This window comes from Rhodanobacter sp. UC4443_H10 (assembly GCF_052978325.1).
In genome coordinates, this window is the sequence record NZ_CM129668.1 from 2552824 (window position 1) to 2668166 (window position 115343).

Here is a 115343-nt window from a genome sequence, read left to right on the forward strand (position 1 = left end):
AGCTTCATCTTTTCCACCCGCCAGAAGGCAGCATCGTCGTCATTCCCGCGAACGCGGGAATCCAGTGCCGTTGATTCGCCAAGCTTGATCGGTTTCCCGTCCGTGCCCACCACCTTCGCGCCCGCGTACATCGGCACGGTTTCGTAGTTCAGATGCAGCTCGGCCAGTGCGCGGCCCGCTTGGCTGAACGCCCAGAAGTCCTTGGCGGACTTCACGCACGGAATGCGCGGCAGTTCCTTGGCGAGGTTGTCGGCGTAGCGTTCGCGGTAGTCGGGTGAATGCAACAGGCCGTAGACGTAATAGAAGATGTCTTCCTTGGTGATCGTTTCGCCAGGGTAGGCGAATTGGAAGTGCGCAAGTCCGGCGTCGGTAATGCCGTCGCGGCGGACGATCTTTGGCTGAGGTTGTTCCTGTTGGAACAGATCACCACTGGGGGTTTGCTTGGTGGTGTTCATCGTTCGGCCTCCTCCGTTTCGTAGAGAAACATCGGAAAGCATTGCGCGTCCCCGATCAGGTGCAGGTCGGGAATTGCGTCCGTCATCATCACCGAGAAGCCCTTCGTGCCGCTCAGCGTCAGACAGATGACGCGATTGTTCGTCTGCGTCGAAACTTTCAGGCTGCCAGTCGATATACTGCTGCTCGCTGCTCGCTGCTCGCTGCTCGCTGCTCGCTGCTCGCTGCTCGCTGCTCGCTGCTCGCTGCTCGCTGCTCGCTGCTATTGCTGCAGCTGCATCCGTGTCATACAGCTTCTCAGGGAAGCACTGTCCCTTTGAGATCATCTCCAAATCTGGCACGTGGTCAGCGATGAATGCGCAGAATTCTTTTGTCGATCCACGCCCGGTGGTTGCTATGACGAGGTTCTTTGCATCACTGACGGGGAAGATTCGTGGCATCTGGTAGGCACTCCAGATACACGAGCGGTCAAAGTAGAAATACGTTTTCGTAAATGGCCGATAGCACGCCTTTACGATGAATTGTTCGCAATAGGAAATTTCTTTGTCTGACGCTACGCCACGAAAGAGTTTATCGTCCCACGCAATCTTCTGTGCGTCTTTGACGACGAATTTGATTGAATCTTCGTTCGTTGAGGCTGCCTGATATCGATGTCTCTCATTGTTGTAGAACGCCAGCATGTTGGCGACATTTGACGCTAGGGTCGCGCGGGAGAAGTTGTAGACCCACATGTCGCGGTGAGTGATTGGCCCGTACGAATAGTCCGCAAACAAGGCGGTACCACCCGCCTTGTTTCCCATGACCAAGAATTTTTCGAAGCTACCGTCACGCTGGTTGAGCCAATCGCCGTGGGCATCGGGAGTGATGGACTGCCAGGCTTTTGCCTCACTGATTCCAGCGATGCTGCTGAAGACAGCGACTTTGGCCAGCTTGTCCTCGCGGTTTAGGTAGTCGCCGATGTCATGGAAGTGGATACGACCGTGCTCCTTCGCGTGCGGGTTCTTCACCAGTAGTGAGATGGCTATAGGTGCGCGGCTGCCCATGCCAAACACGTTGTCCTTCTCCTTGCGCCGCTGCTCACCGCTGGTGCGAGCGTTGCCGCGCAGGTGGAACACGTAGAGGTCGGAGAATTCCTCGGCGAGGCACAGGCGCAGACCATCGGATGCGTTGGCATCCAAGAAGCTTGCATTGGTGACGTAGCCAATCACACCCGAGCTGCCAATGCGGTCGGATGCCCAACGAATCGCTCGGATGTAGGAGTCGTATACGTTAGTACGCGTTCGCGCGGACGACCGTGTCGCGTAGGTTTGTGAAATACGCTGATCGAGGCTTGGGTAGCTGACATTTTGGTTGTCGTCGGCGGCATCGCCTTGCCCTACCGAATATGGTGGATTGCCGATGATCACCCGGATATCCAGCTTCTTCTGCCGCTTGCGCCGCGCGCTGTTGTCCACCAGCAGCGCATCGACGAGATCGTCCTTTTCGTACATCTGGAAGGTGTCGGTGAGGCAGATGCCATCGAACGGCACGTAGTCGCCACCGACGATGTCGTGGTAGGTGGATTCGATGTTGATGGCAGCGATGTAGTAGGCCAGCAGTACCAGTTCGTTGGCGTGGATCTCGTGCCGGTACTTGTGCGGAAGTTGCGCCTTGCTGATCAGGCCGGACTGCATCAGGCGGGTGATGAAGGTGCCGGTGCCGGTGAAGGGGTCCAGGATGTGCACGTTCTGGCTGCCCAGCCCTTCGCCGAACTCGCTGCGCAGGATGTGTTCCACGCTGTGGATGATGAAGTCCACTACCTCCACCGGCGTATAGACGATGCCGAGGCGCTCGGTCATCTTGGGGAAGGCGTTGCGGAAGAACTTGTCGTACAGCTCCACCACGATCTTCTGCTTGGCGCTCGCGCTGTCGATGCCTTCGGCGCGCAGCTTCACGCTGTCGTAGAACTGGGTGAGGGTGTCGGCTTCCTTGTCCAACCGGTGCTCGTGCAGCGCGTCCAGCACTTTCTGCATGGCTTGCGACATCGGGTTGTGGCTGGCGAAGCTGTAACCCTCGAACAGTGCGTCGAACACCGGCTTGGTGATCAGGTGCTGGGCCAGCATCTCGATCATCTCGTCGTCGCTGATGGCGTCGTTGAGGTCGTCGCGCAGCTCGGCGGTGAATTCGTGAAACACCTCGCGTTCGTGCGTGTTGGCCGGGTCTTCGAGGATGGCGCGGATGCGGTCGATGTGGGTGTTGGCGATGCGGGCGATGTCGTTGGCCCAGTCTTCCCAGTGGTGGCGGTTGCCGACTTTCTGCACCAGCTTGGCGTAGATGGCGCGTTCGATCTCGCCGATCTCGAACTCCATTTCGTGCTGCTCGGGGCGGTAGTCGTCCTTGACGGCCTGACCGATCGCGCTGCCGCCGCGGGCTCGGTTGGCGTGTTGGGTCGTCTTGCTGACCTTGAGGTTGACGGCGCGGCGCTGCACCTTTTCGGTGACGGCCACCACCTCCATCTTGCTGGTGTTCTTGCCGATCAGGTCGAGCTTGTTGACCATCGCGTCGAAGCGGTCGTCATGCGAGCGCAGCGCCTGCAGCACCTGCCACACCACCTTGTAAGTGCTGTTGTCATTCAGTGCCTCGTGCGGTTCCACGCCAGCCGGGATCACCACCGGCAGCACGATGTAGCCGCGCTTCTTGCCCGGTGCCTTGCGCATCACGCGGCCGACCGACTGCACCACGTCCACCTGGGAGTTGCGCGGGGTGAGGAACAGCACGGCGTCCAGCGCAGGCACGTCCACGCCTTCGGAAAGGCAGCGCACGTTGCTGAGTACGCGGCAGGTGTTTTCCGGCGTGGCGGCCTTGAGCCAGTCGAGCTTTTCCTCCTTCTCGCTGGCGTTCATGCCGCCGTCGACATGTTCGGCCTCGCAGATCAGGCTGGCGGCGATTTCTTCCTCGCTGTCGGCGGTGCGCTGGTATTCCTGCACCACGGCCTGGAACATCTGCGCGATGTTTTTGCTGCCCACCTTGCGCTGCTTGGCTCCCGGCTTGGCTTCGATCACCTGACAGAACGCCACGGCACGCTGCATCGGACTGCCGTCGTCGGCCAGGTCCTCGGTGAGTCCCTGCTTGGACAGCGCCTTCCAGCAGCCCACGATGCGGGCTGCGTCGTCCATCTTGAGGCTGTTGTCGTCGCCCTTGAGCAGGTGTTGCAGGCGGCGGTTGATGTGGGCTTCCTCCACCGCCAGCACGATCACCTTGTAGTCCACCAGCAGGTCGCGCTTGACTGCCTCGGAAAAGTTGAGCGTGTAGAGCCGCTTGCCGAACAGTGCTTCGTCGTCCATCGAGGCCAGCGTCACGTTGTCCTTTTGCGCGCTGGCCTTGGCTACCTCGCCGTAGATGCGCGGGGTGGCAGTCATGTAGAGCCGCTTGCCGGCATGGATGAAGTCCGGGGCGTGCACTTTGACGAAATGGCTTTCGTCGTCGCCATCGAAGGTGGCGCCGGTGGTGCGATGGGCCTCGTCGCACACGATCAGGTCGAACGGCGGCAGGCCGTGTTCGTGCTGTGCCTGGCTGACCACGTCGATGGAGTGGTAGGTGGCGAACACCACGCTCATGTGGGTGGCGTCGTGGCGCTTGGCCATTTCCTTGGCGAGCCGCGCGGCGTCGGTGGTGGCCGGGTAACGCAGCTCGTGGGTGAAGGTTTGCACGCTGTCGTCGTCGGCCTTGCGCTTCTTGCCCACGTCGGCATCCGAGCACACGGCGAAGCTGTGCAGCGGGGTGGCGGACTCCTGTGTCCACTCGGTGAGCGTCTGCGACAGCAGGGCGAGGCTGGGCACCAGGAACAGCACGCGCTTGCCCTTGCCGGCGAGGTCTTCTGCGATCTTCAGCGCGGTGAAGGTCTTGCCGGTGCCGCAGGCCATGATGAGTTTGCCACGGTCGGCCTCCTTCAGTCCCGCGCGCACTGCCATCAGCGCGCTTTGCTGGTGCGGGCGCAACGATTTCTGCGGTTTCAGGACAGGGGCGGCTTTGGGCTGGTACTTCGACCAGTCGATCTGGCTGGTTTCCAGGTCGTGCAGGTCGATCTTGCTGACCGGCGGCTGCTGGTCGCGCAGCGCATCTTCGGCGTGCTCGCTCCAGTGGTTGGTGCTGGAGACAATGATGCGGTGGGCGAAGGGCTTCTTGCCGGAGGCGGTGAAGAAGCTGTCGATGTCCTTCTTCTGCAGCTTGTAGTTCTCGGCGTACAGCTTGCACTGGACGGCGTGCACGTCGCCGGTGCCGGCCACTTCGGCCACCAGGTCGATGCCGGTGTCGCGGGCGTCCAGGCCGTGTTCGCGCGCCCAGTCGGCATACGTCCATACCTGCCGGTAGAGGTCGCGGTAGGTGGCCTCGTTGCGCAGGTAGGCGAGGATCAGTTCCTCGAAGTAGGTGCCTTTTTCGCGCTCGGTAACGGCGGTGTGGCGGTAGGTGTCGAGCAGGTCGTGCAGCGCGCTCATGCCTGGAAAATCCCCCGATGGTGCTTGGAAACGTTTATCGCGCCGTCATCATGGGCGCATAGAGAGCGATTCTTGCATGGGCGGCTGGGTCGAGCACGGTGTTCGCTCTCATCCATCCCCTACACCACGCCGCGCCCCAAGCCCGCAACCGCTGATTGCTACGCTCCCCGCGCCGCCGATCCGGCGGCTTGCGACGTACAAGGAGTGTTTCCATGTCCAGTGACAATCGAATTTCGGCGGTGCTGTCGGACGAGCAGGTGGCCTCGGTGCAGGGCGCGCTGGCAACGATCCGCGGGGCATTGCCGTTTCTGGTGACGCTGTCGGCGCAGGAGCGGAAGGAGTTGCCGCGGCTGGGGCCGAAGTCGGTCGGTTTCGACGAGAAGTGCGTGACCTACATGGCGAACCGCGCGCAGTTCGTGCCGGGCTTTGTCGACCAGGCCGAGGTGCAGAAGGATCGCAGCCTGCGCAGCCAGTTGATGCGCTTCGCCACCGAGCTGCAGACGCTGGCCGGCAGCGTGGACGACACCTTGCAACTGGTTTCCAGCGAGGTGTGGATGGCCGACCTGGCCTACTACCAGAGCGTGCGCGAGGCGGCCCACCGCGGCCGCGACGGTGCGCAGGACGTGTACGACGACCTGCGCCAGCGCTTCCCCGGCCCGCGGGGTACCCGCACGGCGCCGGAACCGGCCGCCGCCTGATCCGTGACCCCGGCGGGGCGGTCCACGACCGCGCCGCCGGGCCTTTGCGGGTTCATCGGGACCTGCACGACGTCGAGGCCGGGATTCACCAGCTCGACGCCCAAGCTGCAAACCTGCCCGCCGAGGTTCCCGACCTCTCCGCCGGGCTTCGCCACATCCCCGCCGAGGTTCTCGACCTCCTCGCCGAGGTTGGCCACGTCCCCGCCGGGGTTCCGGCGCTCCCCGGCAAGCCCACCCGGGTCCGCGCCGACCGGTTGAACCTCGCCACCGGGGTTGGCCACCTCCTTCTGTTTTTTCGAAATCACTTCGGGTGCGAGACGTAACTCGATCGCCGAGGGCTATCGACCGTCTTTGACGGTGCCATCCCACGAGCGACGGGCCGCTTCGACTCCGGCCGCTGCGCGGCCTACGCTCAGCGCGAACGGTTGGGGGACGGGTCGTTCGGACGATGGGTGCGGGGATTCGGGAGCGTGGAAGGCATCGCCCGCGAGCGGGTTCCTACAAGTGCGCGTCCAGCGTGCAAGCGGAGCGGCGTTGGCTCTTTTGAAGAGTGCGGGCCACGATGGCCCGCTGCTCTACCGGGGCCCCTGTGCGGCGGTGAGTCGGGGACGACGGGCCGCGCAGCGGGAGCCGACAGGGATGTCGGCTCCTTTTCGCCAGGGCAGGATGCCCTGTCGAAAAGCCCGGCCCCGACTCACGGACTTGCCGCCCATGGATGGGCGGCAAGCGCCAAGCGGGGTGGCCTTTCTCTTTGGTTACTTTCTCTTTGGCCACGCAAAGAGAAAGTAACTCGGCTGCCGCAGGCAGACGAAAGCTCTTGCTCTGAAATGCCAATGCGCCAGCAAGAGCATCGCGCGCAAGCGCGCTCCTACAGAAGCACTCGACTGCTTTGCTCCTACACAACATTCGCCGCCCCCTAAGTCGCTGGATGCCTGCTTTCGCAGGCATGACGGGCGGGCAGGTGCCCCGCAGAGAGCGCGACGCGCCAGCCTCACTCCTTCTTGATCGCGTGCCCGCCGAACTCGTTGCGCAGCGAGGACAGCAGCTTGTCGGCGAAGGAGTCGTCGTCGCGGGAGCGGTAGCGTTCCATCAGCGAGAGGGTGATGACGGGGGCCGATACGCTCAGTTCCATGGCCGCGTCGACGGTCCAGCGGCCTTCGCCGGAGTCGACCACGTAGGGGGCGACGCGGTCCATCTGCGGGTTTTTCTTGAGCGCGTCGGCGGCCAGGTCCAGCAGCCAGGAGCGCACCACGCTGCCGTAGCGCCAGATCTCGGCAACCTGCGCAAGGTCCAGGCCGAATTCCTGCTTGTGCTTGAGGATCGAGAAGCCTTCGGCGTAGGCCTGCATCAGGCCGTATTCGATGCCGTTGTGGACCATCTTGGTGAAGTGGCCGGAGCCGGCCGGGCCGACGCGGCCCCAGCCCTGGTCCTTGCCGGGCGCCAGCGTCTCGAAGATCGGGCGCAGGGTTTCGACGACCTGCTCGTCGCCGCCGACCATCATGCTGTAGCCCTCGGCCAGGCCCCACACGCCGCCGCTGGTGCCGCAGTCGACGTAGTTGACGCCCTTGTCCTTGCACTTGGCCGCGTGGCCGAGCGAATCCTTGTAGTTGGAATTGCCGCCGTCGATCATCGTGTCGCCCTTGTCCAGCAGCGCCAGCAGCGCGGCGACAGTGTCGTCGGTGACCTTGCCCGAGGGCACCATCAGCCACAGCACGCGCGGCGCGGGCAAGGCCTGCACCAGTGCCTCGAGCGAAGCGGCCGAACCGCCGCCCTTGTCTTCCAGCTGCTTGCGCGCGTCTGCGTTGGGGTCGAAGCCGGTGACCTGGTGGCCGCCGTCGAGCAGCCTTTGCGCCATGTTGGCGCCCATCTTGCCGAGACCGATCATGCCCAGTTGCATGGAAGCTCCTTGCGTGAAGTGGAGAGTGGAATTTCGCGATTCTAGGTGGTCGGGCGATAAGCGCGCGTGAGATGACCGCGCACGCTCAATGCGGCAGGCAGCGTCGCAGGCGCGCCAGCAGGCGTCCGCTCAGCCGTCGGCGGTTGTACGCCATCGCTGCCTCGCGGATCGCCTCGGTCTTGGTCGGGTAGGCGTGGATCACTTTCGCCAGCGTGCGCAGGCCCACGCCGGCAACCATCGCCAGGGTGACCTGGCTGATCATGTCGCCGGCGTCGCGCGAGACGATGGTGGCGCCCAGGATGCGGTCGCTGCCTTCGCTGACGTGCAGCTTGACGAAGCCGTCCTGCTCGCTGTCGGTGATCGCGCGATCGACCTGGTGCATCGGGATGGTGTAGGTCTTGATCGGGATGCCGCGCGCGTTCGCCTCGCGCACGTACAGGCCGACGTGGGCGATCTCCGGATCGGTGTAGGTGCACCACGGCACCACCCGCTCGCTGAGCCGCTCGCGCCCGCGCAGCAGCGCGTTGCGCACGCCGATGCGCGCCGATTCCTCGGCGATGTCGGTGAACCTGGCCTCCAGGCAGACGTCGCCGGCGGCGAAGATGCGTCGGTTGCTGGTGCGCAGGTGGTCGTCGACGGTGATGCCGGTGGCCTCGTCGTAATCGACGCCGGCCGCCTCCAGCGCCAGCCCGTGCACGTTCGGCCGGCGCCCGACGCCGGCCAGGATGGCGTCGACGCGGATCGTGCTGTGGTAGTCGTCGGTAACCAGGTCGATCACCTTCTCCGCGCCCTCGGTGCGGATCGCGACCACTTCGGTGTTGAGGCGCACCTCGATACCGTCGCGGGCGAAGGCCTCGGACAGGGTCTGCGCCGCGTCGCGCTCCTCGTGCGGCAGGAACAGCGGCATGTTCTGCACGATGGTGACCTTGGCGCCGAAGCGCTCGAACGCCTGCGCCAGCTCGCAGCCCAGCGGGCCGCCGCCGATCACCAGCAGCCGCGGCGGCAGTTCGGTCAGATCGAACACGGTGGCGTTGGTGAGGAAGCCGGCCTGCTTGAGGCCGGGGAGGTCGGGGATCTGCGGCCGCGCGCCGGTGGCGATCAGCGCGCGGTGGAACGGCAGCGGCTGGCCGTTGACGGCCAGGCTGTCCGGACCCGTGAACTGCGCGTTGCCGAAGTACACGTCGACGCCGCGCTCGGCCAGCTGGCGCACCGACACGGTGCCGGCCAAGTGGCTGCGGATGTGCCGCAGGCGCGCCATCGCGGCGGCGAAATCCACCGTGACCGCGACCGGCGGCTGCGCGCCGTAGCGCGCGGCATCGCGCATCTGCGCGTACACCGCGGCGCTGCGCAGCAGGCTCTTGGACGGTACGCAGCCGGTGTTGAAGCAGGTGCCGCCGAGCAGATGGCGTTCGACCAGCGCCACGCGTGCGCCCAGCGCCGCCGCCGCGTCGGCCGCCGCCAGCCCCGCCGAACCGCCACCGAGGATCACCAGCTGGTACGGCGCCTCGGGCACCGGGTTGCTCCACGAGACGGGGCCCACCGCGGCGAGGCGCTCGCGCTCGTCGTCGTCCTGCGGGGTGCTGATGCTGGCGTCGTAGCGGGTGGCCATCAGCGGACTCCTCCGGCCGGCGCATCGAGCCAGCCACCGCTGAAGCCGGCCTTGCGCAACCCGCTGGCGAGCGGATGGCAGCCACGCATCAGGCGCCAGATCGACTCGCTGCGGTGGTTCTCGATCATCATGAAGACGATGCCCTGGTCCAGCCCGTAGTGTCCCGCCGAGATCCACGGCCGGCCAGCGCCGCCATCGACGCTGGCGTTGAAGCTGGTGGCCAGGCGATCCTGGCTGAGGATCTGCGGATGGCGCAGCAGCATGGTGCGCAGTGCGGCCAGCGCCGGCTGCGGCGCGAACGGCAGCGAGGCCAGCACGGCCGGCGGCGACAGCGTGCCGTCATCCGGCCCATACGGCACGCCACGCGCGGCGTAACCGAACAGATGGCGCTGCTCGTTGGCCACCCCCTGCACCTCGTCGGTAGGGCCGTCGCAGGCGGACAGGCCCCAGCAGTTGCGGTCGTAGCCGACGAACTGGTGCGGGTTGAGTTCCGCGTAGCGGCGCTGCACCCGCACCGCGCGGCGGCTGTTCTCGAAATAGTCCGATTGCTTCTCGCGCATGAACGGGTCGCGCACGTCGCGCAGGTCCAGCCACGCCTGCGAGTAGTGGTGCACGAACAGCGGGCCGGCGTAGAGGAAATCCTGGTCGTAGAGGTTCTCCCACTGATAGGTGGAGGTCCAGCCGGCATAGCAGTCGGCCGAGATCGGGTGGGTGGGCGAACCCAGCGCCAGCGCGTACAGGACGATCGCCTCGCTGTAGCCCTCCCAGCCGTAATGCAGGTAGCCGCTCTCCGGTTTCCAGCCCTGGTAGATGGTGCGCGCGTCGTCCTGCGACCAGCGCCAGTCGACGCGCCGGTACAGCGCTTGCGCCAACTCGCGCAACTCGGTTTCCTCCGCGCCGGGGCCGTCGAACGCGGTGGCTACGGTGAGCATGCCGGCGATCAGCAGCGCGCTGTCGATCATCGACAACTCCGATTGCCACACCCGTGCGCCGCTGTCGATGTCGAGGAAGTGGTAGTAGAAGCCCTTGTAGCCGGTGGCCGCGGGGCTGCCGCTCTGGTCGCTGTCATGGAAGAAGCGCAGTGCCAGCAGGCTGCGGCGCACCGCCTCGGCGCGCTCGATCCAGCCGCGCGCGACCGCCGCGGGATAGCACGACAGCGCGAAGCCCACCACCGCGATGCTCACCGGCGAGTGCGGCCGCGAGGTGTCGGGGATCAGCCCGTTGCGCGGGTTCATCGTCTCCGTGAAGTAGCCGAACGCGGCGCGCTGCAGGCGGTCGAGCATGGCGTCATCGGAGAGCGAGCACAGCGTGGTCATCGGCGGCATCCTGGCAGCTGGGGTGGAACGGCAAACTGTCTGCCAGTGTGCGACGACAAGTGCGTGCGTGGCGTGTAGAGCGGCACTTTCACGTTGCATTGCCGACGCGCGCCGCAGGCTGGAGCGGTTTCGCCGAATGGCCGGGACGCGCGCCATGCCCGCGCAGGGCGGGAACCTTTCGCTTGCGCGGGCATGACCGGCTCGCAGGTTTTTGCGCTCATGCGCATGCCATTCGCCCCCTCGCCCGATCCGACTGCACCGCAGCCGCAGGAGCCGTCCGCATGTCCACCGATGCATCCCCACCGCCCCGCGACCTGCTCGGCAACGGTCGCCTCACCACCATGCTGGGCCCCAACGGCGCCGGCTTCCTGCGCTGGCGCGAACTGGCGGTGACGCGTTGGCGCGAGGACCCGGTCACCGATCCTTGGGGCAACTTCCTGTTGTTGCGCGACGAGGACGACGGCGAGGTGTGGTCGGTCACCGCGCAGCCGCTGGGTGTGTCGCGGCCGGACGATGCCGTGCGCTTCGCGCCCGGGCTGGCGCATTACGCCGGCCGCCACCAGTTGCTGCACCACGAACTGGACGTGGCGGTGGCGGCGGATGCCGACATCGAACTGCGCCGGCTGGTGTTGAGCAACCACGGCGACCGCCATCGCCGCGTGTCGCTGACCAGCTACGCCGAACTGGTGCTCGGCCCGCGCGGCGACGACGACAGCCACCCGGCGTACTCCAAGATGTTCGTGCAGACCGACTGGGATGACGCGCGCCAACTGCTGCTGGCCACCCGGCGCAAGCGCAGCGACAGCCAGGCCACGGTATGGGCGGCGCAGGCCCTGCAACTGCTCGGCGACACCGCCGGCGCGCCCGAGCGCGAGACCGACCGCGCGCGTTTCCTCGGCCGCGGCCGCACGCTGCGCGATGCGTGCGCGATGGCTCCCGGCGTGGCGCTGTCCGGCACCACCGGCTGCGTGCTCGACCCGGTTTGGGCGCTGCGCCGGAACTTCACCCTCGCGCCGGGCGCCCGCGTCGTCCTGCTGCTGTGGACGCAGCTGGCCGACTCGCGCGAGGGCGCGCTCGCGCTGCACGCGCGCATGCAGGATGCGCAGGCCGCCGAGCGATTGTTCACCGATGCCGCAGCACGCGCCCGCGGGCAACGCCAGCAACTCGGCATCGACGATGCGCAGGCCGCGTGCTTCGCCCGCTGGCAGGATGCGCTGCTGGTCAGCGATGCGAGTCAGCGCGCCGCGCCGGACGATCGCGCGCGCGGCCACGGCGGCGCACCGGCGCTGTGGGGGCTGAGCATCTCCGGCGATCGCCCGATCGCACTGCTGCGCGCGGACGGTGCCGCGGCGCTGCAGCGGCTGGATGCGCTGCTGCTGGCGCAGCGCTGGTGGCGCGCGCAGCAACTGGCGGTGGACGTGGTGGTGCTCGATCGCCTCGGCGAGGACGACGCCACGCGCGCTGCCCTGGCGCCGCGCATCGACGCGCAGCAGGCGCAACTGAAGGGCTGCGAAGGCTTGCCCAAGGTGGAGCTGTTCTGCCTGCGCGAGGATGCCATCGCCGCCGACCAGCGCGATGCCTTGCTCGCCGCCGCGCGCGTGGTGGTCGACGCCGACACCGTGGCCACCGTTGCGCCCGCCGCCGCGACGCCAGCCGCCGCTGCGCCGATCCGCGCCGGGACGCCCGCCGCGGTCGTCGCACCGGACGAGCCGGTGCAGGAGTTTCCCAACGGTCACGGCGGTTTCATCGAGCATGGCCGTACCTACCGCATCGAGCTGGATGACGCACGCCCCACGCCCGCGCCGTGGACCAACGTGTTGGCCAACCCGCATTTCGGCTGCACCGTCACCGCCGAGGGCGGCGGCTACAGTTGGTCGACCAACAGCCAGCAGAACGCGCTGACGCCGTGGCCGAACGACCCGGTCAGCGATCAACCGCACGACATCATCTACCTGCGCGACAGGGACAACGGCGAGCTGTGGAGCGCCGGCGCGCTGCCGATCCGCGTGCCCGGCGCGCGCTGCACGGCGACGCACGGCAAGGGCTGGACGCAACTCTGCAACGACGCCCACGGCATCGCGCTGGCATTGACCGTGTGCGTGGCGCCGGACGATCCGGTCAAGCTGTCGCGGCTGCGCCTGGTCAACCGGTCCGGCCGCACGCGGCGGCTGTCGATCACCGGCTACGTGGAATGGGCGCTCGGCGCCAACGGCAGCACGCCGGCGCCGTTCGTGGCGACCGCGCGCGACGCGGCCAGCGGCGCGTTGTTCGCCCGCAACCGCTGGCGCGCCGATTTCGGCGAGCGCGTGGCGTTCTTCGACCTGGCCGGCGCGCAGCAGTCGCTCAGCGGCGACCGGGCGAGTTTCCTCGGCGCGCTGGGCAGCACCGCGCAGCCGGCGGCCTTGCATCACGACCACCCGCTGGACGGTCGCCTCGGCGCCGGACTCGACCCGTGCGGCGCGCTGCAGACGCGCGTGGAACTGCCGCCGGGCACGCAACTCGACCTGATCTTCCTGCTCGGCGAAGGCGGCGACGAGGACGCCGCGCGCGCGCTGGTGGCGAAGTACCGCCACGCCGATGTCGACGATCTGCTCGCCCGCATCGCGACGCAATGGAACGACCTGCTCGACACCGTGCAGGTCGGCACGCCCGACCGCGCGCTCGACATCCTGCTCAACGACTGGCTGCTGTACCAGGTCACCGCCTGCCGCCTGTGGGCGCGCACCGCGTACTACCAGGCCAGCGGCGCCTGGGGCTTCCGCGACCAGTTGCAGGACGTGATGGCGCTGTGCGTGAGCCGCCCCGACCTGGCGCGCGAGCACCTGCTGCGCGCCGCCGGGCGCCAGTTTCCCGAGGGCGACGTGCAGCACTGGTGGCTGCCGCCGCACGGCCAGGGCGTGCGCACGAAGATCCGCGACGATCGCGTGTGGCTGGCCTATGTGGCGATGCATTACGTCGAGGTCAGCGGCGACCGCGCGGTGCTGGACGAAAAGCTGCCGTTCCTGCAGGGCCAGGCGATCCCCGACGGCGCCACCGATGCCTTCTTCCAGCCCGAGGTGTCCGACCGGCAGGCGACGCTGTACGAGCACTGCGCGCTGGCGATCGATACCAGCCTCACCCGCGGCGCGCACGGCCTGCCGCTGATCGGCACCGGCGACTGGAACGACGGCATGAACGCGGTCGGCGCGGAGGGCCGTGGCGAAAGCAGCTGGCTGGGCTGGTTCGTGCTGGCCACCATCGACGCGCTGGCACCGGTGGCCGCCGCCCGCGGCGATGCGCGCGCGGCGCGCTGGCGCGACTGCGCCACGGCGCTGCGCGCGGCACTGGAGCAGTCCTGGGACGGCGCGTGGTATCGCCGCGGCTACTACGACGACGGCACGCCGCTGGGTTCGAAGGACAGCGAGCAATGCCGCATCGACACCATCGCGCAATCGTGGAGCGTGCTGGGCAAGGCAACCGACCGCGAACACACGGTGCAGGCGATGGATTCGGTCGACCGCCTGCTGATCGACCACGAGCACAAGCTCGCGCGACTGTTCACCCCGCCGTTCGACCAGGACGGCAAGAAGGACCCCGGCTACATCAAGGGCTACCCGCCCGGCGTGCGCGAGAACGGCGGGCAGTACACGCATGGCGCGATCTGGTCGATCTTCGCCTGGGCCAGGCTCGGCGACGGCGACCGTGCCGGCGGCCTGTTCGACCTGCTCAACCCGATCCGTCACAGCGACAGCCCGAACGCCGTCGAACGCTACAAGGTCGAACCCTACGTCGCCTGTGCGGACGTCTATTCGGTGGCACCGTACATCGGCCGCGGCGGCTGGACCTGGTACACCGGCTCCGCCGCCTGGCTCTACCGCGCCGGACTGGAGGCGCTGCTCGGCTTCCACTTGAGGGGCGACCGGCTGCACATCGATCCGTGCATTCCCAAAGCCTGGCCCGGCTTCAGGATCAGCTACCGGCATCGCGGCACGCTTCACGAGATCGGCGTGCAGAACCCCGACCACGTCTGCCGCGGCGTGCAACGGGTGGAAATGGACGGCCAGACGCTGGACGCCGCCGAACCCGTCACCCTCGCCACCGATGGCGCGACGCACCGCCTGCGCATCACGCTGGGCCATCCGCCCTCGTAGGAGCCCGCTTGCGGGCGATGCTATTCAAGCGACTCGGGACAAGCGAGAGCGGCGCGCACACGGGCAGCGACCAGGGCGAACAGTGTGAGGTTGCGGGAGCGCTCCGCGCGCAGGGCGGGCGCTGCCCGCCGGCTTTCGGCCAACTCAACGTCGCCGCGTGCGCGAGGCACCGAGCTTGCGGGTCAGCGTGTTGCGTCCCACGCCGAGCGCCTGCGCCGCGTTCTGCCGATGCCCTTCGTGTGCCTGCAGCGCGGCCTGCAGCAGGGTCTGGTCGAGCGCTTCGCGGGCGCGGGCATGGATGTCCGCCTCGCCATCGGCCAGCGCCTGCGCGGCCCACTCGCGCAATGCGTCGGTCCATTCGCCGCCGCGTGCCGTGTCCGCAGCGTCGCCCAGGTCGCCGGGCAGGATTTCGCTGCCCGGCGCGATCACCGCCAGCCGGCGGCACAGGTTTTCCAGCTCGCGCACGTTGCCGGGATAGTCGCGCTGGGCGACGAGTTTCAGTGCGGCCCTGGAGAAGCGCTTCGGCGACAATTTCAGTTCCTGCGCGGTGGCGGCCAGGAAGTGCTGCGCCAGCAGCGCGATGTCGCCGCGGCGGCTGCGCAGCGGCGGCAGTTCGATGCGCACCACGTCGAGCCGGTGCATCAGGTCGGCGCGGAATGCGCCGGCGGCGACGCGCGCGGAAAGATCCTGATGCGTGGCGGCGACGATGCGCACGTTGCAGCGGATCAGTTCGCGCCCGCCGACCCGGTAGAACTCGCCGCCGGCCAGTACGCGCAGCAACCGCGTCTGCAGGATCAGCGGCATGTCGCCGATCTCGTCGAGGAACAGCGTGCCGCCCTCGGCCTGCTCGAAGCGGCCGGCGACGCGGCGGGTGGCGCCGGTGAACGCGCCGGCCTCGTGGCCGAACAGTTCGCTCTCCAGCAGCTCGCTGGGGATCGCGGCGGTGTTCAGTGCGATGAAGGGTTGCTCGCGGCGCGCGCTCTCCTCGTGCAGCGCGCGCGCCACCAGTTCCTTGCCGGTGCCGGTTTCGCCAGTGACCAGCACGTTGAGGTCGCTGGCGGCGACGCGGCCGATCAGCCGGAACACCTCGCGCATCGGCGCGCTGTCGCCGAGCAGGGCGTGGCGGGCGACCGGCGCGGCGGGAGCCGGCGCGGCCACGTTCGCCGCGCTGGCCAGCACGCGCTGCACCACGGCCACGGCGTGATCGAGGTCGAACGGCTTGGCCAGGTAATCCACCGCACCCGCGCGATAGGCTGCCGCCGTGGTGGCGACGTCGGTGTAGGCGCTCATCACGATCACCGGGCCGATCGCGCGTTGCTGCAGGTCGTGCAGCAGGCTCAGGCCGTCCTCGCCCGGCATGCGCACGTCGGTGAGCAGCAGCGCGGGGCGTTCGTCGCGCAACGCCGCGCGCGCCGCCTCGGCATCGCCGAACTCGCGCACCGCGAGGCCGGCATCGCGCAGCGCCTCGGCCAGCACGAAGCGCACGCCGCGGTCGTCGTCGACGATCCAGATTTCCTGCAGGAGCGGACCTTGCGCGCGATGCTTGTCGTTGCGTGACGCAGGAGCATCGCGCACGAGGTGCGCTCCTGCAGGGATCTTCGTCCGGTCAGTCATGCGCGCGCTCCAGCGGCAGGTACAGCGTGAACACGGTCTCGCCGGGACGGCTGGCGCCGCGCAGTTCGCCGCCGTGTTCGCGGGCGATCTCGCGGGACAGCGCCAGGCCCAGGCCGGTGCCGTCGGCGCGGCCGGAGACCAGCGGCTCGAACAAGGTGTCGCGCAGCGCGGCCGGGATGCCGGCGCCGTCGTCGATCAGCTCCAGCCGCAGCGCCGTGCGCAGCATCCGCTCACCGAGGCGCACGCCGTGTTCGACGCGGGTGCGCAGGGTGAGCGTGCGGGCGCCGGCTTCCAGCGCGTTGCGCGCCAGGTTGAGCAGCAGCTGGTGCAGGCGATCGGCATCGCCGAGCAGGTCCGGCACGCTGGGGTCGTAGTCGTGGCGCCATTGCGGCGGCGCCGGCTCGGCCTGCAGCAGGTCGGCGAGGCGCTCCAGCAATTGGTGGATGTTGACCGGGCCGAGCCGCGCGGCGCCGTCGTGGTGCAGCAGGCGATTGGCCAGCGTGCCGAGCCGGTCGGCCTCGTCGATGATCATGCCGGCGAGCGCCTGCAGGTCGTCGTTGTCGACCCGTCGCTGCAGCAGTTGCGCGGCGCCGCGCAGGCCGGCCAGCGGGTTCTTCACCTCGTGCGCGAAACCGCGCAGGGTGGCCGACAGCGGCGAGCTCGCCGACAGCGGCTCGGCCAGCACGTGCACCTCCAGCAGCAGGCCATCGTCGAACGGCTGCAGCGCGATGTCCGCACGGATCTCGCGGCCGTTCGCGGCGGCCAGCGGCTCCGCGCGCCACTGCGCCGGCCGCTGCGCGGCCAGCACCCGCGCCGCCCGCGCCGCAGCCTCGTCACCGTCGGCAAACAGCAACGTCAGCGGCTGCCCCAACGGGTGGCGCACGCCCAGTTCCAGCCCTTCCACCAGCGCCGGATTGAGCCAGCGCAGGCGCAGCCGGGCGTCGACCAGCACGATGCCGGTCGCCAGCTGCTGTGCCCATGTCGGCCATGCGAGATCGTTCATTGCACCATCATGGGCAATGTATCCGTTTGGTGCAAATGCCGGGGACCGCCCCGCCGCGGGCACGACCTCCCGCAACCCGGCGGCACCGCCCGCTTCTTGCCGTCGAGCGCGGCGGGCCATGCGCGCCCTGCGCGACGCTCAGCCGAACTGCACGCTCAGCATCGAGATCGAGCCGCCATCCATGCCCTCGACCGGGAAGGTCACCGCGTCGCCCTCGTCGCTGGCGCCAAGCACGTACAGCAGCGGCAGGTAGTGGTCGGGCGTGGGGATCGACAGCTCCGCGTCGCGACCCAATGCCTCGTAGTCCACCAGCGCATGGTGATCGCCCTGCAGCATCAGCTCGCGCGCCTTCGCCTCGAAGCGCAGCGCCCAGTCGAACGGCTCGGCCGGATGCCGGCCCCAGGCATAGGCGTGCAGGTTGTGCACCACGTCGCCGCTGCCGATCAGCAGGATGCCCTCGTCGCGCAGCGGCCGCAGCAGGCGGCCCAGGCCGTAGTGGAACGCCGGCGGCTGCGACTCGTCGATGGACAGCTGCACCACCGGCACGTCGGCGTCGGGATAGACGTGGCGCAGCACCGACCAGGTGCCGTGGTCCAGCCCCCACGAGCGATCCTCGCCCACGTCCAGCGGCTGCAGCAGTTCGCGCACGCGGCGCACCAGGTCGAGGTCGCCCGGCGCCGGGTATTGCACCTCGAACAGCTCGCGCGGAAAGCCGCCGAAATCGTGGATCGTGCGCGGCCGGGCCATCGCGGTGAGCAGGGTCGCCGGCACGTACCAGTGCGCGGACACCGACAGCACCGCGCGCGGGCGCGGCAGGCACCGGCCGAGCGCGGCCCAGCCGCGGCTCCAGTCGTTGTCCTGCAGCGCATTCATCGGATTGCCGTGGCCGAAGAAGATCGTCGGCAGGCGCGTCGAGGTGTTCCGCTCAGTCATCGGGGGACTCCTGCAGTGACGATTCGTATCCACGTACTGCTTACATTCGCGGCGTTAGTCTGGCCCGATCGCCGACGCGACGCCATCGACCATCAGCGCGATACCACCCCAGGGAGGCAAGCATGAACATCGCCCTGATCGGCGTCACCGGCCGCGTCGGCTCGCGCCTGCTGGCCGAACTGCTGCGCCGCGGCCACCGCGTCACCGGCATCGCCCGCGACACCGGCAAGCTGGCCGGCCAGCCGGGCCTGGTCCTGAAGAACGCTGACGCCGACCAGCCCGCGCAACTGGCCCCGCTGCTGGCCGGTCACGACGCGGTGATCAGCGCGCTGAAGTTCGCCACCATCGAAGCGGCCGTACTGCTCGCCGCGGTGAAACAGGCCGGGGTCAGGCGGCTGCTGGTGGTCGGCGGTGCCGCCACGCTGGAAGTGGCGCCGGGGCACGTCCTGCTCGACACGCCCGGCTTTCCCGCGGCCTACCGGCCCGAGGCCGAGGGCGGTCGCCGCTTCCTCGACACCTTGCGCGGCGAGCGCGACCTCGACTGGACCTTCCTGTCGCCGTCGGCCGAGTTCGTTCCCGGCGAACGCACCGGCAGCTTCCGCGTCGGCGGCGATGCGCTGCTCACCGACGCCGGCGGCAAGAGCTGGATCTCGATGGAAGACTACGCGATCGCCCTCGTCGACGAACTGGAAACGCCGAAACATCTCCGGCAGCGGTTCACGGTGGGCTACTGAACCGCGCCCTCACCGCACGCGCCACGAGGACATCCCATGAGCAAGTACAAGGTTGGCTACATCGTCGGCAGCCTCGCCAAGGGCTCGATCAACCGCCAGCTGGCCCACGCGCTGGCCAAACTGGCAGCGCCGCAACTGGAGCTGGTGGAGATCCCGATCGGGGACCTGCCGCTGTACAGCTACGACTACGACGCGGATTTCCCGGCGGTGGCGCGCGCGTTCAAGCAGGCGATCGCCGAAGTCGACGCGGTGCTGTTCGTCACGCCGGAATACAACCGCTCGATCCCCGGCGCGCTGAAGAACGCGATCGACTGGGCCAGCCGGCCGTGGGGCAAGAACTCGTTCGCGCGCAAGCCGTCCGCCGTGATCGGCACCTCGCCCGGCTCGATCGGCACCGCGGTCGCCCAGCAACAACTGCGCGGCGTGCTGTGCTTCTGCAACTCGCCGCTGATGAACACGATGGAGGCGTACCTCCAGTTCAAGCCGGGCCTGATCGACGAGGACGGCAACGTCACCAACCCGTCCACCGCCGAGTTCCTGACCAACTACATGAAGGAGCTGCACGTGTTCATCGAACGCGTGCTCACCGTGCTGCCGCGGGAAAGCTGACTCCGGCACGACAACGGGCGCCGCGGCGCCCGTTGTCTTACCGCCTGGATGCCTCGCTCAGAGCGAGTAGTACATCTGGAACTCCAGCGGATGCGTGCTGGCGCGGTACTTGGTGACTTCCTTCATCTTCACCTCGATGTAGGCGTCGATGAAGTCGTCGGTGAACACGCCACCGGCCTTGAGGAACTCGCGGTCCTTGTCCAGCGCTTCCAGCGCGGCGTCGAGGCTGGAGCAGACCTGCGGGATGTTCTTCTCCTCTTCCGGCGGCAGGTCGTAGAGGTCCTTGTCGGCCGGCGCGCCCGGGTCGATCTTGTTGAGGATGCCGTCGAGGCCGGCCATCATCAGCGCGGTGAACACCAGGTAGCCGGAGTTCATCGGGTCGGGGAAGCGCACCTCGATGCGGCGGCCCTTCGGGCTGGCCACGTACGGGATGCGGCAGCTAGCGGAACGATTCCGCGCCGAGTACGCCAGCATCACCGGCGCCTCGAAGCCCGGCACCAGGCGCTTGTAGCTGTTGGTGGTGGAGTTGGCGAACGCGTTGATCGCGCGCGCGTGCTTGAAGATGCCGCCGATGTACCACAGCGCGGTCTGCGACAGGCCGCCGTAGAGGTCGCCGGCGAACAGGTTCTCGCCGTTCTTGGCCAGCGACTGGTGCACGTGCATGCCGCTGCCGTTGTCGCCGACGAGTGGTTTCGGCATGAAGGTGACGGTCTTGCCGTTCTGGTGCGCCACGTTCTTGATGACGTACTTCATCGTCAGCAGTTCGTCGGCCTTCTTCACCAGCGTGTTGAACTTGACGCCGATCTCGCACTGGCCGGCGTTCGCCACTTCGTGATGGTGCACCTCGACGGTCTGGCCCAGCGATTCGAGCACCTTGCACATGTCCGCGCGCAGGTCGCCGAGCGAGTCGACCGGGCTGACCGGGAAGTAGCCGCCCTTCACGCCCGGGCGGTGGCCGTGGTTTTCGCCGTCGTACTTGTAGCGCGACGACCATGCCGCTTCCTCGGAGCCGATTTCGTAGAACACGCGGCCCGGGTCGTTCTGCCAGCGCACCGAATCGAAGATGAAGAACTCGGGCTCCGGCCCGAAGAACGCGGTGTCGGCGATGCCGGTGGATTTCAGGTACGCCTCGCCGCGCTTGGCGATCGAGCGCGGATCGCGGCCGTAGGCCTGCATGGTGCTCGGTTCCAGCACGTCGCAATGCAGGATCAGCTGCACGTGCGAGCTGAACGGGTCGAGGTGGGCGGTGTCCGGATCGGGCAGCAGGATCATGTCCGACTCGTTGATGCCCTTCCAGCCGGTGATCGAGGAGCCGTCGAACATCTTGCCGTCCTCGAACGTCGACTCGTCGATCGCGTGGGCCGGGAAGGTGACGTGGTGATGCACGCCGAGCATGTCGGCAAAACGGAAGTCGACGAACTCGACCTCGTGTTCCTGGATCAGGTCGAGCACTTGGTTGGCGGCGGACATGGAGCAACCTCGATGGGGATGGATGAACTGGCGGAGCAAGGCGCGTGCCAGTGGGTGGAAGCGTTGCGCGGCAAGGGCTTGCGCCTTTCCGGGGACGGCCGGAGAGTTTCATGGTGGTGCAATCACTCATGTGATTGCACCAACCAGGGTCAATGCATGAAGGCCCGGCCGGCCGACTCACCCATCGTAGGCGCTTTCCCCGTGCGAGGTAATGTCCAGCCCCTCGCGCTCCGCCTCGTGCGGTACGCGCAGGCCGAACACCAGCTTGACGAGCAGCAAGGCCAGCACGGAAACCACGCCGCTCCACAGCACGGTGATGCCCACGCCCAGCGCCTGCACGCCAAGCTGGCGGAGGATCGGGAAGCCTGCCGCGCCGGTGCCGCCCAGCGCCGGCGCGGTGAACACGCCGGTGAGCAGCGCGCCCACGATGCCGCCGATGCCGTGCACGCCGAACACGTCCAGCGCGTCGTCCGCGCGCAGCAGCTTCTTCAGTCCGGTGACGCCCCACACGCAGCAGAGGCTGGCCAGCGCGCCGATCACGATCGCGCCCAGCGGACCCACCGTGCCGCAGGCCGGCGTGATGCCGACCAGCCCGGCCACCGCGCCGGAGGCGCCGCCGACCATCGACGCATGGCCGCGCAGGCTCGCCTCGACCGCCAGCCATGCCAGCACCGCCGCGGCCGCGGCCAGCAAGGTGTTGAGGAAGGCCAGCGCCGCGCCCGCGTTCGCCTCCAGGTTGGAGCCGGCGTTGAAGCCGAACCAGCCCACCCACAACAGCGCCGCGCCGATCATGGTGAAGGTCACGTTGTGCGGCTTCATCGGTTCGCGGCCGAAACCCAGCCGCGGCCCGACGAACCACGCGCCGACCAGGCCGGCCACGCCGGCGTTGATGTGCACCACGGTGCCGCCGGCAAAGTCCAGCGCGCCCTTCGCGTACAAAAAACCGTCCGGCCCGGCCCACACCATGTGCGCGATCGGCAGGTAGGCGAAGCTGAACCACAGCGCGGCGAACAGCAGCACGGCGCGAAAGCGCATGCGCTCGGCCAGCGCGCCCACGATCAGCGCGCCGGTGATGCCGGCAAAAGTGGCCTGGAACGCCACGAACACGTACTCCGGCAGCGCCACGCCGGCGGTGAACGTGGCCGCCAGGCTGTCCTTCGTCACGCCGTGCAGGAACAGTTTGCCGAAGCCGCCGATCACCGCACCGCCGCCGAAGGCGAGGCTGTAGCCGTAGGCCACCCACAGCAACAGCAGCAGCGAGAACACCGTCAGCACCTGCATCAGCACCGACAGCACGTTCTTCGAACGCACCAGGCCGCCGTAGAACAGCGCCAGCCCCGGCACCGTCATCAGCAAGACCAACAATGTGGAGGTGAGCATCCACGCCACGTCGCCCTTGTCGACCGTCGGCACCGGTGTGGCGGCGTGCAGCAGCGGCGCGACCAGCAGCAGGGCCGCAACGAGGCCGCGACGGAACTTGAATGATTTCATCGAAAGCCTCGCGGGCTGGGGGTCAGGAGGATGGCGTTCGCCTGAAGGCCCTCGTCCCCGCGAAGGCGGGAATGACGAGAGCCGAAGATTCGGCACTCGAACCGGGTGATGGCCGGATCACAGCGCATCGGCATCGAGCTCGCCGGTGCGGATGCGGACTACCTGCTCGACGTCGGTGACGAAGACCTTGCCGTCGCCGACATTGCCGGTGCGCGCGGCGCGCTGGAGCTCATCCAGCGCGGTGTCGAGCAGCGCATCGGGCACCACCGCCTCGACCTTGAGCTTGGGCAGGAAATCGACCACGTACTCGGCGCCGCGATACAACTCGGTGTGGCCCTTCTGGCGGCCGAAGCCGCGCACTTCCGTCACGGTCATCCCGGACACGCCGGCACCCTCCAGCGCATCGCGGACCTCGTCGAGCTTGTGCGGACGGATGACACTGGTGATCAGTTTCATGGGTGGCTCCCGCGGGAATGTGTTCAGAACGACCGGGCCAGGCTCAGCACGGCCGCGGTGCGGCCAAGGTAGTGGCCGCGCGCATTGGTGTAGACGGAGCGGTGCGCATTGGTGTCGTAGTAGCCCAGCGCCAGCGACCAGTTGCCGGCGAAGCTGCGCGTCACGCCCAGCTTCCAGTCGCGGTACGACGCGCCGGGCACGTTCGCCACCTGCTGGTGGCCGACGTGCGTGTTGAGCTGCCAGCCCGGCGCCAGCGGCTGGTTCCAGGACAGATCCAGGTAGCCGCTGCGCTCACTGTCGGCATAGCCGAACAAGGGGGTGAGTGCGCAGGAGTACTTCAGCGACAGGTTCTTCCAGGCGACCGCGACGTAGATCTCGCTGGTGTTCGGCAACGTGGCGCCCGCGGGATAGCTGCCCGGGTACTGATAGCGATACGCACCCAGGTCGACGCTCCAGCCATCACCGAGACGGCCGCGCCAGCCGCCGTAGAGATCCAGCTCCACGCTGCTGGAAACCGGCGCGGCCGGAGTCGAGGTATCGGACAGCCAGCTGACGTTGCTGCCCCAGCCGCCGACGTACCAGCCGTCGGCGTGATCGAACTCGACGCCGGCCTGCACGGCTGGCTTGCGGTCGGTCTGCGAGATGCCGCGGAACAGGTAGTCGCTGACCACGCCGGCATTGCCGATCCACTGACTGGCCGGCGCGTCGCCCGCCCGCAGCGGTGCCGGGCCGGTGGCGGCGCAGCACGACACGGCCACTGCCGCAAACATCCCGCTTCGCCTCATGGACCCGCCCTCGAACCGGTGGTGCCGTGGCGATGGCCGTCCAGACGTCCAGACGTCCATGCACCCACGACATGACCGCGCGACCGCGCGGCCTCACCAGACCCTCAGCAAGCCCCATGCCATGCACGGAAACCGTTGCCGTGAGGGCATCGGCGTCGCGGCGGCGCCGCGGACGCCCCTGCGTTCGCACCAACCACGGCGGTCGAGACGACCGGCTTGCACTGTTCCGGTGCGTGCGGGGTCATGCCGGCAAGCGGTTCAACCCGATCCGCCTCAGGACATCGGCTTCGGCTGCGCTCCCAGCTTCGGCGGCAGCGGGATGAACTCGTCGTGGTCCAGGTCCGGCAGCTTCATCCGCCCGGCGGCCCAGTCGGCGCGGGCCTGGTCGAGCCGCTCCGGCGAGGAGGAGACGAAGTTCCAGTCGATGTAGCGCGGCCCCACCGGCTCGCCGCCCAGCGCCATCACCACCGCGTCGTCCAGCGCGGCGACGGTGACGGACTTGCCGGGCGCCAGCACGGCCATGCTGCCGACCTCCACACGCTGGCCATCCACCTCGACCTCGCCACTGGCGACATAGACCGCGCGCTCGGCGTACTCCGCCGGCAGCGAGGTGCGCGAGCCCGCACGCAACGTCCAGTGCACGTAGAACTGCGGCGAGTCCACCTTCACCGGCGACGCCACGCCCGCCAATCGCCCGGCAATCATCCGTCCCTTGACGCCGCCTTCGCCGAACACCGGCAACGCCTCGCTGGCGTAGTGCCAGAAGCCCGGTTCCATTTCCTCGCGTTCGACCGGCAGCGCCGCCCACAGCTGCACGCCATCGAGCGGCCCGCCCTCGCGGCGCAGGCGCTCGAAGCGCTCGGAGTGGGTGATGCCGCGGCCGGCGGTCATCCAGTTGACCTCCCCCGGGCGGATCGGCTGCTCCGAACCGAGGCTGTCGCGGTGCGTGATCTCGCCGTGGAACAGATAGGTGATGGTCGACAGGCCGATGTGCGGGTGCGGGCGCACGTCCGCCTCGCGCGGCAGGCCCGGCGCCAGCTGCTTCGGGCCCATGCGGTCGAAGAAGATGTACGGCCCGACCATGCGGCGCTGGGCGAACGGCAGCACGCGGCCAACCTCGAAACTGCCGAGGTCGCGGCGGCGCTGGGGAATGACGAGTTCGATCATGGCGTACCTCCGGGTGGGCGGGCGGGTCGACGGATGGCCACTATCGCACCGCGGGCGCGCTTTCACCTCACCGTGCCAGCGCCGGGCCAACCCCGTAAGCTATGCCGCTGCCTACTGCATCGGACCTTCCCGTGATCGACCTGTTCCACGTCATCCTGCTCGGCATCATCGAAGGCATCACCGAATTCCTGCCCATCTCCTCGACCGGCCACCTGCTGATCGCCGAGAAGTTCGGGCTGGGCGCACGCTCGGACCTGTTCAACATCGGCATCCAGGCCGGCGCGATCCTGGCGGTCACGCTGATCTACTGGAAGCGCATCTGGCAGTTGCTGACGCAGTGGCGCGACCCGGCCAACCGCGACTACCTGCTGAAGCTGGTCGTGGCCTTCGCGATCACCGCCGTGCTCGGCTTCATCGCGGTGAAGCTCGGCTTCAAGCTGCCCGAGACGGTGACGCCGGTAGCCTGGGCGCTGGTGATCGGTGGCTTGTGGATGCTCGCCGCCGAGCGGCTGGCCGCGCGCCAGCCCGAGCGCAGCGAGGTGACCTGGCGGGTGGCGATCCTGGTCGGCATCGCGCAGATGATTGCCGGCATCTTCCCCGGCACCTCGCGCTCGGCGGCGACGATTTTCGCGGCCATGCTGTTCGGCACCAGCAACCGCGCGGCGGCCACCGAGTTCGCCTTCCTGGTCGGCATCCCCACCATGTACGCGGCCACCGGCTACGAGCTGCTGAAGGTGCTGCACGGCGGCAGCGCGGTGCACGAGGACTGGACCGCGCTGGCGGTGGGTTTCGTGGTCTCGGCGATCACCGCCTTCGTCGCGGTGAAGTGGCTGCTCGGCTACATCGTCGGCCACCGCTTCACGCCGTTCGCGATCTATCGCATCGCCTTCGGCGTGGCGCTGCTGTTGCTGGTGCCCGCGGGGGGCTGATCGTCCCGCCGATGCATGCTCCGTCGCCGCACGCCCTGCCCGATGCGCTGGAGCACGACGCGGCACTGCGCTAACCCGACGCGCTGCGCGAGGATTTCGACGCCCGAATATCGCCAGCTTCGCGCGCGCGAGGCGATCCGCCCACGCTGTCCCGGCGACGGCGCCGGAGCCGCTCAGGCCACGAGCGACTCCAGCGGACGCGCACCGGCGCCCGCAACCACCGCGGCTTTCGGCGCAGGCATGCCGGTGGCGCCATGTCCCGGCTGGTTGGTGCGGTCGAACAGCTCGCGCACCCACTCGATGAAGGCCTGCACGCGGGCGGACAGGTGCTTCTTCTGCGGATAGACGATCCACACCGGCTTGCCGGTCGAGGCGGTATCCGTCATCACCAGCTCCAGCATGCCCTTGTCCAGCATGCACGCGGCCAGCATGCGCGGCACCTGCGTGATGCCCAGGCCGGCGGCCACCGCCTGCAGCACCGATTCGCCGTCGTTGATCAGCATGTGCGCGTCGATGTCGACCTCCAGCGGGCCGCCGGGCGTGTCGAACTGCCACTGCCGCGGGCGGCCGTTCGGATACACGTAGTTGATGCAGCGGTGATGCTTAAGATCCTCGATGCTGCGCGGCGCGCCGTACTTGCGCAGGTACTCGGGCGAGGCGCACACGACGTTGCGCAGGTAGCCGATCTTGCGCGCGATCAGGCTGGAATCCTCCAGCTGGCCGACGCGGATCGCGCAATCCAGGCCCTCGCCGTTGAGGTCCGAGGCCGAGTCGCTCATCGACAGCTCCAGCCGGATGTCCGGGTAGCGCTGCTCGAACTCGGTCAGCCGGGGGATCACCGCGGCGCGCCCCACCGACAGCGAGATGCCCACGCGCAGCTTGCCGGTGGGTTTGCTGTTGGCGTAGTTGAGCGCCTCGGTGGCCTCGGCGAGATCGGCGAGGATCTCCTTGCAACGGGCATGGAACGCGGCCCCGTCGTCGGTCAGACGCAGCGACCGCGTGGAACGGAACAACAGCCGGGCACCGAGCTGGGTTTCCAGTCGCGTCACGGCCCGGCTGACGCCGGACGGGGTCATGCCCAACTGGCTGGCGGCGGCGGCGAAGCTCTTGGCCTCGACCACGCGGACGAAGGTCGAAATGGCGGAAAAGTCTTCCATTGTTTCAATTCCTCGTCGATTCGTGACTGCGGCGCACGAGTGTAGTGCGCAAGAAACGGATTTTCTATACCGGAAAGTACACCTATTCTCTCGACCCTTCGCCGGGTTCCCCCTCCCCGGCCAACAAGGTGTTGGGAGCGCAAGATGAAAAAACAATGGATGCTGGTCCCCCTGATCGCTGCCGGCGTGCTCGGCAGCTGGGTTCTCCTGCACGGCAACGACAGCCATGCGCAAAGTCCCGCCGGCGGGCCGCCGCCGGAAGTGACCGTGGCGCAAGCGCTGACCCGCAAGGTCAGCGACAGCGCCGAGTTCACCGGCCGGCTGGAAGCGGTCAACACGGTGCAGGTGCAGCCGCGGGTCGGCGGCTTCGTCGAATCGGTGCATTTCCAGGAAGGCGCGCTGGTGCACAAAGGCGACGTGCTGTTCCAGCTCGACGCCCGCCCGTACCAGGCCGAAGTCGACCGGCTGGCCGCCAACCAGGCGCAGGCCAGGGCCGAGCTGAGCCTGGCCGAGACCAACCAGCGCCGCGCCGAGATGCTGCTGGCCCAGCACGCGATCGCGCAGCAGGAAGCCGACCGCCAGGCCACCACCGCGCAGAGCGCGCGGGCGCAGCTCGGTGCCGCCACCGCCGCACTGGCCGCGGCACGGCTGAACCTGGACTTCACCCAGGTGCGCTCGCCGATCGACGGCCGCGTCAGCAACGCCCGCGTCACCCCCGGCAACCTGGTCACCAGCAACGACGTGCTGACCAGCGTGGTCTCGGTCAACCCGGTCTATGTCTATTTCGACGTGGACGAGCAGACCTGGCTCAAGCTCGACCACCTGCGCGCCGACGCGAAGCAGGCCGGCCGCAACGCGCGGATCGAGGCCGCGATGGGCCTGGCCGACGAGACGGGCTACCCGCATGAAGGTCGCCTCGACTTCGTCGACAACCAGTTGCACACCGGCTCCGGCACGATGCGCCTGCGCGCGGTGTTCGACAACGCCGACGGCCTGTACACGCCCGGCCTGTACGCCCGCGTGCAGCTGCAGAGCGGCCAGGCCCGCCCGCGCGTGCTGGTCGACGACCGCGCGATCGGCACCGACCTCGGCAACCAGTTCGTCTACGTGGTCGACAAGGAGCACAAGGTGCAATACCGCAAGGTCGACACCGGTGCCTTGTTCCACGGCCTGCGCGTGATCGACAGCGGCCTGGCGCCGACCGACCTGGTGGTGGTGAACGGCCTGCAGCGCGTGCGCCCCGGGGTCGAGGTGAATCCGCAGAAGGTGGCCATGAGCTACCGGCTGGACAGCACGGACAAGGCGCTGGTCGAACGGGGCGACGCACCGAACGCCGATTCGCGCACCGCGCAGGCCAACACGGCGAGCCCAAAGACCCCGCAAGGCTGACCACACTCTCCCTCTCCCTGCCGTGCAGGGGGAGGAGCAAAGAAGACCGAGGCCGCGCAGCGGCTTCGTCGAGGATCTTTTGCATGAAAAACATCGCCCAATTCTTCGTCGACCGGCCGATCATGGCCGCCGTGCTGTCGCTGCTGTTCGTGATCACCGGCTCCATCGCGGTGTTCCAGCTGCCGATCAGCGAATACCCGGAAGTGGTGCCGCCCACCGTGGTGGTGCACGCCAGCTATCCCGGTGCCAACCCGAAAGTGATCGCGCAAACCGTCGCCACGCCGCTGGAGGAACAGATCAACGGCGCCGAAGGCATGCTGTACACCTCCTCGCAGGCCACCAGTGACGGCAGCCTGACGCTGACCGTGACGTTCGCGCTGGGCACCGATCTCAACAACGCCCAGGTCGACGTGCAGAACCGCGTGGCGCAGGCGCTTCCGAAACTGCCGGAGGAAGTGCAGCGGCTCGGCGTGACCACACAGAAGAGTTCGCCCGACCTGACCATGGTCGTGCATCTCACCTCGCCCGATCAGCGCTACGACATGTTGTATCTGTCGAACTACGCGCGATTGCACGTGAAGGATGTGCTGGGCCGGCTCGACGGCATCGGCGACGTGCAGATCTTCGGTGCCGGCGAGTACTCGATGCGGGTGTGGCTGGACCCGCAGAAGCTGGCGCAGCGCTCGCTCACCACCGGCGACGTGATCAACGCGATCCGCGAGCAGAACGTGCAGGTCGCCGCCGGTGCGCTGAATGCGCCGCCCGGCCCGAGCAACAATGCGTTCCAGCTCAACATCAACACCCGCGGCCGACTGGTCAGCGAGGACGATTTCCGCAACATCATCGTGCGCACCGACGCGAACGGCGGCGTGACGCATCTGGGCGACGTGGCCAAGGTCGACCTCGGCTCGAACAACTACGCGCTGCGCAGCCTGCTCGACAACAAGCCGGCGGTGGCGCTGCCGATCTTCGCGCGGCCCGGCTCCAACGCAATCCAGATCTCCGACGAAGTACGCGCCACGATGGCGCAGCTGAAGCAGGATTTCCCGCAGGGCGTCGACTATTCGATCGTGTACGACCCGACCGTGTTCGTGCGCGGCTCGATCGAGGCGGTGGCGCACACGCTGCTGGAGGCGATCCTGCTGGTGGTGCTGGTGGTGATCCTGTTCCTGCAGACCTGGCGCGCCTCGATCATCCCGCTGGTGGCGGTGCCGGTGTCGCTGATCGGCACCTTCGCGGTGATGCACCTGGCCGGCTTCTCGCTCAATGCCTTGAGCCTGTTCGGACTGGTGCTGGCGATCGGCATCGTGGTCGATGACGCGATCGTGGTGGTGGAGAACGTCGAGCGGCATATCGAACTGGGCGAGTCGCCACGCAACGCCACACGCAAGGCGATGCACGAAGTCACCGGCCCGATCGTGGCGACCGCGCTGGTGCTGTGCGCGGTGTTCATCCCGACCGCCTTCGTCAGCGGCCTCACCGGTCAGTTCTATCGCCAGTTCGCGCTGACCATCGCGATCTCCACGGTGATCTCCGCGTTCAATTCGCTGACCCTGAGCCCGGCGCTGGCCGCCGTGCTGCTGAAACCGCATGACGCGCCGAAGGACCGCCTCACCCGCGGCATCGACCGTGCGTTCGGCTGGCTGTTCCGTCCGTTCAACCGGATGTTCCATCGCGGTTCGGAGCGCTACGTGGGCGGCGTCAAGCGCATCGTCGGCAAGGGCAAGCTGGCGCTGGTGGTCTATGCCGGCCTGATCGCGCTGACCTGGTTCGGCTTCTCGCACGTGCCGACCGGTTTCGTGCCGGGCCAGGACAAGCAGTACCTGGTGGCGTTCGCCCAGCTGCCCGACGCGGCGTCACTCGATCGTTCGGACAACGTCATCCGGCGCATGAGCGCGATCGCGCTGAAGCAGCCGGGCGTGGAACACGCGGTGGCCTTCCCCGGCCTGTCGATCAACGGTTTCACCAACTCGACCAATTCCGGCATCGTGTTCGTCACGCTGAAGCCGTTCGAGGATCGGCGCAGCGCGGATCTTTCCGCCGGTGCGATCGCCGGTGCGCTGAACCAGAAGTTCGGCGCGATCCAGGACGCCTACATCGCCGTGTTCCCGCCGCCGCCGGTCATGGGGCTGGGCACGATCGGCGGATTCCGCATGCAGATCGAGGATCGCAGCGATCGCGGTTTCGACGAGCTGTACAAACAGACCCAGAACCTGATCGCCGCTAGCCGGAAAGACCCTGCACTGGCCGGACTGTTCTCCAGCTTCCAGGTCAGCGTGCCGCAGGTGGATGCCGACGTGAACCGCGAGAAGGCCAAGGCCGAGGGCGTGAACCTGGGCGACGTCTACCAGACCATGCAGGCCTACATGGGCTCGCTCTACGTCAACGACTTCAACCGTTTCGGCCGTACCTACCAGGTGAACGTGTCGGCCGACCCGGCGTTCCGCCACACGCCCGAGGACATCCTGCAACTGAAGACGCGCAACGCGCAGGGCCAGATGGTGCCGCTGGGCTCGTTCGTCACCGTGCAGCACGGTGCCGGCCCGGACCGCGTGCAGCACTACAACGGTTATCCGACCGCCGAGATCAATGGCGGCCCGGCGCCCGGCTTCAGTTCCGGCCAGGCGCAGGCGGCCATGGAAAAGCTGGCCAAGGACAACCTGCCCAACGGCATGAGCTTCGAGTGGACCGAGCTGACCTACCAGCAGATCCTCGCCGGCAATACCGCGATCCTGGTGTTCCCGCTGTGCGTGCTGCTGGTGTTCCTGGTGCTGTCCTCGCTGTACGAGAGCTGGTCGCTGCCGCTGGCGGTGATCCTGATCGTGCCGATGGTGCTGTTGTCCGCGATCGCCGGCGTGTGGCTGTCCGGCGGCGACAACAACATCTTCACCCAGATCGGACTGATCGTGCTGGTCGGCCTGGCGTGCAAGAACGCGATCCTGATCGTGGAGTTCGCGCGCGAACGCCAGCATGAAGGCATGGCGCGTCACGAGGCGGTGCTGGAAGCGGCGAAGCTGCGCCTGCGGCCGATCCTGATGACCTCGTTCGCCTTCATCATGGGCGTGGTACCGCTGGTCACCTCGCACGGCGCCGGTGCCGAGATGCGCCATGCGATGGGCGTGGCGGTGTTCTCCGGCATGCTCGGCGTGACCATCTTCGGGCTGATCTACACACCGCTGTTCTACGTATTGATTCGCGCCCTGGTCGAGCGCCGCGAGGCGCGCGCGGCCGAACGCGCCGCCGCGCATGCGCTGCCGGCGCTGGAGAACCACTGATGAAAACACTCGTGCATGACATGCCGCTGAACACCTTCGCGAGCCACCTTTTCGCTCGTCATCCCAGCGAAAGCTGGGATCCAGCGCCTTCGGCTCCTACCACACACAGTCACTGGATTCCTGCTTTCGCAGGAATGACGAAGGTGGTGCGAGGTGCGCTGCTGGTCACGGCCCTGACGCTGCTGGCCGCTTGCGCCAGCGTGGGTCCCGACTACCACGCAGCGAAGATTGCCGCGCCGCAATTGCAGGGACTGGATGCGGCGCAGGAAAACAACGCGCAGTTCCAGGCCACGTGGTGGAAGCAGTTCAACGATCCCACCCTGGACGCGCTGATCCAGCGCGCCGCGGCCAACAACCTGGACCTGCGCATCGCCGTGGCGCGGCTGCATGAAGCGCGTGCGCTGCTCAGCGGCGCGAAGTCCGAGCAGCTGCCGACCATCGACACCGGCGTGAACTACACCCGCAGCCGCGGCCAGCAGCCGGGCTTCAGCGACCAGCGCCGCACCACGACGACCTACCAGGCCGGCTTCGATGCGTCGTGGGAGCTGGACCTGTTCGGCGGCGTACGCCGCTCGGTGGAAGCGGCCGGTGCCGACCTCGGCGCCAGCGAGGCCGCGCTGCACGACGCGCAGGTCAGCCTGCTGGCCGAGGTCGCGCGCAATTATTTCGAGTTGCGCGGCAGCCAGTCGCGGCTCGACATCGCCCAGCGCGACATCGAGAACCAGCGACAGACCCTGCACCTGACCGAGGTGCGCCAGCAGCTCGGGGCCGGCTCCGAACAGGATGTGGCCAGCGCGAAAGCGCGCCTCAGCGCCGTGCAGGCGCAGCTGCCGGTGCTGCAGACCGCGGTGAGCGCCAGTGAATTCCGCCTGGCGGTGCTGCTGGGCGAGCGACCGGGCGAGCTCGACATCGACGTGTCGCCGAAGAGCTTCACGCCGATCGCCACGACCCTGCCGATCGGTGATGCCGGCGACGTGCTCGCACGCCGTCCGGACGTCCAGATGGCCGAACGCGAATACGCCGCCGCCAATGCGCGCATCGGCGTGGCCAAGGCCGACTTCTTCCCGCACATCTCGCTGGGCGGCTTCCTCGGCTTCCTGTCCGGGCGCAGCAACGACTTCGGCAGCCCGTCGACGCGCGCGTGGACGCTGGCGCCCAGCATCAGCTGGCCCGGCCTCAACGTGCAGCGCGTGCGGGCGAACCTGCACGCCAGCGAGGCACGCACCGACGCGGCGCAGGCGAACTACCAGCGCACCGTGCTGGAAGCGATCGAGGACATCGACAACGCGGTCACCGGCTTCAACCAGCAACGCATCCGCGTGAACCACCTGATCGAGCAGGGCACGCAGAGCAAGCGCGCCGCCGACCTTGCCCGCGTGCGCTACCAGGAAGGTGCCACCGGTTTCCTCGAACTGCTCGATGCCGAACGCACCCAGCTCGCCGCCGAGGACGACCTGGCCCAGGCCGAGGCGGCGATCAACACCCGCGCCGTCGCGCTGTACAAGGCGCTCGGCGGCGGCTGGCAAGCCTGCGGCGACGAGCGCTGCAGCGCGGTGGCACAGCGCGGCGCCGCCCCATGAGCCGGCCGGCCCGTCGCGTGCCGGCGGCAACGCCGGCGATCACGCCGACCTATCGCGTGGCGCTGGTCAGCGGCGCCAACCGCGGCCTCGGCTTCGAGGTGGCGCGCCAGCTCAGCGAGCACGGCATGACCGTGCTGCTGGGCTCGCGCGATCCCGACAAGGGCCTGCACGCGGCGCGCCAGCTCGCCGGCGCGTCCGGCGAGGTGATCGCGGTACAGCTCGACGTCACGCAGCAGGAGCAGGTCGACACGCTGGCGCGCTGGATCGAGATCACCTACGGCCGGCTCGACGTGCTGGTCAACAACGCCGGCGGCTACTACGACCACGACGGGCTGGCCAGCGACGGCGACCTCACACTTGCATGGGGCGCGATGCAGACCCACCTGTTCGGCAGCTGGCGGCTGACCAGCGCGATGCTGCCGCTGATGCGCCGGCACGGCTACGGCCGCATCGTCAACGTGTCCAGCGGCTGCGGTGCCAGCGGTTCGAGCAGCAACCACTGCGTGGCCTATCGCACCTCCAAGTCCGCGCTCAACACTTATACGCGTACGCTGGCGGCGGAGCTGGAGGGCAGCGGCATCGCGGTCAACGCGGTGTGCCCGGGCTGGGTCGCCACTGAACTCGGTGGCCCCGGCGGCCGGCCGGTGAGCCTGGGCGCCGCCGGCATCGTGTGGGCCGCCAGCCTGCCGACGCCGGCGCCCACCGGTCGCTTCTTCCGCGATGGCGAACAAATCGCCTGGTGATCGTCCCTTTCCACGCTGGAGCTTTTCGCATGCCGCAAGACGCTTCGACCAATCGCCGCATCCTGCTCGCCTCCCGCCCGCACGGGTTGCCGACCGCGCAGGATTTTCGCCTCGACCATGCACCGCTCCCGGCGCCCGGCGACGGCGAGGTGTTGCTGCGCACGCTGTATCTCTCGCTCGATCCGTACATGCGCAACCTGATGGACGAGGCCGGCACCGAGTACGCGCCCGGGCTGGAACTGGGCCAGCCGATGATGGGCGGCACGGTGAGCCGCGTGGTCAGCTCGCGGCATGCCGGCTTCCACCCCGGCGAGCTGGTACTGGCCAGCGCCGGCTGGCAGGACTACGCCGTGGCCGCGGGCGACACGCTGACGACGCTGGGCAACCTGGCGCCGCCCTCGCTGGCGCTGGGCGGCCTGGGCATGACCGGTTTCACCGCCTATGTCGGCCTGCTCGACATCGGCCAACCGCAGCCGGGCGAGACCGTGGTGGTGGCCGCCGCGACCGGCGCGGTCGGTGCGGTGGTGGGACAGATCGCCCGGCTCAAGGGCGCGCGGGTGGTCGGCATCGCCGGCGGCCCCGCCAAGTGCCGCCACGCGGTGGAGGAGCTGGGCTTCGACGCCTGCCTCGACCACCGCGCGCCGGATCTCGCCGGGCGCCTCGCCGCGGCCTGCCCGGACGGCATCGACGTGTACTTCGAGAACGTGGGCGGCGCGGTGTTCGACGCCGTGCTGCCGTTGCTCAACCACCATGCGCGGGTGCCGGTGTGCGGCATGATCGCGCACTACAACGACGCCGCGCCGCCAGCAGGGCCGGATCGCCGCCCGCAGCTGGTGGCCAGCGTGCTGCAGAAGCGCATCCGCATGCAGGGCTTCGTCATCCTCGACCACTACGCCGAGCGCTTCGCCGCTTTCCGCAGCGACATGCAGGCCTGGCTCGACGCGGGCCGGATCAAGCTGCGCGAGGATCGCGTCGAGGGCCTGGAAAACGCGCCGGCCGCCTTCATCGGCCTGCTCGAAGGGCGCAACTTCGGCAAGCTGGTGGTGCGCGTGGCCGACGATTGACGTTCCGCTGCGTCTCAGCGGCTGCCTACCGCGCTGTGCTGCGAGTACAGCGCATGCCAGCGACCGCCCTGGTAGACGAAGATGTCGGAGGAGCGCACGCCGTTCTGCGGCCCCAGCTGCGGGTCGTAGAAGGTGATGATCGCGGTGTCGCCGCGGATCACCACCGATTTCCCCAGCGGGTTCGCCTTCAGCCACGCCTCCACCTTGCGCCGCTCGGCGTCGTTGCCGCGGTTCTTCGCCGCGTGCGCGATGATCGCGGCCTTCGGATGCACCGTGCCGTCGGCGCCGACCGAGCGGTATTCGGGCAGCAGCATGGCATCGAGCCAGGCGCTGTCGCCGGCGAGTTCGGCATCCATCCAGTGCTGATCGACGGCCACCACGGCGGCCTCGGTCTTGCGCGCCTCATCCAGGCCGGCGGCGCGGGTGACAGTCGCCGCCGTCGTCCATTGCACACCCAGCGCCAGCAAGGCGACGTACGCCATGCCCATGGGAAATCGGTGTTGCTTGCGCATGCTGCCGTCCTCGTGTGCGGCCGGATTGCCGCCGAGCCAGCGTGCCGCGGCCGCGTGCGCCGCTGCATCGACCGGGTGACGGGCGTGCACTGCGCGGTGACGAGCGGCGACATGGCGCACTCCAGCGGGTGGCGCGCCGTCCGCATCGGGCAAACCGCCGCTGGCCACCATCGCGGCGCCGCTCGTCACCGCGGCGGCGACGCACGAGACGGGTCGTGCCAGCGTGATCCGATCGGCCACCGGAGAAAACGCATGAAACGATCCATCGCGCTGGGCATGCTGCTCGCGCTCGGGCTGGCGGTCCACGCCGCCGCCCGCCCCGACGCGGCGCCCGCGATCTTCGCGCCGGGCAGCATCGCCGGCCCCGCCGACGACGGCGCCGCCGCGTTCACCCCCGACGGCGCCACCGTGTATTTCATGCGCGGCACCGACAGCTTCACCCTGATGGAGGCGCATCGCGTCGGCGGCCGCTGGTCGCCGCCGCGGGCCGCGTCGTTCTCGGGGCACTGGCGCGACCTCGACCCGGCGATGGCGCCGGATGGTTCGTACCTGCTGTTCGTCTCCAATCGCCCAGCCACGCCCGGCGGCCCGGCGCTGGATGCCGTGCGCGCGGGCAAACGCTACGCGGGCAACGGCATGAACCTGTGGCGGGTGGATCGCCGCGGCGACGGCTGGGCCGCGCCGGTGCGCCTGCCCGACACGGTGAACCGCTGCTCGATGACGTTCGCGCCCAGCGTCGCCGCCGACGGCAGCATCTACTTCATCGGCTGCGTCGGCGCGGATGAGAGCCTGCACCTGCTGCGCTCGATCTGGCGCAATGGCCACTACCAGGCGCCATACGCGGTGAAGCTGGGCACGACGGATGCCCTGATCCGCGATCCGGCGATCGCCCCCGATCGCTCGTTCATCGTGGTGGCGACGAAGCGCCAGGCGCAGCAGCCGTACCGCCTCGCCATCGCCTTCCACACGCGCGAGGGTTGGAGCGCGCTGCAGGATCTCGGCGACGCCGTCAACGGCGGCAAGCACAGCATGGGCGCGCAGCTGGGGCCGGATCGCCACACGCTGTACTTCTACAGCGATCGCCGGCTGCCGCCGTCCGACCCGCGCGCGGCAGCCGCGTGGAACAACGGCGCCGACCACATCTGGCAGGTGTCGCTGGCGCCTTGGCTGGATGCGCATGCCGCCCAGCGCCACTGACGATCTGCCGATTTATCCCCACGTTTCTGCCATGGAGCATCCGATGCGTAGCCACTGCCGATTGCCGATCCTCGCCCTGATCCTGGGCAGCGCCCTCGCCGCATCGGCGTGGGCAGCCACGACCGTCATGCCGCCCCTCGCCGCCGGGCCGTGGGTGCTGGAACACGACGCCTCGCCCGCGTTCACGCCGGACGGCGACACGGTGGTGTTCGCGCGCGGCAGCGGCGCCACGCGGCGGCTGTTCGCCGCGCATCGCCACGATGGCGTCTGGTCGCCACCGCAACGCGTGGCGTTCTCGGATCGCTGGATGGATCTGGAGCCGACGATGGCGCCGGACGGTCGCTACCTGGTGTTCGTCTCCAACCGGCCGGCGAACGGCGCGGGCAAGGCGCTGGACGGCAACTGGGGCGGCCAGGCCTGGCCCGGGCGCGGCGGCAACCTGTGGCGGGTCGATCGCGTGGGCGGCGGCTGGGACACGCCGGTGCGCCTGCCCGACAGCGTGAACCGCAGCAGCACGACGTTCTCGCCCGCGGTGGCGAGCGACGGCAGCATCTACTTCATGCGCGCGAATTCCGCCGATGGCAGCTTCCGGCTCTACGTGAGCCGCCGCGAAAACGGCCATTACCAGCCGGCGGTCGCGCTGGCGCTTGGCACCGGCGACGGCCACTCGGACTTCGATCCCGCGGTGGCGCCGGATCAATCCTTCCTGGTGTTCAGCTCCGACCGACCGCCGGCGCCGGCGAACGGCAACGACCTGTTCATCGCCTTCGCCGTGCCCGGCGGCTGGAGCGCACCGGTGGATCTGGGCATGGCCGGCAACGAGGCGCGCCTGGGCGCGGATCGCACGATGCTGTACTACACCGCGCCCGACCACCGCATCCATCGCGTGTCGCTGGCGCCGTGGTTGCGGCAGCGATCGGCGCGCTGAGCCACCATGCTGCCCGGTGACGGACCAGGCCGGCGCCCTGCCGTCCAGCACTGTTCCATCCGGCGCCACGGCGGCACACTGCCGTCCTGGCGCGTCACCCATCGACCGGCGCGCGGGAGCATCGCGTGACCGGGCACGACACCATCCACTGGAAGAAACACGCGCTGGCGTTCGCCTTCTGGACCGGGCTGGCGCTGTCCTATGCGCTGAGCAGCGGGCTGTCCTCGATCAGCGAGGGCTATCCGCCGAACTGGCTGCGTGCGCTGAGCTGGAACCTTTCCAACTTCTGGTTGTGGATGGCACTGGTGCCGCTGGTCGGCTGGCTGGGCCGGCAGACCGCCGGCCACGGCTGGCGCCGCTTCCTCGCCATGCAGGTGCCGGCCAGCCTGGCCGTGGCGCTGCTGCAACTGCTGCCTCACCTGGTGCTGTTCTGGAACCTCAGCGGCCCGGGGCGGATGGCGGTGCACACGCTGGGCGCGTACATCCGCATGGAGTTCGCCTACAGCTTCCACCTGGCCGTGCTCACCTACTGGGTGATCCTGGTGGTGCTGCGCGGGATGGAATCGCGCCGCCACCTGCGCGATGAGCGGCTGCGCAGCACGCAGCTGGAGACCCAACTGGCGCAGGCGCAACTGCAGGCGTTGCGCATGCAGTTGCAGCCGCACTTCCTGTTCAACACGCTCAACGCGATCTCCGCGCTGGCGCTGGCCGACCCGCTGCAGGCGCGGCTGATGATCGCCCGCTTGAGCGACTTCCTGCGGCTCACCCTGGAAGAACGCCACGCGCCGCAGGTGCCGCTGTCGCGCGAACTGGAATTCCTCGCCTGCTACCTCGGCATCCAGCAGGTGCGCTTCCAGGATCGACTCAGCACCGAGCTGGACGTGGCCGACGACACGCTGGCCGCCGCGGTGCCGAACCTGATCCTGCAACCACTGGTGGAAAACGCGCTGCGCCACGGCCTGCAGGACAAGCCCGGCGCCGGCACCCTGCGCGTTTCCACGCGGCGCGACGGCGACCAGCTGCAGCTGCGCGTGGACGACGATGGCCTCGGCCTGCCGCCGACCGGCACCGCCGAAGGCATCGGCCTGGGCAACACCCGTTCGCGCCTGCAGATGCTGTTCGGCGACGCCGCGCAACTCGTGCTCAGCGCCATCCCCGGCGGCGGCACCCGCGCCGAAGTGCGCCTGCCCTACGCCGAGCACGCCGCATGAGCACGCCGCGCCTGCGCACCGTGCTGGTCGACGACGAAGTGTTGGCGCGCCTCGCCCTGCGCCAGGCGCTGGCCAGCCACGATGAGGTGGAGATCGTCGGCGAATGCGGCAACGCCGCCGAGGCGATGCAGGCGGTGCGCGTGTTGCGTCCGGACCTGCTGTTCCTCGACATCCAGATGCCCGGCATGGACGGCTTCGAACTGCTCGACGAACTGGCCCCCGACCGCCTGCCGCTGGTCGTCTTCGCCACCGCCTTCGCCGACCATGCGCTGCGCGCGTTCGACGCGATGGCGATGGACTACGTGCTCAAGCCGATCGAACAGGCCCGCTTCGACCAGGCCATGGCGCGCGTCAACCAGCACTGGCAAGGCCTGCACGCCACCGCCGGCCCGGCCATCGAAAGCACGCCCGCCGAAGGCTACGCCCAACGCCTCAGCGTGCGCCACGGCGAACACATCCGCGTGCTCGCCGTCGACGACATCGACTGGATTCGCGCCGACGGCAACTACCTGCACATCCACGTCGGCCCGGTGCGCTACCTGCACCGCGACACCCTGCGCCACCTGCTGCTGCAACTCGACCCGGCGCGCTTCCTGCGCATCCATCGCGGCACCCTGGTCAACCTGGCCCGCATCCGCGAGGTGCATCCGTTGTTCAAGGGCGGGGCGGAGATCGTGCTGCACGACGGGACGCGGCTGGATCTGAGTCGGCGCTTTCGGGCGGGGGCGCGGGCGGCGTTGGGGTTGCGCTGAGCCGAGGGCGGATTTGCGGAGCCTGCGGCAATCAATGCAGCCCCGCCAGACAGCAGGAGCGCGTGGGTTGTTTGCGCATAGGGCGGGCAATGCCCGCCGGCTGTTCACGCGACAGCGGCGGGCAGTGCCCCTACTGCCGCCAAGTTACTGATAGAGATGCGCCTGAATCGCGATGAACGCCTCGCGTATCGCGGGCACCGGCCCCAGCAGGCGCTTGGCATCGTTGGTGCCACCGTAGCGGATGCGCAGGAAGTCGGCGATTTTCCTTGATGCCAGCTCGTCCACACCGTGTTTCTCGTAGGCCTCCAGCACGTAGTCGAGGAAGCCGCGCATCTCTCGCTGGTAGCCATCCAGTCCCGTCGCGCGCGCACTACCGGCGCGTTCGTGGCGCGACAACGGCGCCAGCGTGAAGCGGACATAGGCCAGCACGTCAAAGATGTCGCTGTTGGGGGCGTCGATCAGGCGCCGCATGTCGTCCAGACGATCAGCATCGTAGCCGAGATCCTTCAGCCGCTGCTGGAAGGCTTCGCGCCGATCAGGGTCGCTCCATACCGCACGCAAATCTTCTTCCGAGGCAACCAGATTGTTGAGGTCGCCAAACAGCTGCTGCATGAATTCCTGCGCAGTGATCTGCCGGCCCTCGTGCCAATACGTGGTGGCGGCGAGGTAGCGGATCGAGCGCTCCTTGCCATCGGCCAGCTTCACCACGACCTTCGCCACGGGCTCCGGGGGGTTCTCGACGCCACCGGTGCGCGGCGGCAGGTCATCCGGTTTCGTCGGCGTTTTCGGTTCGCGCGGCTCATCCGGCGGCAACGGCTCGCCATCCCACTCGGGGTCTTCGAACTTCTCGTAGCCCTTCACGAAATCGTAGATGGTGAAGAAGTCCTTGCCGTCGAAGGTGCGCGTGCCGCGGCCGATGATCTGCTTGAACTCGATCATCGACTTGGTCGGGCGCAGCAGCACGATGTTGCGCACATTGCGCGCATCGACGCCGGTGGAGAGTTTCTTCGACGTGGTGAGGATCGTAGGCAGCGTCTTCTCGTTGTCCTGGAACTCGCGCAGATGCTGCTCGCCGAGCTTGCCGTCGTCGGCGGTCACCCGCTCGCAGTAATGCGGGTCGGGGTTGTCCTTGATCTGGTTGATGGCATTGCGCACGCGCGCGGCGTGATCCTGCGTGGCACAGAACACGAGCGTCTTCTGGCGCTGGTCGATCTGGTCCATGAACTCGTGCACGCGGCTTTCCTCGCGCGCATCGATGATGATTTTCGTATTGAAGTCTGCCTCGGTGTATTCCTTGTCCGGGTCGATCTCGCCACCGATCACCTCGTCCTCATCGGAGTACGTGTAGCTGTCCAGCGTGCTGGCCATCTGGCGCACCTTGAACGGAGTGAGGAAGCCGTCGCCGATACCTTCCTTCAGCGCGTAGGTGTACACCGGGTCGCCGAAATAACGGTAGGTGTCCACGTTCGCGTCGCGCTTGGGCGTGGCGGTCATGCCCAGCTGCACGGCGGGCGCAAAGTAGTCGAGGATGCCGCGCCAGCTGCTTTCGTCGCGGGCACCGCCGCGATGGCATTCGTCGATGACGATGAAGTCGAAGAAGTCCGGCGGATAGCCTTCGAAGGTGAACTGCGGTTCGCCGTCCTGGTCCGTACCGGTCATGAAGGTCTGGAAGATGGTGAAGAACACGCTGGCGTTCTTCGGAATCCGGCCCTGCTTGCGGATCTCGTCGGGGCTGATACGGCACAGCGCGTCGGGCGCAAACGCGCTGAACGCGTTGTAGGCCTGATCGGCGAGGATGTTGCGGTCGGCCAGGAACAGGATGCGCGGACGGCGCACCGGGTCGCGGCTCAAATTCCAGCTGGATTCGAACAGCTTCCACGCGATCTGGAACGCGATCGACGTCTTGCCGGTGCCGGTGGCCAACGTCAGCAGGATGCGCTGCCCGCCCTTGGCGATCGCCTCCAATACCGCGGTGATCGCGTTGTGCTGGTAATAGCGCGGCTGCCATTTGCCGCCGCCGGTCTCGAACGGCACCGCGCCGAAGCGGTCGCGCCAGTCGTTGCCTTCGGGAAAACAGCGCGCCCACAGCTCCTGCGGCGAGGGAAACGGCAAGGCGATATCGCCTTCCGTGCCGGTGACCATGTCGATGGCATACCAGCCGATGCCATTGCTGGCGTAGGCGAAGCGCGCCTGCAACCGCGTGGCGTAGTCCTTGGCCTGGCCTACACCCACCGAGTGGCCAAGGCCGGCACGCTTGGCCTCGATCACCGCCAGCTTGCGGTCGCGATAGCTCAATACGTAATCGGCCGACAGCGGATTGGCCCGCCCCCCACCGCCGGTAATGCGGCCGGGGCAAATCATCTCGCGATGCACGCGCGAACCCTCGACCACGCCCCAGCCGGCCTCGCGCAGCACCGGATCGATGCGGTTGGCGCGGGTATCGGCTTCGGTTTCGTTCATGCCTGTCAATGTTGCCCCTGATGTCCGGATGGTGGCCGGAAGCCACGTTCGGTGCAACGTTCCGCGATGGCCGGACGCTTGCGCGCCCGGCCCCTGCTAAGCAAACTTGCCCGCAAGTGGGTTGGGAGATCCCGGCCGGCGTCAGGGCTTCGGTGCGTTCACCGGGGCCTTTCGCTTTTCTGGCGGGGCGAATCCTGACCCCTTCCAATGCCAGTGCGCCTGCCGCCGTGCCCATGTATTGAAGTTGCACCCAACATGCCCCCTCCTCTTGGTTCCTCGGAACTTACGCGGGGGTTCTTATTGCCGGTCCTTCAGCCGCCCTCACCCTCGCCAGCCACCGGGCGCGCTCACGCCACCGACGGACCGTCGCTCTTGTGATAGCGGATGACGCAACGCTCAGGTAGGCGACTACCCCAATCGGCACCGCCAAACACTACAATCAAGCGCATGCAACCGGCCAACACCCTTCGCTTCGCGTTGAACGACCGCATCGAGGATGCCGAGGTCGGGCCTGCGCACGTCCCGCTGGCGTTGTTGGGGCAGTTCCAGAACGATGTAGGCGAGTTTCTGGCTGGTTCCGGCAAGGACGTCAACCTCAATCAAGTGATGGTTGCCATCGAAGAAGGGTCACTCGCCCTGGTTGCCGTTGGCCTGCTGACAGCCACCACCCTGTGGGCTGATGTTCAACAGCTGCAAAACAGCGCCCAACTGGGTCTGATTGACCCCAAGCGCGCCGCGGTGATGGAACGCTGGCAGGTGGCTGCACGCAAAAATCCTCACCGCCGCTACACGCTGGCCGATCAGAGCGGCGCGGCCATCATCCGTGTGGATGCGGACTCCGATTACCGGGACCAGACAGCCGCCGTGTGGGTGGAAGTCAGCAAGTACCTGCACGGCCAGATCACCGACCTGGGCGGCACCAGCAAGGCCAACGTCCACCTGAAGCTGGACAACGGCAAGGTGCTGACCATCGCCAGCACGCAAAAACTGCTGGGCGACGAGGAGCGCAACCGTCTCTACAAACCGGCCGTTTTGCGGATTTCTGCCGAGGAGAACCTGCAGAGCGGTGAACTACGCAACCTGACCTTGCTGGGCTTCGAGGATAGCCAGCCGAGCTGGGACGCAACGGCATTCGGCGAACTGGTGCGCAAGGGCACCCAGGCTTGGGCGGACGTGCCTGATGACTGGCTGGAAAGCCTGCGGAGCGGACAGGGATGAGCGCATCGGTGCTGCTGGATACCAGCTTTCTGATTTCATTCGTCAGTCAACACCGCGCCCACCACGCCACGGCCGAGCAGTACTACCGCTACCTGCTGAAGAACAACATGCCGATGATCTTCTCGGCCATCGTGGCTGCGGAATTCGGAATCAAGCAACCCATCACGGATCTGCCACTGAACAACTTCCGCGTTCTCGACTTCAATGTTCCGCATGGACAGAAGGCCGCAAACCTGTGGAGCGCGCTCGGTCAGCGGGACGCCCGGGAAAGCCGTGCGGTGGTGCGCGACGACGTGAAACTTCTGGCCCAGGCCGGCCACGAGGGCATCGATTTCATCCTGACCGAAGATGCCTCCACGCTGCACAAATACTGTGAACGCCTGCGCTCAGGCGGGCATCTGAAAACGCGTGCCATCACACTCAAAAACGGCTTCGACGCCAGTGCACTGCGCGACGATGGGCAGATCGACTGGGTCAGCGACTCAGCTCCCGATCCCAACGCGTAAGACCTGTCCTTGACGAGTGGACAGGTTGCGGCGCGGCATTACGGCAGCTGGCCGAAAACGCATATTGCGGCAGGGACCGCGCAGACGTTGGCGCCATCGCTCACTCAGCCAGCGTGATGCTGTTGTCCGCGCACCATTCGCGCAGCGCCTGTCGGGTCTGTTCCCTCTCCCACTGATGCCAGGCGTCGAGGCTGTCGTGGCGATCCAGCAGATCCTTGAAGCGGGCGTAGGCGCCGCGGTGCGAGAACATCGCGCATACCTGCTCGTAGCAATCCGGCAGCTGCGTGCGGGCGAACTCCAGCGCCAGCGGCTTGCCCAGGTCGAGGTCATGCTTGTTCGGCAGCGCCACGTAGCGCGCCGCATCGTCGATGTCCGCCGGCAACGGGTCGAACTCGTCGACCTCGTCGCTGTGCCGGAGCACCGCGCCCGTGTCCCGGCACACCCAGGCCTCCGTATCGCCTCCCGCATCCAGGAACAGCAGGGCTTCTTCGAGGTCGGCCAGTTTGACGGGTGTTTGCTCGCTCATGTCAGTTCGCCGGAGAAGGCTTTTTGCAGGAGGGACTGGCGCAGGGCGGCGAGGTCGGAGATATCGGTTTCGTACCGCTTTTGCGCGATCTCGACCTTCGCTCTGAGCTTATCGGCTTCCGCGATGATCTCGTCCTGCACTTCGCGCGGGGGAATATCGATCATCAATTCCTTAACCAACTTGCAGGTCAGGTGCGGCACAGTCGAGCCGGATCTGATTCGCTGAAATGTTTCCTGCATTGCCGGCGTGTTGAAAACCATCGACAAGTACGGCCCCGACACGACCTCGTCGACCGGCGAGATCACAATCATGGCGTGGCAATTATGGCCATCATGCGCTGTGGGAACGACCGCGCTGTGTCCGATGTGTCCGCTTTGTACGAGGAGCACATCACCGGCCTTCAACTTGGACTTCTTGTGCTTTTCGTTGAACGCGGACGAGATGTATGTCTGTCCGTCGAAGGTCAACGCATTGCTGCGAACATGCCGTGCCAGCAAATACGGCACACCCATATCGACATAGATGTCCCGCGTGGGCCCGACGTATCCATTTGTCAGTCGTGTCACGACAGAGCCGAGTCGCAGCCTCTTCTCCTGAACGCTCGCCCTTCGTTTGCCCATCGCCTCGACCGCTGCGCCGAACAGCTGGCGTGCATCCGCCAAGTTGGCTTCGGCGTTTGCGCGGGCGCGGTCGAGGGCGGCGAAGGCCTGATCGAGTACCGCAACGATTCGCTTTTGCTCGTCCAGCGAAGGAATTGCTATAGGAAATTTCTGAATGTCACCTTTCGAAATAAAAGGTTGCCCGGCACCTCGTTTCGGTAGGTCGACTGAATCGAGCAGATAGTAGAGAAAGACAGAGTCACAGACGCCTTCTTTCGGCGTGAGCGTGATGGTGTTCTTGATCGCCGTAAAGTCTTCTGTCGGGAGAAACATCCGACCACAATTTGCACCTATAGCAGACAACACTGGCGTAAGCGCCTTGTGCTCCGCGAACTTCATACGTCCATCGCACCCGGCAGCAGAAACTCCCAAGAATTCGCCCTCTGGCGAGTAGGCTTTCTTCGTTAGGGTAGTGTTTCCCCAGTCAACTATTGCGATGTCTCCAATCGAAGCACTCAGCCATTGCCGATCCGGCGGCAGGTATCCGGCAGCGCCCGTGTCCTTCACAACATCCCCCGGATCTCTTCCAATATCTCCGCCGTCTCCGCATCCCGCGCCAGCATGTGGGCAATGATCTGCTCGGGACTGCGCAGCGCTTCGACTTCCGGCGCGTTCGGGTTTTTCACCGACAGATCCCACGTCGCGGTGTCCAGCTCCTTCACCGCCACCGACCAGCTTTTCGCGCTGTCGGCCTTGTCCGCCTGCAGCGTCACGAATTCGGCCAGATCGTCGTCGTTCAATGGATTGGTCTTGCCCAGGCTGCGGCCTGGATCGAGCTGGTAGTACCAGACCTTGCGCGTCTTCGATCCCTTTTCGAAGAACAGCACCACGGTCTTCACGCCGGCGCCCTGGAAGGTGCCGCTTGGGCAATCCAGTACCGTGTGCAGGTTGCAGCTTTCCAGCAGCTCCTTGCGCAGCGCTACGCTGGCGTTGTCGGTGTTGCTGAGGAAGGTGTTCTTGATCACCACGGCGCCGCGGCCGCCGGCTTTCAGCTTGCGGATGAAGTGCTGCAGGAACAGGTAGGCGGTTTCGCCGGACTTGATCGGGAAGTTTTGCTGCACCTCCTTGCGCTCACCGCCGCCGAATGGTGGATTGGCCAGCACGATGTCGTGGCGATCCTTCTGCTGGATGTCCATCACGTTTTCGCTGAGCGTGTTGACGTGGCGGATGTTGGGCGCGTCGATGCCGTGCAGGATCAGGTTCATCACGCCCAGCACGTAGGCCAGCGATTTCTTTTCCTGCCCGTAGAAGGTGCGCCGCTGCAGCGTGTCCCAGTCGGCGGCGGAGAGGTCGTCGCGGCGCATGGCGTCCCACGCTTCGCACAAGAACCCCGCCGAGCCGCAGGCGCCGTCGTAGATGGTTTCGCCGATCTGCGGCTGGACCACCTCGATCATGGCGCGGATCAGCGGGCGCGGCGTGTAGTACTCGCCACCGTTGCGGCCGGCGTTGCCCATGCGCTTGATGCGGGTTTCGTAGAGGTCGGACAGTTCGTGCTTGGCCTGCTGGCTGCCGAAGTTGAGCTGGTCGATGATTTCCAGCGCGTCGCGCAGCGAGTAGCCGGAGCGGAAGCGGTTGGCGATCTCGGCGAAGATCTCGCCGATCTTGTATTCGAGCGAATCGGGATCCTCGGTGGTTTCGCGGAAGGTCTGCAGATACGGGAACAGCTCGCCGTTGACGAACTCGATCAGGTCCTTGCCGGTGCGCGCGGCGTTGAGGTCGGGCGCGCCATCTTCCGTCTTCGGCGCGGCCCAGGATTGCCAGCGGTACGGCTCGTCGAGGATGGGCGAGTACTCGCGGCCTTCCAGCCCGGCCTCGTCCTCCCATTCCTTCTCCATGTCGTCGAGATACTTGAGAAACAGCAGCCACGAGGTCTGTTCGGCGTAGTCCAGCTCGGAAGCCAGGCCCTCGTCATTGCGCATGACGCGATCCATGTTGTTGAAGGCGTTTTCGAACATGCGATGTGGTTTTTCCTGGGTGGGACCTGACCGGCACGGAGCCCTCGTGACGCACGGGTGCGTCGTCGATCGTGGCAGCGCCTTGGCGGCAGGTGAACTTGAGATGGTCGGCGGCGCCGTAGGGTTCGTCAAGCAACAGGGTGCGCGGCGCGCGCGGCTGAACCGGCGCCGCCATTTGCCAAGCCGTTCGCACTCGCGGCTTGACGGCGCTAGCAGTTCGGGCATCGCGGCCTGCACGGCGGCGCGAATCGCGCGATAAGGGTTCGGACGGCGGCCGCGGGGGTGGCCGCGTCTGCTCGTTGGGGGCCGCCATGAACAAGATCGCCCTGGTCGTACTGACACTCGCCGCGCTCGCGCTGCCGTGCGGTACGGCGCGTGCGGCGGAGGGGTCGGGCGCGCTGCACGCGGCCAGCCACGACGGCACCCGAGCGGCGAGCGCTGGCGTATTCGATGTGGCCATCGCCAAGCTCGACTGGCACCCGCGCCATGGCGGCCTGCTGCTGTCGGTCGGGGCGGTGATCGACGATATCCGCGTGGCCGCCCTGGCCCACCCGCCGGCGCACGACATGAGCGCGTTGAACGACGCAGAGGTCCAGGCGCGCATGCCGTCGCGTCGCCAGCTTGCCGCGTATCTGGGCATCGGCTACCGCGCGACGGACACGGGCTTCTACGCACAGGCCGGCATGGCAGCGGCGACGGACCTGACTGGCGATCCCCACCACACGCGGAACCAGGCGATCTATCCGGTGCTGGAGCTGGGCTGGTCGTACCGCTTCTAGCCGGGCTGCAACCCGGACATCGTCCCGGCCGGCGCGGCACCGTGCCGGGTCCGGTCGCGCCGATCGTCCCGCGCCGGCTACCGCTGGTCGTCGCGAATGCCCGCTCGTCACAACACGGAAGCGCAAGGGGACGGCGCGATACAGGCTGGGCGCACCCGCTGACGCGGAACCCAGATGATCAACCGGCCATGTACCGCACGGACAGGCGCGCTGTCTGGCAAACCCGAGGCGGCTCGATCCATCCCCTTGGTTGCAAGGAGGTTGCCGGTGGGCAGGCCGGACATGTCGCACCACCGCTGCATATCGAATGCGGCCGCCTCTGTGCGGCGGTGTCGCTGCCGGCGCCCGCCAGGATGCCATGCCTTCCCGGTTGCTCCACGTGGCTGTCCGCGGAGGATGGCAGTCTCTCCAGCATCGAAACCTGAAAGCGAGGTCATCGCATGACGACTGAACCCGCATCTTCGACGCCGTCATCGATCGACGCCACGCAACGCAGGCTGATCATCGGCATCGCCACGGCGACGTTGCTGCTCCTGATCATCGTGCTCGTCGTCCTGGCTACCGGCGGTCGCCCCGATCCGCCGCATCTGCGCGCCGCCGCGACCGTGCTCGATGGCTCCTGGCGATTCCATGTTGGTGACGACCTGCGCTGGGCCAACGCCGATACGGACGATTCCGATTGGGAGACGATCGACATGACCGCCTTGCCGGGCAGCCACGACGGCGACGTAGGCCTGCCCGATTACGTCGAAGGGTGGGCGGCGCATGGTCACCACGGTTATCACGGCTACGCCTGGTACCGGCGTGCGGTGACGGTGCCGGCGGGGTACGCATCCTGGGTCATCCTCGGGCCGACCCTGGTCGAGGACGGCTACGAGCTGTACTGGAACGGGCAATTGCTGGGTGGGTCGGGCAGGCTGGGCCGGAATCCGCGCTTCGTGGGCACGCGGCCGTTGCTGTTCGCCCTCCCCACCGATGCGGCTGGTATCCGCGGCGTACTCGCCATCCGCACCTTCATGCTCACCAGAGCCACCTACGGCACGACCGGTGGTGGCATGCACAGTGCGCCCATCCTCGCTCCCCAACCGGCAGGCGCCGCACTGCACCGCGCGCACTGGGAGCGAACCATCGCCGGCTACGTCGTCGATGCGATCGAGCCGGTCGCCATGCTGGCCGTCATCGGCCTGGCGCTCGTGGGCTGGCGCCGCAGCAGCCACAGGGGTTTTCTGGCTTTCGCTTGCATCGCGCTCGCGCTCACGGCGGAGCGACGCCTCAACAATGCGATCGTCTCGTGGACCGATCTTGAATCGCTGGGAACCTACTCATGGCTGGCCACTGTGATGTGGGCGCCAACGATCGCGGCCTGGGTGCTGGCCTGGAACCGCTGGTGCCTGCGCGCGTGGCGAAGCATCGATGTCCTGGCGGTCGTGCTGGCGGTGGTCGGCGTCGCCGGTGCCCTGACCCGTTCGGCAAGCCTGAACAGCGTGTGCCGACTCGGGTTGCTCGCGCTGATGGTCGTCATTGCCATACGCATGGTCCGCAGCGGCCCGATGCGGATGCTCTCGCTCGTCACGCTGGCATCGATCATGGCCGGACTGTTCGGCGGCGAGCTGCTCGATCCCATCGGCGTGCCGGGCATCTGGTTCCCGTTCGGCATCGGCGTGTCGCGTACACAGTACATCTACGCGATCGCCATCCCGCTTCTGGCGGTGCTTGTCGTACGAACCCTGGCCTCGAACAAGGCGCTCTTCCCGCATGCTTCTCGCGGGCGCAGCGATTGAAGTGCGATGCCTGCCTTCGCAGGCATGACGAGGCGGGTGGGGTGGTGCCGACTGCCCCGCCCTGGCTGCCGCTGGTCACGGCGGGTTTCCGTTCGTCACAAAGCGGCAGCGGCGTGCCGACGCCGCTGCGCAGACTCCGCCACACCATCATCGCATCGAGGAACACGCATGGCCCGTCGCATGTTCGCTCCGTTCGCCTGCAGTCTCCTCGCCCTGACGCTGTGCGGCACCGGCACCGCCCGCGCCGCCGACACGACACCCGCCACACCGGAAATCTTCGCGCCCGGCGCGATCTCCGGCCCGGCGGGCGTGGATTGCCTGACCTTCGCGCCCGACGGCGCCACCGTCTACTTCGACCAGCAGGCGGGCTGGAACGGCTTCATCATGGAATCGCACAAGGTAGGCGATACCTGGTCGACGCCGCAGATCGCGCCGTTCTCCGGGCAGTGGCAGGACCACGATCCGGCGATGGCGCCGGACGGCTCGTTCCTGGTGTACACGTCCAACCGGGCCGACGTGGCCGGCGGGCCGGCGCTGCATGGCGGCCACCTGTGGCGGGTCGATCGCCGTGGCGATGGCTGGGGCGAGCCGGTGCGATTGCCCGACACGGTGAACGTGGGCACCAGCGTCTACGCGCCCAGCGTGGCGGCCAACGGCGACGTGTACTACCAGCGGCGCGACGAGACCACGCACGAGTTCCATCTCTACCGCACGGCCTGGCGCGACGGCCGTTACCAGTCGCCGCAGCGCCTGGCGCTGGGCGATCCGGCGGCGCACGAGCTGGACCCGGCGATCGCGCCCGATCAGTCGTTCATCGTGTTCGACGCCAACTACGCCGGCAAGGACAAGCCCGACCGGCTGTACATCGCCTTCCGCGAGGGCGACGGCTGGAGCACGCCGGTCGACCTCGGCGATGCGGTGAACCGCTACGAGCCGTGGGGTTCGCACCTGGGCCCGGACGCCCGCACGCTGTACTTCACCAGCAACTACACGGCGAAGGTGGGCTACCCGCACACGAGCGCGCAGGCACACGCGGACCTGGCGCGCATGCGCGCGTGGGACAACGGCAGCAACCACATCTGGAAAGTGTCGCTGGCGCCGTGGCTCGACGCGCACCACGACCGGTGAGTCCATTCATCGCAGGAACCATCATGTCCGCACGCAAACTCACCCTGGCCGCCTGCCTCGCGGCCATGCTCGCCGCGCTGCCTGCCGCGCGCGCGGCAATCCCCGGCGAACTGCTCGGCCCCGGGGCGATTTCCACCGGCCTGCAGGAAACCTCGGTCGCGCTGACGCGGGACGGGAGCACGCTGTATTTCATGCGTTCGGATTTCGCCGAAGCCGACGACACCATCATGGTCTCGCATCGCGAAGACGGCCGCTGGTCGCCGCCGCAGGTGGCCGCATTCTCCGGCCAGTGGCACGATTCCGAGCCGGCCTTGTCGCCCGACGGGCGGCGCCTGTACTTCGTCTCCAACCGGCCGCCGCGACCGGGTGCCGCGCCGGTCAGCGCGACGATGAACGGGCGACCCTTTACCGGCACCAACCTCTGGTACGTCGAACAGCAGGCGCACGGCGGATGGGGCGCACCGATACACGTCGACGGCGCGCTCAACGACGGCGCGATGATCTACAACCCGACGGTGGCGGCGAACGGCGACATCTATTTCTCGGCGCATCGCGCGGATTCCGGCAAGGCGTACCAGATCTACGTGGCGCGCGACCACGGCCGCGCCACGCCCGAGCGGCTGCCGCTGGGCGACCCGGCGCGCAACCGCATGGACCCGGCGATCGACCCCGCGGGACGCTTCCTGCTCTACGCCGGCGACGAGGGCGATGCGCTGGGCCGCGCCGACATCTACATCGTGTTCCGCCAGCCCGACGGCAGCTGGGGCAGGCCCGCGCACCTGGGCGAGGGGATCAACAGCCGCACGCTGGAGAACGCGCCCTCGCTGGGGCCGGCGTTCGGCGAGCTGTTCGTGTCGAGCAACCGCCGCGAGGAGGTGAGCTTTCCCAAACCGCGCGACGACGCAGCCACCCTGCAACGCCGCCTGCAGTCACCGTTGAACGGCTCGCGCAACCTCTGGCGCTTCGACATCTCCGCCGTGCTGCGGACGCACGGCATCACGCCGGCGACGGCCGGCACGGCATCGCCTTGAGGAACCTCGCGGGCCAACGATGGAGTGCGCCGGCGCGCTACACCCACACGTCGTTGGGTGCAGTACGGGCGCCACCGGCGTCGCCCGTGTTGACCACCCCGCGCGGCTCGACCAGCATCACGCTGCACTCCTCCGCGGCCACCGGGCGATGCTCCTCGCCCTTGCGCACCACGTACATTTCGCCGGCCGCGAGCGGCACGGAGCGGTCCCGGAACTCCAACGTCAAGGCACCCTGCAGCACGATGAAGACCTCGTCCGTATCCGCATGCGCGTGCCAGACGAACTCGCCCTTGAGCTTGGCCAGCTTGAACTGGTAGTGGTTCATCTCCGCGACGACGCGGGGCGACCAGTGCTCGCTGAACCGGGCCAGCTTGTCGCGCAGGTTGATCGCCCGATCGGTCATGGTGCATCCCCGGTGGTGTCGTTGTTCGGAAACTGCGGCGCCATGCGGCGGATCGCACCCTAGCGCGACACGATCAGCGCGAACCACTCCCAGCCCCGGATACGCTCGCAGATCAGCTTGGCGCAGGTCAGCATCGGCACCGCCAGCAGCGCGCCGGGAATGCCCCACAGCCAGCCCCACACCAGCAGCCACAGCAGGATCGCGATCGGCGACAGGCGCATGCTGCGGCCCTGGATCAGCGGCGTGATCAGGTTGCCCTCGACGATGGTGATGGCGGCGAAGGTGAGTGCCGGCAGGAACACCTCCAGCTCGGCGTTCTTTGCGTACAGCATCGACACGAAGGCCAGCAGCAACGTGGTGAAAATCGCCCCCACGTACGGAATGAAGTTGGCGAACATCGCCACCGCGCCCCACAGCAGCGCATCGGGCACGCCGTACAACCACAGCATGCCGGCGGTGATCGCGCCCAGGCTGGTGTTGATCGACAGCGCGGTGAGCAGGTAGCGCGAGACCTCGCTCTGGAAACTTCGCACGATGCTGACCGCGTGCCGCTTGTAGGAGAAGCTGGGTGTCATCTCGACCAGCCGGCGCAGCATGGTGTCGCCGTAGACCAGGAAGAAAAATACCAGCAGCATCACGCTGAGCACGGCGGCGAGCACCTTGGGCGCGGTGGATACGACATCCCACGCGCTGATCGACAGCGGCGCCGGCGGCGGCGCGGCGCTGCGCGAAGTGCCGCTGACCAGGGTCTGGGTGGCGCGGTTGGCCGCCTCCAGCGGCTTGGTCAGGTTGCGCACCTTGGGCACGAAGCTGCGGATCGCCGACGGCGCGCCGTGGAACCAGCCGAGCGCCGGTTGCGCCAGCAGGCCGACGCCGCTGCCGATGCCGATCACCAGGCCGATCATCAGCACCAGCGCGGTGAGCCAGCGCGGCAGGTGCAGGCGCGCGCCGGTGGCCACGATCGGGTTGAGCGCCAGCCCGATGAAGGCGGCCAGCACCAGCGGGATCAGCAGTGCGCGGGTCAGCGTGACGGTGTACAGCAACGCCAGCAGCAGCATCGCGTTGAGCAGCATGCGGATGGCGCGCAGGTGGCGGCGCGTGCCGCGCGCGCTGTGCAGCCGGCGCGCCAGCGGCCGCGGCAGGTTGCCGACCAGCAGCGGATCGGCCGGCATGTGCGAGAGCATCGCCGCGGAGGTCATCTCGCGCAGCGTGTCGTCCGCGTTCGGCGGCGGCTGCTCAGGCTCGGCGTTCACGGGGACGGCGCGCCATCCGGCGCGGCGGAATCGGCAGTTGCAGCGGCGTGCGCCGCCACGCCCGCCACGGCCATCTCGGCCAGCAGGTGACTGCCCTGCGCCAGCACCTCGACCAGGCCGCCGCCGACCAGCGAGGCCAGCCCCGGTACCCGCAGCGGGTGCAGGTCGAGGCTGCCCAGCGCAAAGCCGGCGCCGGCAGCCACGCCCACCGTGGCGAGCGGGTATTCGCGCCCGCGCGCCAGCAGCGCGGCGGCCGGCTCGCCCACCTCGTGGCGCGCCCGCTCCATGCGCGCCTGCGCGAGGCGCACCTCGGCCAGTTGCTTCAATACTTTCATCGCCCTTCCTCGCCCCGCGCGGCATGCGACGGCGTGGCCGGCTCGTCGGCGACTTCCGCCTCGATCCTGCGCACGCCTGCGCGCATCATCGCACCCCATTGGCCACGCGTGACAGGCAGGCTCATCCAATGCATGCAGCGGCGGAACAGCACTACCGCGCCGAACAGGAACAGCAGCTGCAGCAGCGCCAGCAGCAGCAAGGCCCACACCCACGAACCCAGCCACTTGGCCAGCAGCACGCCGAGCAGGCCGAGCACGGTGAGGCCGAAGCCGACCCCCGCCACGGTGGCGGCCAGCCCGGCCACCAGCAGCCACGACACCGCGCTGCGGGCCAGCCCCAGCTCCGCGGCCAGCAGATCCTTCTGCGCGCCGAACAGCCGCTTCAGCGCGGCGCCCAGGCGGGCGATCTCGTCGAACAGGCCAGACGACGACGGCGCCGGGTCCGGCGCCGTCTCGCGGGTGCTGTCACCCTGCTCGTGCATCAGTGGCTCAACGTCGCAGGATGCGGCCAAGCAGCCAGCCGGCCCCCAGCGCAATGGCGACCGATTGCATCGGCTTCTCGCGCACGTATTCGCGCGCCTGCTCAAGGAACTCGTCGGCGCGATCGCGGGTGTGCTCGTAGGCGGCGCGGCCCTGCTCGCCCACTTCGGCCGCCTTGTCGACGGTGCGGTGGGCCGCCGACGCGGTCTTGTCGGTGGCGTGGTGCAGGCCTTGCTCGACGCGGTCGGCGGCGCGGTCGACCTTGTCCTTGGTGCTGGCCACGGCCTGCGAGGTGGCCTGCTTGACGCGCTCGGCGCGCTCGTCGATGCGCTCGTCGACCGAGGGCTTGGGGGTTGGCTCTTTGGGGTTCATGACCTGCTCCGACATGGCATTCTCTTGGATGATAAGGGGGCTATCTGGCGCGGCGGAAGAACGCGATGATCGCCAGGATCAGGAAGATGACGAAAAGGATCTTCGCGATGCCGGCTGCGGCGCCGGCGATGCCGCCGAAGCCGAGAATCGCGGCGATGATCGCGATGACCAGGAAAACCAGCGCGTAGTGCAACATGGGGCATCCCTCGTGGTGGGTGGGTGCCATTCACCCACAGCACGCGCCATGCGGGCGTGAAGGATACCGCCAGCCGCCTGCACGCCGCGCCCACGCGCCCTCGTTCAGCCGGCCACCGCAGGGTTCAGGCTGTAGACGCCGGTGAGCGTGGCCTGATCCAGCACATGGCCGGCCATCGCCGCGCGCAACTGATCGCGCGAGTAGCCCTTGACCAGCGGCAGCACGTCGACGTCGATCGCATGGATGGTGAAGTGGTAGTGGTGCAGCAGCGTGTCGTTCCAGGGCGGGCACGGGCCGTCGTAGCCCAGGTATTCGCCGCCCATCTCGGCGTCGCCGGCAAACCAGCCGGTGTAGTCGTTCACCCCCTGCACGCTGCCCGGCGGCCCGTACGGCTCGCGCTTGCCGCGCGGCGTGACCTCGTCGCTGCAGGCGCCGGCAGCCAGTTCGCCGCACTCGGCCGGGATATTCGCCATCAGCCAGTGCACGAACTCCACCCGCGGCAACGCCGCCGGTACCGTGCGGCCCGCCTGGTTCACGTCATCGCCGCGACTGGGCACGTCGGTGTCGATGCAGGTGAGCACGAACGAGCGCGTGGCCGGCGGGGCGTCGCGCCAGGCGAGGTGCGGGCTGTGGTTGTCCGACAGCGCGAAGGGATCGGCGATCTTGCCGAAGGCGAAGCGCGCGGGAATGCGCTGGCCGTTGTCGAAATTGTCGCTGCGCAGGTGCATGGTGCCTCCGTGTGGCTGTTTCATCATGGTGAAAGGGCGATTCCTGCCCGGGCTTACGGCTGGTATGTCACCCGGTACACCGCCCCCGCCAGGTCGTCACTGACCAGCACGCTGCCGTCGGGCAGGGGCTGCACGTCGACCGGGCGGCCCCAGGCGCTCTGGTTTTGCTGGAAACCGGTGATCAGCGGTTCGTAGGAGAGGACTTTGCTGCCGCTGAGGCGCACGGTCATCACGCGGTAGCCGGACTTCTCGGTGCGGTTCCACGAGCCGTGCTCGGCGACCAGGATGGCGCCGCGGTAGCTGGCCGGGAACTGCTTGCCGGTGTAGAAGCGCATGCCCAGCGAGGCGACGTGGGCGCCGAGCTTGAGCACCGGCGGCACGTAGTTGCGGCAGGGGTGGCCGGCGCCGAATTCGGGGTCGGCCACGTCGCCCTGATGGCAATACGGATAACCGAAGTTCTGGCCGATGCGGGTGACCTCGTTCAACTCGTCGCTGGGCACGTCGTCGCCCAGCATGTCGCGGCCGTTGTCGGTGAACCACAGGTGTTTCGTACCCGGCTGCCAGTCGAAGCCGACGGTGTTGCGGATGCCGGTGGCGACGTCCTGCCAATCGCTGCCGTCCGGGTTCATGCGCATCAGCTTGGCGTAGTCGGGACCGGCGTTGCAGATGTTGCACGGCGCGCCGATCGGCACGTACAGCTTGCCGTCGGGGCCGAAGGCGAGGAAGCGGCCACCGTGATGGCCCTTGGTCGGCAACTTGTCGGTGACCAGCGCGGGTTCGGGCGGCGCGTCCAGGTGCTGCTCGATGTCGCGCAGCACGAGGATGCGGCTGATCGCCGACACGTACAGGTCGCCGTCGTGGAAGGCCACGCCGATCGGGTTGCGCAGGCCGCTGGCGACCACGCGCACTGTCTCGGCCACGCCGTCGCCGTTGGCGTCGGTGAGCGCGTAGACCTTGCCGGCGCCGCCGGACCCGACGAACACGGTGCCGTGCGTACCCAACGCGATCTCGCGCGCATTCGGCACCTGGTCGGAGTACACGGCGATGTGGAAACCTGCAGGCAGGGTCAGCCGATCCAGCCGGGGGGCCGCCAGCAGCGGCAGCGACAGGATCACCAGCAGCACGGACAGCAACGCGCGCATGAGCAGTCTCCGGCAAGGCGAGGCCACCAATGTACCCCGGACCGCGCGAAGCCAGAAACAGCGCCGCCCGCTAAACTGGGCTCCTTTCAGGGGAGTGGCATGAGCGAACTGGACGACCTCACCACGCTGGTGCGCGCGGCAACGCCGCTGCTGGTCATCGAAACCGTGGACGAGCAGCGGGTGATCGACTGCTTCCGCCACGTGATCGCACAGGCGCTGCGCCCGCTGTGGCGCTGGACGCTGACCGACGGCCTGAGCCGCCTCGACTTTTCGCAGGACGGCGGCGCGGTGTCGCCGGACGCCACCGCCACGCTGGACGCGATCCGCGCCCAGACCGAAGCGGGCATCTACCTGCTGTTCGACTTCCATTCGCTGCTGGACTACGCGCGCAGCCTGCGCCAGCTGCGCGAGATCGTGCAGCGCCAGCGCTCGGCGGCGCACACCATCGTGCTGGTGGGCGCGAAGATCGAGCTGCCCGCGGGGCTGGAGGCGCTGGCCCTGCGCGTGCCGCTGTCGCTGCCGGACATCAAGGAGCTCGCCGGCATCCTGCGCGGCGAGGCTGCCGGCTGGCAGCGCGAACAGGGCCGCAAGATCGAGGTGGACAACGACGCCGCGCGCACCATCGTGCGCAACCTGCTCGGCCTGACCGCGCCGGACGCGCGGCGCATCGTGCGCAAGCTGATCTATGCCGACGGCGCGCTCGGCCCGAACGACCTGCCGGTGCTGATGCAGTCCAAGTTCAACCTGCTCAACCGCTCCGGCCTGCTGCATTACGAATACGCCACCGCCAGCTTCGCCGACATCGCCGGCGTCGCGCGCGTGCGCGAATGGGTGCAGCGCCGCCGCCCGGTGTTCCTCTCGCCCGAAACCGCGCCGCGACTGGACCCGCCCAAGGGCGTGCTGCTGCTGGGCGTGCAGGGTTGCGGCAAGAGCCTCGCGGCGAAGGCAATCGCCGGCGGCTTCGGCGTGCCGCTGGTGCGGCTGGATTTCGGCACGCTGTACAACAAGTACCAGGGCGAGACCGAGAAGAACCTGCGCGAGGCGCTGACCAGCACCGAGCTGCTGAGCCCCTGCGTGTTGTGGATCGACGAGATCGAGAAGGGCCTGGCCAGCGGCGGCGACGATGGCGGCGTGTCACGCCGCGTGCTCGGCTACCTGCTGACCTGGATGGCCGAACGCAAGGCCAAGGTGTTCACCGTGGCCACGGCCAACGCGGTGCAGGAGCTGCCCGCCGAGCTGCTGCGCAAGGGCCGCTTCGACGAGATCTTCTTCGTCGACCTGCCGAGCGAATCCGTTCGCGCGGAAATCTTCGCCCTGCACCTCAAGCGCCGCCAGCTCGACCCGGCGAACTTCGAGCTGCCCGCGCTGGCCGCCGCCAGCGAGGGTTTCTCCGGCGCCGAGATCGAGCAGTCCATCGTCAGCGCGCTGTACGACACCGCCGGCCAAGGCAATGGCCCGGACCAGGCCGCCCTGCTCCACGCCCTGCAACAGACCCGCCCGCTGTCGGTGCTGATGCGCGAACAGGTGGACACGCTGCGCGCGTGGGCGCAGGGGCGCTGCGTGGCGGCGGACTGAACACGGGCAGCAAATCGCCCTCGCAGAGAGCGCGCAACAGCCGGCCACGGCGGCTGTCTCCCTGTCGAGGGCGACGACACGGGGCGCGGGCCGGCTGCTCGCCGACCTGCCGGCCTGGTTCGCGCGCGAGGGGTTTCCGCCGGGGCAATGGGGGCGGTTGCTGGCGCTGGCGCTGGCGCTGGAGATCGACCACAACGGCCTGGCGGGTCCGCTCGATCCGTTGCGACGGCCGCCGCGCTGAGGACGTTTCGACTTATGCTGCCGGCGCCGCACGGCTGACGGGACCGACCCACCGGCATCTCCGCGGCAACCTTTCCGCGCCGGCCACGACGGGCCTGCACCGGATCGGCAACGTCGTGCATCCCGAGGCGCTCGATGAATTCCGGCAACTCCTCATTCCACGCCGCGGCGGACGCGCTGGCGAGCGACGGCTGGTGCGTCGTGCACGACCTGCTGGAGCCGGCGCAGATCCGCGCGCTGGCGGCCGAGTGCGCGGCGTTGCATGACGCCGGACAGCTGCAGCCTGCAGGCACCGGCATCGGGCAGCTCGATGCGACGCGGCGCGGCGACCGCACGCGCTGGTTCGCCGAAGGCGCGATGAGCGTGCCGCAGCAGGCCTTCGCCGATCGCATCGACGTGTTGCGCGGCGTGCTCAACCGCGAGCTGATGCTGGGCCTGGTCGAGTACGAAGCGCACTACGCGGTATATCGGCCGGGCGCGCGCTATGCGCGTCATCGCGACCGCCTGCGCCACAGCGACGCGCGGGTGGTGTCGGCGGTGTTCTATCTCAACGAGGATTGGCGGGAGGTCGACGGCGGGGCACTGCGGCTGTACCTGGCCGATGGTTCCTCGCGCGACATCCTTCCGCAGGCGGGCACCCTGCTGCTGTTCCTGTCGGCGCAGTTCGAGCACGAGGTGCTGCCTGCCAGCCGCGACCGCATGAGCATTGCGTGCTGGATGCGCCAGCGCAGCCTTGCCGCCACCAACCCGTAGGAGCCCGCTCGCGGGCGATGCTCTTCGGGATGACCAGACAGTCGTCTGTTGAAGCCGGGATTGGCAAGAGCATCGCCCGCGAGCGGACTCCTACGGGCGGTGCGCGGTTCCGTGGGGCGGACACTGTCCGCCGCCTTTCGTCACGAACGCGGAAGGCAACGGCCGGCAGGCAGTGCCCCGCCTACGGGGTGGGTCCGAGCAGTTCGATTTCGGCGAGGGCGCGGGGCGATGCGTCCGGTGCCGCGTCGAAGTGCAGCCGGTAGTGCGCGTACTCGCCCGGCGCCGGCACGGCGAACGCCCGGGTCTGCCGCGGCCAGGCGAAGCGTTGCTGTTGGCGGGTATCCAGCGTGCGCCAGTGGTGGCCGTCGACGGAAGCCTGCAGCTGCCAGCCCGACGGCGCGGCGGCCCTGGCCGCCGAGGTCAGGGTGAGCAGGGCGACCCGGCGCGGCGCGGCATAGTGCCAGGCGATCGTGGTCGACGTTGCGGGCAACACGGCCTCGCTGGCGGAGTCGTTGTCGAACAACGCGGGCAGGCCGGCGATGGTCGGCGTGCTGCTGGTGGCGGCACCGGGCTCGCGCAACGGCTGCGGCCGGCCGTGGGTGGTCAGCGACGGCGGCGTTGCGGCCTCGTCGCTGGCCCAGCGTGAGGGCGTCGGTCCCATGAGGAATTCGAGCGTGGCGCCCTGCGCAAGCAGCGCGTGCGGCAGGGTCAGCTTGTTCCATGGCTGGCCGTTGACGCGCAGGCCCTGCACGTAGCGGTTGGTGTCGCTCACCGCCGGCGCATCGATCACGATGTGCCTGCCGTTCTCCAGCGCAATGTCCATGTGCGGGAAGTACGGCGCGCCGATCACGTATGCCGGCGTGCCCATGCGCAGCGGATAGAAGCCGGCGGCGCTGAACAGGTACCACGCGGACATCTCGCCGTTGTCCTCGTCGCCGGGATAGCCCTGGCCGATCTCGCTGCCGACGTAGAGACGGCTGAGCACGTCGCGCACCTTGTCCTGCGTCTTCCACGGCTGGCCGGCAACGTCGTACATGTAGATGATGTGGTGCGAGGGCTGGTTGCTGTGGCCGTACTGGCCCATGCGCACGTCGCGCGCCTCCAGCATCTCGTGAATCGGCTCGTCGTAGCTGCCGACGTGGAAGTTGCCCGGCGTGGCGAAGAACGCATCGAGCTTGGCCGCGAGTCCGGCGCGACCGCCATACAGCGAGGCGAGGCCGGCGCCGTCCTGGGGTGTGTGGAAGGCCATGTTCCAGGCGTTGGTCTCGGTGTAGTCGCCGCCCCAGCGCAGCGGGTCGAAATGCTTCGCGTCGTCGCGCCACTTGCCCTTCGCGTCGCGGCCGACGAAGAAGCCGACGGCGGGATCGAACAGGTTGACGTAGCCCAGCGCGCGCTGGTGGAAGTACGCCGCGTCGTCGGCGTAGTGCGCGGCGTACGGGTCGTCCGCAGCCGGCGCGGCCGCCAGCGCGGCGGCGAGATTGCCGATCGCGAAGTCGTTGATGTAGCCGTCCATCGACCAGGACAGCCCTTCGTCGACGGCGGTGTCGGTGTAGCCGTTGAAGATCGAGCGCTGCAGCCCCTTGCGGCCGGTGCCCGCGAGCGGGCTGACCACGGTCGCGTCCTTCAGCGCGGACTGGTAGAACGCGCGCACGTCGAAGTGGCGCACGCCCTTCAGCCAGGCGTCGGCAAACGCGACGTCGGCGCTGGTGCCGACCATCAGGTCGGCGTAGCCAGGCGACGACCAGCGCGCGATCCAGCCGCCGTCGCGGTACTGCTGCACGAAGCCGTCGATCATCTCGCCGGCTTGCGTCGGCGCGAGCAGCACGTAGGCCGGCCACGCGGTGCGATAAGTGTCCCAGAAGCCGTTGTTGACGTACGGCTTGCCGTCGACGATGCGCGCGCCGGTTCGCGTCGGCGTGTCCTTGCCGGTCGGCGCGGAGAACGGGCTGGCGTATTGCCAGTGCGGTTGCGCGGCGCTGCCGGTGTTCTCGTAGGCCTCGTTCGGATACAGGAACAGGCGGTAGAGGTTGGAGTACAGCGTGGTCAGCTCGTCGGCGCTGGCGCCGTTCACCTTGATGGTGCCGAGCTGCTGGTCCCATTGCCGCTGCGCCCGCTCGAGTACGTCGTCGAAACTGTCGCCCGGTGCGATCTCCAGCGCCAGGTTGCGCCGCGCCTGTTCCAGGCTGATCAGCGAGGTGGCGATGCGCAGGTTCAGCACTTTCGTCTGCGTGGTGTCGAAGCCGAACCAGGCGGCGACATGATCGCGGCCCTCGCCGCGGAGCCGGCCGCTCTCGCGCACCGGCTGGTCGACTTCACCATGGAAGAACAGCCGGATGGCGCCGGCGGACAACCGGCTCTTCACGTCGGACCAGCCGCTGAAGCTGCGTGTCGCCGGGTCGAGCACGATGCCGCCGTGGTCGTCGCGGTTGTCGAACACCAGCTGCGAGCGGTCCCCGGTGAAGGTGAAGCGGAACATCGCGGCGTGGTCGGTCGGCGCGATCTCGGTGACGATGCCGACGTCGAAGGCGACGCGGTAGGCATGCGCGTGCGCGGTCTCGTTCGCGTGGCTGAAGCTCAACGCGCGCGTCGCGCGGTTCGCGCTGGGCGCGCCGCGGGCGACCGCCGCCGGCATCAGCTGGAAGGTCTGCCGGTCGCCCATCCACGGGCTCGGCTCGTGCGACAGCGCGAACGCCTCCAGCCGCGGGCGGTTGTCGGCGCCGTTGCGCTGCTGGTACTGGTACATCCAGTTCGAACCGGCGTCGGTCACCGGCGTCCAGAAATTGAAACCGTGCGGCACGGCCACCGCGGGGAAGTTGTTGCCGCGCGAGAAGCGGCCGTTGGAATTCGTGCCGCGGCGGGTGTCGACGAAGTCGCTCGGGCGCCGGCGCGTGTCGGTCGGTGCGGGGCCGATACGCAGATCATCCAGATAGCCCTCGAAGCTGGCGGCCGGACCGTCATGCGCCAGCACGATGCGCTTGATCGTGCGACCGGCGGCCACCGCGCCGACGTCGACCGCCAGGTAGTTCCACTGATCCGGGTACAGCACGCGGCCCTCGCCCTGCGCACGCGCCGACGCGCCGAGGCGGTGCTGGTCGCGCGCGCCGCGGCCGGACAGCCGGCTGCCGTCGTCGAACAGCAGGTCCACCGCCACGTAATTGGCCGGGTTGCGCAGGTCGCCCGCGTTGGACACGGGAAACAGCAGGTAGGACAGCTGCGTGTCCGCATGTACCGGCAGGTTCACCGCGTACAGCGCGACCTGCTGTTGTCCGCCCGCCTCGCCGCGGTAGCGCAGCGAATGCAGGCCGCTGAAGCCGACGCCCGGCTTGGCGGTGAGTGCCGCCGCCTGACCGGGACCACCGGCGACGGCGATGTTGAAGCGCGGGTCGGGCGCGCCCGCCAGCGGTGCCGGTTCGGCCGGTTCGAACGAGCGCAGGAAGATCGTGGCCGCGGGCGTCGCCGCCGGCGCCAGCCCGCCCGGCAGGACGGCCAGCCACAGGGCGAGGCGCACGCCGCGCATCGCGTGCCGGCGGATCGTGTCGCGTGCTCGCCGCATGTCGCCCCCTTGCGCCGCCAGGTTCTCAGCCGATCGGCGACGTGCCGTCGGCCAGTGCGTTGAAGCGCGCCGCGATGTAGTCGTCGGTGTAGCTGACCATGTCGCCGCCGCGGATGAAGCCACAGTGGCCGCCGAAGTCGGCGATATCCAGCTCGACGTTGGGCGGCAGGCGCAGCTGCTCGAAGCTGTTGACCGGGATCACCGGATCGTCTTTCGCGGTGAGGATGGTGGCCGGGACCTGCATCGCCAGCATCGCGTCGCCGGCCACCGAATAGCCGTCCAGATATTGCTGCAGCGACTTGAAGTCCGTATGCCGCAGCACCAGCGCCTCGGTGAGCCCGCGCAGGTGCTTCTTCAACTCCGACATCTCGAAATACTGGTGCTGCGGAAACGCCTTCTGCTTGAGCAGCAGCGAGTGCCGCCACTTGCGCATGAAGTACGCCTGATAGATCCACGGCGCCGTTTCCTCCAGCGAAAACAGGCCCACCGCCGGATCGATGATCGGGCACACCGCCAGCGCGTAACTGAGCGGAATACCCACGCGCGAAGTCTGCATCGCCGCGCGCAGGGCGAAGTTGCCGCCCAGCGAGAAGCCGGCCACCGCCATCGGCCGCGCGCCCCAGCGCGTGGCGATCTCGCCCAGCGCATGCACCACCTCGTCAAGCCGGCAGGAGTGGAACAGCGCCTCGTTGAGGCCGTGGCTGTCGCCGTGGTCGCGGAAGTTGAGCCGGAAGATGTCCCAGCCGTCGGCGAGCAGGCGGCTGCCGGTCTGCAGCACATAAGTGGAATCGACGCTGCCTTCCCAACCATGGAACAGCACGGCCAGGCCGCGCGACTGCGGACGGGTCTTCTGCGCGGTGTAGGCGCCGCTCAGGCGCACGCCGCCGCCGCCGTCGAGCACCACCGGCTCGGCGCCCTGCAGCACGGTCTTCGCCGCACGCGGCAGCAGCAGGCGGCGCACGCCGCTGGAAGACAGCATGGTCTGGACATGGCCGCTGCGCAGGGGCCAGGGCGGGCGGAAATCCTTGCCCCGGGGCAGCGTCATGCAGAGCGGTCCGCCAGTGCGGCGGCGATGCGTTCGCGCGATTGCTCGGCCATGCGCCGGCGGCCCTCCGCGCTGGCCGGCACGGTGCCCAGGAAATGCACCTCGGCATCCATCGGCGGCTCGCCCAGCAGGCGCACGAAGTTGGCCAGGAAACTCTCGTGCTCGCGGAAGCCGGCGTCGATCACGCGGCGGCCGTCGCGGGCGAAGCGCAGCGCCACCGGCTGCACCGGCACGTCGGCTTCCAGCGCGGCCTGGAAGATACGCGCGTGGAACACCCTGAGCACGCCGTTGTAGCCGCTGCCGCCTTCGGGGAACACCGCCACCGAGCGCCCCGCGCGCAGGCGCTCGACCATCACCGCCATCACCGCAGCCAGCGAATGGTTGTTGCCGCGCCGGTGGAAGATGGTGCCGCCGTTGGCCGCCAGCCAGCCGACCAGCGGCCAGCCGGCGATCTCCGCCTTGGCCACGAAGCAGGCGGCGCGCTGGCTGTGCAGCAGCTCGATGTCGATCCACGAGGTGTGATTGGCGACGAACAGCACCGGATCGGGCAGCGGCTGGCCCACACGCACCGCACGCAAGCCGAAGATGCGCATCAGGCCGAGCGACCACCAGCGCACCAGCCGGTGCGGGAACGGCTCGCGGCCGTCGCGCATCACGCGATGGCCGTTCCAGCTCATCACCAGCCCGGCCAGCAGGACCGCCAGCACGGCATGCACCAGCAACAGCGGCACCCGCCACAGGTAACGCAGCGGGCGCAGCAGGTCGCGGTCGGCGGAAGTGGCGGTGTCGAGGCTCATCAACGAGTTAGTTTAACGTTAGTCGGCGGCCGTGCGCCCATGCCGGCGCTGAACGGACTCGCCGCCTGCACCTCAGCGCTGCAGATGCTGCAGCGGCAGCGAGGGCGAGCGCTTCACCGTGCGCAGCACGAAGCTGGAATTGACGTCGGCCACGCCGCTGGCGTTCAGCAGATGATCGAGCAGGAAGCGCGAGAAATCGGCCAGGTCGGCGACGTAGACGTGCAGCAGGTAATCCATGTCGCCGGTCAGCGCGTGGCAGGCGACGACCTCGTGCCAGCCGTTGACCCGTTCCACGAAACGCTCCACCGCGGCGTGTTCGTGCTTGGCCAGTTGCACCCGCACGAACGCCTGCAGCCCCAGGCCCACCGCCTGCGGATCGACCTGGGCGGCGTAGCCGGTGATGATCTGCGCCGATTCCAGCCGCTGCAGCCGGCGCAGGCAGGCCGAGGGCGACAGGTTGACCCGTTCGGCCAGCTCGGCATTGCTGATGCGACCTTCACCCTGCAGCACGGCGAGGATGCGCAGGTCGGTGCGGTCCAGCGTGGCCATGGCAAGATTCTCCGGTGTTTGGCGTGATGCGAGCAAGAATAGTGCAAGCTGTGCCCGGTATCCGGCAACAAAACAAGCTTCGTGCCCGCGATTGGGCCTAAGCTGGCGCTTCGAACCCGCTGTCTCCGGAGACCGCCATGGAAACCCCCGCGCCGCGCAAGATCGAACACCAGCAGACCGATCGCGGCTACGTGCCGGTCTACGCCACCGGCGTGGTCGAACAGCCGTGGGCCAGCTACAGCAGGACCGACCACGAGGTGTGGGACACCTTGTTCAGGCGCCAGCGCGAGCTGCTGCCCGGGCGCGCCTGCCGCGAGTTCATGGAAGGCGTGGAGCGCTTCGGCCTGGGCGACGGCGGCATCCCGAAGTTCAGCGAGGTCAACCAGGTGCTCGGCGCCGCCACCGGCTGGCAGCTGGTGGCGGTGGAAGGCCTGCTGCCGGACGAGGTGTTCTTCGACCACCTGGCCAACCGGCGCTTCCCGGTCAGCTGGTGGATTCGCAAGCCCGACCAGCTCGACTACCTCAGCGAACCGGACCTGTTCCACGACCTGTTCGGCCACGTGCCACTGCTGCTCAACCCGGTGTTCGCCGACTACATGCAGGCCTACGGCCGCGGCGGCATGAAGGCGTTCGCGATCGGGCCCGAGGCGCTGATGAACCTCACCCGGCTGTACTGGTACACGGTGGAGTTCGGCCTGATGAACACGCCCGAGGGCATGCGCATCTACGGCGCCGGCATCGTCAGCTCCAAGGGCGAGTCGATCTACTGCCTCGATTCGCCCTCGCCCAACCGCATCGGCTTCGGCCTGGAGCGCGTGATGAGCACGCGCTACCGCATCGACACCTACCAGCAGACCTACTTCGTGATCGACGACTTCGCGCAGCTGTTCGAGGCGACCCGGCCGGACTTCACGCCGATCTACGCCCGGCTGCACGACCAGCCGGCGCACGCCGCCGGCGACGTGCTGGACGGCGACCATGTGTTCACTCGTGGTGACCGGAAGGGCTGGGCAACCAACGCGGACACCTGAGCTCCCAACAAGGAGTCTCGACAGGCCTCCGTCGTTCCTGCGAAAGCAGAAGCGCTTTTCAACAATCCGAAGGACTGGTCAATCCAGCGCCTCGATGGCCGATCCGCAAGGCACGGGAGCCCGGCTTTCGCCGGGATGACGAGCCGTCGCGAGTCAATCGTGCGCGGCGGGTTTGCCGTGCGCCTCCACCCACGGCTTGAGCCGCTCGATCCACAGCGCGTAGCCGCGCCGGTTCAGGCACAGCAGCAGTATCGCGGCGATCCTGTTCACGGTGCACTGCCGTCAGCGGGGTTCGACCTTGCCGTGCCGACCGCCTGCGGCCGGCTCAGCTCCGAGACTTCCAGCACCTGCGCGATGCGCGAGCCGTCCCAGCGATAGACCAGGTGCTGCGACTGCACGCAGGGCGCGACCACGTCGGGCTGGAACGCGGCCAGGCATTCGCCGCCCGGGTGGCGGGCGCTGTCGTAGACGATGCCGTTGGAGCCGTCGTCGCGCAGCGTGCGCGCCAGCTTGACGCTGGCCACATAGGCATCCGGATCGTGCTCGGCCTTCCAGCCGCCGCGGATGTCGTGCAGGCGGCTGTCCACGCTGGTGCGGTAGCAGCGCATCTGGATGCTGCACGGCGGCTCGGCGGTGGCGGCGAGGAAGCGCTCGCGGTGGTACACGGTTTCCTCCACCGCGGTGGCCACGCTGTGCGCGGCGTAGAACACGCCCCACGTGCCGTCGGAGAAACGGCTGCCCTCCAGGTTGAGATGAGTGAACGCGGCCATCACCGGGGTGGAGCCGGGGCCGCTGATGCGGTGCTCCTTCGGCACCAGCTTCAGCGCATCGGCTTCCTCGCGCAGGCGCGGATTGGTCAGCGCCTCGACCGCGAACAGCGCGTCGATGTCGGCCGGGGCGGCGATGCGGTCGTACACGCCGACCGGCGGAAAGCGGCTGGGCACGATGCGGAAGGCGTGGCTCCAGCGGATGCGTTTGACGGGTGGCAACGAGGGCGGCATCGGTTTTCCGTGGACAGGCATCAACCCCGCAGGAGCGCGCTTGTGCGCGATGCTTTTGTTTCAGGCCCAACGCGAAGAGCATCACGCACAAGTGCGCTCCTGCGGGGGTATCGCAGCGTCGCGGATGGATGTATCGCGGGCTGCGATCAGCCGCGCTGCGCGTCCAGGTACTGGCGCACCACGTACAGGTCGGCGACGTTGCCCGACAGCATGCGTTCGAGCGCGGAGTGGCCGCCGAACAGCGGGGCCGCGTTCGGCTTGTGCAGCCAGGCGTCGGCCTGGGCCGGGTCGGGAAACAGGATCTGCAGCGACTTCCAGATGCCGAGCAGGTAGCTGATGCGTTCGAGCGTGTCGCGGCCCGGGCTGCCGCCCTGCTCGCGCTTCCACTTGTAGAAGGTGGATTCGGGCGGGTCGCCGAGCAGGCGGCGCTGCTCGGCCGTGCGCAGCTGCCATGCCTCGGCGAGGCGGAAGAAGCCGCGCAAGGCGGGTGGTCCCAGGGTATCGGCGGGCGGCGCGTAACGCGGCGAGGCTTCGGCGAGGCGGGCTGTCATGGCGGTGACTCTCCCTGTGAAGTACGCCTTGATGCTACTACATCCGTGAAGTCCCCTGTCCAGTCCGCCCGGACCGCGTTCAGGCGCCGTCGCCGGTGCCCTTCGCCTTGGCGCAGTCGCAGCCGAAATCCGGTTCCGGGCCGCCGTCGGCGATGAAGTGGTCGATGCGCTTCTCCAGCACCGGCAGCGGCACCGAGCCGGTGGACAGCACGGTATCGTGGAAGTGGCGGAGGTCGAACTTTGCGCCCAGCGCCTGTTCCGCCTTTTCGCGCAGCTCGCGGATCTTCAGGTAGCCGAGCTCGTAGGACAGCGCCTGGCCGGGCCAGCTGATGTAGCGGTCGACCTCGTTGGCGATCTCGCGGTCGGACAGCGCGGTATTGCCGGTCAGGTAGTCGATCGCCTGCTGCCGCGTCCAGCCCAGGTGGTGGATGCCGGTATCGACCACCAGCCGGCACGCGCGCCACATCTGGTAAGTGAGGAAGCCGAACTTCTCGTAGGGCGTCTTGTAGATGCCCATCTCGTTGCCGAGGTATTCCGAATACAGGCCCCAGCCCTCGCCATAGGCGGAAATGTAGCCATTGCGGCGGAATGCCGGCTGGTCATGCCGCTCCTCGGCCAGCTCCAGTTGCAGCGCGTGGCCCGGATACGACTCGTGCAGGGTCAGCGCCGGCATGTTGTACAGCGGCCGCGAGGGCAGATCGTAGGTATTGACCAGGTAGGCGTCGGCGCCGCCGCGGCCGGAGGTGTAGTACGGCGCGATGTCGGCCGGCACCGGCACGATGGCGAAGCGCGAACGCGGCAGGTGGCCGAAGAACTTGGCCATCTGGCCGTCCACTTCCTTGGCCACCCACGCGCTCTTGTCGAGCAGCTCCTGCGGGGTCTTGGCGTAGAACCGCGGATCGCTGCGCAGGAAGGCCAGGAACGCGGGGAAGTCGCCCTTGAATCCGGTGTCCTTCATCACCTCCAGCATCTGCGCGTGGATCTTCGCCACCTGCTCCAGGCCGATCTTGTGGATCGCGTCGGGGCTGAGGTCGAGCGTGGTGTACTCGCGGATCTGCTGGCGGTAGAACGCCTTGCCGTCGGGCAGCGCCTCGGCCGCCAGCGTGGTGCGCGCCTGCGGCACGTACTCGTCGCGGAAGAATTTCAGCAGCTTGGCATAGGCCGGGATCACGTCGTCGCGGATGTGCTGCAGCGCTTGGCCCTGCAGCGCCTGCGCCTGGTCGGCGGGGATCGTGGCGGGCAGCTGCTTGAACGGCTTGTAGAAGCTGCTCTGCGTGGGGTCTTTCAGATCCGCCACCGCCGCGATGGAGACGTCGCGGCCCTTGAGCACTTCGCGCGGCACGCTGAAGCCGCGTTTCAGGCCGAGGCGCATGTTGGCGATCTGCTGGTCGAAATAGGCCGGGATCTGGTCCAGCCGGTCGAGGTACTTGCGGTAGTCGTCGACACTGCGCAGGCGGTCGCCGCCGAGCTCGTAGCCGATGTCCGACCAGAACGCGGAGTCGCTGTTGAACGGCATCTGCCAGGCCTTGAACTTCTGGTCGGCCAGCAGGTTGCCGATCTGCGCGTGGTAGACCTCGAAGTTGACCCGATTGCCCGGCGACAGCTGCGCCACGTCGATCGCGTCGAGCTGCGTCATCACGCGCTGCCAGTATTCCAGCCGCCGCTCCTGGCTGGCCGCGCCGACGTCATCGAGCCGGCCGCTGTCGCCGGCGTCCGCATTGCCGGGGTGGCCGCTGCGCCACGCCCATTCGGTGGTGTAGATGCGCTTGAACTGCGCATCCGCGCTGCCCGTGGCGGCGGCCGGCGCCGCCGTCGCCGACGCCATGGCGCACGCGCCGAACACCAGTGCCAGTGCGGCGAAGCGGGTGATCCTGGAGGTCATCTTCAACACGGGGCTCCTTGGCGGGCAATCGGCAGGCGGAGCGCGGCGCGATCCGGCGAACCCGTCAAGCCTAACGCGCTGGCCGCGGCTTGAACACGGCGAACCGCGTTCAGCGCAGCGCGAGCTGGTCCACGCCCACCGCACGCAGGTAGGCGGCCAGGCCGCGCTCGGCGACGTCGGCGAACACTTCGCCGGTGGGCGTGCCGGTGCCGATGCGGTCGGGGCGGAAATTGCGGAAATCCCCGCGCAACCGGCACCACGCGCCCAGCGTCCACTTGCCGCCCCAGAACGACAGGCACAGCGGCTCGACCTCGCGCACGCTGGATTGCCCGGCCTCGTCGCGATAGTCCAGCCGCAGCACCTGGTTGCCGACGATGGCCGCGTGCAACTGGTCGATCAGCGCGGCGAAATCCTCGCGGTACTGGTCGCGCCAGACCGGGGCGAAGATGCGCGTGCTGCCGGCGCGCTCGCGCAGGTCCGGCGGCAATACTGCCTCGATCTTCAACAGCGCCGCCCGCGCGCTCTCGGCCAGGCGCACGCCGGCGAAGGCCTGCACGAAGCGCGAACCGACCACCAGGGCCTCGAGCTCGTCGGCGTTGAACATCAGCGGCGGGATGTCCGAACCCTTGCGCAGCATGTAGCCGACGCCGGCCTCGCCCTCGATCGGCACGCCGGACAATTGCAGGTCGGCCACGTCCCGGTACACCGTGCGCAGCGACACGCCCAGGGTCTGCGCCAGCGCGCGGGCCTGCAGCGCGGTGCGCCGACCGCGCAGCGCATGGATGATGAGGAACAGGCGATCGGCACGGCGCATGCGTACATGATTACCGAGCCGGCGCGCGCCGGCCAGCGTCGGAGGTCACGGTCGCGGCGGCGCGAGCGCGGTGCCATCGTGGCCGTACCGGCGGATCACGCCGACTGCGCCGCCACCAGCGCGGCATCGGCGGCGGCGGCACGCTGCATCGCCGGGCGCGCCAGCACGCGGTCGATGTAGGCGCGGATCACCGGCAGCTCGGGCACCAGCTTGAACGTCACCGTCCAGTTCAGCGCCGTGCCCCACAGCACATCGGCGGCGCTGAAGGTGTCGCCCAGCAGGTACGGGCCGCGTTCGAGCTGGTCGGTCAGCGTCTTCAGCATGGTGTCGTAATCGCCGTAGGGACAGGTGGAGGGCGCGGCGGGTTCGCGCTGCATCGACTTGTCGATCACCGCCGGCTCGAAGCACGAGCCGTAATAGACCAGCCAGCGCAGATACGGCCCGCGCAGCGGGTCGCCGAGCGGCGGCGCCAGCCCGGCTTCGGGGTAGAGATCGGCCAGGTACAGGAACACCGCCGGCTGCTCGGTGACCAGCGCCTCGCCGTGGCGGATCGCCGGCACCTTGCCCATCGGGTTGATCGCCAGGTACTCCGGCTTGCGCGTGTCGCCGGTTTTCAGGTTGAGCGCATGCAGGTCGTAGTCGGCGCCGAGCTCCTCGAGCAGGGCGCGGGTGCCGCCGGAGCGGCTCTGCGGCGCGTGGAAGAAGGTGACGCGTGGGTGATCCATGGAATGGACTCCTTGCCAGGGGGATGATGGTGCGGCTCAGCGATGCTGTCCCGCGGAGGTCCGGCCACCGCGGCGGCCGCCCGAACCAAGCGGGTGGAGAACAAGCTGGAACAACGTGGCCAGCAGGGCACGCCGGGTGCGTGGGGCCGTACCGACGACCGGCGGCGGATCGGCCTTCGGCAACCGGTACTGGCCATCCAGCAGCAAGCCATGCAGATACAGCGGGCGATACGCCCTCTCGATGCGTTGCAGGATCGTGCTCATGTCGCCCTCCTCAGGCCGCCACCGCTTCGCCGACGCACCAGGGCGGAAGTTGCGCGTGCTTGAACAGGCGATACCAGTCGGCGCGGTCGGTGGCGCTGTACAGGTCCAGCGTGTGGATCACCTCGCGGGCGAACTCGATGCAGCCCAGGTGGCTGGCGCTGATCACGCCGTCGTCGCTGACCGCCAGCACCTCGGCGTCGAACTGCTCCGTGCCGCGATAGCCCGGCACCTGCGCGGCCAGCTGGCCGGCCCAGTTGCCGGTGTGCCGGCGCTGGTCGAGCAATCCGCTGCGGGCCAGCGCCAGCACGCCGCTGTCGATGCCGGCCACCGGCGCGCCGGCGGCATGCACGCGGCCGATCAGCTCCACCGCCGCATGCCCTTCGTCGCGCAGCCACAAATGGCCGCCGGGCACGATCAGCAACGCCGCCCGCGCCAGCTCGACCTCTTCCAGGGCGAGGTCGGGCTTCACCGCCAGGCCGCCCATCGAGGTCACCATGGCCCGCGAGAAACCCACGGTGCGCACCTCCCAGTCGCCGGGGCGACGGATCTCGCACAGTGCCAGCGCCGCCTGCCAGTCGGCAAAACCGTCGAACACCACGAAATAGACCGTGTCGCGCATGTCGTATCCCTCCGTCTTGGAGGTACAGCTTGGCGACCCCCTGCTGCCAACGTGTTGTCAGCAGGCCGGGAATAGGGAATAGGGAATAGGGAATCGGAAAAACATCGCCCGCAGCAGCTGAGGAGCAGGAAGCTTCGAGCTTGGCGAGTCCAGCTCTTCCTATTCCCTATTCCCTATTCCCGATTCCCAGCTCCTCACAAATGCGACAATAAGCGTCTCCCACGCCATGGACCCGACATGAAACCCGTCTCGCTGATCCAGTTCCTGATCGAGGAACGCCGCGCCGGCCACATCAACGCCGAACTTTCGCTGCTGATCGAGGTGGTCGCGCGCGCCTGCAAGCGCATCGCGGTGGCGACCAGCAAGGGCGCGCTGGGCGGCGTGCTGGGCGAGGCCGGCACCGGCAACATCCAGGGCGAGGCGCAGAAGAAGCTGGACGTGATCTCCAACGAGATCCTGCTGGAAGCGAACGCCTGGGGCGGCCACCTCGCCGCCTGCGCCTCGGAGGAGATGGAAGACCCGCAGCAGATTCCGGACGGCTATCCGAAGGGCCAGCATCTGCTGCTGTTCGATCCGCTGGACGGCTCCTCCAACATCGACGTGAACATCTCCGTCGGCACGATCTTCTCGGTACTGCGCTGCCCCGACGGGGTGACCGAGCCGAAGGCCACGCACTTCCTGCAGCCGGGCACCACCCAGCTCGCCGCCGGCTACGTGGTGTACGGCCCGGCCACCGTGCTGGTGCTGACCTTCGGCCACGGCACCCACGAGTTCACCCTGGACCGCGAAGTGGGCAGCTTCATCCTCAGCCGCCGGAATATCCGCATTCCCGGGCAGGCCACCGAGTTCGCCATCAACATGTCCAACCAGCGCCACTGGCAGCCGCCGATGCAGCGTTATATCGGCGAACTGCTGGCCGGCAAGACCGGGCCGCGCGGCAAGGATTTCAACATGCGCTGGGTGGCCTCGATGGTCGCCGACGTGCATCGCATCGTGACCCGCGGCGGCGTGTTCTATTACCCGCTGGACGCGAAGATCGAGAAGCAGGGCGGCAAGCTGCGCATCATGTACGAGGCCAATCCGATGGCCTTCATCATCGAGCAGGCCGGCGGCGCGGCCACCACCGGCCGCCAACGCATCATGGAGGTGCAGCCGACCGGCCTGCACCAGCGCGTGCCGGTGTTCCTCGGTTCGAAGGAAGAAGTCGAACTGGCCACGCGCTACCACCTGGAAGCCGAAGGCGCGCAGGCCTGACGCCTTCGCTCCCTCCCCTGCCAAGGCCGGTGAGGGCTGGTGGGGGCCCGCCCTGATCTTCCTCCAGCCGCGCCTCGCTCCCCGGGCGATGCGCCAATCCGGCCCCGGCACGGGGCACGCTGCGCGCGCCTTCCCTACTTGGCGCACGCCACAGCGGGTTGTAGGTTTGACGGATTCCCCCGGCCGGAACCTCTCATGCCCAAGCGCACGCACCTGATCGCTCCCCTTTCGCTGCTGTGCCTGGCGCTGGCGCCCAACGCCTTCGCCGACGCGCCCACGGTGGACCCGCGCATCGAGCAGGTGCTGACCGAACTGGGCAAGGCGCAGTCGATCCAGGCCACCGCGATCTCGCCGGACGGCCGGCAGCTCGCCTGGGTGATCCGGCGCGACGACAAGCCGGCGATCGAGGTGGCCAACGCCGATGGCAGCCATGCGCGCCGCGTGAGTGCGGCGGCCACACCGGGCAGCTGCGCCGAATCCGGCATCGCCTGGGCGCCGGACTCGCGCCACCTCGCCTTCGTCTCCAACTGCAACGTCGACCTCACCAGCACCCGGGTGATGCAGAACGACATCTACCTGGCCGACACCCGCGGCAGCACCGCACCGGCGCGGCTGGCCGCGCTGAAAGGCTACGTGCGCGCGCTGCAGTGGACCGACGACGGCAAGTCGCTCGGCTTCCTCTATGTCGCAGGCGCCACCCGCCACGCCAGCGCGGTGGCCGCGGCCAAGCGGCCCGCCGGCGAGATCGGCGTCAGCGGCGTCGAGGTGCAGCGCGTGGCCAGCCTCGACGTCGCCAGCGGCGCGCTGCACGAGCTGACGCCCGCCAGCATGTACGCCTATGAGTTCGACTGGTCGCCGGACGGCTCGCGCATCGCCTATACCGCCGCGCCGCCGCCGGGCGACAACAACTGGTGGATCGCCAGGCTCTACGTGCAGCCCGCACAGGTCGATGCCGCCGCCACCGTGCTGGTCGATCCGGCCGACACCGCCAGCGGCTCGCTGCACGGGCTGCAGATCGCGCTGCCGCGCTGGTCGCCGGATGCCTCGCGGATCGCCTTCATCGGCGGCCTGATGAGCGACCAGGGCGCCACCGGCGGCGACATCTACGCGGTGCCCGCCGCCGGTGGCACGCTGGTCGACCTCACGCCCGGCATCAAGGTCACGCCGAGCTGGCTGCGCTGGACGTCGCCGCGCGCGATGCTGGTCAGCCAGGTCAGCAACGGCCAGAGCCAGCTGGCCGATTACGCAGTGTCCGCCACGCGTGCACAGCAGCAGCGCGTGCACTTCACCGTGCCGGCCAGCATCGGCGATGGCAGCGCGTCGATGGCGATGTCGCTGTCCGCCGACCTCAGGCACGTCGCCTTCCTGCAGAGCTCGTACGCCAGCGCCAGCGAAGTGCACGCCGGCGCGCTGGGCAACACCGCGCCGCCGGCGGTGACCTCGTTCAACGCCGGGCTCAAGCCGGCCTGGGGCAAGGCCGAGTCGGTGGAGTGGAACAACGAGGGCTTCCACGTGCAGGGCTGGCTGCTGTACCCGGCCCACTACGATCCGAAGAAAACCTATCCGATGGTGGTGGTGGTGCACGGCGGCCCGTCGAGCGCAGTGATCCCGCGCTGGCCGGGGGTGGGCTACGGCGCCGCGCCGCTGTCTGCGCTGGGCTATTTCGTGTTCCAGCCGAATCCGCGCGGCAGCTTCGGCCAGGGCGAGAAATACGTGCAGGCCAACCGCAAGGACTTCGGCTACGGCGACCTGCGCGACATCCTGGCCGGCGTCGACGCGGTGGAGAAGAAGTTCCCGGTGGACGACAACCGGCTCGGCCTCACCGGCTGGAGCTACGGCGGTTTCATGAGCATGTTTGCGCCGACCCAGACCCAGCGCTTTCGCGCCGTGGTCGCCGGCGCCGGCATCTCCAACTGGCAGAGCTACTACGGCCAGAACCTGATCGACCAGTGGATGCCGCCGTTCTTCGGCGCCAGCGTCTACGACGATCCGGCCGTCTACGCGAAGAGCTCGGCGATCAACTTCATCAAGCAGGTGAAGACGCCGATGCTGATCGTGGTCGGCGACCGCGACGCCGAATGCCCGGCGCCGCAGTCGTTCGAGATGTGGCATGCGCTGCGCGCGCAGGGCGTGCCGACCTCGCTGGTGGTCTACCCCGACGAGGGCCACCATTTCGTCGACCCCGCGCACCAGCGCGACGTGCTGCAGCGGGCGCTGGAGTGGTTCGGCAAGTACCTGCCGGCGACGGAATAGGCGGCGACATGGCCAGCCTTCCCTGTCGGGAAGGCTGGCCATGACTGCGGAAATCCATTCACGGATCAATCCACGTGAACCGGCAAGCTGTTGAATAACCTTTCATCTGGCTGAAAGTATCTATTCATGAATCTATTCCGTGCTGGCCCTCAGCAGCCTCGGCTTCTTCCTCGCACCGTGGTGCCGCCAACACCGCCTGGAACTGATTTGCTGGCGCATGGAAATCTGCGACGAGTGTCTTTCCGGTCGTTACCATGGCGCGCAATGCATGGGCGAGGAAGAGGCCCTTCGCGTGAGCAAATGTCACGACCTTGATCCGTATGAGGCTTGCTACGCCTACGGTGACACCCACGAGGACGAGGCCATGCTCGCGCTGGCACACAAGCACGACTACTGCGGATAAAAGATCTCTTGCGATACCCGGTAATCCGCACTCATCGAGACATGCCAAAGAAGCAACAACCTACCAGCCAAGCTAAGCTGAGACTACCGACTGCCGAGTACGGTGGGCGACAAGTTTCCGGGAACCATTCATGCGCATCGAATCGTTGCAACTCAAAAACTACAAAAGTTTCCGTGACGCAGAGATGCGCGACATCCCGGCATTGTGCGTACTCGTTGGTGCCAACGGCACCGGCAAGACCACTTTGTTTGGCGTATTCGGCTTTCTGAAGGACTGTTTGATCTTCAATGTCCGCCACGCATTGCAGGCTCGCGGTGGCTTTCGCGAGATGTTGTCACGCGGTGCCGCGGCGAACGACAACATCGAGATCGAGATCAAGTTTCGCCTCGATATCGCCGACATCGAGCGCTTGGTGACCTATATCGTGCACATTGGCGAAGAGAAGGGCCGCCCGGTCGTGCGGCGCGAAATCCTGCGCTACAAGCGCGCACGACACGGCAAACCTTTCCACTTCCTGGATTTCCGCAATGGTGGTGGTTATGCGATCACCAACGAAGAGGACTTCAACCGTCCCGACGAAGAGTTGGATCGCGAAGAACAGCGCGTGGCTCCCGACACCCTGGCGATCAGCGGACTGGGACAGTTTGAGCGTTTCAAGGCCGCCAATGCGTTTCGTTCGTTGATCGAGAGCTGGCATGTTTCCGATTTCCACATCAGCCAGGCTCGCGGCAGCAAGGATGCGGTGGGCATTGATGACCATCTGTCGGTGTCGGGCGACAACCTGCAACTGGTTGCACGCAACCTCTACGAGAACCATCCGGAGGTATTCGAGAAGATCCTGCGTAGCATGCGTGAGCGTGTGCCTGGCGTGACCTCGGTGACGCCCAAGCCCACAGACGATGGCCGCCTGCTGCTGCAATTTCAGGACGGCGCGTTCAAGGATCCATTCATCGACCGCTACGTGTCCGACGGCACCATCAAGATGTTCGCGTACCTCGTGCTTCTGCACGATCCTCGACCGCACCCGCTGTTGTGCGTGGAGGAGCCGGAAAACCAGCTGTACCCCACTCTTCTGGAGGAGCTGGCCGAGGAGTTCCGCGACTATGCTCGCCGAGGCGGGCAAGTGCTGGTGTCCACCCATTCGCCGGATTTCCTCAACGCACTGCAGTTGGACGAAGTCTTCTGGCTGCGCAAGCGCGACGGATACTCGCAAATTCTGCGTGCGCGCGACAATGCGCAGGTCGCCGCCTACATGGCCGATGGCGATCGCATGGGCGCACTGTGGAAACAGGGCTTCTTCGACGGAGTCGATCCGCGGTGACCACCTTGGTGTTCTGTTTGGAAGAGCCATCGGCACGTGAAATGCTGGAAGGCGTTCTTCCACGACTGCTTCCGCCGGAGATCTACACGCGTTTTGTTGTTTTCGACGGCAAGCAAGACATGCTGCGTGAACTGGAACGTAAATTGCGATGCTGGCTTACGCCAAATACGCATTTCGTCGTGATACGCGATCAGGACTCGGCCGATTGCCATGCCATCAAACACGAATTGACGAAGCTTTGCCGCTGCGCCGGCAAGCCCGGAACGCTGGTTCGCATAGCCTGCCATGAACTGGAGAGCTTCTATCTTGGTGACTTGGCCGCGGTGGAACGAGGCCTTGGGTTGCCTCGTCTGTCGGCACAACAGTCAGCGCGAAAATTTCGCGCGCCGGATCAGCTTAACAACGCCAAGCAGGAACTGATTCGTCTGACGGGCGGGCGTTACCAGGAGCGCGCCGGCTCACGCGCCATTGCTCCGTACCTGCGCTTGAATACCGAAAACTGTTCGCATAGCTTCCAGATTTTGCTCGACGGCATCCGCCGCATCGTCGCTGGTGTTGCGACAGCAGGTTGAGCCTCAGAACAACTTTCCCTGCGGCGATGGTTTACGCGGCGGCACGAAGTGCGTGCAATCCAGTCGGAGTTCGCGGGCGCGACCGAAGCCATGCCGGCGGCAGGCGAGTTCGAAGCGTTTGCACAGGAGGTCGGCGAACACGCCCGCGCCGCGCATGCGGGTGGCGAAGTTGCTGTCGTAGTCGCGGCCGCCGTTCATCTGCTGGACCAGGCTCATCACGTGTTCGGCGCGCTGCGGCGCGTGCAGCGCCAGCCATTCGCGGAACAATGTTTTCAGTTCCCACGGCAGCCGCAGCGTGGTGTAGCCGGCGCTGCGGGCGCCGGCATCGAAGGCCTGCGCCAGTACCGCTTCCATGTCCTTGTCGTTGAGCGCGGGGATGATCGGCGCCACCAGCACGCCGACCGGCACGCCGGCATCGGCCAGCGCGCGGATCGCCTTGATCCGCCGGTGCGGCGCGCTGGCGCGCGGCTCGAGCTTCGCGGCGAGGCGGTTGTCCAGCGAGTTGACCGAGACCAGCACCTGCACCAGGTGTTCGCGCGCCATCGGAGCCAGGATGTCCAGATCGCGCTCGACCAGTGCGTTCTTGGTCACGAGGGTGCACGGGTGATGGCACTCGGCCAGCAGTTCCAGCGCCGCGCGGGTCAGTCGCCAGCGTTTCTCGATCGGCTGGTAGGGATCGGTGTTGCTGCCGATGTTGATCGGGCTGACCTTGTAGTTCGGCTTGGCCAGCTCCGCGCGCAGCACCTCGGCGAGATTGCCCTTGGCACGGATCTTCGTTTCGAAGTCGAGGCCCGGCGACAGGTTGAGGTAGCTGTGCGAGGGGCGCGCGAAACAGTAGATGCAGCCGTGCTCGCAACCGCGGTAGGGATTGATCGCCTGAGTGAAGGCGATGTCGGGCGAATCGTTGCGGCTGATCACGCTGCGGGCGCGCTCGTCGGTGACCTCGGTGCGCGGGCGCGGCGCGTCCTCGTCCAGCAGCGCGCTTTGCCAGCCGTCGTCCTCCGCCTGGCGGCGGATGTGCTCGAAGCGGCCTTCCGGATTGGACGCGGCGCCGCGGCCCTTGATCGCCGCGCCCGGCGCGGCGGAAGGCGGCGGTGCCTGCGAGGCGGCGGGGTCTTCCATCGCGCCAGTGTGCCGCGGGGAGGTCTCAGCCGGCGCGACATCGGCCCCGCTCACGGGGCATCCACACCAGAGCGCGGACGCTTGGGCGGCGCGATGGCCAGCACCGCGTCGCCCATCCTTCCACTTCAAGGAGTTCGCATGACCGCCACCGCCCTGATCATCTTCCTCGTCATCGGCGCCATCGCCGGCTGGCTGGCCGGCCTGATCGTGCGCGGCTTCGGCTTCGGCCTGCTCGGCAACATCGTGGTCGGCATCATCGGCGCCTTCCTCGCCGGTTGGCTGCTGCCCGCGCTGGGCGTGAGCTTCAGCCTGGGCAGCCCGATCGTCACCAGCATCGTCTATGCGCTGATCGGCGCCGTCGTGTTGCTGGTGATCATCGGCTTGATCAAGCGTGCCTGACAGAACCGCTGGATGCAAATGCGCAGCGTTGACCCCGCTGCGCATTCTTCGTATCCGCCACGCGATTGATCGCGCGCCCATGGTTCCACGGAGAGAGGCGTCATGGTCATGTCAGCGCGCGGCCCTGGCGGCCATCGACCTGCGCCGATGCAATCGAGAAACTCAGACACTCACTGAGTTGACCTTGGTGCAGTGGCTCGACAACCAAGCCCGCCTTGCCGGTGGCAGTCAGTCGGCTGGGCCATGTTCGCCGAGACGCCGATAGATGGTGCTGCGGCTCACTCCCAGTTTGCGTGCGGCGGCGGCGACGTTGCCATCGCAAGCGGCAATCGCCACGTCAATCGCCCGCTGCTCGATCGCCTGAAGACTGCCGGACAGACTCGTCGACGCCGATGCTGGTGCCTGCGGGTTCTTCAAGACAACTGGCAAATCGTCGTGGGTCAGGGTGGCCCCTTTTTCGCCGAGTGCCAGGAAGCTGCGCAGCAGGCCTACCAACTGGCGCAGATTTCCGGGCCATGGCATGGCGGACAACTCCTCGATCAGGTCGGGATGCAACGACATCGGGATCTGCTCGGCACCCAGGGCGTGCCAGAGCTGCCTGATCAAGGTAGCTGGATCGAGATGGTCCCGCAGCGCGGGCAGGCGCAAGGTGGCCTGTGCGATCCGGTAGTACAGGTCGGCACGGAACTCACCGCGGGCGACCGCACCAGCCAGGTCGCGATGGGTGGCGGCAATCACGGCGATGTCGATCGCGTGCGCGCGGCTGCCGCCCAGCGGCGTGACTTCACGCTCCTGCAGCACGCGCAGCAATCGACTTTGCATGCCGAGCGGCATGTCACCCAATTCGTCGAGAAACAATGTGCCGCCATCGGCCTCGCGCAACAATCCGGTGGCGCCCTCGCGTCGGGCACCGGTGAATGCGCCCGGCATGTAGCCGAACAATTCCGATTCGATAAGATGTTCCGGCAATGCGGCGCAATTGACCGCCACGAACGCCGCCGCGCGGCGCTGACTACGCTGATGCAAGGTCCGTGCAACGACCTCCTTGCCTGTCCCGGTTTCACCATGCAGCAGCAGCGGGATATCGGCATCCAGCAAACGCACGCCGCGATCAAGTTCGGCTTCCAGATCGGCAGGGAAAACCGGTTCCGGCAGTCGGATCGAGCGAGCACGCTGACTGCCTGGTACGCGTGACGCGACACCGTTGTGACTGAGTGCATCACGTTTGGCATGGAGCATCTCGCCGCTCTGGCAGCGCATGCTGGTCAGACTGCCCGGGCGTGGCAGGGCCGAAACGAACAATTCGTCGTAGCGACGACGGCCGAGCTCTTCCCAGTTGACCCCGAGCAGGCGCAGCGCATGTCGATTGGCGGCCACCAACCGGTGCGCCTCGAATACCAGCATGCCCTCGCGCGCCGTGCCGAGCAGGTCGGGGTCGGGCTGGATGCGCACGATGTCGGCACCGTCGAAACGATGTTCGAACAGGCGATGTTCAATCTGTTCGACCGCCAGTTGCACCATGCCCAAGGCGTGCAGGTGATGCATCGACGCTTCGCCTGACAGATCAAGTACACCGACAACTTCTCCGAGCGGGTCGAAGATCGGCGAGGCTGAGCAGCTGAGCACGCGGTGCGGCGCGTAGTAATGCTCGCCGCCGCGTACTTCGGCCTCGCGGCGCTCGAACAGCGCCATGCCGATGGCATTGGTGCCGGTCACCGATTCGCCCCAGGGTGAGCCGGCACACAGTGACACCCGGGCCGCCTTGTCGAGAAAGCTGGCGTTGCCCAGCGCATCAAGGATGAAGCCGTCGGCGGCGGCGAGTATCACGATGCTGCCGGCCTGATTGGCGCTGGCGTACAGAGCCTGCAATTCCGGCCGGCACAGCCGGCGCAGGACTTCATGTTGTTCCTGCATCTGATTCAGCGCATGCCGCTCTACCGGCGCCACTTCAGGACCGATATCCGCCACCTGGCCCTGCTGTCGGCAGCGGCGCCATGAGGCGAGGATGTTGTCTGGAACCAGGCCTGGCGGTGCAGTACCGCTGTCGAAAAAGCGGCGGCGTGCCTTGCTGATGGATTCGGTCATGCCTGATTGGCGCATGGGATACCTCGTGTGTCGCATTCTGCGACACCTACTCCAAAGGGTGTCTTGATACAGAACACATCAGACGGCGCAGCGCAACCATGCCTTCGAATCGCGGATGCTGCGTTGCCACAAATGAAAAGCATTCCCTTTTCATTGCCTGACATGACGGTTTCATGCGCCGCAACAATTGCGACGCGAAAAAGCATCTGGCACGACATCTGCTCTGACTTCGATACCTTCCCACCGACGCGGAGTACGCACCCATGACCAAGCTCGAACAGCAACATCTCGCCGTGCAGGTTCCCTTCAAGCAGCGCTACGGCAATTTCATCGGCGGCCGTTGGATCGAACCGATCAACGGCAAATACTTCGAGAACGTCACGCCGATCACCGGTCATCCATTCTGCGAGATTCCGCGTTCGGACAAGGATGATATCGAGGCCGCGCTCGACGCGGCCCACGCGGCCCGCGAGGCGTGGGGAAAGACTTCGGCCACGACGCGCGCGCGCATCCTCAACCTGATCGCCGATCGGATGGAACAGAACCTCGATCTGCTCGCCCACGCGGAGACTTGGGACAACGGCAAGCCGATCCGCGAGACCGCCAATGCCGACGTGCCGCTGGCCATCGACCATTTCCGCTACTTCGCCGGTTGCATCCGCGCGCAGGAAGGTTCGCTGGGCGAGATCGATGACGACATGGTGTCGTACCAGTTCCACGAGCCACTGGGCGTGGTCGGCCAGATCATCCCGTGGAATTTCCCCTTGCTGATGGCATGCTGGAAGTTGGCGCCGGCACTGGCGGCAGGCAATTGCGTGGTGCTGAAGCCGGCCGAACAGACGCCGGTCAGCATTCTGGTCTGGGCCGAGCTGATCGGCGACCTGCTTCCACCGGGCGTGTTGAACATCGTCAATGGCTTCGGTCTGGAGGCGGGCAAACCGCTGGCTTCCAGCCCGCGCATCGCCAAGATTGCTTTCACTGGCGAGACCACCACCGGCCGGCTCATCAGCCAATACGCAAGCCAGAATCTGATCCCGGCCACGCTGGAGCTTGGCGGCAAGTCGCCCAATATCTTTTTCGCCGACGTGGCCGACGCCGACGACGATTTCTTCGACAAGGCGATCGAGGGTTTCGTGATGTTCGCCTTCAATCAGGGCGAAGTCTGCACTTGCCCCAGTCGTGCACTGATCCAGGAGTCGATCTATGACAAGTTCATGGAGCGCGCGCTGAAGCGTGTCGCCGCGATCAAGCAGGGCAATCCACTGGACCCCTCGACCATGCTTGGTGCACAGGCGTCGAGCGAACAGCTGGAGAAAATCATCTCCTATTTCGACATCGGCAAGCAGGAAGGCGCCAAGGTACTGATCGGTGGCGAGCGCAACATGCTCGAAGGCGAATTCAAGAACGGCTATTACGTGAAGCCGACGGTATTTTTCGGCCACAACAAGATGCGCGTGTTCCAAGAGGAGATCTTCGGCCCGGTGGTGTCCGTCACCACCTTCAAGACCGACGAGGAAGCGCTGGAAATCGCCAACGATACGTTGTACGGACTCGGCGCCGGCGTGTGGACGCGCAACGGTACGCGGGCATATCGCTTTGGTCGCGGCATTCAAGCCGGTCGAGTCTGGACCAACTGCTACCACGCGTATCCGGCGCACGCCACGTTCGGCGGCTACAAGCAGTCGGGCATCGGTCGCGAGAACCACAAGATGATGCTCGACCACTACCAGCAGACCAAGAACCTGCTGGTCAGTTACTCGCCGAAGAAGCTCGGCTTCTTCTGAGCCGCCGGGCGGTGGATGGCTGCAGTCATCCGCCGCCCCGTGAATGTCGTGGTCGTGGCGGCACCGGGAGCCGGTGCCTGGATCGAAGCCAGCCATGAACTTTGTTTGGGCCAACCAATCGCCGCTGTTCGCGCACGCGGCCAACCGGGCAACGGTCGTCGACGACTGCACCGCGGGGGATCGGGGTGGCGTCTTTCATCCATCGGGAGGGGAAACATGAAAACGAATACTGGACACCGCGATCGGCGATCCCGCCGTCGCCTCACACCACGCGGACTGCCGACGGCCTTGCTGTTGCTCGGGCTTTCGAGTTGTCCGCTGGCGGCCAGCGCCACGTCGTTCGGCGGCGACAATTGGACCGTCGACATCAGCGGCTTTGCGAACGCCTACTACACCACGGTGAGCTGCAACGGTGACGCGGTCGGCGGAACCGCCCTGGCGGGCCGCGCACTGGGTTGCGGCGGACAGCAGAACCGCACCACGATCGGCAACGGACTGTTGCCGGATGCGCTGACCACCAAATTCAGTACCCAACAGCAAGGCATCGATATCACGGCGCAGGTCAGTCTGATGGCCGCCGTTGCCACCTCCGATGCCCTGTCGGCGAACAGCGGTGTCGATGTGCGACAAGCATTCTTTACTCTTGGCACGCCCGATTTCGGCACGGTCAAGCTGGGCCGCGACTACGGCGTGTTCGGCTCCAACGCGACTCTCTCCGACATGACCCTCATCGGGGTCGGCGCGCCGGTCCAGGCCACCCAGCGCGGTCGTGTGTCGCTGGGTCACATCGGTGCCGGCTATACCTATCTCGGCAACTACGGTCAGATCGTCTACACCACGCCGGGCACCACTGGTTTAAGCTTCACCGGTGGCGTATTCAGCCCAGTCAACAACACTGGTATCTACGACTCACGCTCGGCGCCGCAAGTGCAGTTGCAGGTGTCGTATACCGATGGTGGCTTCAAGGGCTGGATCGGCGCGAAATCGCAACGGTTCTATGCGCCGACCGGTTCCGGCGTGCAGCCCGACAGCTTCACCATGACTGCCGCCGAGATCGGCGCCTCTTACAAAATTGGTCGTTTCGGCCTGCTGGGCAATGTCCAAAGCGGCCGCGGCATCGGCATCCTGACCGATGGTGACCAGGGCAATGCCAAGGCCACCAACTACCTGCTGCAGGGCACCTTCCAGCTTACCGACAAGCTCAAGCTGGGCCTCAACGGCGGCATCAGCCGCAACCAGGACGACCTCGCCAGCACGGCGAACTTCAAGTCCAACAGCAACGTCACCGCCGGCGTGTACTACGCGCTGACCAAGAGCGTGACGCTGAGCTTCGAGCTCAGCCAGACCCGCTCGAAAGACTTTGCCGGCAACACCGCGCGCATGAATGGTGCGTCGATTGGCGGCTTTGTCTTCTTCTGATTTGCCTGACCGAACCACAGGAGATTCACATGAAAAATCTGAATAATTTTCGTATCAGCGGACTGTTCGCGGCGATGTTTGTGTTGAGTGGTGCTGCGTTTGCCGCCGACAGCGCGGCGACTGCGGCCGACTACAAGCCGGTGACGAATGCCCGGCTCGTGAATGCGGCGAGCGACAACGGCTGGCTGATGTACCGGCGTGATTACGCCAGCACCGGCTATGCCCCGTTCGAGAACATCAATACCGACAACGTGACCAAGCTCAAGCAGGTCTGGGACTACAAGACCGCGTTCGAGCAGGGGCATGAGTCGCCGGCGATCGTCAATGGAGATTACCTGTTCATCACCACGCCGAAGAATGAGCTGGTGGCATTCCAGGCCAGCACCGGCAAGCAGTTGTGGAAATACCAGCACGATCTGTCCCAGGCCGGCCTGAAGACCGTGTGTTGCGATGTCGTCAATCGCGGCGTGGCGTTGTACGGCGACAACGTCTACATGGCCACGCTGGACAACTACGTGGTGGCGCTGAACGCCAAGACCGGCAAGGTGGTCTGGAAGAAGCAGCTGATACCGGCCGACGTGGGCTACGCGATGACCCTGGCGCCGCTGGTGGTCAAGGGCAAGGTGATCGTCGGCGAGTCCGGTGGCGAGTACGGAGCGCGCGGCTTCATCGAAGCGTTGGACGCGGAAACCGGCAAGCAGGCCTGGAAGACCTACACCGTTCCCGCACCCGATGAACCCGGTGGCAAGACCTGGCCCAAGGGCGCGTACAAGACCGGCGGCGGTGGTGCGTGGTTGACCGGCACCTATGACGCGCAGACCGACACGCTGTTCTGGGGCGTCGGCAATCCGGGCCCGTGGCTGGCCACGTTGCGTCCGGGCGACAACCTGTACACCGACTCGGTGATCGCCATGAATCCGGCCACCGGCAAGATCAAATGGCACTTTCAATACACTCCCAACGACACCTGGGACTATGACGGCACCAACGAAACCGTACTGACCGACATCGACTACAAGGGCAAGTCGTACAAGGCACTGGTCAGCGCCAGCCGCAACGGCTGGTTCTATGCGATCGACCGGACCAATGGCAAATTGATCTACATGGAGAAATTCGCCACGGCGACCTCCGTGAACGGCTCGAAGGACGGCAAAGTCACCACCGATCCGGCGATGCGCCCGACCGTCGACAAGGAAGTGTTCACCTGTCCCAGCTTCCTCGGCGGCAAGAACTGGTGGCCGATCTCGGTTGACCCGAAGACGCGTCTTGCCTACGTGCCGACCATGCATACCTGCATGACGATCAAGGGCACTACAGTCAGCTACAAGGCCGGACTGCCTTTCCTGGGTGAGAGCTTCAAGGTCGTGGCCGATCCGGCATTCAAGGGGCAGTGGGGCGAAGTACAGGCGATCGACGTCAACACTGGCAAGCAGGCGTGGAGTCATCCCTCGGCGTTGCCGTGGAATAGCGGCATGCTCAGCACGGCCGGTGGCCTGGTGTTCTCCGGCAGCGCGGACGGCCACCTGTATGCGTTCGATGCCAAGAGCGGCAAGGTGCTGTGGAAGAGCCCGCAGATGAGTTCGGGTGTCATCGGCGTGCCAAGTACGTGGAAGGTGGACGGCAAGCAATACGTGTCGGTCTACGCCGGCTGGGGCGGCGCCACGCCGATCTGGGGCGGCGACATGGCCAAGGATCCTGCAGTGCGGAACATACCGCTGGGCGGTCATTTTTACGTGTTCTCGCTGTAACCGGAGTGCTGGCATGAAGACATATCGTTTCCCTTCCAGGTCCCATCTGTGCCGCATCGGAATGGCCGCCGTACTTATGTACGGCGGCACCGCCGTCGCGGGCGAGCTGTCGGTTTGCATCGACAAAAGCAGCCCTACCGCGTCCATGGACCACCACCTCGCACAGGCCGTGGCCACCCACGAAGGCAACTCCCTGCGCGTTCATGAGTTTGATGGCAGCGGCGGCGACGAGGGCTTTGACCTGAAGGAGTTCAACAAGCTCGCCAAAGACAGTTGCACGTTGGTGCTGGGCTTTCCGATCGATGCCGACGAACATGCCGTACCGTCCGGCCTGCAGGCTACCGAGGCGTACGGTCACACCGGCTTCGTGCTGGTGACGCCGAAGGACAGCAAGGCCACCACGCTCGACCAGTTGCCGAAAAAGACCAGTGTGGCGGTGACCTACCAGACCACGCCGAACCTGTACTTCGCAGATCATCCCGGCCTGCAGGCGGACGTCCATCTGACCAACGACGATTCGATCAAGGCGTTGCAGACACATGCAGCAGGTGCGGCGATGCTGTGGCAACCAACGGTGGTGAATTATCTGTCCAGCCACCACCAGGCGGGTGGTTTCAGTTACCACCCATTGCACGAACCGCATGCGCAATTCGACCTGGTGGCGCTGTACAACAGCAGTCACGCAACTGCGGCGGCAGCATTCGGCCGAGCAATCGTGGCGATGACCGCTTCGGGCGAGCTGGCGCGGCTGCTCACGCCCTATGCCGAGGCGGGAAGGGCGCAGGCCTCGCAGCGCGGTGCGTCAGCATCGGTGCAGCTTTCTCACAAGGTTCAGTCGCTCGATAACGGTCGCGCAACCGCATCGAAGCAGGACGATGCGAGCCACCCTCCGGCGTTGTTTACCGAGACCCAGGCGGCGAGCGGCAAGCAGAAGTTCGAGGATCACTGCGCGTTCTGTCACGGGTCAACCCTGGCCGGTCGCGCCGGACCCGCACTCAAGGGACCGCACTTTGCTCCGGCCAAGGCTGACTTCCATGTCGGTGACATCTTCGGCATCGTTTCGAAAAACATGCCAGCTACCGAACCGGGCAGCCTGGCGCACGAGGATTATGTGGAGATCATGGCCTTTATCCTCCAGCAGAACGGCTACCCGGCCGGCAGCGATGCACTGACTTTCGAGGAGGCGACGGAGTCCAGGGTGCGGTTGATCTACCACGGCGAATGAATCGGCACCGCCGGCAGGCGAAGCTGATGTCGCGCACCAGCCATGCGCCCGTTGGCGCAGGATTTTCCAGAGTCTACGGGAGTGCCACGTGAATCAGCCAGGACGGTCACCGCCGCGACAGCGCGCGGCAATCCGCGGGCTTCATCTTCATCCGCTTGTCCTGGTTCATGCGGGGTGTGCGCTGCAACCAGTCATGGCGAAAGAAGCGGATTTTACCGCTACGGCTGCCGTGACCAATCTGCAGGCTGTAGAGGTCGATGCCAGTCGACTGGATCTTGCGCCGTTTGATGTTCCTGCCGCACTCAGCGGCACGGTGATCGTCAACGACGGCAATGCCCGCTATTTCGGACCCGGACCGGACCGCCGCCTCGTGCTAGGGGCTCGGTTGACGTTTCAGCTTGCCACAATGCAGGAGAACAAGATGTCGGATACCACGGTTGCAGTTGCCAAAGTGCTCGCCACGCCGGCTGCTGAGGAGTTGATCGAACGATTGCGCACACGCCACGGACCGCTGCTGTTCCACCAGTCTGGCGGCTGCTGCGATGGCTCCTCGCCAATGTGCTTTGCGCAGGACGATTTCATCGTGGGCGATCGCGACGTCAAGCTCGGGGAGATCGCCGGCGTAGCGTTCTACATGAATCCCGCGCAATACGAATACTGGAAGCACACGCAATTGATCATCGACGTGGTCGAAGGGCGTGGCGGCATGTTTTCGCTGGAAAACGGCGAAGGTGTCCGCTTTCTCACTCGTTCGCGGCTGTTCACCGACGACGAGATCAAGCAGCTGATCCGCGAAGGACGCTTCTGAGCAAGGCGCCTGATCAGCGGCGCCGGGATGTCGGGATGTCGGGATGTTGGCTTGTCCGTCTTGGCAACATCGGGCCGTCAACATCACGCCATGGTCGGCCGCAACTATCATTGCAATGCAATGCAGTGACGGTTGCCGAGCATCAAATGAACTGGCGACGACCCCGAATCTTTCCGGCAACGCTGAAGAATGGAAAGGAGTGTGTTTGATGGCAGCTCACAAGAAATCGCGGCGCTTTCGCGGACTCGGCCCACTATCGATCGCACTGGCGCTGATCGTCGCGAGCAGCTCCGTATTCGCACAAGAAAGCAGCCGCGAGACCAACCCCCAGAACGTCACCGCACTTGACCTGATCAGGGTGGTCGGCGTGACACCTGTCACCGGCACCGACATTGATCCCGGCAAGCTGCCGTATTACGTGCAGTCGACCAACGACGACCAGATGGATCGCGCGCAAGTACTCGACCTTACCGACTTCGCCAACCGTCGTTTTGTCGGTGTAACGACGAACGGCGCGCAGAACAACCCGCTGCAGGCGGATGTCCAGTTCCGCGGGTTCACCGCGACGCCGCTGCTTGGTGGCTCCGAGGGCATGTCGGTCTACCTCGATGGGGTGCGCGTCAATGAAGTGTTTGGCGATACGGTCAATTGGGACCTGATCCCGACTGGCGCCATTGAGCGAATGAGCCTGCTTGCCGGCGCCAACCCGGTGTTCGGCCTGAACACGCTTGGGGGTGCGATCTCGATCCAGACCAAGACGGGCTTCAGCGACCCAGGTACGCGCCTCTCCTTCTACGGTGGATCATTCGGGCGCACCAACGCCACCTTCGAGACCGCCGGCAACTCCGGCCGCTGGGGCTGGTACCTGATGGGCAATCGCTTCGACGAGGACGGTTGGCGCGACCAGTCACCCTCAAACGCTCGCAACTTTTACGGCACCCTGTCCTGGCGTAGCGAAGCCGCTACGTTCGACTTGCACCTTGGCCACGCGAAAACCGACCTGGTCGGTAACGGCAGCGCGCCGGTCGAGCTGCTCGCCGAACGCTGGAGAGGCATCTTCACGGCGCCGGACAACACCAGCAACGATATGGGTCTCATCAGCGGCCAGGGAACCGTTGATATCAACGACGCCACGAAGCTCTCGTTCACCGTGTTCCACCGCAAAGTCAAAACGCTGTCGTACAACGGCGATGCCAGCGATTTCGACGAGTGCGACGACGACGATGACATCCTTTGTGACGAGGACCACGACGACGCACCGATCATCGACCAGAACGGCAATACTGTTTCCTCCGACTTCGACGCGATCAACAATATCGGCCACCGGAACCAGACGAGCGACGGTGGTACCGTGCAGCTCGCATTCAACCAGCCACTCGGCCCTTTGGAGAACCAGTTTGTGGCGGGCCTGGATTACATGAACGGCCGCCTCGACTACAACTCGGCCCTGGAAATGGCAGTCCTGCAGCCAAACCGGGTGACGTCGTCCGATTCAGGCATCCTGATTCCGGCAGGCGCACTGAACGTCAATAGCCACACGCGCACGATCAGCCTGTACCTCACCGATACCTTGTCGATCACCGACCGCCTCGCACTGACGGTGTCGGCGCGAGGCAACCGGACACGCACCACGATCAACGATCCGACCGGTATCAATCCCGCGCTGGACGGCAAGCACCGTTTTTCGCGCGTCAATCCGGCGGCCGGACTCACCTGGCAATGGACTGACGCGGTGAACGTTTACGGCGGCTACAGCGAATCCACGCGCGCACCCACGTCGGTCGAACTAACCTGCGCGGACGAGGATGCCCCCTGCAAGCTGCCCAACCAGTTTCTGTCCGATCCGCCGTTAAGACAGGTTGTCGCCAAGAGCTGGGAAGCGGGCTTGCGCGGCAGGTTCGCCGGCGGCAACAACCTTGGCCACTGGCATGTGGGTCTGTTTCGCACTATCAACACCGATGACATCCTGTTTCAGGCCACCGGTGGAACGAAATCCAACGAGGGCTTCTTTGCCAATGTCGGGGACACGCGTCGGCAGGGCCTCGAGGCCAGCATCGCCGGCACCGCATGGGACCGGCGCCTGCACTGGTACGCAAACTACAGTTGGCTTGATGCGACTTATCGGACCAGCTTCTTCGAGAAGAGCGCCAACCACCCTGACGCCGATGAAGATGATGAGATATTCGTGCGCAAGGGTGACCGCATTCCCAGCCTGGTGCGCAACAGCTTCAAACTTGGCGCCGATTTTTCGATTACGCCGAAGTTGAGCATGGGTGGCGAAGTCATCGCGAACTCCGGCCAGTACCTGCGTAGTGACGAAGCCAATCTGCTTGGGCAGACCGGCGGATATGTGGTGGTGAACCTGCGAGCCAATTACGACGTGAATGCACACTTCAGTTTATTCGCACGTATCGACAACCTGTTCGACCGCCACTACGTCACGTTCGGAACACTTGGTGAACCCCACGAAGTCATGCCGCAATTTGACGACCCGCGCTTCTATGGCCCGGGCGAGATTCGCGGTGTTTGGGTTGGCTTCAAGGTTTCGCTATAGCTTCGTTTCCATTGGACGGGTAACAATAATGCTTGATCAATTTGAAAATCCCGATAGGCGCTTGATGAACGGCGCGGCCAGGGGCCTTGCTCCACGCGCATTCATTTGGCGCAGTCTCTCGGAAGCGTTGGTGCTTGTCTTGTTGGTCCTGCCTGCGGCTCATGCGGAGGATGTGCAGACCAATACCGCACGGACAACATCGTCTACGACGACGCTACCCGTGGTCGTGGTGACCGCGACCCGCATTCCACAGCCCGACTTCGACGTGCCCGCCGCGGTTGGCGTCGTCACGCAAGACAAGATCGCCGATGGCGCTCCGGCATCCGCACTTTCCCAGTCACTTGCGCGGATACCCGGGATTGTCGCGCAGAATCGCCAGAGCTACGCGCAGGATTCGCAGATTTCCATTCGTGGTTTTGGTTCACGCGCCTCCTTTGGCGTGCGCGGCATCCGCCTGCTGGTGGACGGCATTCCGGTGTCCGGGCCGGACGGGCAGGGCCAGACCGATCCCTTCGACCTTGCTACCGCGGAGCATATCGAGGTGTTGCGCGGGCCGTTTTCGGCCCTGTACGGCAATGCCGCCGGGGGCGTGATCCAGATATTCACCAAGGACGGCCCGGAGCAGCCGACGGTCGGGGCTTCCACGCTATTCGGCAGCTATGGCACCCGCATCCAGCGGCTGGATGCGGGTGGCACGGTCGGCAACTTCAACTATGTCGTGGATGGCACGCATTTCGAAACCGACGGTTTTCGTCAACACAGCAAGGCCGAGCGCGACAATCTGCGCGCGAAGTTCCGCTACGACATCAGCAAGGACGCTTCGCTGACGTTGCTGCTCAACGGCGAGAACCAGCCCTTCGCCGAGGATCCTTCGAGCCTGACCAAGCAGCAGGCACGGGGAGACCCAAGCTTCGCGGTGCCAGGCGTGTTCAAGTTCGGCGCGGGTGAAAGTCATCGTGACCGCCAGCTTGGCGCTGTATACGAGCAGCAAATCGGCCAGAGCGATCATCTGCATGTGATGGGTTACGGTGGTTCCCGGCGCGTGGTCCAGTTCCTTCCTTTCCGCGGCGGTTCCACCAATGGCGGCGGCGCGGTGGTCGACCTGAAAAACAGGTCCAGGGGCGGCGGTGTCCGCTGGGTGCACAGTTTTCCGCTCACCTCGACACCGCTCGACCTGATGGCGGGTGTCGAGTACGACCACCTGCGCGAGCTGCGCAAGGGTTGGGTCAATGATGCGGGCGTGGAAGGGGAGCTGCGTCGCAACGAGAGGGATTTTTCGAGTCAGGCCGGGGAATACGTCCAGCTCGAATGGAAGCCCGGCCGTTGGGTCATCGTCGCTGGCCTGCGTCATTCGAACGTCAAGTTCGGAAGTGACGATCACTACATGACGCCCGAAGATCCCGACGACAGTGGCAGGCGGAATTTTTCGAGTACCAATCCGGTTGCAGGCGTGCTCTACAAAATCAATCCGCATCTGAACGTCTACGCGAATTACGGCCAGGGCTTCGAAACCCCGACGCTCTCCGAGTTCGCCTATCGGCCCGACGGTCAGGCCGGCTTTAATCAAGCCTTGCAGCCAAGCAAGAGTCGCGACTATGAGACAGGGCTGAAGGGGAGCTGGGCTGCGACAAAATTCGACTTGGCACTTTTCAACATATCGACCACAAACGATATTGTCGTTGGCACATCCAATGACGGTCGCGACAGTTTCACCAATGCCGGAAGCACGAAGCGACACGGGCTGGAACTGAGCATTCAGCAGGCCTTTTCCGGCGGCTTCAGTGGTTACCTGGCCTATAGTTACCTGCACGCGACTTTCGATGGCGGAGCGCTCGACGGCCATCGAATGCCAGGCGTGCCGCGCCAGATGGTGTACGGCGAGTGGGACTGGCAGTACCGCCCGCTTGGATTTTCCACCTCGCTAAGCGCGCAGTGGCGTGATCGCGTTTATGTCGACAACAAAAACACGGACTTCGCCGGTAGCTACGTCGTGGTCGATTATCATCTGGCGTTCAGGCAAAACGCGGGCGGCTGGCAGGTCAGCGAGTTTGCAGGTATCAACAACCTTTTCGATCGCAACTACGTCGGTGCCGTTGTCGTCAACTCCGGCAACGGTCGCTTCTTCCAGTCCGCACCGGGCCGCAATTTCATGCTCGGCTTGAGTGCAAGTTACAAATTCTGATTTGCCCGATTACATACGATGTTCGCGGATGTCGCGACGGAGCGGGCACCCCCGCATGGAGGCTCTTTCGCGTTTGGCGTGGTTGAACTTCACGCCGCAACCTGTTGAGTCGCTTGCGTTCATGGGTTCTTCGGCAGGTGTTGGAGGTTGGAGCACATCAGGTAGCTGACGGTGGTCATGTGGTGGTCGGTGGCGTAGTCTCTGGCGCGAGCCTTGGCCGCCTGGGTGCGCCCATTGATCCCTTTGTGCAGAAACATTTTCTGATGGGCGTGACCATTATTTATGCTTCTAGACAACAGAGGACCATGCCATGCCGAAATACGTGATCGAACGTGATATTCCTGGTGCCGGGAAGTTGTCGCCCCAAGAACTAAAGGCCATTTCGCAGAAGTCTTGCGGTGTACTGAGCAATATGGGGCCACAGATTCAATGGCTCCAAAGCTACGTGACCGGCGACAAGATCTATTGCGTATACATCGCTCCGGATGAGGAAATGGTTCGGAAACACGCCGAGGAGGGGGGCTTTCCTGCAAATCGTGTGTCCGAAGTTGCCTCAGTCATTGATCCAACAACGGCTGAGTAGCGCCACCCGGCGACGCCGCTGACAACGGCAGCCCCCTTTTTAATGCCGACAGCCGGCGCGATCCGGGTGCGGGCAGGACCAAACGCGCCTATCTTTATGTATCGCGAAGTACCGACTCCCATCGTATTACGAGCGGGCTAACTCAAGGACCACACACAGCGCGGCATCGATGCCTGTCGCAGGTTGCCCGAGTCACTCCCATCCAGTCCAGCAGGAGCAAATCCATGTCCAGCACCTATCCGGTCGATCCCGAGTTTGCAGCATCTGCGCGCACCAGCCACGACAACTACGTACACATGTATGCCGAATCCGTCAGAGATCCGCAGGCATTCTGGGCCGGTATCGCCAAGCGCCTGGACTGGACCAGGCCGCCGACGAAGATCAAGAACGTCTCGTTCGACCGCAACGACCTGCACATCCGCTGGTACGAAGACGGCGAGCTCAACGTGTCCGCCAACTGCCTCGACCGCCAGCTCGAAAAGCGCGGCGACAAGGTGGCGATCATCTTCGAGGGCGACGACCCGAAGAACTCACGCCGGATCACCTACCGCGAGCTGCACGCCGAGGTGTGCAAGTTCGCCAATACGTTGAAGCACCTGGGCGTGGTCAAGGGCGACCGCATCGCGATCTACCTGCCGATGATTCCCGAGGCCGCGGTGGCGATGCTGGCCTGCGCGCGCCTGGGCGCAATCCACTCAGTGGTGTTCGGCGGCTTCTCGCCCGACTCGCTGGCCGGGCGCATCGTCGATTCGCAGGCCAAGGTGGTGATCACCGCCGACGAAGGCCTGCGCGCAGGCAAGCACATTCCGCTCAAGGTCAATGTGGACGAGGCACTTGAGCGCCCCGGCACCAACAGCGTGGAAACCGTGATCGTGGTGCGCCACACCGGCGGCGCGATCAACATGCAGTCGCCGCGCGACCGCTACTGGCACACGCTGATGGACGGCCAGAGCGCCGACTGCCCGCCCACCCCGGTCGAGGCCGAGCACCCGCTGTTCGTGCTGTATACCTCCGGCTCCACCGGCAAGCCCAAGGGCGTGGTGCACTCCACCGGCGGCTACCTGGTCTTCATCAGCTACACCCATGAACAGGTGTTCGACTTGCGCGAGGACGACATCTACTGGTGCACCGCCGACGTCGGCTGGGTCACCGGCCACAGCTACGTGGTGTATGGCCCGCTGTGCAACGGCGCCACCACGGTGATGTTCGAGGGCGTCCCCAACTATCCCGATTACAGCCGCTTCTGGCAGGTGGTCGACAAGCACAAGGTCAGCATCTTCTACACGGCGCCCACCGCGATACGCGCCCTGATGCGCGAGGGCGAGGAGCCGGTGAAAAACACCTCCCGCGCCAGCCTGCGGCTGCTCGGTTCGGTCGGCGAGCCGATCAACCCGGAAGCGTGGGAGTGGTACCACCGCGTGGTCGGCGAGGAGCGCTGCCCGATCGTGGATACCTGGTGGCAGACCGAAACGGGCGGCATCATGATTTCGCCCCTGCCCGGCGCGATCGCCACCAAGCCGGGCTCGGCCACGCTGCCGTTCTTCGGCATCAAGCCCGCCATCGTGAATGCCGACGGCGAGGTGAAGGAGGGGGTTGCCGAGGGCAACCTGCTGATCACCGATTCCTGGCCCGGTCAGGTACGCACCATCTACGGCGATCACCAGCGTTTCATCGAGACCTATTTCAGCGCCTATCCCGGCAACTACTTCACCGGCGACGGCGCCCGCCGCGACGAGGACGGCTACTACTGGATCACCGGCCGCGTCGATGACGTGATCAACGTGTCCGGCCACCGCCTCGGCACCGCCGAAGTGGAGAGCGCGCTGGTTTCCCATCCGAAGGTGGCCGAGGCCGCCGTGGTCGGCTGCCCGCACGACATCAAGGGACAGGGCATCTACGCCTACGTCACCCTGGTCGCCGGCGAAACCGGCAGCGACGAGTTGCGCAAGGAACTCATCGCCTGGGTGCGCAAGGAAATCGGGCCGATCGCCACGCCGGACTACCTGCAATGGGCGCCCGGCCTGCCGAAGACCCGTTCGGGCAAGATCATGCGCCGCATCCTGCGCAAGATCGGCGAGAACCAGCCCGACCAGCTCGGCGACATCACCACCCTGGCCGATCCCGGCGTGGTGAAGAATCTGGTCGACGAACGCTTGATCAAATGAGCTGGCTGCAGGAGCGCACCCTGTGCGCGAGCTTTTTCGTCACGTCACGAAAAGCATCGCGCACAGGGTGCGCTCCTGCATTCCCGGGGTCGATCCGACTGAACGTGGATTCGGCCATATATACGGCCATTTGATTTCGCTTGCTTCTCTTTGTTGCAACGCACTATAGTCGAGGCTCCCCTCTTGTTCCGGGAGCCCGACCATGGATCAGCCGCGCGCGCAGGGTTTGTACGATCCACGGCATGAGCACGACGCCTGTGGCGTGGGTTTCGTGGCGCACATCAAGGGGCGCAAGAGTCACCAGATCATCGCGCAGGGCCTGTCGATCCTGCGCAACCTGGATCACCGCGGCGCGGTGGGCGCCGACCCGCTGATGGGCGACGGCGCCGGCATCCTGATCCAGCTGCCCGACCAGCTCTATCGCGAGGAGATGGCCCGCCAGGACGTGGCGCTGCCACCGCCGGGCGAGTACGGCGTGGGCATGATCTTCCTGCCCAAGGAGCACGCCTCGCGGCGCGCCTGCGAGCAGGAGCTGGAACGCACCGTGCGGGCCGAGGGACAGCGCGTGCTGGGCTGGCGCGACGTGCCGGTCGACCACGCGATGCCGATGTCCGAGGCGGTCAGGGCCAGCGAGCCGGTGATCCGCCAGCTGTTCATCGGCCGCGGCCCGGACGTGATGGTCCCCGACGCGCTGGAGCGCAAGCTCTACGTGATCCGCAAGACCGCCAGCCACGCGATCCGCGCGCTGAAGCTCAAGCACGGGCGCGAGTACTTCGTGCCCTCGATGTCCACCCGCACCGTGGTCTACAAGGGCCTGCTGCTGGCCGGCCAGGTCGGCACCTACTATGCCGACCTCGCCGACCCGCGCGCGGTCTCCGCGCTGGCGATGGTGCACCAGCGCTTTTCCACCAACACGTTTCCGGCCTGGGAGCTGGCCCACCCGTACCGCATGGTCGCGCACAACGGCGAGATCAACACGGTCAAGGGCAACGTCAACTGGCTGAACGCGCGCACCGGCGCGATCTCCTCGCCGGTGCTCGGCGAGGACCTGGCCAAGCTGTGGCCGCTGATCTACCCGGGCCAGTCCGACACCGCCTCGTTCGACAACTGCCTCGAACTGCTGACCATGGCCGGCTACCCGCTGGCGCACGCGATGATGATGATGATTCCCGAGGCATGGGAGCGTCACACGCTGATGGACGACAACCGCCGCGCGTTCTACGAATACCACGCGGCCATGATGGAACCGTGGGACGGCCCGGCCGCGATCGCCTTCACCGACGGCCGCCAGGTCGGCGCCACGCTGGACCGCAACGGCCTGCGCCCGGCGCGCTACCTCATCACCGACGACGACCTGGTGATCCTCGCCTCCGAGGCCGGCGTGCTCGCCGTGCCTGAGCCGCGCATCGTGAAGAAGTGGCGGCTGCAGCCAGGCCGCATGCTGCTGATCGACATGGAAGCGGGGCGCATCATCGACGACAAGGAGGTGAAGGACCAGCTGGCCAATGCGCGGCCGTACAAGCAGTGGATCGAGCACATCCGCATCCGCCTGGACGACCTGCCGGTCGGCCACGTCGAGCCGCCCGCGGGCGAGCAGCTGGTGCAACGCCAGCGCATGTTCGGCTACACGCTGGAAGACCTCAAATTCCAGCTGCTGCCGATGGCGCACGACGGCCAGGAGGCGATCGGCTCGATGGGCAACGACGCGGCGCTGGCGGTGCTGTCGGAGCAGAACAAGTCGCTGTACCAGTACTTCCGCCAGCTGTTCGCCCAGGTCACCAACCCGGCGATCGACCCGATTCGTGAGCAGCTGGTGATGTCGCTGGTTTCCTTCATCGGCCCGAAACCGAACCTGCTGGACATCAACAACGTCAATCCGCCGCTGCGACTGGAGGTGGCCCAGCCGATCCTCGACGTCGCCGACATGGCGAAGATCCGCAAGATCGGCCGCTACTCCAAGGGCAAGTTCCGCAGCTTCGAGCTGGACATCACCTACCCGGCGGCGTGGGGCAAGCAGGGCATCGAGGCGCGGCTGGCCTCGCTGTGCGCGCAGGCGATCGACGCGATCGGCCAGGGCCACAACATCCTGATCGTGTCGGATCGCCACGCGGGCCGCGAGCGGGTGGCGATCCCGGCGCTGCTGGCCACCTCGGCGGTCCACCAGCACCTGGTCGGCCGCGGCCTGCGCACCAGCACCGGCCTGGTGGTGGAGACCGGCTCGGCGCGCGAAGTGCACCACTTCGCCCTGCTCGCCGGCTACGGCGCCGAGGCGATCCACCCGTACCTGGCGATGGAGACGCTGGCCCGCCATGCGGCCGACAGCGGCGCGATCGCCGCGGAGCAGGCGATCGCGCACTACATCAAGGCGATCGGCAAGGGGCTGCAGAAGGTGCTGTCCAAGATGGGCATCTCCACCTACATGTCCTACACCGGCGCGCAGATCTTCGAAGCGGTGGGGCTGAACAGCGAACTGGTGGAAACGTACTTCAGCGGCACCGCCAGCACGATCGAGGGCATCGGCCTGTTCGAGCTGGCCGCCGAGGCGCTGCGCCAGCACGAGGCGGCGTGGGCCCACGACGCAGGTCAGGCACTCGATGGCGGCGGCGAATACGCCTGGCGAGCCGATGGCGAAGCCCATCTGTGGACGCCCGATTCCATCGCCAAGCTGCAGCACGCCACCCGCGCCAACAGTGCGACGACCTATGCGGAATATGCGCGGCTGATCAACGACCAGACGCGCCGCCAGCTGACCTTGCGCGGGCTGTTCGAATTCCGCATCGATCCGGCGGCCGCGATCGCGCTGGACGAGGTGGAGCCGGCGGCGGAGATCGTCAAGCGCTTCGCCACCGGCGCGATGTCGCTGGGTTCGATTTCCACCGAGGCGCACGCCACGCTGGCGGTGGCGATGAACCGCATCGGCGGCAAGTCCAACACCGGCGAAGGCGGCGAAGACGAGGCGCGCTACCGCGACGAGGCGCGCGGCATCGCTATCGGCGAGGGCGCAACGCTGGGCAGCATCCTCGGCGCCGATCGCGTCGAGAGCGACCTCGCCCTCGAACCCGGCGATTCACTGCGCTCGCGCATCAAGCAGGTGGCCTCGGGCCGCTTCGGCGTCACCGCGGCGTACCTGGTCTCGGCCGACCAGATCCAGATCAAGATCTCGCAAGGCGCCAAGCCTGGCGAGGGTGGCCAGTTGCCGGGCCACAAGGTGTCCGACTACATCGCGCAACTTCGCTTCTCGGTGCCCGGCGTGGGCCTGATCTCGCCGCCGCCGCACCACGACATCTACTCGATCGAGGACCTGGCCCAGCTGATCCACGACCTGAAGAGCTGCAACCCGCAGGCCTCGATCTCGGTGAAGCTGGTATCCGAGGTCGGCGTGGGCACGGTCGCCGCAGGCGTGGCCAAGTGCAAGGCCGACCACGTGGTGATCGCCGGCCACGACGGCGGCACCGGCGCCTCGCCGTGGTCGTCCATCAGACACGCCGGCACGCCGTGGGAACTGGGCCTGGCCGAGACGCAGCAGACGCTGGTGCTGAACCGGCTGCGCGGGCGCATCCGGGTGCAGGCGGACGGCCAGATGAAGACCGGCCGCGACGTGGTGGTCGCCGCCCTGCTCGGCGCCGACGAGTTCGGCTTCGCCACCGCGCCGCTGGTGGTGGAAGGCTGCATCATGATGCGCAAATGCCACCTCAACACCTGCCCGGTGGGCGTGGCCACGCAGGACCCGGTGCTGCGGCGCAAGTTCGCCGGCAAGCCCGAGCACGTGGTGAACTATTTCTTCTTCGTCGCCGAGGAGGCGCGCGCGATCATGGCGCAGCTCGGCGTGCGCCGCTTCGACGAGCTGGTCGGCCGCACCGACCTGCTGGACGTGCGCCAGGGCATCGCGCACTGGAAGGCGCGCGGGCTCGACTTCAGCCGCGTGTTCCACCGCCCGGCGGTGCCCGCCGACGTGGCCTGGCGCCATGTCGAGGAGCAGGACCACGGCCTCGCCCGCGCGCTCGACCACGTGCTGCTCGACAAGGCGCGCACGGCGCTGGAGCAGGGCGAACGCTGCAGCTTCATCGTGGCGATCCGCAATACGGATCGTTCGGTCGGCGCGATGCTGTCGGGGGCGCTGGCGCGGCGGCACGGCCACGCCGGGTTGCCGGACGACAGCATCCACGTGCAACTCGATGGCGTGGCCGGGCAGAGTTTCGGCGCGTTCCTGGCGCGCGGCATCACCTTCGACCTGGTCGGCGAGGCGAACGATTACGTGGGCAAGGGGCTGTCCGGCGGCCGCATCATCGTGCGTTCGCCGAACGATTTCCACGGCTTCGGGCCCGAACACATCATCGCCGGCAACACGGTGCTGTACGGCGCCACCGGCGGCGAGGCGTTCTTCAACGGCGTCGCCGGCGAGCGCTTCGCCGTGCGCAACTCCGGTGCCACCGCGGTGGTGGAAGGCGTCGGCGACCACGGCTGCGAATACATGACCGGCGGCACCGTGGTGGTGCTGGGCGAGACCGGGCGCAACTTCGCCGCCGGCATGTCCGGTGGCGTGGCCTATCTGTACGACCCGGACGTGCAGTTCCAGGCGCGCTGCAATCTCGCGATGGTGGCGCTCGAGCCGCTGCTCTCCACGGTCGAGCAGGAACTGCGCGTGCCGCGCGAACTCTGGCACGCGCCGGTGCGCGGAGCCCCCGGCGAGACTGACGAGGCGATCCTGCGGCGTCTGCTGGAAAGCCATTTCCGCGCCACCGGCAGCTTCCGCGCCAAGGCGATCCTGCACGACTGGATCAACGCGCGCACGCACTTCGTCAAGGTGATGCCGCACGAATACCGGCGCGCACTGGGCGAAGCCGGCCGGGCGGCGACGGCGCCCGGCACACGAGCCATCACGGCCTGAGCGGCCCGGGGAGACAACGATCATGGGCAAGATCACCGGCTTTCTCGACTACCCGCGCGTGCCGGAACCCGGCGAGGCGCCCAATCTGCGCAAGCGCCACTGGCGCGAGTTCACCCCGCAGCTGGACGACGCCGGCGCGGCGATCCAGGCCGCGCGCTGCATGGATTGCGGCATCCCGTTCTGCCACCAGGGCTGCCCGGTCAACAACGTGATCCCGGACTTCAACGACCTGGTCTATCGGCAGGACTGGCAGCGCGCGATCGAGGTGCTGCATTCGACCAACAACTTCCCCGAGTTCACCGGCCGCATCTGCCCGGCCCCGTGCGAGGCGGCGTGCACGCTGAACATCAACAGCGATGCGGTGGGCATCAAGTCGATCGAGCACAAGATCATCGACAAGGCATGGGAGGAAGGCTGGGTGCGCCCGCAGCCACCCGCGCGGCGCACGGGCTGGAGCGTGGCCGTGGTAGGTTCCGGCCCGGCCGGCCTGGCCGCGGCACAGCAGCTCGCGCGTGCGGGCCACGCGGTCACCGTGTTCGAGAAGAACGACCGCGTCGGCGGGCTCCTGCGCTACGGCATCCCCGATTTCAAGTTGCAGAAGGAGCATATCGACCGCCGCCTCGATCAGATGCGCGTCGAGGGCGTGCAGTTTCGCCCTGGCGTGTATGTCGGCAACGCCGCCGACGCGAAGGACGGGCAGCTCGCGCTGACGCCGGCGCAGTTGCAGCAGGACTTCGACGCGGTGGTGCTGGCCGGCGGCGCCGAGACCCCGCGCGACCTGCCGCTGCCGGGCCGCCAACTGGACGGCGTGCACTTCGCGATGGACTTCCTGCCGCTGCAGAACCGCGTACTGGCCGGCGACGCGCTGGCGTCGCAGATCCTTGCCACCGACAAGCAGGTGGTGGTGATCGGCGGCGGCGACACCGGCTCGGACTGCGTGGGCACCTCCAACCGCCAGGGCGCCGCGGCGATCACCCAGTTCGAACTGCTGCCGCAGCCGCCGGCGCAGGAGAACAAGCCGCTGACCTGGCCGTACTGGCCGATTCGGCTGCGCACCTCCAGTTCGCACGAGGAGGGTTGCCGGCGCGACTGGGCGGTGGCCACCAAACGTTTCAACGACGACGGCAAGGGCCGCGTGCGCAGCCTGACCGCGGTGCGGCTGCAATGGCACGAGGGCCGCATGAGCGAGGTGCCGGACAGCGAGTTCGAGATCGAGGCGGACCTGGTCCTGCTGGCGATGGGTTTCGTGTCGCCGACGCAAGCCGTGCTCGATGCCTTCGGCGTGGACAAGGACGCGCGCGGCAATGCGGCGGCGAAGGTCGACGGCGGCGCCGCCTACCGCACCAGCGTCGACAAGGTGTTCGCCGCCGGCGACATGCGCCGTGGCCAGTCGCTGGTGGTGTGGGCGATCCGGGAAGGCCGCCAGTGCGCGCAGGCGGTGGACGAGTTCCTGATGGGCACGTCGCGCCTGCCGCGTTGACACAAGCGCCGTCGCGTCGCTTGTACCGCGACGCGACGGGCCGCACCATGAGCGGGATGACCGACACGCTCCCGCCCCTTCCCGCCGCCGCTGCCGCGCAACTGGACGACCAGACGGTGCACGTCTGGCATCTCGGCTACCGCCGCGCACCCGGTCGTCTGCCGTTGTTGCGGGTACTGGCCGCATATCTCGGCGTCGACGCCGACGAGCTGCAGCTCACGCAGGACGCGCATGGACGGCCGCGGCTCGATCCGCGCCACGGCACGGCACTGGATTTCAACTGGTCGCACAGCGGTGACCATGCGCTGGTGGCGATCGCCCGTGGCATCGCGCCGGGCGTCGACGTCGAGCGCCGGCGAGCCCGACCGCGTGCGCTGGCGCTGGCCCGGCGCTTCTTCGACGCGGCAGAGACGGCGGCGCTGGCGGCGTTGCCCGTGGACGCGCGCGACGACGCATTCCTGACGCTGTGGACGGCCAAGGAAGCGCTGCTCAAGGCGCATGGACGCGGCATCGGCTACGGACTGCAGCGGCTGCGCGTGGCGCCGCCGCCGCAACCATTGCAGCTGCTGCGCTTCGACGGCGAAGATGTCGGCGCCTGGCAACTGCAGCGGCTCGACCTCGCGCCGGAACTGGTCGCCGCGCTGGCCTGGCGCGGGTCGCCGCGCAAGGTGCGCGCGGCGACACTGCTTGCCGACATCGAATGATCGGCGCACTGTCACCCGTCGGCATGGCGTGCTGCCGGGCCAGCCAGCCGATTCTTCCCGCCCCGGAGTGGTTTCCGCGATGACCTTGCTCAGCGTCAACCTCAACAAGATCGCCGTCCTGCGCAACTCGCGCGGCGGCCGCAGCCCCGACATCTGCCATGCCGCGCAGACCTGCATCGAGGCCGGTTGCGGCGGCATCACCGTGCATCCGCGCCCGGACCAGCGCCATGTGCGGCCCGATGACGTCCGTGCGCTGGCCGCGATGCTGCGCGGGCGGGTCGAGTACAACATCGAGGGCAACCCGTTCGCGGGTCCGCGCGGCGATTACCCCGGCCTGATCGAACTCGCGCGCCTGGTCCGCCCGACCCAGGTAACCCTGGTGCCGGACAGCGACGGCCAGATCACCTCGGACCATGGCTTCAACCTGCGCCAGGACACCACCCGCCTGAGGCCGCTGGTCGATGAGCTGAATGCATTGGGCTGCCGGGTCAGCCTGTTCGTCGACGCGGGCAGCGGCGATTTCGAGCTGGCCGCGGCCATCGGCGTACAGCGCATCGAGATCTACACCGGCCCGTATGCGGAGGCCTTCGCCGAAGGCGACCCCGCGGCGGCGCTGGCGGCATGTGCCGACACCGCCCGCCGCGCCCAGCAGGCCGGCCTGGCGGTCAACGCCGGACATGATCTCAGCCAGGCCAACCTCGGCACCTTCAAGGCCGCGATCCCCGGCCTCGCCGAGGTCTCGATCGGCCACGCCCTGATCGGCGAGGCCCTGTACGAAGGGCTGGCCACCACCGTGCGCCACTACCTGCAGATCCTGCGCTGAGCCGTGGCGGACGTGCCCGGCAAGCGCTTCCCGCGAGCGACCCGTCGCTCAAGCGGGCACCTCCCGGGGTACGGCGTGGTGCCGAGCTCTGAAAACATAAGCCCCGCCGAAGCGGGGCTCTTGCCTGGATCGTTTTGCGCCGAGCTCAGCGTGCTTCGTTGAAGCCGATCTTCACCAGGTTGTAGCTCTTGGCGTCGGCCAGCACCCGCGCCACATACTCGTAGGCCACGTGGTCATCGGCGGCGATCTGGATCTCCGGCTGGTTCGGCAGCGACTGCTGGCCGATCACCGCCAGCTGCGCCTTCAGGCCCAGCTCGTCGACCGGCGTGCCATTCCAGTAGAACGCACCACTCTGATCGATCTTCAGATTGATCGGGCTGGGCGGATTGGAGGGCGGGATCACATCCTTGTTCGGCTGCGGCAGATCGACCTCGATCTTGTGCGCCAGGATCGGTGCCGTGATCATGAAAATGATCAGCAGCACGAGCAACACGTCGACCAACGGCGTGACGTTGATCTCCGCCATCGCACCGCCGCTGCTTTTGGTTGAAATCGCCATCTCGAATTATCCCTTCGGTGCGTCGGTGGTCATGAAGGCGACATGCACCATGCCCGAACCCTTCGCATCGCTGATGATCTTCTTCACCACCATGAACTGCACTTCGCGATCGGCACGGATCTGCAGCTGGGGCTGCGGCGTGAGCTGCGCTTCCACCAGCAGCTTGGCGCGCAGTTCCGCATCGGTCACCGGCTGATCGTTGAGGTACAGACTGCCATCGACCTTGATCGCCAGGTCGATCGGCGGCGTCTTCGGATCAGGCGTCTTGGCATTCGGGTTGGCGATGGGCAAATCGATCGTGACCGAGTGCGACATCAGGGGAGCCGTGATCATGAAGATGATCAGCAGCACCAACATCACGTCGACCAGCGGCGTGACGTTGATCTCCGACATCGGGCCCGTGGAATCACCACCTAGGCTTACGGCCATGGGTCAATCCCTCACTTCGTGCTTTCGATGCGCGAACCGGTTGCAAAGAAGTCATGCAGGTCGTTCGCGAACTCGTCGAAGCGGGCGTAGACCACGCGGTTCGAGCGGTTGAAGAAGTTGTACGCGAACAGCGCCGGGATGGCCGCGAACAGACCGAAGGCGGTCATGATCAGCGCCTCACCCACCGGACCGGCCACCGCGTTCATCGAGGCGTTGCCGGTGGCGGCGATGCCGATCAGGGCGTGGTAGATGCCCCACACGGTACCGAGCAGACCGACGAACGGCGCGGCCGAGCCCACCGTGGCGAGCAGGGTCATGCCGCCTTCCAGACGCATGCTCTCGCGAGCCACGGCCTGGCGCAGGGCGCGGTCGATGAACTCCGAGCGGCTCAGCGATTCCGCCAGGCGACCGGCGGTGCCGGTAGTGCTCTGCTGGTGGTGCGCCATTGCCGAAGCGGCTTCCAGCGCGATCTTGGAGAACGGCTCGCTCTTGGGCTGCGCTTCCAGCTCACGGATGGCGTCCTGGGTCGAGCCATTGCCCCAGAAACCGTCGATGACCTTGTCCGCCCGTGCCTTCACGGTGGCATTGCGAATGCCGTTGGCGATGATGAAGTACCAGGACAGGAACGACATCGCGACCAGGGTCACGAAGACCACCCAGCCGAGCCAGTCGAAGTTCTGCATCAGGTTCTCGAAGCCCATCTGTTTCATGGCTTCGGCGTTGGTATTGCCGGTTGCAGCAGGAGTCTGAAGGAACATAACGCTACCCTAGAAAAGTCAAGCGTGAACTGTGACCGTAATCGACTGTCGCCCGATTACGGCGGGTTGAAGTGGTTATCTCTAGCCACTGAGATTGAAGTTGATGGGGACACGAGCATAGCCCTCCACTTTCTTGCCGGCCTTCACCTCTGGATTGAACTTCCAGTGGCGCATGACCCAGTCCTTGGCCGCTCGATCCAGCTCGCGATAGCCGCTGGATTTCTCCACCTCGACGGACTTTGGCGATCCGTCCAGGCCAACCAGGATCAACAGGACCACCGTGCCCTCATGGCGCTGACGGGCGGCCATCGGCGGATACGGCGGACTCGGACGGGTGCCGTAGCTCAGGTCCGAACCGGCCGCGATATCCGGTGGCGGCGCCGGCGGCGCGGGAGGTGCCGGTGGCGGCGCCTGCACGGCATTGGCGGAAACCTCGGTCACCGGAGGCGGCGGCGTCGGCGGCGGCGGGGTCGGCGGCGGATTGACCTGCTGGATGATCTTCGGCGGCGGCTGCTTCGGCGGCTCCGGCGGCGGCGGCGGTGGCGGCGGCGGCGGCGGTGGCGGCTCGATGAAGCTGACCTGGACGATCTTTTCCTTTTCCTTGTGGTTTTGATTGGGCGGCGCCATCGGCGCCACGATCAGCAGGAAGGCAAATGCGTGCAGCCCGATGGCCACGGCCAATGCCCAGGTCCGCTTCCAACTAAAACGCCCGGTTTCTTCGTTACTAGAGGCCATCTGTCACTATCTGGAAGCTGATCAATCGGGGGATCGCATCGCCGCAGTGACCTGTCGGGAGCCGTCTGGTTGGACCTGACGGAACCCGCCACGGGTTTGCTGAAGCAATGCGCAGTGAAAGGTTTTCAACGTTACAACACGCCATGGCTTTTGTATAGCGCTGGCGGGGCGTGAAATGGACGTCCACGCTCGCCAGCGCTGCGCCGGATGGCTACTTGCCTGCAGCTCCCAGTTTCTTGAGCAATTCGTTGGCCCGGTCGGCGCTTTCCGGTTGCTGCGCGGCCTTCTTCAATGCGGCGACGCGCGCAGCCTTGTTGTTCAGCCCCCGCTCGCATTCGGCCAGCACCAGGTAGGCGTTGCCCATGTGCTTCACGCCCTTGCTGATGGCCTGGTTGACCATCGTCTTGGCCTTGGCGTAATGGTTGTTAGTCAGTTCGATGTTGGCGATCTGCAGCGCGGGCTCGCCGTCGGTGGCCAGCGGCAGCGCCTTCTGCAACGCCTGCGTGGCCGCCGGGATGTCGCCGGCCACGTAGTCGGCCTTGCCCAGCAGCACGTAGTTCTCCGCGCTGGGCTGCATGATCTGCTTGCTCATGCCTTCCTTGATGACGGCGACCGCCTTGTCCGCCATCGGCTTGGGCTCTTCGCTGGACAGCGCCTGGTTGTAGTACAGCGAAGCCAGCAGCACGTAGTCCGCTTCGTTGCCGAGCAGGCCCTTGGCACGGGCATCTTCCATGACCTTGATCGCCTCGGGGTATTTCCCCGCCTGCTGGAGCGCCTGGATGGCGGCCTCGACGACCTTCGGGTCATCCGGATGCGCGGCGAGGTTGTCCTGCGCCATCTGCACCAGCTGGTCGTTCTGCCCGCTGGCGGCATAGCTTGCCATCAGGATCTGGTCCCACTGCGGCTCGGGCTTGTCGGTCAGCGATTTGGCCTTCTTTACGGCCGCGATGGCTTCCGGGTACTTCTCCAGACGATACAGGTCGTTGCTTTCGACGGCATACGATTCGGCAGTTTCCTTCTTGCCCTCGGCACGCCACTTCTTGAGGGTGTCCAGCGAGGCCTGGTACTGGCCGTCGGCTTGCTGCGCGACAGCCATCATGTACTGCATGGCGAAGTAGTCGTCGTTTGGCAGCACGCCGTTGTCCAGGGCGCGTTGCAGCAGGCCGATCGCGGCCTTGAAGTCCTGCGCGTTGTACTTGAGCACGGCCAGCCCGCGCAGCGCCATGGCCTGGGCGTACTTGCTCTTGCTGTCGTCGAGCAGCTTCTGCAGGGTCGCCTCGGCCGTGGCGGCATCGCCCTTGTTGAGGGCATCGAAACCTTCCTGCAGCTGCTTCTGGTCCTGCGTCTTGGTGAGGTCGAGCTTCGGCGCGGTGCGCGTACTGTCGGGGTACTCGCTCGTCTGCTTGGACTTGTCGTCGTGCTGCTTCCGAGCCCATGCCGGGCTGGCGAGCAGACCAAGCAGCAAGGCCGCGGTGGCCAGCAGAGTGAAGCTTCGAAGCTGTTTCATGGGGTTCCTCATCGCAAGGCCGGTACGTGTCGACGCAAACAGGCGGGTCTTGCAGCGTAACCCTATCCGGGCCCGGATAACAAGTTGCGCTGCGGCATAAAAGATCTTTTCAGATCAACAGGTTAGGCACAAACTAAAGTGTCGCCGAAGGCCGCGCCCCCAGCCTTGCTCAGCGGCGGTCGGCGATCACCGGCTGCCGGCGCCTGCCACGTCACGGCAGGCGCCGGTGGTGCCTCGTCAGATATCCAGGTTGGCAACCTTGAGCGCGTTGGCCTCGATGAAATCACGCCGCGGCTCGACCGCCTCGCCCATCAGCATGGAGAACATCTGGTCGGCGACGATCGCATCCTCGATGCCGACCTGCAGCATGCGGCGGGTTTCCGGGTTGACCGTGGTATCCCACAGCTGCTCCGGGTTCATTTCGCCCAGGCCCTTGAAGCGCTGGATGCTGCGCCCCTTCTTGGCCTCCTCCAGCAACCAGTTGCGGGCGTCGACGAAGCGGAGGATGCCGCGCGAAGCATTGCCCCGGCGCACCACTGCATCGGGCTGGACCAGGCCGGCGATCTGCTGGTTGATCGCCAGGATCGGACGGAACTCGGCGCTGCCGAAGAACGGCTGCGGCAGGAACCAGGTGTGGCTGAGCCCGTGCTGTTCGCGGATTACCTCGATGGCCGCCGGCTGCGCCGCGCCGGCGGCCTCGGCGTGCGCCGGTCGCAGGCGCAACGTGTAATGCGGCTTGCCCAGCCCGCTCGCGCTGAGCTTGAGCGTCACGGCGTCCAGCCAACCCTGCATGGCCTCGGCATCGGCCCACAGCGCCGGCACCAGCGGCGGATGCTCCAGCATCGCGGTGAGCACCGCGGGGTCGAAGCGATGTGCCAGTCGGGCGATCTGGTCCAGCGCGCTCTGGTAGCCGCGCAGCAGCTTTTCCAGCGCCTCGCCGGTGATGGGCGGCGCCTCGGGGCTGTACTCCAGCGCAGCGTTGTCCACCGCGCTGGAGATCAGGTAGTCGTTCAGCGCAGTGTCGTCCTTGATGTACAGCTCCTGCTTGCCCTGCTTCACCTTGTACAGCGGCGGCAGGCCGATGTAGATGTGGCCGCGCTCGATCAGCTCGGGCATCTGGCGGTAGAAGAAGGTCAGCAGCAGGGTGCGGATGTGCGAGCCGTCGACGTCGGCATCGGTCATCAGGATGATGCGGTGATAGCGCAGCTTGTCGGGGTTGTACTCGTCCTTGCCGATGCCGGTGCCGAGCGCGGTGATCAGGGTGCCTACCTCGGCCGAGGCCAGCATGCGGTCGAAGCGCGCCTTCTCGACGTTGAGGATCTTGCCCTTGAGCGGCAGCACCGCCTGGGTCCTGCGATTGCGGCCCTGCTTGGCCGAACCGCCGGCGGAGTCACCCTCGACCAGGAACAGTTCGCACAGCGCCGGATCCTTCTCCTGGCAGTCGGCCAGCTTGCCGGGCAGGCCGGCGATGTCCAGCGCGCCCTTGCGCCGGGTCATCTCGCGCGCCTTGCGGGCGGCTTCGCGGGCACGGGCGGCGTCGACCACCTTGGAGGCGATCGCCTTGGCTTCGTTCGGGTGCTCCAGCAGGAATTCGCCGAGCTTCTCGTTGACGACCTGCTCCACCACCGTCTTGACCTCGGAGGAGACCAGCTTGTCCTTGGTCTGCGAGGAGAACTTCGGGTCGGGCACCTTGACCGACAGTACCGCGATCATGCCCTCGCGCATGTCGTCGCCGGACAGGGCGACCTTGGCGTTCTTGGCCAGGCCTTCCTTCTCGATGTAGTTCTGCAGCGAGCGGGTCAGCGCGGCGCGGAAGCCGGTGAGGTGGGTGCCGCCGTCGCGCTGCGGGATGTTGTTGGTGAAGCAGAACATCGTCTCGTTGTACGAGTCGGTCCACTGCATCGCCACCTCCACCACGATGCCGTCCTGCTCTGCGGTCAGGCTGATCACGTTCGGGTGCAGCGGGGTCTTCATCTGGGACAGGTGCTGCACGAAGGAGCGGATGCCGCCCTCGTACGCAAACGTGTCCGAGCGCCCTTCCCCGCGCTCGTCTTTCAGCTCGATGGTGACGCCGGAGTTGAGGAAGGCCAGCTCGCGCAGGCGCTTGGCGAGGATCTCGTAGTGGAAGTCGATGTTGCTGGTGAAGGTGGCCGGGCTGGGCAGAAAACGAACGGCAGTGCCGCGCTTGTCCGACGGGCCGACCTCCTTCAGCGGGAACAGCGGCTCGCCGAGCGAGTATTCCTGCAGGTATTCATGGCCGTCGCGGTGGATGGTCAGCCACAGGTGGTCGCTGAGCGCGTTCACCACGGAAACGCCCACGCCGTGCAGGCCGCCGGAGACCTTGTAGGAGTTGGCGTCGAACTTGCCGCCGGCATGCAGCACCGTCATCACCACCTCGGCGGTGGAGCGGTGCTCCTCCGGGTGCATGTCGACCGGGATGCCACGACCGTTGTCGGCGACGCTGACCGAACCATCCTCGTGGATCATGACCACGACCCTGTCGCAGTAGCCGGCCAGGGCTTCGTCGATCGAGTTGTCGACGACCTCGAACACCATGTGGTGCAGGCCAGTGCCGTCATCGGTATCGCCGATGTACATGCCGGGGCGCTTGCGCACCGCCTCGAGGCCCTTGAGTACCTTGATGTTGCTCGAATCGTAGTGGGATTCGTTGAGGGGTTCGTTCATGCGGAGGTCGTTTCCTGGCGCCAGCGACCCGGCCCGACGCGGCGCCGTGATCGGCCGGGCAAGGGTTATGCAACCTGCGAAAGGTGCAACCCTTCGATTATAGCAGGCGCGCTATCTGGCCTTGTTCCACGTGGAACACGCGTGCGGAGGTCGCCTGCAACGCCGGCGGCAATTCGGTGCCGGTCAGCAGCACCTGGGCGTGGACGTCTTGCAGTTCGGCCACCACAGCCGCCTGGTGCGACTGGTCCAGCTCGGAGGCAAGGTCGTCCAGGCACACCACCGGCCAGTCGCCATGTTCCTGTGCATACAGGGTAGCTTGCGCCAATACGCAGGCCAGCGCAGCGAGCTTCTCCTGGCCGCGCGACAGGTGCTCGCGCAGCGGGGCCCGTTCGAAAGAAAGCGTCCAATCGGCGCGGTGTGGACCCAGGCTAGTGTGCCCCCGCGCCTGATCCCGGCCGCGCTGCGTCGCCAGCTGATCGGCAAGCGGCAGCTCGTCCGACCAGCCACGGCGATAGCGCAGTTCCATCGCGCCCAACTCCGGCAGCAAGGCCGCCATGCTGACTTCGAGGCAAGGTCGCAAGCGGTCCAGGTAAGCGCGGCGCTGCAGGTCGATGCGTTCTGCGGCCTGCGAAAGCTCCCGTTCCCACGGTTCGCACAGGTCATCCGACGGCGTCACTCCCGCGCGCAGCAAGCTGTTGCGCTGCTTCAGCGCGCGCTGGCAGCGACGCCACAGCGCCAGGAAATCCTGTTCCACGTGGAACACGCCCCAATCGAGATAGCGCCGACGCTCCTCGGCCGGGCCGGCGATCAGCGCATGTGAGCCAGGCTCGAAGCAGACCACCGCGCAGGCCTGCACCAGCTCGCCGATCGACGCGGCCTCGCCGTTGATACGCGCCTCCCAGCGCGCGCCCGAACGCCCCAGCCCCAAGCGTTCGACATCAGACTCATCGCGGTGGCGCACCTCGGCAAACAAGGCCAGTTGCGCCATGCCCCGCTGCACCAGCGCCTCGCGCGCGCCGGAACGAAACGAGCGTGCGTGCGAAAGCAGAAAAGCGGCCTCCAGCACGCTGGTCTTGCCGGCACCGTTGTCGCCGATGAACACGTTGATTGCCGGGTCCAGCGCCAGGCTGACATCGGTCAGGCAGCGCAAGCCGCAGATACGCAATTGTTCCAGCCTCATGCGGACCGACACCCCAGACGACAACGCCGGGGCTCCCTGCGGAGACCCCGACGCTGCTGGTGACGACGCCTGATCGCAACGACCACGAGAGCCGCGTCAGAGCCGCAGCGGCATGATCACATGGCGCGCCTGCTCGTTGTCGTGCTCCTGCACCAGGCAACTGGACTGCGCATCGCGCAGGCTCAAGCGCGCCTTGTCGCCGCGCAGGGCCGCGAGGGCATCGAGCAGGTAACCCACGTTGAAGCCCACCGCCAGGTCGGAGACATGGGTGTCGGCCTCGACCTCCTCCACGGCTTCTTCCTGTTCCGGGTTGTGCGCCACGATGCGCAGCTTGCCTGGCGACAGTTCGAGCCGCACGCCGCGGTATTTCTCGTTCGACAGGATCGCTGCGCGCTGCAGCGCCCCCCGCAGCACTTCGCGGTCCAGCGTGGCGGTCTTGTCCGCACCCAGCGGAATCACCGCCTCGTAATCCGGGAAGCGACCGTCGATCAGCTTCGACGTGAAGGTGACATTGCCTCGGCGCACGCGCAGATGGTTGCGGCCGAACTCCAGCTCCACCTCGCCGTTACCGCCTTCCAGCAGGCCGATCAGCTCGTTGACGCCCTTGCGCGGGATGATGATCTGGCGGCGGGTGCTCACCGAGCTCTGCAGCTCCGTCTGCTTCATCGCCAGGCGATGGCCGTCGGTGGCCACGCAGCGCAGGCTGTGTTCCTGCAGGTCCAGCAGCATGCCGTTGAGGTAGTAGCGCACGTCCTGGTTGGCCATGGCGAACGCCGTGCGCTCCATCAGGTCGCGCAGCACCTCCTCCGGCAGGTTGACCTTCTCGACCACCTCGATCTGGTCCACCGTGGGAAATTCGCTGGCCGGCAGCGTGGTCAGCGTAAACCGGCTGCGTCCGGCGTGCAGTGCCACGCGGTCACCGTTCAACTTCAGCTCGATATGGGCGCCGTCGGGCAATGCGCGCACGATGTCGAACAGCTTTCGGGCCGGGATGGTGATCTCGCCGTCGGCGAGCTTCTCCGCCTCGGTGACCGCGATCATCTCGACTTCCAGGTCGGTACCGGTAAGCGAGACCTGACCGTCTGCCACCTTGAACAGCAAGTTGGCCAGTACCGGCAGCGTCTGGCGCCGTTCGACCACACCCACTACCTGTTGCAGCGGCTTGAGCAGAGCTTCACGTTGGATGCTGAATTGCATGGTGGGCTTCCCTTTACCTGCTGTTCTTTCTTTTGAAAAGAAGTGTAGTGGCTGTTGTTGTACTTGTGGAGAACCGGTCTTTGTCGTTTTTTGTCCGCAAAATCAACTTGTTACGATCTGTTTTCTGTGTGCAGTGCAGGCCGGCCAGGCAGTGCATGACTTGTGGATAACCTGGCAGGTCCATTCATCCACCCATTATCCACAGCTTGGCCCCAACTTGCCCCGCATTCTCGCGCATTCCCGGCGCGCAGGCCCGCCCGCGCGCGCGTCAACCGGTGAGCGTGCGGATCAACTGTTCCCAGTCCTGGCGCATGCGCACGTCGGTTTCGAGGAACTTGCGGATCGTCTTGCAGGCGTGCATCACCGTGGTGTGGTCACGCCCGCCGAACGCCTCGCCGATCTCGGGCAGGCTGTGCTCGGTCAGTTCCTTGGACAAGGTCATCGCGATCTGCCGCGGCCGCGCCAGCGAGCGCACGCGCCGCTTGGAGAGCAGGTCCTGCAGGCGCACGTTGAAGTATTCGGCGGTGATCTTCTGGATGTTGGCGATGGTGACCGCCTGGGCGTGCGTGGCCAGCAGGTCGCGCAGGGTCTCCTCGGCAAAATCGGTGGTGATGGGCCGCCCGTAGAAGTTGGCACGCGCCGCCAGCGTGTTGAGCGCGCCTTCCAGGTCGCGCACGTTGGAGCGGATGCGCTTGGCCAGCAGCATCGCCACGCTCTCGTCCATGGCTACGCTCTTGTCGTGTGCCTTGGACAGCAAAATTGCCGCGCGCGTCTCGAAATCCGGCGGTTCGATCGCCACGCTCAGGCCCCAGCCCAGGCGCGACTTCAGGCGCGGCTCCAGCTTGTCCACTTCCTTGGGATAACGGTCGCAGGTGAGGATGATCTGCTGCTTGGACTCGAACAACGCGTTGAAGGTGTGGAAGAATTCCTCCTGCGTGGTGTCCTTGCCCGCGAAGAACTGGATGTCGTCGATCAGCAGCGCGTCGACCGAACGGAAGCGGCGCTTGAACTCGTCCATGCTCTTGGCGCGCAAGGCTTCGATCATCGAGCCGACGAACTGCTCCGAGTTCAGGCACATCACCTTGCAACCCGGGTTGCGCTCCAGCATCAGGTTGCCGGCGGCGTGCATCAGGTGGGTCTTGCCCAAGCCGGTGCCGCCATACAGCAGCAGCGGGTTGTACGCGCGCCCCGGATTGGTGGCCACCTGCATCGCGGCGGCCTTGCCGAGCTGGTTGGACTTGCCCTCGACGAAGGTTTCGAAGGTGTAATGCGGGTCGAGATTGTGGTGGAAAGCCTGCGTCGCCGCCGCAGGGGCGGGCCGGGTGGGCGTGGCTGCTGCCGATTTGGCCGGCTCCGCCCGACGTACACTGGAACCCACCTCCAGCCGCACCGGCATGGCGCGGCCAGCCAGCTGCCCCAGTACCTGCTCGATTTGCGCCAGGTAGCGCTGGCGCACCGTGTCCAGCGTGTAGGAATTGGGGGCGAACAGCTGCAAGCCGTCGGCATCGTCACGCGCCTGCAGCGGCATCAGCCAGGTGTGCAGGTCTTCGGCGCTCAGATCGCCTTCCAGACGCTCAAGGCAGCGCCGCCACAGATCACTCATGAATTCGATCAACCACGACTTGGGGCGCTTGCGCGCAGGGTGATGGGCTAGTCTAGCAGCAGCCCCCGCGGTGCCGGACCGGCGCCGTCGCCGCGTCGCGCAAGGCGCGGGCTGGCGCGATTTGACAGCCGCGGCTCCGACCGGACATACTCTCCAACCTTTTACTCACATTCCCTTCGGAGCAACCCATGAAGCGGACTTTCCAGCCCAGCAAGCTCAAGCGCGCCCGTACCCACGGTTTTCGCGCACGCATGGCCACCGCCGACGGCCGCAAGGTGATCAACGCCCGTCGCGCCAAGGGCCGCAAGCGCCTGATCCCGTAATCGGGCGCGGCGTGATGTCCAGCGCCGGTCTGCCGCGCGAGGCGCGGCTGCGTCGGCCCGGTGAATTCGCCGCCTTGCGAAACAGCAGCGGACGCGCAGGCGGCCGCTGTTTTCATTTGCGCTATCGCGACAACGAGCTGGGCGGCGCGCGGCTGGGCCTGGCCATTTCCAAGCGGGTGTCCAAGCGCGCAGTGGAGCGCAACCGGATAAAGCGTCTGGTGCGCGAGTCGTTCCGGCGCGTGCGCCACCGCCTTCCCGCGATCGACCTGATGGTGATGGCGCGCGAACAGGCCGCCGGCGTGCCCGGGCCGGAGTTGCTGGGCGAGCTGGAAGCCCTGTGGCAAAAGCTGCCGGCCCGCGCGGCTGACCCGGCCGAACCATTGAAGCGAATCGACGGTCCCCCCACAATCGAGCGCTGACCTTTTTCCAAGCTTCCGCGGCGAGACCCTCGAGTCGTGGCGTTACCCGGATCTGCTACGCGATGAATCAAACGCGCAACTTCCTCCTGTTTGCCCTGCTGGCCGTGGCCTATTTGCTGTTCATGGCCTGGGAAAACGACCACGCACCCAAGCCGGCGCCGACCCCTGCAGCCACTGCCAGCCAGGCCGTCCCGACGTCGGCGGACGGCAGCGTGCCCGCCGCGATGGCGGTCGCGTCGAGCGCCGCG

At 66.9% G+C, this 115343-nt stretch carries 95 protein-coding genes (2 of these 95 only partly in view); 46 read left to right on the top strand and 49 right to left on the bottom strand.

Features of this window, described 5'->3' with window-relative positions:
• Positions 1-4928: the 5' portion of a DEAD/DEAH box helicase gene (locus ACVCMB_RS11730; RefSeq protein WP_447107004.1), read on the bottom strand. 304 nt of this gene lie to the left of the window's left edge; the window shows 4928 of its 5232 coding nt (coding positions 1-4928); it begins with the start codon at positions 4926-4928; the stop codon falls past the left edge of the window.
• Positions 4929-5140: 212 nt separating this feature from the next.
• Between ACVCMB_RS11730 and ACVCMB_RS11735 the strand changes: the two genes are divergently transcribed.
• On the top strand, positions 5141-5626 hold the full coding sequence (locus ACVCMB_RS11735) for a hypothetical protein (protein ID WP_447107005.1): 486 nt from the start codon (positions 5141-5143) through the stop codon (positions 5624-5626).
• A gap of 991 nt (positions 5627-6617) precedes the next feature.
• On the opposite strand, the gene gnd is transcribed toward ACVCMB_RS11735, so the two are convergent.
• Genes gnd through ACVCMB_RS11750 form a run of 3 tightly spaced genes read right to left on the bottom strand, consistent with a single transcriptional unit; the run spans position 6618 to position 10448 of the window.
• Positions 6618-7613: a phosphogluconate dehydrogenase (NAD(+)-dependent, decarboxylating) gene (gene gnd, locus ACVCMB_RS11740; RefSeq protein ID WP_447110596.1), complete on the bottom strand. Its 996-nt coding sequence runs from the start codon at positions 7611-7613 to the stop codon at positions 6618-6620.
• Positions 7609-9132 (bottom strand): mercuric reductase, encoded by a 1524-nt coding sequence (locus tag ACVCMB_RS11745; protein WP_447107007.1) that lies wholly within the window; start codon positions 9130-9132, stop codon positions 7609-7611. Before ACVCMB_RS11745 ends, gnd begins: the two co-directional genes overlap by 5 nt.
• Positions 9132-10448 carry a glucoamylase family protein gene (locus tag ACVCMB_RS11750; RefSeq protein WP_447107008.1) on the bottom strand — a complete coding sequence of 439 codons (1317 nt, stop codon included), beginning with the start codon at positions 10446-10448 and terminating at the stop codon, positions 9132-9134. Before ACVCMB_RS11750 ends, ACVCMB_RS11745 begins: the two co-directional genes overlap by 1 nt.
• Before the next feature lie 281 nt (positions 10449-10729).
• On the opposite strand from ACVCMB_RS11750, the gene ACVCMB_RS11755 reads away from it, so the two are divergent.
• Complete coding sequence (locus ACVCMB_RS11755) at positions 10730-14578, top strand: GH36-type glycosyl hydrolase domain-containing protein (protein WP_447107009.1); 3849 nt, start codon at positions 10730-10732, stop codon at positions 14576-14578.
• A gap of 144 nt (positions 14579-14722) precedes the next feature.
• Here ACVCMB_RS11755 and ntrC read toward each other — a convergent pair whose 3' ends face one another.
• From ntrC to ygiD, 3 genes are all read right to left on the bottom strand, one after another.
• Complete coding sequence (gene ntrC / locus ACVCMB_RS11760) at positions 14723-16192, bottom strand: nitrogen regulation protein NR(I) (protein WP_447107010.1); 1470 nt, start codon at positions 16190-16192, stop codon at positions 14723-14725.
• Entirely contained in the window at positions 16185-17195 is a 1011-nt protein-coding gene (locus ACVCMB_RS11765) for a two-component system sensor histidine kinase NtrB (RefSeq protein WP_447107011.1), read from the bottom strand. Before ACVCMB_RS11765 ends, ntrC begins: the two co-directional genes overlap by 8 nt.
• 138 nt (positions 17196-17333) lie before the next feature.
• Positions 17334-18128 (bottom strand): 4,5-DOPA-extradiol-dioxygenase, encoded by a 795-nt coding sequence (gene ygiD, locus ACVCMB_RS11770; RefSeq protein ID WP_447107012.1) that lies wholly within the window; start codon positions 18126-18128, stop codon positions 17334-17336.
• A 122-nt stretch (positions 18129-18250) separates the two neighbouring features.
• Between ygiD and ACVCMB_RS11775 the strand changes: the two genes are divergently transcribed.
• Complete coding sequence (locus ACVCMB_RS11775) at positions 18251-18862, top strand: NAD(P)-dependent oxidoreductase (RefSeq protein ID WP_447107013.1); 612 nt, start codon at positions 18251-18253, stop codon at positions 18860-18862.
• Positions 18863-18898: 36 nt separating this feature from the next.
• Entirely contained in the window at positions 18899-19471 is a 573-nt protein-coding gene (locus ACVCMB_RS11780; RefSeq protein WP_447107014.1) for an NADPH-dependent FMN reductase, read from the top strand.
• A gap of 57 nt (positions 19472-19528) precedes the next feature.
• Here ACVCMB_RS11780 and glnA read toward each other — a convergent pair whose 3' ends face one another.
• The 5 genes from glnA to ACVCMB_RS11805 all read right to left on the bottom strand — a co-directional run bounded on the left by glnA (position 19529) and on the right by ACVCMB_RS11805 (position 24840).
• Positions 19529-20941 carry a type I glutamate--ammonia ligase gene (gene glnA / locus ACVCMB_RS11785; RefSeq protein ID WP_447107016.1) on the bottom strand — a complete coding sequence of 471 codons (1413 nt, stop codon included), beginning with the start codon at positions 20939-20941 and terminating at the stop codon, positions 19529-19531.
• Between the two features lie 177 nt (positions 20942-21118).
• Entirely contained in the window at positions 21119-22432 is a 1314-nt protein-coding gene (locus ACVCMB_RS11790) for an ammonium transporter (protein WP_395120699.1), read from the bottom strand.
• A 117-nt stretch (positions 22433-22549) separates the two neighbouring features.
• Complete coding sequence (locus ACVCMB_RS11795; protein ID WP_395120700.1) at positions 22550-22888, bottom strand: P-II family nitrogen regulator; 339 nt, start codon at positions 22886-22888, stop codon at positions 22550-22552.
• A 23-nt stretch (positions 22889-22911) separates the two neighbouring features.
• Positions 22912-23733 carry a TorF family putative porin gene (locus ACVCMB_RS11800; RefSeq protein ID WP_447110565.1) on the bottom strand — a complete coding sequence of 274 codons (822 nt, stop codon included), beginning with the start codon at positions 23731-23733 and terminating at the stop codon, positions 22912-22914.
• A gap of 213 nt (positions 23734-23946) precedes the next feature.
• Positions 23947-24840: a pirin family protein gene (locus ACVCMB_RS11805; RefSeq protein ID WP_447107018.1), complete on the bottom strand. Its 894-nt coding sequence runs from the start codon at positions 24838-24840 to the stop codon at positions 23947-23949.
• 131 nt (positions 24841-24971) lie between these two features.
• Here ACVCMB_RS11805 and ACVCMB_RS11810 point away from each other — a divergent pair, with 131 nt between their 5' ends.
• Positions 24972-25769 carry an undecaprenyl-diphosphate phosphatase gene (locus ACVCMB_RS11810; RefSeq protein ID WP_447107019.1) on the top strand — a complete coding sequence of 266 codons (798 nt, stop codon included), beginning with the start codon at positions 24972-24974 and terminating at the stop codon, positions 25767-25769.
• Positions 25770-25942: 173 nt separating this feature from the next.
• Here the strand turns inward: ACVCMB_RS11810 and ACVCMB_RS11815 are convergent, their stop codons facing one another.
• Positions 25943-26926, bottom strand: a complete 984-nt coding sequence (locus tag ACVCMB_RS11815; RefSeq protein ID WP_447097741.1) for a LysR family transcriptional regulator — start codon at positions 26924-26926, stop codon at positions 25943-25945.
• 144 nt (positions 26927-27070) lie between these two features.
• Between ACVCMB_RS11815 and ACVCMB_RS11820 the strand changes: the two genes are divergently transcribed.
• From ACVCMB_RS11820 to ACVCMB_RS11840, 5 genes are all read left to right on the top strand, one after another.
• The gene (locus ACVCMB_RS11820) at positions 27071-28315 is read left to right on the top strand and encodes an efflux RND transporter periplasmic adaptor subunit (RefSeq protein ID WP_447107020.1); all 1245 of its coding nucleotides are present in this window, start codon (positions 27071-27073) and stop codon (positions 28313-28315) included.
• Positions 28316-28398: 83 nt separating this feature from the next.
• Positions 28399-31590 (top strand): efflux RND transporter permease subunit, encoded by a 3192-nt coding sequence (locus tag ACVCMB_RS11825; protein WP_447107021.1) that lies wholly within the window; start codon positions 28399-28401, stop codon positions 31588-31590.
• A 134-nt stretch (positions 31591-31724) separates the two neighbouring features.
• Positions 31725-33170: an efflux transporter outer membrane subunit gene (locus ACVCMB_RS11830; protein WP_447107022.1), complete on the top strand. Its 1446-nt coding sequence runs from the start codon at positions 31725-31727 to the stop codon at positions 33168-33170.
• Positions 33167-33913, top strand: a complete 747-nt coding sequence (locus tag ACVCMB_RS11835; protein WP_447107023.1) for an SDR family NAD(P)-dependent oxidoreductase — start codon at positions 33167-33169, stop codon at positions 33911-33913. Before ACVCMB_RS11830 ends, ACVCMB_RS11835 begins: the two co-directional genes overlap by 4 nt.
• A 29-nt stretch (positions 33914-33942) precedes the next feature.
• On the top strand, positions 33943-34977 hold the full coding sequence (locus ACVCMB_RS11840) for an NADP-dependent oxidoreductase (protein WP_447107024.1): 1035 nt from the start codon (positions 33943-33945) through the stop codon (positions 34975-34977).
• A gap of 14 nt (positions 34978-34991) precedes the next feature.
• On the opposite strand, the gene ACVCMB_RS11845 is transcribed toward ACVCMB_RS11840, so the two are convergent.
• Complete coding sequence (locus ACVCMB_RS11845; RefSeq protein WP_447107025.1) at positions 34992-35729, bottom strand: nuclear transport factor 2 family protein; 738 nt, start codon at positions 35727-35729, stop codon at positions 34992-34994.
• 12 nt (positions 35730-35741) lie between these two features.
• Here ACVCMB_RS11845 and ACVCMB_RS11850 point away from each other — a divergent pair, with 12 nt between their 5' ends.
• From ACVCMB_RS11850 to ACVCMB_RS11865, 4 genes are all read left to right on the top strand, one after another.
• Positions 35742-36686: a hypothetical protein gene (locus tag ACVCMB_RS11850; protein WP_447107026.1), complete on the top strand. Its 945-nt coding sequence runs from the start codon at positions 35742-35744 to the stop codon at positions 36684-36686.
• 43 nt (positions 36687-36729) lie between these two features.
• Positions 36730-37614 carry a TolB family protein gene (locus ACVCMB_RS11855; protein ID WP_447107027.1) on the top strand — a complete coding sequence of 295 codons (885 nt, stop codon included), beginning with the start codon at positions 36730-36732 and terminating at the stop codon, positions 37612-37614.
• A 125-nt stretch (positions 37615-37739) separates the two neighbouring features.
• Complete coding sequence (locus ACVCMB_RS11860; RefSeq protein ID WP_447107028.1) at positions 37740-38825, top strand: sensor histidine kinase; 1086 nt, start codon at positions 37740-37742, stop codon at positions 38823-38825.
• Positions 38822-39577: a LytR/AlgR family response regulator transcription factor gene (locus ACVCMB_RS11865; RefSeq protein WP_447107029.1), complete on the top strand. Its 756-nt coding sequence runs from the start codon at positions 38822-38824 to the stop codon at positions 39575-39577. Before ACVCMB_RS11860 ends, ACVCMB_RS11865 begins: the two co-directional genes overlap by 4 nt.
• Before the next feature lie 144 nt (positions 39578-39721).
• On the opposite strand, the gene hsdR is transcribed toward ACVCMB_RS11865, so the two are convergent.
• Positions 39722-42037, bottom strand: coding sequence for an EcoAI/FtnUII family type I restriction enzme subunit R (gene hsdR / locus ACVCMB_RS11870; RefSeq protein ID WP_447107030.1), 2316 nt, complete (start codon positions 42035-42037; stop codon positions 39722-39724).
• 447 nt (positions 42038-42484) lie between these two features.
• On the opposite strand from hsdR, the gene ACVCMB_RS11875 reads away from it, so the two are divergent.
• Together ACVCMB_RS11875 and ACVCMB_RS11880 are read left to right on the top strand one after the other, a co-directional pair.
• Positions 42485-43255 carry a hypothetical protein gene (locus ACVCMB_RS11875; protein ID WP_447107031.1) on the top strand — a complete coding sequence of 257 codons (771 nt, stop codon included), beginning with the start codon at positions 42485-42487 and terminating at the stop codon, positions 43253-43255.
• A complete protein-coding gene (locus tag ACVCMB_RS11880; protein WP_350016332.1) occupies positions 43252-43761 on the top strand; it encodes a type II toxin-antitoxin system VapC family toxin in 510 nt (169 codons plus the stop codon). Before ACVCMB_RS11875 ends, ACVCMB_RS11880 begins: the two co-directional genes overlap by 4 nt.
• A gap of 100 nt (positions 43762-43861) precedes the next feature.
• On the opposite strand, the gene ACVCMB_RS11885 is transcribed toward ACVCMB_RS11880, so the two are convergent.
• Genes ACVCMB_RS11885 through ACVCMB_RS11895 form a run of 3 tightly spaced genes read right to left on the bottom strand, consistent with a single transcriptional unit; the run spans position 43862 to position 46901 of the window.
• Positions 43862-44287 (bottom strand): UPF0158 family protein, encoded by a 426-nt coding sequence (locus ACVCMB_RS11885; RefSeq protein ID WP_447107032.1) that lies wholly within the window; start codon positions 44285-44287, stop codon positions 43862-43864.
• Positions 44284-45453 carry a restriction endonuclease subunit S gene (locus tag ACVCMB_RS11890; RefSeq protein WP_447107033.1) on the bottom strand — a complete coding sequence of 390 codons (1170 nt, stop codon included), beginning with the start codon at positions 45451-45453 and terminating at the stop codon, positions 44284-44286. The genes ACVCMB_RS11885 and ACVCMB_RS11890 overlap by 4 nt, the downstream gene beginning before the upstream one ends.
• On the bottom strand, positions 45450-46901 hold the full coding sequence (locus ACVCMB_RS11895; protein ID WP_447107034.1) for an N-6 DNA methylase: 1452 nt from the start codon (positions 46899-46901) through the stop codon (positions 45450-45452). The genes ACVCMB_RS11890 and ACVCMB_RS11895 overlap by 4 nt, the downstream gene beginning before the upstream one ends.
• A gap of 311 nt (positions 46902-47212) precedes the next feature.
• Here ACVCMB_RS11895 and ACVCMB_RS11900 point away from each other — a divergent pair, with 311 nt between their 5' ends.
• The 4 genes from ACVCMB_RS11900 (at position 47213) to ACVCMB_RS11915 (ending at position 51620) form a co-directional block, all read left to right on the top strand.
• A complete protein-coding gene (locus tag ACVCMB_RS11900) occupies positions 47213-47680 on the top strand; it encodes a hypothetical protein (protein ID WP_447107035.1) in 468 nt (155 codons plus the stop codon).
• A 440-nt stretch (positions 47681-48120) separates the two neighbouring features.
• Positions 48121-49461, top strand: a complete 1341-nt coding sequence (locus ACVCMB_RS11905; RefSeq protein WP_447107036.1) for a glycoside hydrolase family 2 — start codon at positions 48121-48123, stop codon at positions 49459-49461.
• Positions 49462-49629: 168 nt separating this feature from the next.
• Positions 49630-50589: a TolB family protein gene (locus tag ACVCMB_RS11910; protein ID WP_447107037.1), complete on the top strand. Its 960-nt coding sequence runs from the start codon at positions 49630-49632 to the stop codon at positions 50587-50589.
• Positions 50590-50612: 23 nt separating this feature from the next.
• The gene (locus ACVCMB_RS11915; RefSeq protein WP_447107038.1) at positions 50613-51620 is read left to right on the top strand and encodes a hypothetical protein; all 1008 of its coding nucleotides are present in this window, start codon (positions 50613-50615) and stop codon (positions 51618-51620) included.
• A gap of 37 nt (positions 51621-51657) precedes the next feature.
• Here the strand turns inward: ACVCMB_RS11915 and ACVCMB_RS11920 are convergent, their stop codons facing one another.
• From ACVCMB_RS11920 to ACVCMB_RS11955, 8 genes are all read right to left on the bottom strand, one after another.
• Positions 51658-52023, bottom strand: coding sequence for a cupin domain-containing protein (locus tag ACVCMB_RS11920; protein ID WP_395120720.1), 366 nt, complete (start codon positions 52021-52023; stop codon positions 51658-51660).
• A 59-nt stretch (positions 52024-52082) separates the two neighbouring features.
• Positions 52083-53195, bottom strand: a complete 1113-nt coding sequence (locus ACVCMB_RS11925) for an AI-2E family transporter (RefSeq protein ID WP_395121296.1) — start codon at positions 53193-53195, stop codon at positions 52083-52085.
• 77 nt (positions 53196-53272) lie between these two features.
• A complete protein-coding gene (locus tag ACVCMB_RS11930) occupies positions 53273-53611 on the bottom strand; it encodes a hypothetical protein (protein ID WP_395120721.1) in 339 nt (112 codons plus the stop codon).
• Positions 53608-54093, bottom strand: coding sequence for an ABC transporter ATP-binding protein (locus ACVCMB_RS11935; protein ID WP_395120722.1), 486 nt, complete (start codon positions 54091-54093; stop codon positions 53608-53610). The genes ACVCMB_RS11930 and ACVCMB_RS11935 overlap by 4 nt, the downstream gene beginning before the upstream one ends.
• A 7-nt stretch (positions 54094-54100) precedes the next feature.
• Positions 54101-54463, bottom strand: a complete 363-nt coding sequence (locus ACVCMB_RS11940) for a DUF883 family protein (protein WP_395120723.1) — start codon at positions 54461-54463, stop codon at positions 54101-54103.
• A 40-nt stretch (positions 54464-54503) separates the two neighbouring features.
• Entirely contained in the window at positions 54504-54659 is a 156-nt protein-coding gene (locus ACVCMB_RS11945; protein WP_395120724.1) for a DUF1328 domain-containing protein, read from the bottom strand.
• 104 nt (positions 54660-54763) lie between these two features.
• A complete protein-coding gene (locus ACVCMB_RS11950) occupies positions 54764-55387 on the bottom strand; it encodes a YbhB/YbcL family Raf kinase inhibitor-like protein (RefSeq protein WP_395120725.1) in 624 nt (207 codons plus the stop codon).
• A 53-nt stretch (positions 55388-55440) separates the two neighbouring features.
• Positions 55441-56529, bottom strand: a complete 1089-nt coding sequence (locus tag ACVCMB_RS11955; protein WP_447107039.1) for a PQQ-dependent sugar dehydrogenase — start codon at positions 56527-56529, stop codon at positions 55441-55443.
• A gap of 99 nt (positions 56530-56628) precedes the next feature.
• Between ACVCMB_RS11955 and ACVCMB_RS11960 the strand changes: the two genes are divergently transcribed.
• From ACVCMB_RS11960 to ACVCMB_RS11970, 3 genes are all read left to right on the top strand, one after another.
• A complete protein-coding gene (locus ACVCMB_RS11960; protein ID WP_447107040.1) occupies positions 56629-58104 on the top strand; it encodes an AAA family ATPase in 1476 nt (491 codons plus the stop codon).
• Positions 58105-58198: 94 nt separating this feature from the next.
• The gene (locus ACVCMB_RS11965; protein WP_447110597.1) at positions 58199-58345 is read left to right on the top strand and encodes a putative quorum-sensing-regulated virulence factor; all 147 of its coding nucleotides are present in this window, start codon (positions 58199-58201) and stop codon (positions 58343-58345) included.
• A gap of 134 nt (positions 58346-58479) precedes the next feature.
• Positions 58480-59097, top strand: a complete 618-nt coding sequence (locus ACVCMB_RS11970; protein ID WP_447107041.1) for a 2OG-Fe(II) oxygenase — start codon at positions 58480-58482, stop codon at positions 59095-59097.
• Between the two features lie 181 nt (positions 59098-59278).
• Here ACVCMB_RS11970 and ACVCMB_RS11975 read toward each other — a convergent pair whose 3' ends face one another.
• The 4 genes from ACVCMB_RS11975 to ACVCMB_RS11990 all read right to left on the bottom strand — a co-directional run bounded on the left by ACVCMB_RS11975 (position 59279) and on the right by ACVCMB_RS11990 (position 65041).
• Complete coding sequence (locus tag ACVCMB_RS11975) at positions 59279-62650, bottom strand: GH92 family glycosyl hydrolase (protein WP_447107042.1); 3372 nt, start codon at positions 62648-62650, stop codon at positions 59279-59281.
• Positions 62651-62675: 25 nt separating this feature from the next.
• Entirely contained in the window at positions 62676-63695 is a 1020-nt protein-coding gene (locus ACVCMB_RS11980) for a YheT family hydrolase (RefSeq protein ID WP_395120731.1), read from the bottom strand.
• Entirely contained in the window at positions 63692-64492 is an 801-nt protein-coding gene (locus ACVCMB_RS11985; RefSeq protein WP_395120732.1) for a lysophospholipid acyltransferase family protein, read from the bottom strand. The genes ACVCMB_RS11980 and ACVCMB_RS11985 overlap by 4 nt, the downstream gene beginning before the upstream one ends.
• Positions 64493-64564: 72 nt before the next feature.
• Positions 64565-65041, bottom strand: coding sequence for an Lrp/AsnC family transcriptional regulator (locus ACVCMB_RS11990; RefSeq protein ID WP_395120733.1), 477 nt, complete (start codon positions 65039-65041; stop codon positions 64565-64567).
• Between the two features lie 137 nt (positions 65042-65178).
• On the opposite strand from ACVCMB_RS11990, the gene phhA reads away from it, so the two are divergent.
• Positions 65179-66072, top strand: a complete 894-nt coding sequence (gene phhA, locus ACVCMB_RS11995) for a phenylalanine 4-monooxygenase (RefSeq protein ID WP_447107043.1) — start codon at positions 65179-65181, stop codon at positions 66070-66072.
• 266 nt (positions 66073-66338) lie between these two features.
• Here phhA and ACVCMB_RS12000 read toward each other — a convergent pair whose 3' ends face one another.
• The 7 genes from ACVCMB_RS12000 to ACVCMB_RS12030 form a co-directional block, all read right to left on the bottom strand.
• Positions 66339-67073 (bottom strand): RES family NAD+ phosphorylase, encoded by a 735-nt coding sequence (locus ACVCMB_RS12000; RefSeq protein WP_447107044.1) that lies wholly within the window; start codon positions 67071-67073, stop codon positions 66339-66341.
• Between the two features lie 146 nt (positions 67074-67219).
• On the bottom strand, positions 67220-67624 hold the full coding sequence (locus ACVCMB_RS12005; protein ID WP_447097719.1) for an MbcA/ParS/Xre antitoxin family protein: 405 nt from the start codon (positions 67622-67624) through the stop codon (positions 67220-67222).
• 79 nt (positions 67625-67703) lie between these two features.
• Positions 67704-69506 carry a DUF885 domain-containing protein gene (locus ACVCMB_RS12010; RefSeq protein ID WP_447107166.1) on the bottom strand — a complete coding sequence of 601 codons (1803 nt, stop codon included), beginning with the start codon at positions 69504-69506 and terminating at the stop codon, positions 67704-67706.
• A gap of 109 nt (positions 69507-69615) precedes the next feature.
• Positions 69616-70320 carry a helix-turn-helix transcriptional regulator gene (locus tag ACVCMB_RS12015; protein WP_136256680.1) on the bottom strand — a complete coding sequence of 235 codons (705 nt, stop codon included), beginning with the start codon at positions 70318-70320 and terminating at the stop codon, positions 69616-69618.
• A 95-nt stretch (positions 70321-70415) separates the two neighbouring features.
• The gene (locus tag ACVCMB_RS12020) at positions 70416-71045 is read right to left on the bottom strand and encodes a glutathione S-transferase family protein (RefSeq protein WP_447107045.1); all 630 of its coding nucleotides are present in this window, start codon (positions 71043-71045) and stop codon (positions 70416-70418) included.
• A gap of 36 nt (positions 71046-71081) precedes the next feature.
• The gene (locus ACVCMB_RS12025; RefSeq protein WP_447107046.1) at positions 71082-71309 is read right to left on the bottom strand and encodes a hypothetical protein; all 228 of its coding nucleotides are present in this window, start codon (positions 71307-71309) and stop codon (positions 71082-71084) included.
• A 10-nt stretch (positions 71310-71319) separates the two neighbouring features.
• Positions 71320-71928, bottom strand: a complete 609-nt coding sequence (locus tag ACVCMB_RS12030; protein ID WP_447097716.1) for a DJ-1/PfpI family protein — start codon at positions 71926-71928, stop codon at positions 71320-71322.
• Between the two features lie 237 nt (positions 71929-72165).
• On the opposite strand from ACVCMB_RS12030, the gene ACVCMB_RS12035 reads away from it, so the two are divergent.
• The 5 genes from ACVCMB_RS12035 (at position 72166) to ACVCMB_RS12055 (ending at position 77731) form a co-directional block, all read left to right on the top strand.
• Positions 72166-73182, top strand: coding sequence for a class 1 fructose-bisphosphatase (locus tag ACVCMB_RS12035; protein ID WP_447107047.1), 1017 nt, complete (start codon positions 72166-72168; stop codon positions 73180-73182).
• Positions 73183-73377: 195 nt separating this feature from the next.
• Positions 73378-75435: a prolyl oligopeptidase family serine peptidase gene (locus ACVCMB_RS12040; RefSeq protein WP_447107048.1), complete on the top strand. Its 2058-nt coding sequence runs from the start codon at positions 73378-73380 to the stop codon at positions 75433-75435.
• A gap of 139 nt (positions 75436-75574) precedes the next feature.
• A complete protein-coding gene (locus ACVCMB_RS12045) occupies positions 75575-75838 on the top strand; it encodes a haloacid dehalogenase-like hydrolase (RefSeq protein WP_447107049.1) in 264 nt (87 codons plus the stop codon).
• Positions 75839-75968: 130 nt separating this feature from the next.
• Positions 75969-77159 carry an AAA family ATPase gene (locus ACVCMB_RS12050; protein ID WP_447107050.1) on the top strand — a complete coding sequence of 397 codons (1191 nt, stop codon included), beginning with the start codon at positions 75969-75971 and terminating at the stop codon, positions 77157-77159.
• Positions 77156-77731 (top strand): DUF4276 family protein, encoded by a 576-nt coding sequence (locus ACVCMB_RS12055; protein WP_447107051.1) that lies wholly within the window; start codon positions 77156-77158, stop codon positions 77729-77731. The genes ACVCMB_RS12050 and ACVCMB_RS12055 overlap by 4 nt, the downstream gene beginning before the upstream one ends.
• A gap of 3 nt (positions 77732-77734) precedes the next feature.
• On the opposite strand, the gene ACVCMB_RS12060 is transcribed toward ACVCMB_RS12055, so the two are convergent.
• Positions 77735-78853, bottom strand: coding sequence for a PA0069 family radical SAM protein (locus ACVCMB_RS12060; protein ID WP_447107052.1), 1119 nt, complete (start codon positions 78851-78853; stop codon positions 77735-77737).
• 138 nt (positions 78854-78991) lie between these two features.
• Between ACVCMB_RS12060 and ACVCMB_RS12065 the strand changes: the two genes are divergently transcribed.
• A complete protein-coding gene (locus tag ACVCMB_RS12065) occupies positions 78992-79252 on the top strand; it encodes a GlsB/YeaQ/YmgE family stress response membrane protein (protein ID WP_447107053.1) in 261 nt (86 codons plus the stop codon).
• Positions 79253-79480: 228 nt separating this feature from the next.
• Here ACVCMB_RS12065 and ACVCMB_RS12070 read toward each other — a convergent pair whose 3' ends face one another.
• Entirely contained in the window at positions 79481-81337 is a 1857-nt protein-coding gene (locus tag ACVCMB_RS12070; RefSeq protein WP_447107054.1) for a sigma-54-dependent Fis family transcriptional regulator, read from the bottom strand.
• Between the two features lie 263 nt (positions 81338-81600).
• Between ACVCMB_RS12070 and adh the strand changes: the two genes are divergently transcribed.
• The 7 genes from adh to ACVCMB_RS12105 all read left to right on the top strand — a co-directional run bounded on the left by adh (position 81601) and on the right by ACVCMB_RS12105 (position 93057).
• A complete protein-coding gene (gene adh / locus ACVCMB_RS12075) occupies positions 81601-83121 on the top strand; it encodes an aldehyde dehydrogenase (protein ID WP_447107055.1) in 1521 nt (506 codons plus the stop codon).
• 216 nt (positions 83122-83337) lie between these two features.
• Complete coding sequence (locus tag ACVCMB_RS12080) at positions 83338-84540, top strand: porin (protein ID WP_447107056.1); 1203 nt, start codon at positions 83338-83340, stop codon at positions 84538-84540.
• 29 nt (positions 84541-84569) lie between these two features.
• Positions 84570-86288 (top strand): methanol/ethanol family PQQ-dependent dehydrogenase, encoded by a 1719-nt coding sequence (locus tag ACVCMB_RS12085; RefSeq protein ID WP_447101325.1) that lies wholly within the window; start codon positions 84570-84572, stop codon positions 86286-86288.
• 13 nt (positions 86289-86301) lie between these two features.
• Positions 86302-87513 carry a c-type cytochrome gene (locus ACVCMB_RS12090; protein ID WP_447097706.1) on the top strand — a complete coding sequence of 404 codons (1212 nt, stop codon included), beginning with the start codon at positions 86302-86304 and terminating at the stop codon, positions 87511-87513.
• A gap of 421 nt (positions 87514-87934) precedes the next feature.
• Positions 87935-88321 carry a DUF779 domain-containing protein gene (locus ACVCMB_RS12095; protein WP_447107167.1) on the top strand — a complete coding sequence of 129 codons (387 nt, stop codon included), beginning with the start codon at positions 87935-87937 and terminating at the stop codon, positions 88319-88321.
• A gap of 208 nt (positions 88322-88529) precedes the next feature.
• Positions 88530-90875 (top strand): TonB-dependent receptor, encoded by a 2346-nt coding sequence (locus tag ACVCMB_RS12100; RefSeq protein WP_447107057.1) that lies wholly within the window; start codon positions 88530-88532, stop codon positions 90873-90875.
• Positions 90876-90903: 28 nt separating this feature from the next.
• On the top strand, positions 90904-93057 hold the full coding sequence (locus ACVCMB_RS12105) for a TonB-dependent receptor family protein (RefSeq protein WP_447107058.1): 2154 nt from the start codon (positions 90904-90906) through the stop codon (positions 93055-93057).
• Between the two features lie 119 nt (positions 93058-93176).
• Here the strand turns inward: ACVCMB_RS12105 and ACVCMB_RS12110 are convergent, their stop codons facing one another.
• On the bottom strand, positions 93177-93314 hold the full coding sequence (locus tag ACVCMB_RS12110) for a hypothetical protein (protein ID WP_447107059.1): 138 nt from the start codon (positions 93312-93314) through the stop codon (positions 93177-93179).
• A gap of 53 nt (positions 93315-93367) precedes the next feature.
• On the opposite strand from ACVCMB_RS12110, the gene ACVCMB_RS12115 reads away from it, so the two are divergent.
• The 6 genes from ACVCMB_RS12115 to ACVCMB_RS12140 all read left to right on the top strand — a co-directional run bounded on the left by ACVCMB_RS12115 (position 93368) and on the right by ACVCMB_RS12140 (position 103700).
• Complete coding sequence (locus tag ACVCMB_RS12115) at positions 93368-93640, top strand: DUF4242 domain-containing protein (RefSeq protein ID WP_447107060.1); 273 nt, start codon at positions 93368-93370, stop codon at positions 93638-93640.
• 224 nt (positions 93641-93864) lie between these two features.
• Positions 93865-95805: an acetate--CoA ligase gene (gene acs, locus ACVCMB_RS12120; protein WP_447107061.1), complete on the top strand. Its 1941-nt coding sequence runs from the start codon at positions 93865-93867 to the stop codon at positions 95803-95805.
• 202 nt (positions 95806-96007) lie between these two features.
• Complete coding sequence (locus ACVCMB_RS12125; protein WP_447107062.1) at positions 96008-100693, top strand: glutamate synthase-related protein; 4686 nt, start codon at positions 96008-96010, stop codon at positions 100691-100693.
• Between the two features lie 22 nt (positions 100694-100715).
• Positions 100716-102173 (top strand): glutamate synthase subunit beta, encoded by a 1458-nt coding sequence (locus ACVCMB_RS12130; RefSeq protein WP_447107063.1) that lies wholly within the window; start codon positions 100716-100718, stop codon positions 102171-102173.
• Between the two features lie 56 nt (positions 102174-102229).
• Positions 102230-102877, top strand: coding sequence for a 4'-phosphopantetheinyl transferase superfamily protein (locus ACVCMB_RS12135; protein WP_447107064.1), 648 nt, complete (start codon positions 102230-102232; stop codon positions 102875-102877).
• Positions 102878-102956: 79 nt separating this feature from the next.
• On the top strand, positions 102957-103700 hold the full coding sequence (locus tag ACVCMB_RS12140; protein WP_447107065.1) for a pyridoxine 5'-phosphate synthase: 744 nt from the start codon (positions 102957-102959) through the stop codon (positions 103698-103700).
• 145 nt (positions 103701-103845) lie between these two features.
• Here the strand turns inward: ACVCMB_RS12140 and ACVCMB_RS12145 are convergent, their stop codons facing one another.
• From ACVCMB_RS12145 to dnaA, 9 genes are all read right to left on the bottom strand, one after another.
• The gene (locus tag ACVCMB_RS12145) at positions 103846-104259 is read right to left on the bottom strand and encodes an ExbD/TolR family protein (RefSeq protein WP_395120757.1); all 414 of its coding nucleotides are present in this window, start codon (positions 104257-104259) and stop codon (positions 103846-103848) included.
• Between the two features lie 6 nt (positions 104260-104265).
• Complete coding sequence (locus tag ACVCMB_RS12150) at positions 104266-104688, bottom strand: ExbD/TolR family protein (RefSeq protein WP_395120758.1); 423 nt, start codon at positions 104686-104688, stop codon at positions 104266-104268.
• Positions 104689-104699: 11 nt separating this feature from the next.
• Positions 104700-105446: a MotA/TolQ/ExbB proton channel family protein gene (locus tag ACVCMB_RS12155; protein ID WP_395120759.1), complete on the bottom strand. Its 747-nt coding sequence runs from the start codon at positions 105444-105446 to the stop codon at positions 104700-104702.
• Between the two features lie 81 nt (positions 105447-105527).
• Complete coding sequence (locus ACVCMB_RS12160) at positions 105528-106181, bottom strand: energy transducer TonB (RefSeq protein ID WP_395120760.1); 654 nt, start codon at positions 106179-106181, stop codon at positions 105528-105530.
• 211 nt (positions 106182-106392) lie between these two features.
• A complete protein-coding gene (locus ACVCMB_RS12165) occupies positions 106393-107688 on the bottom strand; it encodes a tetratricopeptide repeat protein (RefSeq protein ID WP_447107066.1) in 1296 nt (431 codons plus the stop codon).
• A gap of 237 nt (positions 107689-107925) precedes the next feature.
• Positions 107926-110373, bottom strand: coding sequence for a DNA topoisomerase (ATP-hydrolyzing) subunit B (gyrB, locus tag ACVCMB_RS12170; protein WP_447107067.1), 2448 nt, complete (start codon positions 110371-110373; stop codon positions 107926-107928).
• A gap of 97 nt (positions 110374-110470) precedes the next feature.
• The gene (gene recF, locus ACVCMB_RS12175) at positions 110471-111553 is read right to left on the bottom strand and encodes a DNA replication/repair protein RecF (protein WP_447097694.1); all 1083 of its coding nucleotides are present in this window, start codon (positions 111551-111553) and stop codon (positions 110471-110473) included.
• Positions 111554-111649: 96 nt separating this feature from the next.
• Positions 111650-112750 (bottom strand): DNA polymerase III subunit beta, encoded by a 1101-nt coding sequence (dnaN, locus tag ACVCMB_RS12180; protein WP_447107068.1) that lies wholly within the window; start codon positions 112748-112750, stop codon positions 111650-111652.
• Between the two features lie 268 nt (positions 112751-113018).
• Complete coding sequence (gene dnaA, locus ACVCMB_RS12185; RefSeq protein ID WP_395120765.1) at positions 113019-114353, bottom strand: chromosomal replication initiator protein DnaA; 1335 nt, start codon at positions 114351-114353, stop codon at positions 113019-113021.
• A gap of 188 nt (positions 114354-114541) precedes the next feature.
• Between dnaA and rpmH the strand changes: the two genes are divergently transcribed.
• The 3 genes from rpmH to yidC form a co-directional block, all read left to right on the top strand.
• A complete protein-coding gene (gene rpmH, locus ACVCMB_RS12190; protein ID WP_007809828.1) occupies positions 114542-114676 on the top strand; it encodes a 50S ribosomal protein L34 in 135 nt (44 codons plus the stop codon).
• Between the two features lie 14 nt (positions 114677-114690).
• Positions 114691-115095, top strand: coding sequence for a ribonuclease P protein component (rnpA, locus tag ACVCMB_RS12195; RefSeq protein WP_395120766.1), 405 nt, complete (start codon positions 114691-114693; stop codon positions 115093-115095).
• A 62-nt stretch (positions 115096-115157) separates the two neighbouring features.
• Positions 115158-115343 carry the start of a membrane protein insertase YidC gene (gene yidC, locus ACVCMB_RS12200; RefSeq protein WP_447107069.1) on the top strand. 1557 nt of this gene lie beyond the right edge of the window, so 186 of the gene's 1743 nt are visible here — the first part of the coding sequence; the start codon lies at positions 115158-115160; its stop codon lies beyond the right edge, outside the window.

Coding starts and splice junctions, on each gene's coding strand:
- ACVCMB_RS11735 (WP_447107005.1), top strand. CDS start 5,141: ATGTCCAGTGACAATCGAATTTCGGCGGTGCTGTCGGACGAGCAGGTG.
- ACVCMB_RS12115 (WP_447107060.1), top strand. CDS start 93,368: ATGCCGAAATACGTGATCGAACGTGATATTCCTGGTGCCGGGAAGTTG.
- ACVCMB_RS11915 (WP_447107038.1), top strand. CDS start 50,613: ATGTCCGCACGCAAACTCACCCTGGCCGCCTGCCTCGCGGCCATGCTC.
- ACVCMB_RS11820 (WP_447107020.1), top strand. CDS start 27,071: ATGAAAAAACAATGGATGCTGGTCCCCCTGATCGCTGCCGGCGTGCTC.
- ACVCMB_RS12155 (WP_395120759.1), bottom strand. CDS start 105,446: ATGTTCCTTCAGACTCCTGCTGCAACCGGCAATACCAACGCCGAAGCC.
- ACVCMB_RS12070 (WP_447107054.1), bottom strand. CDS start 81,337: ATGACCGAATCCATCAGCAAGGCACGCCGCCGCTTTTTCGACAGCGGT.
- adh (WP_447107055.1), top strand. CDS start 81,601: ATGACCAAGCTCGAACAGCAACATCTCGCCGTGCAGGTTCCCTTCAAG.
- ACVCMB_RS11765 (WP_447107011.1), bottom strand. CDS start 17,195: ATGAACGATCTCGCATGGCCGACATGGGCACAGCAGCTGGCGACCGGC.
- phhA (WP_447107043.1), top strand. CDS start 65,179: ATGGAAACCCCCGCGCCGCGCAAGATCGAACACCAGCAGACCGATCGC.
- ACVCMB_RS12145 (WP_395120757.1), bottom strand. CDS start 104,259: ATGGCGATTTCAACCAAAAGCAGCGGCGGTGCGATGGCGGAGATCAAC.
- ACVCMB_RS11925 (WP_395121296.1), bottom strand. CDS start 53,195: ATGCCGGCCGATCCGCTGCTGGTCGGCAACCTGCCGCGGCCGCTGGCG.
- ACVCMB_RS12105 (WP_447107058.1), top strand. CDS start 90,904: ATGCTTGATCAATTTGAAAATCCCGATAGGCGCTTGATGAACGGCGCG.
- ACVCMB_RS11830 (WP_447107022.1), top strand. CDS start 31,725: ATGACGAAGGTGGTGCGAGGTGCGCTGCTGGTCACGGCCCTGACGCTG.
- ACVCMB_RS12065 (WP_447107053.1), top strand. CDS start 78,992: ATGACCGCCACCGCCCTGATCATCTTCCTCGTCATCGGCGCCATCGCC.
- ACVCMB_RS12050 (WP_447107050.1), top strand. CDS start 75,969: ATGCGCATCGAATCGTTGCAACTCAAAAACTACAAAAGTTTCCGTGAC.
- ACVCMB_RS11975 (WP_447107042.1), bottom strand. CDS start 62,650: ATGCGGCGAGCACGCGACACGATCCGCCGGCACGCGATGCGCGGCGTG.
- ACVCMB_RS11940 (WP_395120723.1), bottom strand. CDS start 54,463: ATGAACCCCAAAGAGCCAACCCCCAAGCCCTCGGTCGACGAGCGCATC.
- ACVCMB_RS12040 (WP_447107048.1), top strand. CDS start 73,378: ATGCCCAAGCGCACGCACCTGATCGCTCCCCTTTCGCTGCTGTGCCTG.
- acs (WP_447107061.1), top strand. CDS start 93,865: ATGTCCAGCACCTATCCGGTCGATCCCGAGTTTGCAGCATCTGCGCGC.
- rnpA (WP_395120766.1), top strand. CDS start 114,691: ATGTCCAGCGCCGGTCTGCCGCGCGAGGCGCGGCTGCGTCGGCCCGGT.
- ntrC (WP_447107010.1), bottom strand. CDS start 16,192: ATGACTGACCGGACGAAGATCCCTGCAGGAGCGCACCTCGTGCGCGAT.
- ACVCMB_RS12130 (WP_447107063.1), top strand. CDS start 100,716: ATGGGCAAGATCACCGGCTTTCTCGACTACCCGCGCGTGCCGGAACCC.
- ACVCMB_RS11800 (WP_447110565.1), bottom strand. CDS start 23,733: ATGGACGTCTGGACGTCTGGACGGCCATCGCCACGGCACCACCGGTTC.
- ACVCMB_RS12165 (WP_447107066.1), bottom strand. CDS start 107,688: ATGAAACAGCTTCGAAGCTTCACTCTGCTGGCCACCGCGGCCTTGCTG.
- ACVCMB_RS11945 (WP_395120724.1), bottom strand. CDS start 54,659: ATGTTGCACTACGCGCTGGTTTTCCTGGTCATCGCGATCATCGCCGCG.
- rpmH (WP_007809828.1), top strand. CDS start 114,542: ATGAAGCGGACTTTCCAGCCCAGCAAGCTCAAGCGCGCCCGTACCCAC.
- hsdR (WP_447107030.1), bottom strand. CDS start 42,037: ATGAACGAAACCGAAGCCGATACCCGCGCCAACCGCATCGATCCGGTG.
- ACVCMB_RS11805 (WP_447107018.1), bottom strand. CDS start 24,840: ATGATCGAACTCGTCATTCCCCAGCGCCGCCGCGACCTCGGCAGTTTC.
- ACVCMB_RS11985 (WP_395120732.1), bottom strand. CDS start 64,492: ATGAGCCTCGACACCGCCACTTCCGCCGACCGCGACCTGCTGCGCCCG.
- dnaN (WP_447107068.1), bottom strand. CDS start 112,750: ATGCAATTCAGCATCCAACGTGAAGCTCTGCTCAAGCCGCTGCAACAG.
- ACVCMB_RS11875 (WP_447107031.1), top strand. CDS start 42,485: ATGCAACCGGCCAACACCCTTCGCTTCGCGTTGAACGACCGCATCGAG.
- ACVCMB_RS11815 (WP_447097741.1), bottom strand. CDS start 26,926: ATGGAAGACTTTTCCGCCATTTCGACCTTCGTCCGCGTGGTCGAGGCC.
- ACVCMB_RS11825 (WP_447107021.1), top strand. CDS start 28,399: ATGAAAAACATCGCCCAATTCTTCGTCGACCGGCCGATCATGGCCGCC.
- gyrB (WP_447107067.1), bottom strand. CDS start 110,373: ATGAACGAACCCCTCAACGAATCCCACTACGATTCGAGCAACATCAAG.
- ACVCMB_RS12135 (WP_447107064.1), top strand. CDS start 102,230: ATGACCGACACGCTCCCGCCCCTTCCCGCCGCCGCTGCCGCGCAACTG.
- ACVCMB_RS11910 (WP_447107037.1), top strand. CDS start 49,630: ATGGCCCGTCGCATGTTCGCTCCGTTCGCCTGCAGTCTCCTCGCCCTG.
- ACVCMB_RS11880 (WP_350016332.1), top strand. CDS start 43,252: ATGAGCGCATCGGTGCTGCTGGATACCAGCTTTCTGATTTCATTCGTC.
- ACVCMB_RS12140 (WP_447107065.1), top strand. CDS start 102,957: ATGACCTTGCTCAGCGTCAACCTCAACAAGATCGCCGTCCTGCGCAAC.
- ACVCMB_RS12095 (WP_447107167.1), top strand. CDS start 87,935: ATGTCGGATACCACGGTTGCAGTTGCCAAAGTGCTCGCCACGCCGGCT.
- ACVCMB_RS11865 (WP_447107029.1), top strand. CDS start 38,822: ATGAGCACGCCGCGCCTGCGCACCGTGCTGGTCGACGACGAAGTGTTG.
- ACVCMB_RS11780 (WP_447107014.1), top strand. CDS start 18,899: ATGAGCAAGTACAAGGTTGGCTACATCGTCGGCAGCCTCGCCAAGGGC.
- ACVCMB_RS12125 (WP_447107062.1), top strand. CDS start 96,008: ATGGATCAGCCGCGCGCGCAGGGTTTGTACGATCCACGGCATGAGCAC.
- ACVCMB_RS12005 (WP_447097719.1), bottom strand. CDS start 67,624: ATGACAGCCCGCCTCGCCGAAGCCTCGCCGCGTTACGCGCCGCCCGCC.
- ACVCMB_RS11920 (WP_395120720.1), bottom strand. CDS start 52,023: ATGACCGATCGGGCGATCAACCTGCGCGACAAGCTGGCCCGGTTCAGC.
- ACVCMB_RS12015 (WP_136256680.1), bottom strand. CDS start 70,320: ATGCGCCGTGCCGATCGCCTGTTCCTCATCATCCATGCGCTGCGCGGT.
- ACVCMB_RS12110 (WP_447107059.1), bottom strand. CDS start 93,314: ATGTTTCTGCACAAAGGGATCAATGGGCGCACCCAGGCGGCCAAGGCT.
- dnaA (WP_395120765.1), bottom strand. CDS start 114,353: ATGAGTGATCTGTGGCGGCGCTGCCTTGAGCGTCTGGAAGGCGATCTG.
- ACVCMB_RS12150 (WP_395120758.1), bottom strand. CDS start 104,688: ATGGCCGTAAGCCTAGGTGGTGATTCCACGGGCCCGATGTCGGAGATC.
- ACVCMB_RS11970 (WP_447107041.1), top strand. CDS start 58,480: ATGAATTCCGGCAACTCCTCATTCCACGCCGCGGCGGACGCGCTGGCG.
- ACVCMB_RS12100 (WP_447107057.1), top strand. CDS start 88,530: ATGGCAGCTCACAAGAAATCGCGGCGCTTTCGCGGACTCGGCCCACTA.
- ACVCMB_RS11955 (WP_447107039.1), bottom strand. CDS start 56,529: ATGCGCGCGTTGCTGTCCGTGCTGCTGGTGATCCTGTCGCTGCCGCTG.
- ACVCMB_RS12035 (WP_447107047.1), top strand. CDS start 72,166: ATGAAACCCGTCTCGCTGATCCAGTTCCTGATCGAGGAACGCCGCGCC.
- ACVCMB_RS11895 (WP_447107034.1), bottom strand. CDS start 46,901: ATGTTCGAAAACGCCTTCAACAACATGGATCGCGTCATGCGCAATGAC.
- ACVCMB_RS11755 (WP_447107009.1), top strand. CDS start 10,730: ATGTCCACCGATGCATCCCCACCGCCCCGCGACCTGCTCGGCAACGGT.
- ACVCMB_RS11905 (WP_447107036.1), top strand. CDS start 48,121: ATGACGACTGAACCCGCATCTTCGACGCCGTCATCGATCGACGCCACG.
- ACVCMB_RS11795 (WP_395120700.1), bottom strand. CDS start 22,888: ATGAAACTGATCACCAGTGTCATCCGTCCGCACAAGCTCGACGAGGTC.
- ACVCMB_RS11935 (WP_395120722.1), bottom strand. CDS start 54,093: ATGCACGAGCAGGGTGACAGCACCCGCGAGACGGCGCCGGACCCGGCG.
- ACVCMB_RS12080 (WP_447107056.1), top strand. CDS start 83,338: ATGAAAACGAATACTGGACACCGCGATCGGCGATCCCGCCGTCGCCTC.
- ACVCMB_RS12025 (WP_447107046.1), bottom strand. CDS start 71,309: ATGAGCACGATCCTGCAACGCATCGAGAGGGCGTATCGCCCGCTGTAT.
- ACVCMB_RS11850 (WP_447107026.1), top strand. CDS start 35,742: ATGAAACGATCCATCGCGCTGGGCATGCTGCTCGCGCTCGGGCTGGCG.
- ACVCMB_RS12030 (WP_447097716.1), bottom strand. CDS start 71,928: ATGCGCGACACGGTCTATTTCGTGGTGTTCGACGGTTTTGCCGACTGG.
- ACVCMB_RS11855 (WP_447107027.1), top strand. CDS start 36,730: ATGCGTAGCCACTGCCGATTGCCGATCCTCGCCCTGATCCTGGGCAGC.
- ACVCMB_RS11750 (WP_447107008.1), bottom strand. CDS start 10,448: ATGACCACGCTGTGCTCGCTCTCCGATGACGCCATGCTCGACCGCCTG.
- ACVCMB_RS12090 (WP_447097706.1), top strand. CDS start 86,302: ATGAAGACATATCGTTTCCCTTCCAGGTCCCATCTGTGCCGCATCGGA.
- ACVCMB_RS11990 (WP_395120733.1), bottom strand. CDS start 65,041: ATGGCCACGCTGGACCGCACCGACCTGCGCATCCTCGCCGTGCTGCAG.
- ACVCMB_RS11885 (WP_447107032.1), bottom strand. CDS start 44,287: ATGAGCGAGCAAACACCCGTCAAACTGGCCGACCTCGAAGAAGCCCTG.
- glnA (WP_447107016.1), bottom strand. CDS start 20,941: ATGTCCGCCGCCAACCAAGTGCTCGACCTGATCCAGGAACACGAGGTC.
- ACVCMB_RS12000 (WP_447107044.1), bottom strand. CDS start 67,073: ATGCCGCCCTCGTTGCCACCCGTCAAACGCATCCGCTGGAGCCACGCC.
- ygiD (WP_447107012.1), bottom strand. CDS start 18,128: ATGACTGAGCGGAACACCTCGACGCGCCTGCCGACGATCTTCTTCGGC.
- ACVCMB_RS11790 (WP_395120699.1), bottom strand. CDS start 22,432: ATGAAATCATTCAAGTTCCGTCGCGGCCTCGTTGCGGCCCTGCTGCTG.
- ACVCMB_RS12060 (WP_447107052.1), bottom strand. CDS start 78,853: ATGGAAGACCCCGCCGCCTCGCAGGCACCGCCGCCTTCCGCCGCGCCG.
- ACVCMB_RS12010 (WP_447107166.1), bottom strand. CDS start 69,506: ATGACCTCCAGGATCACCCGCTTCGCCGCACTGGCACTGGTGTTCGGC.
- ACVCMB_RS11775 (WP_447107013.1), top strand. CDS start 18,251: ATGAACATCGCCCTGATCGGCGTCACCGGCCGCGTCGGCTCGCGCCTG.
- ACVCMB_RS12085 (WP_447101325.1), top strand. CDS start 84,570: ATGAAAAATCTGAATAATTTTCGTATCAGCGGACTGTTCGCGGCGATG.
- ACVCMB_RS11960 (WP_447107040.1), top strand. CDS start 56,629: ATGAGCGAACTGGACGACCTCACCACGCTGGTGCGCGCGGCAACGCCG.
- ACVCMB_RS11840 (WP_447107024.1), top strand. CDS start 33,943: ATGCCGCAAGACGCTTCGACCAATCGCCGCATCCTGCTCGCCTCCCGC.
- ACVCMB_RS11950 (WP_395120725.1), bottom strand. CDS start 55,387: ATGCACCTGCGCAGCGACAATTTCGACAACGGCCAGCGCATTCCCGCG.
- ACVCMB_RS12020 (WP_447107045.1), bottom strand. CDS start 71,045: ATGGATCACCCACGCGTCACCTTCTTCCACGCGCCGCAGAGCCGCTCC.
- ACVCMB_RS12160 (WP_395120760.1), bottom strand. CDS start 106,181: ATGGCCTCTAGTAACGAAGAAACCGGGCGTTTTAGTTGGAAGCGGACC.
- ACVCMB_RS11900 (WP_447107035.1), top strand. CDS start 47,213: ATGAACAAGATCGCCCTGGTCGTACTGACACTCGCCGCGCTCGCGCTG.
- ACVCMB_RS11835 (WP_447107023.1), top strand. CDS start 33,167: ATGAGCCGGCCGGCCCGTCGCGTGCCGGCGGCAACGCCGGCGATCACG.
- recF (WP_447097694.1), bottom strand. CDS start 111,553: ATGAGGCTGGAACAATTGCGTATCTGCGGCTTGCGCTGCCTGACCGAT.
- ACVCMB_RS11980 (WP_395120731.1), bottom strand. CDS start 63,695: ATGACGCTGCCCCGGGGCAAGGATTTCCGCCCGCCCTGGCCCCTGCGC.
- ACVCMB_RS11930 (WP_395120721.1), bottom strand. CDS start 53,611: ATGAAAGTATTGAAGCAACTGGCCGAGGTGCGCCTCGCGCAGGCGCGC.
- ACVCMB_RS11745 (WP_447107007.1), bottom strand. CDS start 9,132: ATGGCCACCCGCTACGACGCCAGCATCAGCACCCCGCAGGACGACGAC.